Source organism: Pseudomonas sp. 1 R 17, from assembly GCF_900067035.1.
Lineage (GTDB): Bacteria > Pseudomonadota > Gammaproteobacteria > Pseudomonadales > Pseudomonadaceae > Aquipseudomonas > Aquipseudomonas marginalis.
In genome coordinates, this window is record NZ_FKLB01000030.1 from 1 (window position 1) to 114713 (window position 114713).

101 protein-coding genes and 2 tRNA genes (1 of these 103 running past the window's edge) are annotated in these 114713 nt (G+C 61.9%); 49 read left to right on the forward strand and 54 right to left on the reverse strand.

What is annotated here, in order from left to right; all coding sequences use genetic code 11:
* The 10 genes from BFP99_RS09240 to BFP99_RS09285 form a co-directional block, all read left to right on the forward strand.
* The coding region (locus BFP99_RS09240; RefSeq protein ID WP_065947125.1) for an N-acetylmuramoyl-L-alanine amidase at positions 1-983 on the forward strand (983 nt) is incomplete at its 5' end.
* A complete protein-coding gene (gene mutL / locus BFP99_RS09245; RefSeq protein WP_065925627.1) occupies positions 983-2896 on the forward strand; it encodes a DNA mismatch repair endonuclease MutL in 1914 nt (637 codons plus the stop codon). The genes BFP99_RS09240 and mutL, both read left to right, overlap by 1 nt.
* On the forward strand, positions 2896-3867 hold the full coding sequence (miaA, locus tag BFP99_RS09250; protein ID WP_065925626.1) for a tRNA (adenosine(37)-N6)-dimethylallyltransferase MiaA: 972 nt from the start codon (positions 2896-2898) through the stop codon (positions 3865-3867). The genes mutL and miaA overlap by 1 nt, the downstream gene beginning before the upstream one ends.
* A 94-nt stretch (positions 3868-3961) precedes the next feature.
* Complete coding sequence (gene hfq / locus BFP99_RS09255) at positions 3962-4222, forward strand: RNA chaperone Hfq (protein WP_003171355.1); 261 nt, start codon at positions 3962-3964, stop codon at positions 4220-4222.
* A gap of 12 nt (positions 4223-4234) precedes the next feature.
* Complete coding sequence (gene hflX, locus BFP99_RS09260) at positions 4235-5536, forward strand: ribosome rescue GTPase HflX (protein WP_027604899.1); 1302 nt, start codon at positions 4235-4237, stop codon at positions 5534-5536.
* A gap of 96 nt (positions 5537-5632) precedes the next feature.
* Positions 5633-6808: an FtsH protease activity modulator HflK gene (gene hflK, locus BFP99_RS09265; protein ID WP_065925625.1), complete on the forward strand. Its 1176-nt coding sequence runs from the start codon at positions 5633-5635 to the stop codon at positions 6806-6808.
* Entirely contained in the window at positions 6808-7674 is an 867-nt protein-coding gene (hflC, locus tag BFP99_RS09270; protein ID WP_010213607.1) for a protease modulator HflC, read from the forward strand. Before hflK ends, hflC begins: the two co-directional genes overlap by 1 nt.
* A gap of 293 nt (positions 7675-7967) precedes the next feature.
* Entirely contained in the window at positions 7968-9155 is a 1188-nt protein-coding gene (locus BFP99_RS09275; RefSeq protein ID WP_065940876.1) for an ATP phosphoribosyltransferase regulatory subunit, read from the forward strand.
* Between the two features lie 54 nt (positions 9156-9209).
* A complete protein-coding gene (locus BFP99_RS09280; RefSeq protein WP_027604896.1) occupies positions 9210-10499 on the forward strand; it encodes an adenylosuccinate synthase in 1290 nt (429 codons plus the stop codon).
* 139 nt (positions 10500-10638) lie between these two features.
* Positions 10639-12573: a methyl-accepting chemotaxis protein gene (locus tag BFP99_RS09285; protein ID WP_065925623.1), complete on the forward strand. Its 1935-nt coding sequence runs from the start codon at positions 10639-10641 to the stop codon at positions 12571-12573.
* A 46-nt stretch (positions 12574-12619) separates the two neighbouring features.
* On the opposite strand, the gene BFP99_RS09290 is transcribed toward BFP99_RS09285, so the two are convergent.
* The 4 genes from BFP99_RS09290 to BFP99_RS09305 all read right to left on the reverse strand — a co-directional run bounded on the left by BFP99_RS09290 (position 12620) and on the right by BFP99_RS09305 (position 15684).
* A complete protein-coding gene (locus BFP99_RS09290) occupies positions 12620-14185 on the reverse strand; it encodes an ABC transporter permease (protein WP_065947126.1) in 1566 nt (521 codons plus the stop codon).
* Complete coding sequence (locus tag BFP99_RS09295; protein ID WP_065925621.1) at positions 14185-15210, reverse strand: iron ABC transporter substrate-binding protein; 1026 nt, start codon at positions 15208-15210, stop codon at positions 14185-14187. Before BFP99_RS09295 ends, BFP99_RS09290 begins: the two co-directional genes overlap by 1 nt.
* 146 nt (positions 15211-15356) lie before the next feature.
* Positions 15357-15443, reverse strand: a tRNA-Leu gene (locus BFP99_RS09300).
* Positions 15444-15597: 154 nt separating this feature from the next.
* Positions 15598-15684, reverse strand: a tRNA-Leu gene (locus BFP99_RS09305).
* Positions 15685-15908: 224 nt separating this feature from the next.
* Here BFP99_RS09305 and rnr point away from each other — a divergent pair.
* The 13 genes from rnr (at position 15909) to BFP99_RS09370 (ending at position 34125) form a co-directional block, all read left to right on the forward strand.
* Positions 15909-18542, forward strand: a complete 2634-nt coding sequence (gene rnr / locus BFP99_RS09310; protein WP_065947127.1) for a ribonuclease R — start codon at positions 15909-15911, stop codon at positions 18540-18542.
* Positions 18539-19303, forward strand: coding sequence for a 23S rRNA (guanosine(2251)-2'-O)-methyltransferase RlmB (gene rlmB, locus BFP99_RS09315; RefSeq protein WP_065947128.1), 765 nt, complete (start codon positions 18539-18541; stop codon positions 19301-19303). The genes rnr and rlmB overlap by 4 nt, the downstream gene beginning before the upstream one ends.
* A 200-nt stretch (positions 19304-19503) precedes the next feature.
* Positions 19504-19926 carry a 30S ribosomal protein S6 gene (gene rpsF, locus BFP99_RS09320; protein ID WP_003171371.1) on the forward strand — a complete coding sequence of 141 codons (423 nt, stop codon included), beginning with the start codon at positions 19504-19506 and terminating at the stop codon, positions 19924-19926.
* Between the two features lie 29 nt (positions 19927-19955).
* Positions 19956-20186: a 30S ribosomal protein S18 gene (rpsR, locus tag BFP99_RS09325; protein ID WP_003171373.1), complete on the forward strand. Its 231-nt coding sequence runs from the start codon at positions 19956-19958 to the stop codon at positions 20184-20186.
* 36 nt (positions 20187-20222) lie between these two features.
* Complete coding sequence (locus BFP99_RS09330; RefSeq protein ID WP_065925619.1) at positions 20223-21113, forward strand: hypothetical protein; 891 nt, start codon at positions 20223-20225, stop codon at positions 21111-21113.
* 18 nt (positions 21114-21131) lie between these two features.
* Complete coding sequence (gene rplI, locus BFP99_RS09335; RefSeq protein WP_003171376.1) at positions 21132-21578, forward strand: 50S ribosomal protein L9; 447 nt, start codon at positions 21132-21134, stop codon at positions 21576-21578.
* A gap of 110 nt (positions 21579-21688) precedes the next feature.
* On the forward strand, positions 21689-23086 hold the full coding sequence (dnaB, locus tag BFP99_RS09340) for a replicative DNA helicase (RefSeq protein ID WP_017526410.1): 1398 nt from the start codon (positions 21689-21691) through the stop codon (positions 23084-23086).
* 96 nt (positions 23087-23182) lie between these two features.
* Positions 23183-25486, forward strand: a complete 2304-nt coding sequence (locus BFP99_RS09345; RefSeq protein ID WP_027607690.1) for a YgiQ family radical SAM protein — start codon at positions 23183-23185, stop codon at positions 25484-25486.
* A 157-nt stretch (positions 25487-25643) separates the two neighbouring features.
* Positions 25644-26564: an NAD synthetase gene (locus tag BFP99_RS09350; protein ID WP_065947129.1), complete on the forward strand. Its 921-nt coding sequence runs from the start codon at positions 25644-25646 to the stop codon at positions 26562-26564.
* Positions 26561-27019 carry a hypothetical protein gene (locus BFP99_RS09355; protein ID WP_024073094.1) on the forward strand — a complete coding sequence of 153 codons (459 nt, stop codon included), beginning with the start codon at positions 26561-26563 and terminating at the stop codon, positions 27017-27019. Before BFP99_RS09350 ends, BFP99_RS09355 begins: the two co-directional genes overlap by 4 nt.
* A 342-nt stretch (positions 27020-27361) precedes the next feature.
* A complete protein-coding gene (locus BFP99_RS09360; RefSeq protein ID WP_065947130.1) occupies positions 27362-30652 on the forward strand; it encodes a transglutaminase family protein in 3291 nt (1096 codons plus the stop codon).
* A 96-nt stretch (positions 30653-30748) separates the two neighbouring features.
* Entirely contained in the window at positions 30749-33235 is a 2487-nt protein-coding gene (locus BFP99_RS09365; RefSeq protein ID WP_065925614.1) for a circularly permuted type 2 ATP-grasp protein, read from the forward strand.
* Complete coding sequence (locus BFP99_RS09370) at positions 33235-34125, forward strand: transglutaminase family protein (RefSeq protein ID WP_065925613.1); 891 nt, start codon at positions 33235-33237, stop codon at positions 34123-34125. Before BFP99_RS09365 ends, BFP99_RS09370 begins: the two co-directional genes overlap by 1 nt.
* A 103-nt stretch (positions 34126-34228) precedes the next feature.
* Here BFP99_RS09370 and BFP99_RS09375 read toward each other — a convergent pair whose 3' ends face one another.
* The gene (locus BFP99_RS09375; protein WP_032890516.1) at positions 34229-34411 is read right to left on the reverse strand and encodes a hypothetical protein; all 183 of its coding nucleotides are present in this window, start codon (positions 34409-34411) and stop codon (positions 34229-34231) included.
* Positions 34412-34743: 332 nt separating this feature from the next.
* Here BFP99_RS09375 and azu point away from each other — a divergent pair, with 332 nt between their 5' ends.
* Entirely contained in the window at positions 34744-35190 is a 447-nt protein-coding gene (azu, locus tag BFP99_RS09380) for an azurin (protein ID WP_027607696.1), read from the forward strand.
* A gap of 74 nt (positions 35191-35264) precedes the next feature.
* Here the strand turns inward: azu and nadE are convergent, their stop codons facing one another.
* The 3 genes from nadE to BFP99_RS09395 form a co-directional block, all read right to left on the reverse strand.
* Complete coding sequence (gene nadE, locus BFP99_RS09385) at positions 35265-36092, reverse strand: ammonia-dependent NAD(+) synthetase (protein ID WP_065947131.1); 828 nt, start codon at positions 36090-36092, stop codon at positions 35265-35267.
* A 3-nt stretch (positions 36093-36095) separates the two neighbouring features.
* Entirely contained in the window at positions 36096-37310 is a 1215-nt protein-coding gene (pncB, locus tag BFP99_RS09390) for a nicotinate phosphoribosyltransferase (protein ID WP_065947132.1), read from the reverse strand.
* Positions 37311-37456: 146 nt separating this feature from the next.
* The gene (locus tag BFP99_RS09395; protein ID WP_065925611.1) at positions 37457-38347 is read right to left on the reverse strand and encodes a LysR family transcriptional regulator; all 891 of its coding nucleotides are present in this window, start codon (positions 38345-38347) and stop codon (positions 37457-37459) included.
* Between the two features lie 153 nt (positions 38348-38500).
* On the opposite strand from BFP99_RS09395, the gene BFP99_RS09400 reads away from it, so the two are divergent.
* The 8 genes from BFP99_RS09400 (at position 38501) to BFP99_RS09435 (ending at position 48454) form a co-directional block, all read left to right on the forward strand.
* A complete protein-coding gene (locus BFP99_RS09400; protein WP_065947133.1) occupies positions 38501-39991 on the forward strand; it encodes an L-piperidine-6-carboxylate dehydrogenase in 1491 nt (496 codons plus the stop codon).
* A 155-nt stretch (positions 39992-40146) separates the two neighbouring features.
* Positions 40147-41430, forward strand: a complete 1284-nt coding sequence (locus tag BFP99_RS09405) for an L-pipecolate oxidase (protein ID WP_065947134.1) — start codon at positions 40147-40149, stop codon at positions 41428-41430.
* A 374-nt stretch (positions 41431-41804) separates the two neighbouring features.
* Positions 41805-42941 (forward strand): branched-chain amino acid ABC transporter substrate-binding protein, encoded by a 1137-nt coding sequence (locus BFP99_RS09410; protein WP_027607701.1) that lies wholly within the window; start codon positions 41805-41807, stop codon positions 42939-42941.
* 182 nt (positions 42942-43123) lie between these two features.
* Positions 43124-44038 carry an ABC transporter permease subunit gene (locus BFP99_RS09415; RefSeq protein ID WP_003236186.1) on the forward strand — a complete coding sequence of 305 codons (915 nt, stop codon included), beginning with the start codon at positions 43124-43126 and terminating at the stop codon, positions 44036-44038.
* A 2-nt stretch (positions 44039-44040) separates the two neighbouring features.
* On the forward strand, positions 44041-45318 hold the full coding sequence (gene livM / locus BFP99_RS09420; RefSeq protein ID WP_027607702.1) for a high-affinity branched-chain amino acid ABC transporter permease LivM: 1278 nt from the start codon (positions 44041-44043) through the stop codon (positions 45316-45318).
* Positions 45315-46190, forward strand: coding sequence for an ABC transporter ATP-binding protein (locus tag BFP99_RS09425; RefSeq protein ID WP_027607703.1), 876 nt, complete (start codon positions 45315-45317; stop codon positions 46188-46190). The genes livM and BFP99_RS09425 overlap by 4 nt, the downstream gene beginning before the upstream one ends.
* Positions 46187-46903, forward strand: a complete 717-nt coding sequence (locus BFP99_RS09430) for an ABC transporter ATP-binding protein (RefSeq protein ID WP_024073112.1) — start codon at positions 46187-46189, stop codon at positions 46901-46903. Before BFP99_RS09425 ends, BFP99_RS09430 begins: the two co-directional genes overlap by 4 nt.
* Before the next feature lie 786 nt (positions 46904-47689).
* A complete protein-coding gene (locus BFP99_RS09435) occupies positions 47690-48454 on the forward strand; it encodes an SDR family oxidoreductase (RefSeq protein WP_053134501.1) in 765 nt (254 codons plus the stop codon).
* Positions 48455-48492: 38 nt separating this feature from the next.
* On the opposite strand, the gene BFP99_RS09440 is transcribed toward BFP99_RS09435, so the two are convergent.
* The 5 genes from BFP99_RS09440 to ureE all read right to left on the reverse strand — a co-directional run bounded on the left by BFP99_RS09440 (position 48493) and on the right by ureE (position 52135).
* A complete protein-coding gene (locus BFP99_RS09440) occupies positions 48493-49614 on the reverse strand; it encodes an AGE family epimerase/isomerase (protein WP_065947135.1) in 1122 nt (373 codons plus the stop codon).
* A 118-nt stretch (positions 49615-49732) separates the two neighbouring features.
* Entirely contained in the window at positions 49733-50305 is a 573-nt protein-coding gene (locus BFP99_RS09445; RefSeq protein WP_065947136.1) for a HupE/UreJ family protein, read from the reverse strand.
* A 22-nt stretch (positions 50306-50327) separates the two neighbouring features.
* A complete protein-coding gene (ureG, locus tag BFP99_RS09450; protein ID WP_012721947.1) occupies positions 50328-50942 on the reverse strand; it encodes an urease accessory protein UreG in 615 nt (204 codons plus the stop codon).
* A 21-nt stretch (positions 50943-50963) separates the two neighbouring features.
* The gene (locus tag BFP99_RS09455; RefSeq protein WP_065947137.1) at positions 50964-51638 is read right to left on the reverse strand and encodes an urease accessory protein UreF; all 675 of its coding nucleotides are present in this window, start codon (positions 51636-51638) and stop codon (positions 50964-50966) included.
* Entirely contained in the window at positions 51635-52135 is a 501-nt protein-coding gene (ureE, locus tag BFP99_RS09460) for an urease accessory protein UreE (protein ID WP_065947138.1), read from the reverse strand. The genes BFP99_RS09455 and ureE overlap by 4 nt, the downstream gene beginning before the upstream one ends.
* Before the next feature lie 340 nt (positions 52136-52475).
* Here ureE and BFP99_RS09465 point away from each other — a divergent pair, with 340 nt between their 5' ends.
* The gene (locus BFP99_RS09465) at positions 52476-52997 is read left to right on the forward strand and encodes a C40 family peptidase (RefSeq protein ID WP_065925603.1); all 522 of its coding nucleotides are present in this window, start codon (positions 52476-52478) and stop codon (positions 52995-52997) included.
* A gap of 5 nt (positions 52998-53002) precedes the next feature.
* On the opposite strand, the gene BFP99_RS09470 is transcribed toward BFP99_RS09465, so the two are convergent.
* The gene (locus BFP99_RS09470) at positions 53003-53635 is read right to left on the reverse strand and encodes a TetR family transcriptional regulator (RefSeq protein WP_017526383.1); all 633 of its coding nucleotides are present in this window, start codon (positions 53633-53635) and stop codon (positions 53003-53005) included.
* A 163-nt stretch (positions 53636-53798) separates the two neighbouring features.
* Positions 53799-54170 carry a hypothetical protein gene (locus BFP99_RS09475; protein ID WP_065925601.1) on the reverse strand — a complete coding sequence of 124 codons (372 nt, stop codon included), beginning with the start codon at positions 54168-54170 and terminating at the stop codon, positions 53799-53801.
* 358 nt (positions 54171-54528) lie between these two features.
* Between BFP99_RS09475 and BFP99_RS09480 the strand changes: the two genes are divergently transcribed.
* The 4 genes from BFP99_RS09480 to BFP99_RS09490 all read left to right on the forward strand — a co-directional run bounded on the left by BFP99_RS09480 (position 54529) and on the right by BFP99_RS09490 (position 58277).
* A complete protein-coding gene (locus BFP99_RS09480) occupies positions 54529-56598 on the forward strand; it encodes an AsmA family protein (RefSeq protein ID WP_065947139.1) in 2070 nt (689 codons plus the stop codon).
* A 345-nt stretch (positions 56599-56943) separates the two neighbouring features.
* Complete coding sequence (locus BFP99_RS34045) at positions 56944-57282, forward strand: hypothetical protein (protein WP_370737652.1); 339 nt, start codon at positions 56944-56946, stop codon at positions 57280-57282.
* Between the two features lie 12 nt (positions 57283-57294).
* A complete protein-coding gene (locus BFP99_RS34050; RefSeq protein WP_370737653.1) occupies positions 57295-57924 on the forward strand; it encodes a hypothetical protein in 630 nt (209 codons plus the stop codon).
* On the forward strand, positions 57921-58277 hold the full coding sequence (locus BFP99_RS09490) for a hypothetical protein (protein ID WP_065947140.1): 357 nt from the start codon (positions 57921-57923) through the stop codon (positions 58275-58277). Before BFP99_RS34050 ends, BFP99_RS09490 begins: the two co-directional genes overlap by 4 nt.
* A 63-nt stretch (positions 58278-58340) precedes the next feature.
* On the opposite strand, the gene BFP99_RS09495 is transcribed toward BFP99_RS09490, so the two are convergent.
* Positions 58341-58871: a ferritin-like domain-containing protein gene (locus BFP99_RS09495; protein WP_065947141.1), complete on the reverse strand. Its 531-nt coding sequence runs from the start codon at positions 58869-58871 to the stop codon at positions 58341-58343.
* Between the two features lie 176 nt (positions 58872-59047).
* On the opposite strand from BFP99_RS09495, the gene BFP99_RS09500 reads away from it, so the two are divergent.
* The gene (locus BFP99_RS09500; protein WP_065947142.1) at positions 59048-59938 is read left to right on the forward strand and encodes an esterase/lipase family protein; all 891 of its coding nucleotides are present in this window, start codon (positions 59048-59050) and stop codon (positions 59936-59938) included.
* Here BFP99_RS09500 and BFP99_RS09505 read toward each other — a convergent pair.
* Positions 59935-60813 carry a DMT family transporter gene (locus tag BFP99_RS09505; protein WP_065947143.1) on the reverse strand — a complete coding sequence of 293 codons (879 nt, stop codon included), beginning with the start codon at positions 60811-60813 and terminating at the stop codon, positions 59935-59937. The genes BFP99_RS09500 and BFP99_RS09505 overlap by 4 nt on opposite strands.
* A gap of 97 nt (positions 60814-60910) precedes the next feature.
* On the opposite strand from BFP99_RS09505, the gene BFP99_RS09510 reads away from it, so the two are divergent.
* The 3 genes from BFP99_RS09510 to BFP99_RS09520 all read left to right on the forward strand — a co-directional run bounded on the left by BFP99_RS09510 (position 60911) and on the right by BFP99_RS09520 (position 63260).
* Entirely contained in the window at positions 60911-61699 is a 789-nt protein-coding gene (locus BFP99_RS09510) for an AraC family transcriptional regulator (protein ID WP_065925595.1), read from the forward strand.
* A gap of 71 nt (positions 61700-61770) precedes the next feature.
* Positions 61771-62070 carry a PsiF family protein gene (locus tag BFP99_RS09515; protein ID WP_024073127.1) on the forward strand — a complete coding sequence of 100 codons (300 nt, stop codon included), beginning with the start codon at positions 61771-61773 and terminating at the stop codon, positions 62068-62070.
* Positions 62071-62246: 176 nt separating this feature from the next.
* Positions 62247-63260: an AI-2E family transporter gene (locus BFP99_RS09520; RefSeq protein WP_065925593.1), complete on the forward strand. Its 1014-nt coding sequence runs from the start codon at positions 62247-62249 to the stop codon at positions 63258-63260.
* Between the two features lie 242 nt (positions 63261-63502).
* Here the strand turns inward: BFP99_RS09520 and BFP99_RS09525 are convergent, their stop codons facing one another.
* Positions 63503-64771: an Hsp70 family protein gene (locus BFP99_RS09525; RefSeq protein WP_065947144.1), complete on the reverse strand. Its 1269-nt coding sequence runs from the start codon at positions 64769-64771 to the stop codon at positions 63503-63505.
* 238 nt (positions 64772-65009) lie between these two features.
* Here BFP99_RS09525 and BFP99_RS09530 point away from each other — a divergent pair, with 238 nt between their 5' ends.
* Positions 65010-65948 carry a DnaJ C-terminal domain-containing protein gene (locus BFP99_RS09530; RefSeq protein ID WP_065925591.1) on the forward strand — a complete coding sequence of 313 codons (939 nt, stop codon included), beginning with the start codon at positions 65010-65012 and terminating at the stop codon, positions 65946-65948.
* A 46-nt stretch (positions 65949-65994) separates the two neighbouring features.
* On the opposite strand, the gene ureC is transcribed toward BFP99_RS09530, so the two are convergent.
* The 11 genes from ureC to urtA all read right to left on the reverse strand — a co-directional run bounded on the left by ureC (position 65995) and on the right by urtA (position 75960).
* A complete protein-coding gene (gene ureC / locus BFP99_RS09535; RefSeq protein ID WP_065947145.1) occupies positions 65995-67695 on the reverse strand; it encodes an urease subunit alpha in 1701 nt (566 codons plus the stop codon).
* A gap of 65 nt (positions 67696-67760) precedes the next feature.
* The gene (locus BFP99_RS09540) at positions 67761-68066 is read right to left on the reverse strand and encodes an urease subunit beta (protein ID WP_065947146.1); all 306 of its coding nucleotides are present in this window, start codon (positions 68064-68066) and stop codon (positions 67761-67763) included.
* A complete protein-coding gene (locus BFP99_RS09545; RefSeq protein WP_065947147.1) occupies positions 68063-68596 on the reverse strand; it encodes a GNAT family N-acetyltransferase in 534 nt (177 codons plus the stop codon). Before BFP99_RS09545 ends, BFP99_RS09540 begins: the two co-directional genes overlap by 4 nt.
* Before the next feature lie 5 nt (positions 68597-68601).
* On the reverse strand, positions 68602-69114 hold the full coding sequence (locus BFP99_RS09550; RefSeq protein WP_065925589.1) for a GNAT family N-acetyltransferase: 513 nt from the start codon (positions 69112-69114) through the stop codon (positions 68602-68604).
* Between the two features lie 9 nt (positions 69115-69123).
* Positions 69124-69426 (reverse strand): urease subunit gamma, encoded by a 303-nt coding sequence (gene ureA, locus BFP99_RS09555; RefSeq protein WP_003171437.1) that lies wholly within the window; start codon positions 69424-69426, stop codon positions 69124-69126.
* A gap of 147 nt (positions 69427-69573) precedes the next feature.
* Complete coding sequence (locus tag BFP99_RS09560; protein ID WP_027607727.1) at positions 69574-70413, reverse strand: urease accessory protein UreD; 840 nt, start codon at positions 70411-70413, stop codon at positions 69574-69576.
* Between the two features lie 33 nt (positions 70414-70446).
* Positions 70447-71145, reverse strand: a complete 699-nt coding sequence (urtE, locus tag BFP99_RS09565) for an urea ABC transporter ATP-binding subunit UrtE (protein ID WP_065947148.1) — start codon at positions 71143-71145, stop codon at positions 70447-70449.
* A gap of 12 nt (positions 71146-71157) precedes the next feature.
* Positions 71158-71991, reverse strand: coding sequence for an urea ABC transporter ATP-binding protein UrtD (gene urtD / locus BFP99_RS09570; protein WP_176719688.1), 834 nt, complete (start codon positions 71989-71991; stop codon positions 71158-71160).
* On the reverse strand, positions 71988-73055 hold the full coding sequence (gene urtC, locus BFP99_RS09575) for an urea ABC transporter permease subunit UrtC (RefSeq protein ID WP_065947150.1): 1068 nt from the start codon (positions 73053-73055) through the stop codon (positions 71988-71990). Before urtC ends, urtD begins: the two co-directional genes overlap by 4 nt.
* Positions 73055-74557 carry an urea ABC transporter permease subunit UrtB gene (gene urtB, locus BFP99_RS09580; RefSeq protein WP_065947151.1) on the reverse strand — a complete coding sequence of 501 codons (1503 nt, stop codon included), beginning with the start codon at positions 74555-74557 and terminating at the stop codon, positions 73055-73057. The genes urtC and urtB overlap by 1 nt, the downstream gene beginning before the upstream one ends.
* A 137-nt stretch (positions 74558-74694) precedes the next feature.
* The gene (urtA, locus tag BFP99_RS09585) at positions 74695-75960 is read right to left on the reverse strand and encodes an urea ABC transporter substrate-binding protein (RefSeq protein ID WP_027607732.1); all 1266 of its coding nucleotides are present in this window, start codon (positions 75958-75960) and stop codon (positions 74695-74697) included.
* A gap of 312 nt (positions 75961-76272) precedes the next feature.
* Between urtA and BFP99_RS09590 the strand changes: the two genes are divergently transcribed.
* Positions 76273-82833 carry a DUF4329 domain-containing protein gene (locus tag BFP99_RS09590; protein WP_176719689.1) on the forward strand — a complete coding sequence of 2187 codons (6561 nt, stop codon included), beginning with the start codon at positions 76273-76275 and terminating at the stop codon, positions 82831-82833.
* Positions 82834-82836: 3 nt separating this feature from the next.
* On the opposite strand, the gene BFP99_RS09595 is transcribed toward BFP99_RS09590, so the two are convergent.
* The 11 genes from BFP99_RS09595 to BFP99_RS09645 all read right to left on the reverse strand — a co-directional run bounded on the left by BFP99_RS09595 (position 82837) and on the right by BFP99_RS09645 (position 93529).
* Complete coding sequence (locus tag BFP99_RS09595; RefSeq protein WP_065947153.1) at positions 82837-83847, reverse strand: FecCD family ABC transporter permease; 1011 nt, start codon at positions 83845-83847, stop codon at positions 82837-82839.
* On the reverse strand, positions 83844-84791 hold the full coding sequence (locus BFP99_RS09600; protein WP_065947154.1) for an ABC transporter substrate-binding protein: 948 nt from the start codon (positions 84789-84791) through the stop codon (positions 83844-83846). Before BFP99_RS09600 ends, BFP99_RS09595 begins: the two co-directional genes overlap by 4 nt.
* Entirely contained in the window at positions 84788-85570 is a 783-nt protein-coding gene (locus BFP99_RS09605) for an ABC transporter ATP-binding protein (protein WP_065947155.1), read from the reverse strand. The genes BFP99_RS09600 and BFP99_RS09605 overlap by 4 nt, the downstream gene beginning before the upstream one ends.
* Before the next feature lie 44 nt (positions 85571-85614).
* Positions 85615-87723, reverse strand: coding sequence for a TonB-dependent receptor (locus BFP99_RS09610; RefSeq protein ID WP_065947156.1), 2109 nt, complete (start codon positions 87721-87723; stop codon positions 85615-85617).
* Between the two features lie 152 nt (positions 87724-87875).
* A complete protein-coding gene (locus BFP99_RS09615) occupies positions 87876-89258 on the reverse strand; it encodes a PepSY-associated TM helix domain-containing protein (RefSeq protein ID WP_065947157.1) in 1383 nt (460 codons plus the stop codon).
* 72 nt (positions 89259-89330) lie between these two features.
* On the reverse strand, positions 89331-91400 hold the full coding sequence (locus BFP99_RS09620; RefSeq protein WP_065947158.1) for a TonB-dependent copper receptor: 2070 nt from the start codon (positions 91398-91400) through the stop codon (positions 89331-89333).
* A 93-nt stretch (positions 91401-91493) separates the two neighbouring features.
* Positions 91494-91895: a DUF2946 domain-containing protein gene (locus BFP99_RS09625; protein WP_065947159.1), complete on the reverse strand. Its 402-nt coding sequence runs from the start codon at positions 91893-91895 to the stop codon at positions 91494-91496.
* Positions 91896-91906: 11 nt separating this feature from the next.
* A complete protein-coding gene (locus BFP99_RS09630; protein WP_065925577.1) occupies positions 91907-92389 on the reverse strand; it encodes a copper chaperone PCu(A)C in 483 nt (160 codons plus the stop codon).
* Between the two features lie 47 nt (positions 92390-92436).
* Positions 92437-92832 carry a DUF2946 domain-containing protein gene (locus BFP99_RS09635; RefSeq protein ID WP_065925576.1) on the reverse strand — a complete coding sequence of 132 codons (396 nt, stop codon included), beginning with the start codon at positions 92830-92832 and terminating at the stop codon, positions 92437-92439.
* 97 nt (positions 92833-92929) lie between these two features.
* The gene (locus tag BFP99_RS09640) at positions 92930-93217 is read right to left on the reverse strand and encodes an addiction module antidote protein (RefSeq protein ID WP_065925575.1); all 288 of its coding nucleotides are present in this window, start codon (positions 93215-93217) and stop codon (positions 92930-92932) included.
* Between the two features lie 3 nt (positions 93218-93220).
* Entirely contained in the window at positions 93221-93529 is a 309-nt protein-coding gene (locus BFP99_RS09645; protein WP_065925574.1) for a type II toxin-antitoxin system RelE/ParE family toxin, read from the reverse strand.
* Between the two features lie 518 nt (positions 93530-94047).
* Here BFP99_RS09645 and BFP99_RS09650 point away from each other — a divergent pair.
* Positions 94048-94299: a DUF6124 family protein gene (locus BFP99_RS09650; RefSeq protein ID WP_027607743.1), complete on the forward strand. Its 252-nt coding sequence runs from the start codon at positions 94048-94050 to the stop codon at positions 94297-94299.
* A gap of 58 nt (positions 94300-94357) precedes the next feature.
* On the opposite strand, the gene BFP99_RS09655 is transcribed toward BFP99_RS09650, so the two are convergent.
* The 4 genes from BFP99_RS09655 to BFP99_RS09670 form a co-directional block, all read right to left on the reverse strand.
* Positions 94358-94846, reverse strand: coding sequence for a PIN domain-containing protein (locus tag BFP99_RS09655; protein ID WP_027607744.1), 489 nt, complete (start codon positions 94844-94846; stop codon positions 94358-94360).
* Positions 94843-95121 (reverse strand): hypothetical protein, encoded by a 279-nt coding sequence (locus BFP99_RS09660; protein ID WP_065925573.1) that lies wholly within the window; start codon positions 95119-95121, stop codon positions 94843-94845. Before BFP99_RS09660 ends, BFP99_RS09655 begins: the two co-directional genes overlap by 4 nt.
* Before the next feature lie 128 nt (positions 95122-95249).
* Positions 95250-95975 (reverse strand): cobalt-precorrin-6A reductase, encoded by a 726-nt coding sequence (locus tag BFP99_RS09665; protein ID WP_065947160.1) that lies wholly within the window; start codon positions 95973-95975, stop codon positions 95250-95252.
* Positions 95972-97177: a bifunctional cobalt-precorrin-7 (C(5))-methyltransferase/cobalt-precorrin-6B (C(15))-methyltransferase gene (locus BFP99_RS09670; RefSeq protein ID WP_065947161.1), complete on the reverse strand. Its 1206-nt coding sequence runs from the start codon at positions 97175-97177 to the stop codon at positions 95972-95974. The genes BFP99_RS09665 and BFP99_RS09670 overlap by 4 nt, the downstream gene beginning before the upstream one ends.
* 38 nt (positions 97178-97215) lie before the next feature.
* Here BFP99_RS09670 and cobG point away from each other — a divergent pair, with 38 nt between their 5' ends.
* The 5 genes from cobG to BFP99_RS09695 all read left to right on the forward strand — a co-directional run bounded on the left by cobG (position 97216) and on the right by BFP99_RS09695 (position 102566).
* Positions 97216-98562, forward strand: a complete 1347-nt coding sequence (cobG, locus tag BFP99_RS09675; RefSeq protein ID WP_065947162.1) for a precorrin-3B synthase — start codon at positions 97216-97218, stop codon at positions 98560-98562.
* Entirely contained in the window at positions 98555-99181 is a 627-nt protein-coding gene (locus tag BFP99_RS09680; protein WP_065925569.1) for a precorrin-8X methylmutase, read from the forward strand. Before cobG ends, BFP99_RS09680 begins: the two co-directional genes overlap by 8 nt.
* The gene (locus BFP99_RS09685) at positions 99181-99912 is read left to right on the forward strand and encodes a precorrin-2 C(20)-methyltransferase (protein WP_065925568.1); all 732 of its coding nucleotides are present in this window, start codon (positions 99181-99183) and stop codon (positions 99910-99912) included. Before BFP99_RS09680 ends, BFP99_RS09685 begins: the two co-directional genes overlap by 1 nt.
* Positions 99912-101549 (forward strand): precorrin-3B C(17)-methyltransferase, encoded by a 1638-nt coding sequence (gene cobJ, locus BFP99_RS09690; RefSeq protein ID WP_065925567.1) that lies wholly within the window; start codon positions 99912-99914, stop codon positions 101547-101549. The genes BFP99_RS09685 and cobJ overlap by 1 nt, the downstream gene beginning before the upstream one ends.
* Before the next feature lie 237 nt (positions 101550-101786).
* A complete protein-coding gene (locus BFP99_RS09695; protein WP_065925566.1) occupies positions 101787-102566 on the forward strand; it encodes a hypothetical protein in 780 nt (259 codons plus the stop codon).
* Here BFP99_RS09695 and BFP99_RS09700 read toward each other — a convergent pair.
* The 10 genes from BFP99_RS09700 to accB form a co-directional block, all read right to left on the reverse strand.
* Complete coding sequence (locus tag BFP99_RS09700; protein ID WP_003217330.1) at positions 102563-103159, reverse strand: MarC family protein; 597 nt, start codon at positions 103157-103159, stop codon at positions 102563-102565. The two genes, BFP99_RS09695 and BFP99_RS09700, sit on opposite strands and share 4 nt — an antisense overlap.
* 147 nt (positions 103160-103306) lie before the next feature.
* A complete protein-coding gene (locus BFP99_RS09705) occupies positions 103307-106078 on the reverse strand; it encodes a hybrid sensor histidine kinase/response regulator (protein WP_027607753.1) in 2772 nt (923 codons plus the stop codon).
* Positions 106079-106180: 102 nt separating this feature from the next.
* Positions 106181-107473, reverse strand: coding sequence for a phosphoribosylamine--glycine ligase (purD, locus tag BFP99_RS09710; protein WP_065925564.1), 1293 nt, complete (start codon positions 107471-107473; stop codon positions 106181-106183).
* 173 nt (positions 107474-107646) lie between these two features.
* Positions 107647-109254 (reverse strand): bifunctional phosphoribosylaminoimidazolecarboxamide formyltransferase/IMP cyclohydrolase, encoded by a 1608-nt coding sequence (gene purH / locus BFP99_RS09715; protein WP_065947163.1) that lies wholly within the window; start codon positions 109252-109254, stop codon positions 107647-107649.
* Between the two features lie 81 nt (positions 109255-109335).
* Entirely contained in the window at positions 109336-109656 is a 321-nt protein-coding gene (gene fis / locus BFP99_RS09720; protein WP_002555375.1) for a DNA-binding transcriptional regulator Fis, read from the reverse strand.
* Positions 109653-110666 (reverse strand): tRNA dihydrouridine synthase DusB, encoded by a 1014-nt coding sequence (dusB, locus tag BFP99_RS09725; protein ID WP_065925562.1) that lies wholly within the window; start codon positions 110664-110666, stop codon positions 109653-109655. The genes fis and dusB overlap by 4 nt, the downstream gene beginning before the upstream one ends.
* Before the next feature lie 185 nt (positions 110667-110851).
* Positions 110852-112090, reverse strand: coding sequence for a DUF3426 domain-containing protein (locus tag BFP99_RS09730; protein WP_065947164.1), 1239 nt, complete (start codon positions 112088-112090; stop codon positions 110852-110854).
* Between the two features lie 30 nt (positions 112091-112120).
* The gene (prmA, locus tag BFP99_RS09735; RefSeq protein ID WP_027607758.1) at positions 112121-112999 is read right to left on the reverse strand and encodes a 50S ribosomal protein L11 methyltransferase; all 879 of its coding nucleotides are present in this window, start codon (positions 112997-112999) and stop codon (positions 112121-112123) included.
* A gap of 175 nt (positions 113000-113174) precedes the next feature.
* The gene (gene accC / locus BFP99_RS09740; protein ID WP_027607998.1) at positions 113175-114536 is read right to left on the reverse strand and encodes an acetyl-CoA carboxylase biotin carboxylase subunit; all 1362 of its coding nucleotides are present in this window, start codon (positions 114534-114536) and stop codon (positions 113175-113177) included.
* Positions 114537-114553: 17 nt separating this feature from the next.
* Positions 114554-114713, reverse strand: the 3' end of a protein-coding gene (accB, locus tag BFP99_RS09745) for an acetyl-CoA carboxylase biotin carboxyl carrier protein (protein WP_027607997.1). It continues 302 nt past the right edge of the window; only the last 160 of its 462 coding nucleotides appear in the window; the start codon falls outside the window, past its right edge; its stop codon occupies positions 114554-114556.

Below are 114713 nucleotides of genomic sequence, written 5' to 3' on the forward strand. Positions count from 1 at the left end.
CAGTGCCGGCCGTACCGGTCAACCCGTCCCAGCCCCAGGTCAAGCTGCCACCGCCGCCGCCAGCGCCGGCCGGCAAGCGCGACATTATCGTGGTGATCGATGCCGGCCACGGCGGTGAAGACCCGGGCGCCTCCGGTTCGCGCGGCCAGCATGAGAAAGACGTGGTGCTGGCCATCGCCCGTGAGCTGCAGCGCCAGGTCAACGGCATGAAAGGCTACCGCGCCGAACTGACCCGTACCGGCGACTACTTCATTCCGTTGCGCGGCCGTACCGAAATCGCCCGTAAGAAGGGCGCCGACCTGTTCGTCTCGATCCATGCGGACGCCGCGCCTTCGACGGCGGCCTTCGGTGCTTCGGTGTTTGCCCTGTCGGATCGCGGCGCCACGTCCGAGACCGCGCGCTGGCTGGCCGACAGTGAAAACCGTTCCGACTTGATCGGCGGGGCCGGCAACGTGTCCCTCGATGACAAGGACAAGATGCTCGCCGGGGTACTGCTTGATCTGTCGATGACGGCCTCGCTGACCTCCAGCTTGAACGTCGGCCAGAAGGTGTTGAGCAACATCGGCCGGGTGACCTCGTTGCATAAGCAGCGCGTGGAACAGGCCGGGTTCATGGTGTTGAAGTCGCCGGACATCCCATCGATCCTGGTGGAAACCGGGTTTATCTCCAATGCCAACGAAGCCTCGAAGCTGGCCAGTGCCAGCCACCAGCAGGCCTTGGCGCGCTCCATCAGTGCTGGCGTGCGCCAGTTCTTCCAGCAGAACCCGCCGCCAGGCACCTACATTGCCTGGCTGCGCGACTCCGGCAAAATCGCCCAGGGCCCGCGCGACCATCGCGTGCAGCCCGGCGACACCGTGGCCATGCTGGCCGTGCGTTTCCAGGTCTCGGCCGCGTCCCTGCGCAGCGCCAACAACCTGAAGAGCGATGAGTTGAAAATCGGCCAGGTATTGACCATCCCCGGCACTGAATTGGCGGCACAGTAATGAGCGAATCAGTCTTGAACAGCGGGTCGCGCATTGAATTGCTCAGCCCGCGCCTCGCCAACCAGATTGCGGCGGGCGAGGTCGTTGAGCGGCCGGCATCGGTGATCAAGGAATTGCTGGAGAACAGCATCGACTCCGGCGCCCGACGCATCGATGTCGATGTGGAGCAGGGCGGCGTCAAGCTGCTGCGTGTCCGCGACGATGGCAGCGGGATCTCCTCCGATGACCTGCCGCTGGCCCTGGCCCGTCACGCCACCAGCAAGATCCGCGACCTGGAAGACCTGGAGCGGGTGATGAGCCTGGGCTTTCGCGGTGAGGCATTGGCTTCCATCAGTTCCGTGGCCCGTCTGACCCTGACGTCGCGCACCCGTGATGCCGAGCAAGCCTGGCAGGTGGAGACCGAAGGCCGCGACATGGCGCCTCGGGTCCAGCCGGCTGCCCACCCGGTGGGCACCTCTGTGGAAGTGCGCGACTTGTTCTTCAACACCCCGGCGCGGCGCAAATTCCTCAAGGCCGAAAAAACCGAATTCGATCACCTGCAAGAAGTCATCAAGCGCCTGGCCCTGGCGCGTTTCGATGTGGCGTTTCACCTGCGCCACAACGGCAAGACCATCCTCAGCCTGCACGAAGCCAACGACGACGCCGCGCGTGCTCGCCGTGTCGCGGCAGTGTGCGGTGCGGGGTTCCTGGAGCAGGCGCTGCCGATTGAAGTCGAACGCAATGGCCTGCGGCTGTGGGGTTGGGTCGGTTTGCCGACGTTTTCCCGTAGCCAGGCGGACTTGCAGTATTTCTTTGTGAATGGCCGGGCGGTACGCGACAAACTGGTGGCCCACGCGGTGCGCCAGGCTTATCGCGATGTGTTGTTCAACGGCCGGCATCCGACCTTTGTGCTGTTTTTCGAGGTCGACCCTTCGGTGGTCGACGTCAATGTGCACCCGACCAAGCACGAAGTGCGCTTCCGTGACGGGCGCATGGTGCATGACTTCCTCTATGGCACCTTGCACCGTGCCCTGGGCGATGTGCGCCCGGATGACCAGTTGTCTGCGCCCATCGTGACGGCGGTGGTGCGGCCGAGCGGCCCCGAAGCGGGCGAGTTTGGCCCTCAGGGCGAAATGAGCCTGGCGGCAAACCTGCTGCAATCGCCGCAACCCCAGCCGAGCTATACGGCGCCGGGCTCTGGCTCGGGAGCGGGTTATCAGTACCAATACACACCGCGTCCGCAATCGGCCGTGCCGGTCGCCGAAGCGCAGGCTGCCTATCGTGAGTTCTTTGCGCCGCTGCCAGGTGCCGAGCCGGGCGCCGTGGCCTTGCCGGAAGGTGGCGGTGATATCCCACCCCTGGGCTACGCGTTGGCGCAGCTCAAGGGCATCTACATCCTCGCGGAAAATGCCCATGGCCTGGTGCTGGTGGACATGCATGCCGCTCACGAGCGGATCATGTACGAGCGCCTGAAGATCGCCATGGCCAGCGAAGGCCTGAGTGGCCAGCCGTTGCTGGTGCCGGAATCCCTGGCCGTCAGCCAGCGTGAGGCCGATTGCGCTGAAGAACATCATGGTGTGTTCCAGAAACTGGGCTTCGAGTTGCAGCGCCTGGGCCCTGAGACCCTGGCGATTCGCCAGATTCCCGCGCTGCTCAAGCAGGCCGAAGCCAACCGGCTGGTGGCCGATGTATTGGCTGACCTGATGGAGTACGGCACCAGTGACCGTATCCAGGCACACATCAACGAACTGCTCGGCACCATGGCCTGCCACGGCGCCATCCGCGCCAATCGCCGCCTGGCCTTGCCGGAAATGAACGGCCTGCTGCGCGACATGGAAAACACCGAACGCAGCGGCCAGTGCAACCATGGCCGTCCGACCTGGACCCAGATGGGCCTGGACGATCTGGACAAACTGTTCTTGCGCGGCCGTTGATGAGTGCCTTGCCCCCCGCAATCTTCCTGATGGGCCCCACGGCCGCCGGCAAGACCGACCTGGCCATCGAGCTCACCAAGGTGCTGCCGTGCGAGCTCATCAGTGTCGACTCAGCCCTGGTTTACCGGGACATGGACATCGGCACCGCCAAGCCTTCCAAAGCGCTGCTGGCGCAGCATCCGCACCGGTTGATCGACATCATCGACCCGGCCGAGAGCTATTCCGCAGCGGATTTCCGCACTGACGCCCTGGCCGCCATGGCGGAAATCACCGCGCGGGGCAACATCCCCTTGCTGGTGGGCGGCACGATGCTCTACTACAAGGCTTTGCAGGAAGGGCTGGCCGACATGCCGCCCGCCGATGCCCAGGTGCGCGCTGAACTCGAAGAAGAGGCTGCACGCCTTGGCTGGCAAGCCCTGCACGACCAGTTGGCAGTGGTTGATCCGGTATCTGCCGCGCGTATTCACCCCAATGATCCCCAGCGCCTCAGCCGCGCTCTGGAAGTCTGGCGGGTCAGCGGGCAGACCATGACTGAACTGCGGCTGAAACAAACTGCGCAAAGTGCTGATGCAGGCGCATCTGGACAGTCACAATTGCCCTATACTGTGGCGAATCTGGCCATCGCTCCGGCAAATCGCCAGGTGCTGCATGAACGAATTGCACAAAGATTCACAATTATGTTGGAACAGGGGTTTGTGGACGAGGTCGTAGCACTGCGGTCAAGAGGTGACCTGCATCCAGGGTTACCTTCGATACGTGCTGTAGGCTACCGCCAAGTCTGGGATCATCTGGACGGCAAGCTGACGTCAGCCGAAATGCAGGAGCGCGGCATCATTGCCACGCGCCAATTAGCGAAGCGCCAGTTCACCTGGCTGCGCAGCTGGAGCGATTTGCACTGGTTGGACAGCCTGGACAGCGACAATCTGTCACGCGCCTTGAAATACTTGGGAACGGTCTCCATATTGAGCTGAGTCCTTGCAATTGCCGTCTATCCTTGGGGGTGTGACGGCCATAAGCTATCTATTTTCCGATTTTTTATTATTGATCCTTAAAGGAGTGCGGCACATGTCAAAAGGGCATTCGCTACAAGACCCTTACTTGAATACTTTACGTAAAGAGAAAGTGGGGGTTTCCATCTATCTGGTCAACGGTATCAAGCTGCAAGGCACGATCGAGTCGTTCGACCAGTTCGTGATCCTGCTGAAAAACACCGTCAGCCAGATGGTCTACAAGCACGCTATCTCGACAGTGGTTCCAGTTCGTCCAATCCGTCTGCCTAGCGCCGCCGGTGATGATGCAGCTGACGCTGAGCCAGGTAACGCCTGATAGGAGTCTCCTTTGTTCTTTGAGCGCCACGGTGGTGGTGAGCGAGTCATCCTCGTTCACTTGGATGGACAGGACCCTGAGGCGCGCGAAGATCCGCAGGAGTTTCAGGAGTTGGCAAATTCGGCCGGCGCCGAGACCGTTGCGTTTTTTAACGTGCCGCGTCATCGGCCAACCGCCAAATTCCTGATTGGCAGCGGCAAGGTCGAGGAATTGCGCGACCTGGTCCATGCCGAAGAAGCCGATCTGGTGATCTTCAATCACACCCTCACGCCCAGTCAGGAACGTAACCTCGAACGTGTATTCGAGTGTCGCGTGATCGACCGCACCGGCCTGATTCTCGATATTTTCGCCCAGCGCGCCCGTACCCATGAGGGCAAGCTCCAGGTAGAACTGGCCCAGCTTGACCACATGAGCACCCGGCTGGTTCGCGGTTGGACTCACCTTGAGCGTCAGGGTGGCGGTATCGGCATGCGGGGCCCGGGTGAAACCCAGCTGGAAACCGACCGACGCCTGCTGCGGGTTCGCCTGCGTCAGATCAAGGGCCGACTGGAGAAGGTGCGCAGCCAGCGCGAGCAATCGCGACGTGGCCGTTCGCGTGCCGATATTCCTACCGTATCGCTGGTGGGCTACACCAACGCCGGCAAGTCCACGCTGTTCAACAACGTGACCAAATCGGACGTGTACGCGGCTGACCAACTGTTCGCTACCCTCGACCCGACCTTGCGCCGTCTGGATATTGACGACCTGGGGCCGATTGTCCTGGCCGACACCGTGGGTTTCATTCGGCACCTGCCCCACAAGCTGGTCGAGGCATTTCGGTCTACGCTCGAAGAGTCGAGCAATTCCGACCTGTTGTTGCACGTGATCGATGCGGCCGAACCGGATCGCATGTTGCAGATTGAACAGGTGATGGTCGTGCTGGGTGAGATTGGTGCCCAGGACTTGCCGATCCTCGAGGTCTATAACAAACTCGATTTGCTTGAAGGCGTTGAGCCACAAATCCAGCGCGACGAGAACGGCAAGCCCCAGCGGGTCTGGCTGTCGGCGCGCGATGGCAGTGGTTTGGAGCTGCTTGAACAAGCCATTGCCGAATTGCTCGGCAGCGATTTGTTCGTCGGCACCTTGCGCTTGCCTCAGCGTTTTGCTCGACTGCGTGCACAGTTTTTCGAGCTGGGCGCGGTACAGAAAGAAGAACACGACGAAGAAGGTGTCAGCTTGCTGGCCGTTCGATTGCCGCGCTCGGAGCTCAATCGGCTGGTCAGCCGTGAAGGCGTAGTACCGACAGAGTTCATCGAACAACACACTTTGCAATAAAAGCCTCAGAAAGCGGTTGTGCCGCAGTAGCAGGCATTCTGTAGCATTGGTCGGCGCGCCGTGGGTGCGTCTTTGCTTTATCAGATGGAGAGCGCTATGGCTTGGAATGAGCCGGGTGGCAACTCGAATAATCAGGATCCTTGGGGTGGTAAGCGCCGCAATAATGGCGACCGCAAGGGGCCACCAGATCTCGACGAGGCCTTCCGAAAGCTGCAGGAAAGCCTGAATGGGTTGTTCGGTGGTGGAAAAAAACGGGGTGGTGATGAAGGTGGTCGCACCAGCAAGGGCGGCGGCTACGGCCTGCTGGGCCTGGGTCTTGTCGTGCTGGCGGCCGTATGGCTGTACAGCGCCGTATACGTCGTGGACGAGCAGGAGCAAGCCGTGGTGCTGCGCTTCGGCAAGTACTACGAGACTGTCGGTCCTGGCCTGAATATCTATTTCCCGCCGATCGACAAGAAGTACATGGAGAACGTCACGCGTGAGCGTGCCTACACCAAGCAGGGCCAGATGCTGACCGAAGACGAGAATATCGTCGAAGTGCCGCTGACCGTGCAGTACAAGATCAGCAACCTGCAGGACTTCGTGCTGAATGTCGATCAGCCGGAAATCAGCCTGCAACACGCAACCGAAAGCGCCCTGCGCCACGTGGTGGGTTCCACCGCCATGGACCAGGTGCTGACCGAAGGCCGTGAACTGATGGCCAGCGAAATCAAGGAGCGCCTGCAACGGTTCCTCGATACCTATCGCACCGGTATCACCGTCACCCAGGTGAACGTACAGAGCGCAGCGGCACCGCGTGAAGTGCAGGAAGCGTTCGACGACGTGATCCGCGCCCGTGAAGACGAACAGCGTTCGCGCAACCAGGCTGAAACCTACGCCAACGGCGTCGTGCCGGAAGCCCGTGGCCAGGCCCAGCGTATCCTTGAGGATGCCAATGGTTACCGTGACGAAGTGGTCTCCCGTGCCAAGGGTGAAGCGGATCGCTTTACCAAGCTGGTCGCCGAGTACCGCAAGGCGCCTGAAGTGACGCGTGAGCGTCTGTACCTGGACACCATGCAGGAAGTCTTCAGCAATACCAGCAAGGTCCTCGTGACCGGCAGCAAGGGTGGGCAGAACAACCTGCTGTACCTGCCGCTGGACAAGATGATCGAAGGTGGTCGCAGCAGCTCCAGTGCACCGTCCACCGGTTCCAATGCCGCTGCCAATGAAGCGAGCGCCCGTGCGGCCGCTGACTTGCTGCAACAGCAAACACGTACCAGGGAGAGTCGTTGATGAGCAATAAATCGCTGACCGCCCTGATTGTGGGCGTCGTCGTGGTCATCGCTGCCTGGAACTGCTTCTACATCGTGGCTCAGACCGAGCGAGCGGTGCTGCTGCAATTCGGTCGCGTGGTCCAGGCGGATGTCCAGCCGGGCCTGCATGTGAAAGTCCCTTACGTCAACCAGGTGCGCAAGTTCGACGCCCGCCTGATGACCCTGGATGCACCGACACAGCGCTTCCTGACCCTGGAAAAGAAAGCCGTGATGGTTGACGCCTACGCCAAGTGGCGCGTCAAGGATGCCGAGCGCTTCTACACTGCGACCTCCGGCCTCAAGCAGATTGCCGACGAGCGTTTGTCGCGCCGTCTGGAGTCGGGCCTGCGTGACCAGTTTGGTAAGCGCACCCTGCACGAGGTGGTGTCCGGTGAACGTGATGCGCTGATGGCGGATATCACCCGTTCGTTGAATACGATGGCGGAAAAAGAACTGGGCATCGAAGTTGTCGATGTTCGGGTCAAGGCCATCGATTTGCCGAAGGAAGTGAACCGCAGCGTGTTCGAGCGCATGAGCACCGAGCGTGAGCGTGAGGCTCGTGAGCACCGTGCCAAGGGTAACGAGCTGGCTGAAGGTATCCGTGCGGATGCCGACCGTCAGCGCCGTGTACTGCTGGCAGAAGCCTATCGCGAGTCTGAAGAGGCCCGTGGTGATGGTGATGCTCAAGCCGCGGCGATCTACGCCAAGGCTTACGGCCAGGACCAGGAGTTCTACGCGTTCTACCGTAGCCTGCGTGCCTACCGTGAAAGCTTCGCGAACAAAACCGACGTCATGGTGCTGGACCCAAGCAGCGACTTCTTCCGCTACCTGGAAAAGTCCAAGTAACCAGCCCGTGATTTTGTAGGGCGCACTCCGTCGGGCGGCTAAAACGCCTGGCGGGGTGATCCTTTCAGAAAACGGGTGTATGATGCGGCAGCCGGGAAATTCCCGGCTTTTTTGCGTCTGCATGTTTGATTCGGCAGGCGTGACAGGTTTTTCGAGGAAAGTGCCCGACGAGGCCGTTAACAGGTCGTTCGTCACGTCGCTCTTGCGCGTGGTTTATGCAGGGGGCGGGTATTTTCTGCTTCACTCAAGGCTCGGCCGAGGGCTGGCCGCCCGGATCATAGGGGAATGGCGTAATGGCAACGGTAGACCGCTGGCTGCTGCCAGATGGCATCGAAGAAGTACTGCCACCAGAGGCTGCGCGCATTGAAGTAGCGCGTCGCCAGGTGTTGGATCTGTTCCAGAGCTGGGGTTACGAGTTTGTCGTGACCCCCCATATCGAGTACCTGGAATCCCTGCTGACCGGCGCGGGCCAGGACCTGGATCTGCGCACCTTCAAGGTCATCGACCCGCAATCGGGCCGGCAAATGGGGTTCCGTGCCGACATCACGCCGCAAGTGGCGCGCATCGATGCGCACACCCTGCGCCGCGAAGGCCCGAGCCGCCTGTGCTACGCCGGCAGCGTGCTGCATGCTCAACCGCGTGCCTTGTCGTCTTCCCGCAGCCCGATCCAGTTGGGCGCGGAGTTGTACGGTGATGCCAGCCCGAGCAGCGACGTTGAAGTGATCAGCCTGATGCTGGCCATGCTGCAACTGGCTGATGTACCAGATGTCCACATGGACCTCGGTCACGTGGGTATCTACCGTGGCCTGGCCCGTGCGGCCGGTTTGTCCGGTGAGGCCGAGCAACAGCTGTTCGATGCCCTGCAGCGCAAGGCGATCGATGAAGTCATCGCCTTGACCGCTGGCGTGCCTGCGGATCTGGCCGAGATGCTGCGTGCACTGGTCAACCTGTGTGGTGGCCGTGAAGTGCTGGTGGCTGCACGTGAACGCCTGGCCAAGGCGCCGGCGCCGGTATTGGCTGCACTGGATGACGTGCTGGCGATTGCTGAGCGGTTGTCGGCGCGGTTCCCGCAGTTGCCGCTGTATTTTGATCTGGGCGAGTTGCGCGGTTACCACTACCACACCGGTGTGGTGTTCGCGGTGTTTGTACCGGGCGTTGGCCAGGCCATCGCCCAAGGTGGACGTTACGACGACATCGGCGCCGACTTCGGTCGTGCGCGTCCGGCCACCGGCTTTTCCACCGATTTGAAAACCCTGGTGACCCTGGGGCGTGCTGAGGTCGAGCTGCCGTCTGGTGGCATCTGGATGCCCGACAGTACGGACGCAGCACTCTGGCAGCAGGTTTGCCAGTTGCGCAGTGAGGGTCAGCGTGTTGTCCAGGCATTGCCTGGGCAGCCATTGGCCGCCGCCCGTGAAGCGGACTGCGACCGGCAATTGATTCTGCAGAACGGGCTTTGGCAAGTATCGCCACTGGCTTCTTGAGTTTTCCTGCCGGCCATCGCCGGCACCAAGTTTGCGCGAATGAGGACAAGTGTTATGGGTAAGAATGTCGTAGTCCTGGGCACCCAATGGGGTGATGAGGGCAAAGGCAAGATCGTTGATCTGCTGACCGAACATGCTGCCGCCGTAGTGCGCTACCAAGGCGGTCACAACGCTGGCCACACCCTGGTCATCGACGGCGAAAAAACCGTCTTGCACCTGATCCCGTCGGGCGTCCTGCGCGAAGGCGTGCAGTGCCTGATCGGTAACGGCGTCGTGGTTGCACCGGATGCCCTGCTGCGCGAGATCACCAAGCTGGAAGAGAAAGGTGTACCGGTGCGCGAGCGCCTGCGTATCAGCCCGTCCTGCCCGCTGATCCTGTCCTTCCACGTTGCGCTGGACCAGGCCCGTGAAAAGGCCCGTGGCGAGCTGAAGATCGGCACCACCGGTCGCGGCATCGGCCCGGCCTACGAAGACAAGGTCGCGCGTCGTGGCCTGCGTGTGGGCGACCTGCTCAACATGCCGCGCTTTGAAGACAAGCTGCGTGAACTGGTGGATTACCACAACTTCATGCTGGTGGGTTACTACAAAGAGCCAGCCATCGAATTCGACAAGACCCTGGCCGAGTGCAAGGAATACGCTGAGCTGCTCAAGCCGCTGATGCTGGATGTGACCGCCGAGCTGCACGACCTGCGTCGCGCCGGCAAGGACATCATGTTCGAAGGCGCCCAGGGTTCGTTGCTGGACATCGACCACGGTACCTACCCGTACGTGACCAGCTCCAACACCACTGCTGGCGGCGTCGCTACCGGTTCGGGCGTTGGTCCTATGTTCCTGGACTACATCCTCGGCATCACCAAGGCCTACACCACCCGTGTAGGTTCGGGCCCGTTCCCGACTGAACTGTTCGACGAAGTCGGTGCGCACCTGGCCAAGCAAGGTCACGAATTCGGCGCGACCACCGGCCGTGCTCGTCGCTGTGGCTGGTTCGACGCCGTTATCCTGCGTCGCGCGATCGATGTGAACAGCATCTCGGGCATCTGCTTCACCAAGCTGGATGTACTCGACGGTCTGGAAACCATCAACATCTGCGTCGGCTACAAAGATGCCGAAGGCAAGGACGTTGCCCCGGTTGACGCCGACAGCTACGTGGGCCTGCAGCCTGTGTACGAAGAAGTGCCGGGCTGGAGCGAATCGACCGTGGGTGCCAAGACCCTGGAAGAGTTGCCAGCCAATGCCCGTGCCTACATCAAGCGCGTTGAAGAGCTGATCGGTGCGCCGATTGACATTATTTCGACGGGCCCGGATCGCAACGAGACCATCGTTCTGCGTCACCCGTTCGCTTAATAAGCTATTGATGTAAAAAGCAAAGGGCTCCTTCGGGAGCCCTTTGTCGTATCTGCATGCCAAGCGGCACGACCCTTGCTGTGTTTCTCTCTTTCGCGGTGCTATCAAATTAGTGGCACCCGTGGTGGAGGGATTCCCGATGTCTGCCGTTCTCTCATTGTTACAAAGCCGTCTGTTGCGGCCGGTGTTCGTTACCCTAGGTATCGCTCTTTTGGTGCAAGTGCTGGTGGCGGTCGCTCTCACCCGGAGCACGGTCACGGCGCTGGAGGCCGATTTGGGCAGTCGCCTGGGCGTCGACAGCCAGAAGCTGTCCGGTGAACTGGCCCAGGCCGGCAAGGAAGTCACGTCGAGCCTGGACAGCTTGTCCACCAGTACCCGTCAGCGCCTGACCGCCGGGCTTTCCGAGCGCCTGCAGGCAGAGCAGAAACAGTTGCGTGCGACCCTGGAAAAAGACCTGCAAGACTCCGCCAACGATATGGCGCAACTGCTGGCCTCGGTGGCGCCCCGCGCCATGTGGGACAGCGATGTGCCAACGCTGTCCGAGTTTGCCCGACGCGCCCAGCGCAATCCCAACGTGCTGTTCGTGGTTTATGACGACGCGGCGGGTGAGCACCTGACTCGTTATCTGAATCGCGAAAATCCGATCAACAAAGCGTTGCTGGAAAAAGGCCAGGGCGATCGCGCCCTGGACAAAGTCCTGAACGCCGCGAAGAACGATCCTTCGGTGTTCTACGTCGAGGCGTCCATCAGCCCTAACGGCGTGGAGATTGGCAAGGTGCTCATGGGGGTGTCGACCGCGTCGGTCGAGGCCGATCTGCAAGCGCTGGACAAGCGTTTTGCCGCACTGATAGCCAGCGGTGATCAGTTGGTCGGCGACAGCCTCAAAGGTGCCGCGGCGGATAGCGCGGCGGCCATGGGCGCTCGCCTGCAGTCGGCACAAGCCACTGCGACCCAGATGACCGTCAACACCACCGACGCCGTGCAGGAGGCTGCCGGCACCTTGCGTTGGCGCATCGGCATGGGGCTGGCGGTGGTCGGTTTCGGCGTATTGCTGCTGATCGCCGTGGTTCTCGGCCGCCGTGTGGTCAATCGCCTGAAACTGCTTATCGCGGCCATGGATGACCTGGCAGCAGGCGAGGGCGACCTCACCAAGCGCGTGCAGATCAACAGCAAGGACGAAATCGGCGACATGGCCTCGGCGGTCAATCGCTTTGTGGATAAGTTGCAACCCATCGTGCGCGAGGCGGGCGATGTGGCCCAGCGTACCGGCGTGGAAATCGGCGCCATGACCTTGCGCAATGCCGGCGCCGATGCGGCCGCTGGCTTGCAGCGTGATGAGGTGGCGGAGAGTTTGCGCGCACTGTCGCAAATGGCCGACGAGGCCCAGGCCGAAAGCCACGCCATGCAGGCGGCGTTGCAGCAGGTGGTGGATATTCGTCAGGCGACGGACGAGAACTCGCGCACGTCGGCCGAAGTTGGCAGTTTGATCGAGGCGTTGGCGGGGCAGGTCCAGGCCGGGTCCCAGGTTATCGAGCGCCTGGCCCAGCAAAGCGAGCAGATCGAAGTGGTGCTGACGGTCATCCATGGTATCGCCGAGCAGACCAACCTGTTGGCGCTCAACGCGGCCATTGAAGCCGCGCGTGCGGGCGAGACCGGGCGGGGCTTTGCGGTGGTGGCGGACGAAGTGCGTGCGTTGGCCAGCAAGACCCAAAGCTCTACCGGCGATATCCAGGCCCATATCGTCGCGTTGCAGCAGGGCGCGCGGGAGGCGGTGGAAACCATCGGCAAGGCCGGGCGCCAGGCCAACGAAGGTTTGCTGGTGCTGCGCGACAGCGTGCGCTTGCAGCAGACGGTGCAGGCCTCGGTGGAGCAGGTGCATGCAGCGATTGGCCTGGCTACCCGCGCCGCCGAGCACCAGGCCCAGGGCGCCCATGCGGTACGAGGCCGTGTCGAGGTGATCCATGCCCAGGCCGAGCGTGCGGCGCAGGCGGTGGTGGAGACTACCGCCAGTGGCAAGGTGCTGGATGGGTTGGCGGCGCAGTTGAAGGCGAGTCTGGGGCAGTTCCGGGCTTAGCGTCGTCCGTTCTGGCCTCATCGGGGGCTTGCCCCCGATAGCGATCTCAGCGGCTCAAGTACATCCGAGTTGTCAGCAGATAGACCGGCAACCCCGACACCACTATCAACAACGCTGCATAAGGCGCCGCCGCCGCAAACTCCACATTCGAGGTGTGCGCCCACACGGCAGTCGCCAAGGTATTCAGCCCGGTGGGGCTGAGCAGCAGCGTCGCCGTCAATTCCTTCATGGCGTCCAGGAACACCAGCGCAAATGCCGCACCCAATGCCGGAAAAATAATCGGCAGCGTCACTCGGCAAAACGCACTGAACGACGATGCCCCCAGCGTGCGCGCAGCCTCTTCCAGCTGCGGCGCCGCCTTGTTCAAGGCCGTACGGATCGGCGCCTGGGCCAATGGAAGAAACAACAACCCATAGGCGATCAGCAGCAACGCCGACGTCTGGTACAGCGCCGGCACGTAATGCAGGGCGAAATACACCAGTGTCAACGCAATCACCAGGCCGGGCAGGGCGTGCAGCAGGTACGGCAGGCGCTCGGCCCAGATTGCCAGTCGGCCCTTGTAGCGCACCACCAGCAGCCCCAGCGGTACCGCCAGCGCCAGGCACAGCGCCGCGCCACCCAGCGACAGCATCAGGGAGGACAGCAATGCCTCACCAATCTCGGCCATTGGAAATGCCGCCGATGAACCTACCGCCAGCCAATAGCCGAGCATGCCCAAGGGGATGCCGCTGCCGATGATCGCCAGCGTAAGGCAATACACCTGGCCCAGTGGCGCCCACTTGCCCAGTCGCACCTGCTCCCCATGCCGCGCCGCGCCCTGGCCGATGCGCACGTGCCGGCCCTTGCCGCGCACGCGCAGTTCCAGCCACAGCAGGGTCAGGCACATCACCAGCAATACCGCCGAAAGCATCGCGGCATTGGCATTGCTGAACTCCAGTTCGAATTGCTGGTAGATCGCGGTGGTGAAGGTTTGCAGGCCGATGATCGACAGCGCGCCGAACTCGACCAGCATATGCAGGGCAATCAGCAGTGCCCCAGCCAGCAGCGACGGCCACAGCAAGGGCAGGGTGATGCGCAGGAATACGCCCCAGCGATTCTGCCCCAGGGTGCGGGCCGATTCTTCAAGGGAAGGGTCCAGGTTGCGCAAGGTTGCGGCCACTGGCAAAAACACCAGCGGGTATTTGGACAGGGTCATCACCAGAATCGCGCCGCCGAGCCCTTCGAAGTGGGCGCTCAGGGATACCCAGGTGAAGCTGCTGACAAACGCCGGCACCGCGAACGGCAGGCACAGGACTACGCCCCAGAGGCGGCGTCCCGGCAGATTGCTGCGTTCCAGCAGCCAGGCCAGGGACAGGCCGATCACGCCGCACGCCAGCGTCACGCCGACCATCAGCGCCAGGGTGTTGCGCAGCAGCCCGAACACATAGGGCCGCCAGAGCAGATGTACCGCCTGCGCCCAGCCCGCCTGCCAGGCCTTTAGCCCGACGTACACCAGTGGCAGCAGGCTCAGGCCAACCAGTAGCAGGACGGGGAGCAGTAGCCAGATCGAAGGGCGCTTGCGGCGTGGGCTGAACCCCCCGCGCAGGGCGGGGGTGGGTAGCGATGGGTTCATCAGTTCAAGCCAACCTCACGTTCCAGGTCCAGGGCTTCTTCTGCGTTGCCGAGGTCGGCAGGCGTGACTTTCGGCGGCTGCAGTTCGCTGAAAGGCTTGAGGCCGCGGTTGGATTCCATGCCTTTGCGCAGCGGGTACTCGGCCGAGGTAGTGGTAATCACGCGCTGGCCTTCTTCGCTGGCCATGAACGCCAGCAGTTGCTGGGCTTCTTTGGGATGCTTGCTGGACTTCAGCGCGGCCGCCGAAGACACGGTGATCAGGCCGCCGGCATCACCATCGGTGAAGTAGTGCAGTTGGGAGTCGAGGTTGGTTTTTTCTTTCTTCAGGGCAAACCAGTAGTAGTTGTTCACCAGAACGGTGGCTACTTCGCCGTTTTCCACGGCCTTCAAGGCGACCATGTTGTTGCTGTACACCTTGCCGAAGGCACGCAGGCCGGTCAGCCATTCTTCGGCGGCTTCACGGCCGTGCAGCTTGATGATCGCCACGGCCTGTTCCTGGAAGGCGCCGCTGGTAGGTACGAAACCGACCTTGCCTTGCCACTCGGGGCCGGCGAAATCCAATACCGACTTGGGCAGGTCTTTCTCGGCAATCAGTTTGGGGTTGAAGGCTACGACGCGGGTGCGTGCGGTCACGCCCATCCAGTCGCCGTTACGGCCCACGTAATCCTTGGGCAGGACGTCGAGCGTGCCTGCATCGATCTTGGCCAGCAGGCCTTGCTCGCCAAGTTTGTTCAGTGGCGGCGATTCCTCGGTGTAGATCACGTCGGCAGGGGAGCGGTCGCCTTCCTCCACGACTTGGCTGGCCAGTTGGTTGCTGCTGCCCTTGCGTACGTTGACGTGAATACCGGTCCTGGCTTCGAAGGCCTTGGCGAGTTCATCGCCGACTTCTTTGTGTTGGCCGTTGTACAGGGTCAGGGAGACCTTGTCGGCGGAATAGGCGGCGGGGGAGAGTAGGGTCAGGCCGAGCAGAGTGATGGTCAGGCCACGCAGAAGGGATGTCTTGAGACGGGTATCGCGGATCATCATCCGGGGTTTTCCTCACTTGAGTGCAACAAATCATTGCAAGGATAAACGATAAAACTTCTCAAGTGCGCCGAAGGGGGGAAATTGCTGGTGGAGGTTTTCAAACCCCGGAAACGAAAAAACCCGCTTTCGCGGGTTTGATCTGAATTTGGTGCCCAGGAGAAGACTCGAACTTCCACGACCTTGCGATCACCAGCACCTGAAGCTGGCGTGTCTACCAATTTCACCACCTGGGCATTATCAAGCAACGTTGCCGCTGTTGATGGGGCGAACTATACGGCGGGCTTTTTAATCTGTAAACCCCTGATTCGAAAAATATAAATCGATTTTCTCGTTAAAAATCAGAAGCCTGAAACGAAAAAACCCGCTTTCGCGGGTTTGATCTGAATTTGGTGCCCAGGAGAAGACTCGAACTTCCACGACCTTGCGATCACCAGCACCTGAAGCTGGCGTGTCTACCAATTTCACCACCTGGGCAACATCAACAACGTTGCCGTCGTCGATGGCGCGCACTATACGGAGCGGTTTTTTAGCTGTAAACCCCTGCTATGAAAAAAACCTGGAAAATTTCGCCAATGGTCGTGCAAGGTGCGCGGCGAGGGCTGTAAAAGGCTTTTAAACGCTTGTTGATGCCTGAAATTTCCCGTTTCAATACGCGTATGCCAAACTAACCCGCATATAGACAAGGTGAAAAATCTCTAATGGCCGATTGGCAGTCCCTCGATCCCGAGGCCGCTCGTGAAGCGGAAAAATATGAAAACCCTATTCCTAGCCGCGAACTGATCCTGGCGCACCTCGCCGATCGGGGTTCGCCTGCTAGCCGTGAGCAGTTGGTCGAAGAGTTCGGTCTGACCACCGAAGACCAGCTCGAAGCCCTGCGCCGCCGCCTGCGTGCCATGGAGCGCGATGCTCAACTGATCTACACCCGCCGTGGCACCTATGCACCCGTGGATAAGCTCGACCTGATCCTCGGCCGCATTGCCGGCCACCGTGACGGTTTCGGCTTCCTGATCCCGGATGACGGCAGTGATGACCTGTTCATGAGCCCGGCGCAAATGCGCCTGGTGTTCGATGGCGACCGTGCCCTGGCGCGGGTTTCCGGACTGGACCGTCGTGGTCGCCGTGAAGGCGTGATCGTCGAAGTGGTGTCCCGTGCCCACGAGTCCATCGTCGGCCGCTACTTCGAAGAAGGCGGTATCGGCTTTGTTGTGCCGGATAACCCGAAGGTCCAGCAGGAAGTGCTGATCACCCCGGGCCGCAATGGCGCTGCCAAGGTCGGCCAGTTCGTCGAGGTGAAAATCACCCACTGGCCGACTGCGCGCTTCCAGCCCCAGGGCGATATTGTAGAAGTGGTCGGCAACTACATGGCGCCGGGCATGGAAATCGACGTGGCGCTGCGTACCTACGATATTCCTCACGTCTGGCCTGAGGCTGTGCTCAAGGAAGCCGCCAAGCTCAAGCCGGAAGTCGAAGAAAAGGACAAGGAAAAACGCATCGACCTGCGCCATCTGCCGTTCGTCACCATTGACGGTGAAGATGCCCGCGACTTCGACGATGCGGTCTACTGCGAAGCCAAGCCCGGCAAGCTGCGCCTGTTCTCCGGCGGCTGGAAGTTGTTCGTCGCGATTGCCGACGTTTCCAGCTATGTGAAGATCGGTTCGGCCCTGGATAACGAGGCCCAGGTACGCGGCAACTCCGTGTATTTCCCTGAGCGCGTGATCCCGATGCTGCCTGAGCAGCTGTCCAACGGCCTGTGCTCCCTGAACCCGAAAGTCGACCGTTTGGCCATGGTTTGCGAGATGACTATCTCGAAAACCGGCGAAATGACCGATTACCAGTTCTATGAAGCGGTGATCCACTCCCAGGCGCGCCTGACCTACAACAAGGTCAGCACCATCCTGGAACAGCCGAAAACCAGCGAAGCCAAGGCGTTGCGTGGTGAGTACGGGCATGTGGTGCCGCACCTCAAGCAGCTGTACGCGTTGTACAAAGTGTTGCTGGGTGCCCGTCATGTGCGTGGCGCGATCGATTTTGAAACCCAGGAAACCCGGATTGTCTTCGGTTCCGAGCGCAAGATCGCCGCGATCACCCCGACCACCCGTAACGATGCGCACAAGCTGATCGAGGAATGCATGCTGGCGGCCAACGTGGCCACCGCTGAATTCCTGAAAAAGCACGAAATCCCTGCGCTCTACCGTGTGCACGATGGCCCGCCACCGGAGCGCCTGGAAAAACTGCGCGCGTTCCTCGGCGAGCTGGGCCTGTCCCTGCACAAAGGCAAGGACGGCCCGACGCCGAAGGACTACCAGGCACTGCTGGCCAGCATCAAGGACCGTCCGGATTACCACGTGATCCAGACCGTGATGCTGCGCTCCCTGAGCCAGGCGGTGTACAGCGCCGATAACCAGGGCCACTTCGGCCTGAATTACGAGGCGTATACCCACTTCACCTCGCCGATTCGCCGTTATCCGGACTTGCTCACGCACCGCGCAATCCGCAGCGTGATCCATTCCAAGCAGAACACCCCGCACGTCAAGCGCGCCGGTGCCATGACCATTCCGAAGGCGCGGATCTATCCGTACGACGAAGCGGCCCTGGAACAGTTGGGCGAGCAGTGCTCCATGAGCGAGCGCCGCGCCGACGAAGCCACCCGCGATGTGGTGAACTGGCTCAAGTGTGAGTTCATGAAGGACCGCGTGGGCGAGTCGTTCCCAGGTGTGATCACCGCCGTGACCGGCTTTGGCCTGTTCGTCGAGCTGACCGACATCTACGTCGAAGGCCTGGTGCACGTCACCGCCTTGCCGGGTGACTACTACCACTTCGACCCTGTGCACCACCGTCTGGCGGGTGAGCGTACCGGTCGCAGTTTCCGTTTGGGCGATACCGTGGAAGTGCAGGTCATGCGCGTCGATCTCGACGAGCGCAAGATCGACTTTGGCATGCCTGACAAGCCCGCCGAAGCGCCGGGCCGTAAAAAGCGTGGCAGCGAGACGACCGCGCCTGCAAGCAAAGGCAAAGGCGCTCCCGCCAAAGCGGCAGTTGCAGAGCCTGCTCCGGCCAAGGCCGGGCGCCGTCCAGCAGCCAAGGACAAAGCACCCGAGGCCTACCGCCCAAGCGACGCGGCGGCGAAAAACGCCGAACTGCGCAAGAGCCGTGAGTTGAAGCAGCAGTTGCTCAACGAAGCCAAAAGCGGTGGTAAAGCGGCGTCTGGGGGAAAGTCCCAGGGGGCGGAAAAGCCGTCGAGCAAGCCAAGTAAACACCGTAAAGGCCCGCCAAAAGCGGGTTCGGCCCCCGCGAAAAGCGGCGGGTCGCGCAAACCTAAGGCCAAGTCATGAGTCTGGAAAAAATCTACGGCGTCCACGCCGTAGAAGCACTGCTGCGTCACCACCCTAAGCGCGTCAAGCAAGTCTGGCTGGCCGAAGGTCGCAGCGAGCCGCGCGTACAGGCGTTGGTCGAGTTGGCCACCCAAAACAAAGTCGCCATAGGCCAGGCCGAACGGCGTGAAATGGACGTGTGGGTCGAAGGCGTCCACCAGGGTGTGGTGGCGGACGTCAGTCCGAGCCAGGTCTGGGGCGAAGCGATGCTCGATGAGCTGCTCGACCGTACCGAAGGTGCACCGCTGCTGCTGGTGCTGGACGGCGTGACCGACCCGCACAACCTCGGCGCGTGCCTGCGCTCGGCCGATGCTGCGGGTGCGCTGGCGGTGATTGTGCCTAAGGACAAGTCGGCTACCTTGACGCCGGTTGTGCGTAAAGTCGCCTGTGGCGCGGCGGAAGTGATTCCGCTGGTGGCCGTGACCAACCTGGCGCGCACCCTGGAGAAACTCCAGCAGCGCGGCCTGTGGGTCGTGGGCACGGCGGGAGAGGCCGAGGTCAGCATTTATGACCAGGACCTCACCGGCCCGACCATCCTGATCATGGGGGCCGAAGGCAAGGGCATGCGTCGCCTGACCCGTGAACATTGCGATTACCTGGTGCACCTGCCGATGGCCGGTAGTGTCAGCAGCCTGAACGTGTCGGTTGCGACCGGCGTGTGCCTGTTTGAGGCCCAGCGTCAGCGTGGGGCTAAAAAGGCAGTCGCTTCGCGCAAGTCGTAAGCTTCAAGCTGCAAGTTAAAAGCACGGTGGTTGACCACTTGTAGCTTGTAGCTTGCAGCTTCCCCCCTGCTCCTCTACTATTGCGCCCCTTGCCTTCCTGGCAGGCACCGATGTGCCTCCCTGCGGCAAGATCCATAAGTGTCATTCACTCCTTGTCTGACCGTTTTTGAGCGGCAGGCTACAACCCGTAAGGAGCATTCATGCGTCATTACGAAATCATCTTTTTGGTCCACCCGGATCAAAGCGAGCAAGTCGGCGGCATGGTTGAGCGTTACACCAAGCTGATCGAAGAAGACGGCGGCAAAATCCACCGTCTGGAAGATTGGGGTCGTCGTCAACTGGCCTACGCAATCAACAATGTTCACAAGGCTCACTACGTGATGCTGAACGTTGAGTGCACCGGCAAGGCCCTGGCCGAGCTGGAAGACAACTTCCGCTACAACGATGCAGTGATCCGTAACCTGGTCATCCGTCGCGAAGAAGCCGTTACCGGCCAATCCGAGATGCTCAAGGCTGAAGAAAACCGCAGTGAGCGCCGTGAGCGTCGCGACCGTCCTGAGCACGAAGGCGCTGATAGCGCTGATAGTGATGACAGCGACAGCAGCGATAACGCTGACGAGTAATCCACGGACCTTATTAAGGAGCCTATCAAATGGCACGTTTCTTCCGTCGTCGTAAGTTTTGCCGCTTCACCGCTGAAGAAGTGAAGGAGATCGACTACAAAGATCTCAACACTCTGAAAGCCTACGTATCCGAGACCGGCAAAATCGTTCCAAGCCGTATCACCGGTACCAAAGCACGTTATCAGCGTCAGCTGGCTACCGCTATCAAGCGCGCCCGCTTCCTGGCCCTGCTGGCCTACACCGACAGCCACGGCCGCTGAGACCGGGCAGTCGACAAGTAGTAAGGGATTGAATGCATGCGCGCCTTAGCTGAGTTCATCATGCGCGGTCGTGTGCAGGCCACTCTGGTAGTGGCTGGATGTGCAGTGTTGCCGTTGTTGTTCTGGTTGGGTGCCGCCGCGGGTTGCCTTGTGCTCCTGCGGCGCGGTTCGGACGCCTTGAGCGTCCTGGGTCTGGGGTTGTTGTCAGTGTTGGTGAGCTGGCATTTCCTGCAAGACCCGACAGCGCTTCTGGTGCTGTTGGGGAGTTGCAGCCTGGCGTTGGTTTTGCGCGCCGGGCATTCCTGGAATCGCGTGCTGCTGGTCAGCACGGCCGTGGGGTTGTTGTGTGCGGTGAGCCTGGGGACCGTCTTCGGTTCCTTCATCGAGTCGTTGGCGCAGACGTTTCAACACGTCTTGCCGCTGGTGATGGGTGAGTCTTACGAGAAGTTCTCGGCAGACCAGAAAGCAGCACTCGCTTCACTGGCAGTTCCGATGTTGATCATTTCGACAGCGGTTTCGGTGCAGGTCTTTAGTGTGTTGTGCCTGATTCTTGGGCGCTATTGGCAGGCGTTGTTGTATAACCCCGGCGGTTTCGGAAGCGAGTTTCGCGCAATCCGGATCCCCAAGCGCGTTGCGCTGTCACTGCTGGCCGTCATGTGCGTTGCCCCGTTTATCGGGTGGCACACCTTGATCCTGTTGCCGTTGTGCGGTGTGCCGCTGTTCTTCGCTGGCTTGTCCCTGATTCACGGGCTTGTCGCGCAGAAAAGACTGGCCAGTTTCTGGCTGGTGGGGATCTACGTCACCGTCCTGCCGCTCATGCACTTGATCGGTCCGTTACTCGTGGTCTTGGCCATTGTCGACAGCCTGATTGATTTTCGCGGACGTTCTGCGCCGAAAGACGCCGATAACGCGAACGGTGAAGGTTAAAAGTTAGAGGATTTTCACATGCAACTGATCCTTCTGGAAAAAGTCGCCAACCTGGGCAACCTGGGCGACAAAGTGAACGTTAAGGCCGGCTACGGTCGTAACTACCTGCTGCCATACGGCAAAGCCACCGCTGCAACCGCTGCCAACCTGGCTGCGTTTGAAGAGCGTCGCGCTGAGCTGGAAAAAGCAGCGGCAGACAAGAAAGCTTCGGCTGAAACTCGCGCTGCCCAACTGGCTGAGCTGGAAGTGACTATCACTGCCACCGCCGGTGACGAAGGCAAGCTGTTCGGTTCGATCGGCACCCACGACATCGCTGATGCACTGACCGCCTCCGGCGTTGAAGTGCAGAAGAGCGAAGTTCGTCTGCCGAACGGCACCATCCGCAACGTAGGCGAATTCGACGTAGCCGTGCACCTGCACGCCGAAGTTGAAGCCACCGTACGCGTTGTCGTGGTAGCAGCTTAAGTCGCACCTAACTGACTGGCACCTCGTGTGTCGGGCAGTTAACATCGGGCACGATCCTGTTTACAGGTCGTGCCTTTTGTTTTTCTACAATCCCCTAATTCCAAGTGGCCATGAACGATATTTCAGCTCCTGAGCAATACGATCTGCAAACCGCTGCCCTGAAGGTGCCGCCGCATTCCATCGAGGCCGAACAGGCCGTGCTCGGTGGCCTGATGCTGGACAACAACGCCTGGGAACGCGTGCTGGATCAAGTCTCGGACGGTGATTTCTATCGTCATGACCACCGCCTGATCTTCCGTGCCATCGCCAAGCTGGCCGACCAGAACTCCCCAATCGACGTGGTGACCCTGGCCGAGCAGTTGGACAAGGAAGGCCAGACCTCCCAGGTCGGTGGCCTGGGCTACCTGGGTGAACTGGCAAAAAACACGCCGTCCGTCGCCAACATCAAGGCCTATGCCCAGATCGTTCGCGAGCGCGCCACCCTGCGCCAGTTGATCGGCATCAGCACCGAAATCGCCGACAGCGCCTTCAACCCCGAAGGTCGCACCGCCGCCGAAATCCTTGACGAAGCCGAGCGCCAGATCTTCCAGATCGCCGAAGCGCGCCCGAAAACCGGCGGCCCGGTCAGCGTCAATGACCTGTTGACCAAGGCCATCGACCGCATCGACACCTTGTTCAACACCGACAACGCCATCACCGGTATTTCCACCGGCTACACCGACCTCGACGAGAAGACCAGCGGCCTGCAGCCGTCCGACCTGATCATCGTCGCCGGTCGTCCATCCATGGGTAAGACCACCTTTGCGATGAACCTGGTGGAAAACGCCGTGTTGCGCAGCGACAAGACCGTACTGGTGTACTCTCTCGAGATGCCAGGCGAATCGCTGATCATGCGTATGCTGTCGTCCCTCGGCCGTATCGACCAGACCAAGGTGCGTGCCGGTCGCCTGGAAGACGACGACTGGCCGCGCCTGACCTCGGCGGTCAACCTGCTCAACGACCGCAAGCTGTTTATCGATGACACCGCCGGTATCAGCCCGTCCGAGATGCGTGCACGTACCCGCCGCCTGGTGCGTGAGCACGGCGACATCGCCCTGATCATGATCGACTACCTGCAGTTGATGCAGATCCCGGGTTCCAGCGGCGATAACCGGACCAACGAAATTTCCGAAATCTCCCGGTCACTCAAGGCCCTGGCCAAGGAATTCAACTGCCCGGTGGTGGCACTGTCCCAGCTCAACCGTTCCCTGGAACAACGCCCCAACAAGCGCCCGGTGAACTCCGACTTGCGGGAATCCGGAGCGATCGAGCAGGATGCCGACGTGATCATGTTCGTGTACCGCGACGAGGTGTATCACCCCGAGACCGAGCACAAAGGCATTGCCGAGATCATTATCGGCAAGCAGCGTAACGGCCCGATCGGCTTTATCCGCCTGGCGTTCATCGGTAAATACACGCGCTTCGAGAACCTGGCGCCGGGCAGCTACAACTTCGACGACGACGAATAACCCGTCTGCTCAATTCCGACCATTACCGTCGGAATTGGTCAAAATTTGTGCTATATTCCGCGCCCGCGATTTTTCATCTCAACACCGGTCACCGTCATGCAAACAGCCAAGCCGTTATTTGACTATCCCAAGTACTGGGCCGAATGTTTCGGCCCTGCGCCATTCCTGCCGATGAGCAGGGAGGAGATGGATCAGCTTGGCTGGGATTCGTGCGACATCATCATCGTCACCGGTGATGCCTACGTGGACCACCCGTCATTCGGCATGGCCATCATCGGCCGGCTGCTGGAGTCCCAGGGCTTCCGCGTCGGGATCATTGCGCAGCCGAACTGGCAGTCCAAAGACGACTTCATGAAACTGGGCGAGCCGAACCTGTTCTTCGGCGTCGCGGCCGGCAACATGGACTCGATGATCAACCGCTACACCGCCGATAAGAAAATCCGTTCCGACGACGCCTACACCCCAGGCGGCATGGCCGGCAAACGCCCGGACCGCGCCAGCCTGGTGTACAGCCAGCGTTGCAAGGAAGCCTACAAGAACGTGCCGATCGTACTCGGCGGCATCGAAGCATCCCTGCGCCGCATCGCCCACTACGACTACTGGCAGGACCGCGTGCGCAACTCGATCCTGATCGACGCCACCGCCGATATCCTGCTGTACGGCAACGCCGAGCGGGCCATCGTCGAAGTCGCCCAGCGCCTGTCGTGGGGCCACAAGATCGAAGACATTACCGATGTGCGCGGCACCGCGTTCATCCGTCGCGATACCCCAGCCGGCTGGTACGAAGTGGATTCCACGCGTATCGATCGCCCGGGCAAGGTCGACAAGATCATCAACCCGTACGTCAACACCCAGGACACCCAGGCCTGCGCCATCGAGCAGGAAAAGGGGCCGGTCGATGATCCGGAAGAAGCCAAGGTCGTGCAGATCCTGGCCAGCCCGCGCATGACCCGCGACAAGACCGTGATCCGCCTGCCCTCGGTGGAAAAAGTCCGTGGCGACGCCGTGCTCTATGCCCACGCCAACCGCGTGCTGCACCTGGAAACCAACCCAGGCAACGCCCGCGCCCTGGTGCAGAAGCACGGCGAAGTGGACGTGTGGTTCAACCCGCCGCCCATTCCGATGACCACCGAAGAAATGGACTACGTGTTCGGCATGCCTTACGCCCGTGTTCCGCACCCGGCGTACGGCAAGGAGAAGATCCCGGCCTACGACATGATCCGTTTCTCGGTGAACATCATGCGTGGCTGCTTCGGCGGCTGCACCTTCTGCTCGATCACCGAGCACGAAGGGCGGATCATCCAGAACCGTTCCGAAGAGTCGATCATTCGCGAAATCGAAGAGATCCGCGACAAGGTGCCGGGCTTCACCGGTGTGATCTCCGACCTCGGCGGCCCGACTGCGAACATGTACCGCATTGCCTGCAAGAGCCCGGAAATCGAATCCGCGTGCCGCAAGCCGTCGTGCGTGTTCCCCGGTATCTGCCCGAACCTGAACACCGACCACTCGTCGTTGATCCAGCTGTATCGAAGCGCCCGTGCATTGCCGGGTGTGAAGAAGATCCTGATCGCTTCCGGCCTGCGCTACGACCTCGCGGTCGAGTCGCCGGAATACGTCAAGGAGCTGGTCACCCACCACGTCGGTGGCTACCTCAAGATCGCCCCGGAACACACCGAGGAAGGTCCGCTCAACCAGATGATGAAGCCGGGCATTGGCAGCTATGACAAGTTCAAGCGCATGTTCGAGAAGTACACCAAGGAAGCGGGCAAGGAGCAGTACCTGATCCCTTACTTCATCGCGGCTCACCCGGGCACCACCGATGAAGACATGATGAACCTGGCCCTGTGGCTCAAGGGCAACGGCTTCCGCGCCGACCAGGTGCAGGCGTTCTACCCGTCGCCGATGGCCACCGCCACCGCGATGTACCACTCGGGCAAGAACCCGCTGCGCAAGGTCACCTACAAGAGCGACGCGGTGACCATCGTCAAGAGCGAGGAGCAGCGCCGCCTGCACAAGGCGTTCCTGCGCTATCACGACCCGAAGGGCTGGCCGATGCTGCGTGAAGCGTTGACCCGCATGGGCCGTGCCGACCTGATCGGGCCGGGCAAGGACCAACTGATCCCGCTGCACCAGCCGAGCACCGACAGCTACCAGAGCGCCCGTCGCAAGAACTCGACGCCGGCCGGTAGCCACAAGGTCGCCAAGGAAACTACCACCAGGATCCTTACCCAGCACACCGGCCTGCCGCCCCGTGGCAGCGACGGCAGCAACCCGTGGGACAAGCGTGAGCAAGCCAAGGCGGCGGCCCAGGCGCGTAACAAGCAGGCGGCCAAGGAACGCAGCGATGCGGCCAAGGGCAAGGGCGGCAAGCCGGCCCGCAAGCCGGTCGTGCCGCGTTGATCGTCGCTTGAAAATGCAAACGCCAGCCTTGTGCTGGCGTTTTGCTTTCTAGGCGGTGGGGAGTCTGTTTGTTAAGGTGGCGCCCATTAAATTGCCATCGGGGGCTTGCCCCCGATAGCGTCAGTCCAGTCTCCACCCCTTCAAGGAAGAACACCCCATGGGCAACCCCCTGGCCGGCATCGGCATGGACTCCAACCGCTCCCAGTTCATGGCGCGCCAGCGCATCGAAAGCCTGATCAACCTGCCACGGCTGTTCGCGGCCATCGACGCCGACCCCAGCATCGTCGGCGCGGGGGTGGTGTATATCGACGCTGACTTCAATGTCATTACCCTGCGCGAATTCAAGCCCATCTGCAGCATCAAGCCCAAGCGCATCATTTTGCGTGAAGCGCAGAAGTACATTGCGCCAACACAGTTTGCTCAACATGTCGTGAGCAATCCTCGAGAATCGCGACTGATTGGCGAAGCCGTGAATACCGGAATCTCCTGCTTGGGGGCGGTCATCAGTTGGGCTGCGATCGCCAGTGGAACAATTCTGGTGCCTTTCAGCGCTGGCGCCAGTTCCGTCATCGTTGTAGTGGGGTATGCGGCTGCCGGCGCAAGTACGCTTCAGTGTTTCAACGGCATTGCCCGAACAGCGCTGGAAGTCGCCAAACCTGAGGTCAAGGATTCGCTCGACAGTGAAGGCTGGTACCAGAATGCGTCCATCGTGCTGGACGCTGTATCACTGGCAGGCGTGGGCGCTTCGGCCCTGACGACGGTCAAGCTGGTCAGGGCCGCCAAAGCATCGACGGGCAAGAGCCTGCGTGATGTGCTTCGCGGTTTGAATCGCCAGGAAAGAGCCAAGCTGACGAAAGAGCTGCTGAGCATCAACCATCCCAGCTTGACCGCGAAGATGATCAAATTGAGGCAGGCGTCGGGCGAACTCACCAAGCGTTTCACCCCTACGCAGCTCAAGCACAGCACCACTACCCAGATCAAAGACGTCCTGGGCGCAAGCGTTGGGTTTGGCGGGAGTGCCTACTCCGGAAACGTCAACACCATCGCGATTGGACTGTACGAGGAGGTAAGCGAATGAGCGAATTGATGACGCTACGCGACTTTTTCAGACAATACTTTCTGACGTTTATGGGCGGCGTATTTGCTGCGTGTTTTTCTTTGGCGTTGGCTGTGGCGCTGGCGTTCATCACCTATTTTCGTGATGCGCCGATGGCTCAAGTGGGGCTCAAGATCATGTCTGCCGGGGCGCTGCTCATTCTGTTGACGGTCCATAGCAACTTTATGATTTTGCGGGGCCGACCCTCCTGGGTGTGGGTAATGGTCGGTATCTATGTCGCCTGTCTACTGTTTGTAGTTCCGATGGTTCAATTCCAGCCCCACAAAGTCCTTTATGGGTTGGCGCTGTTATTCCCATTGCTCGGATTATTGACACTTAACAGTAAGGTTCAACGAGAGATGCGCACGAAACTCGTGGGAATCCGTCGTATTCGGCAGGCGGTCAAATCAACCGTCAGATCGAGTAGTCGCATGTGAAGGAGCCGCCTTCGATAAACGGTTTTCTCGCGCGCTATTTCCCGCTGTTGGGTTTACTGCTGCTAAATAGCAAACGCCACCGCGAAATGCGCAAAAAACTGTCCGAGATACGCCACCTGCGCCAAGCCGTAATCGCAAAGCGCAAAACCCGTTGATTGGGTAGATTCGCCACCCATCCTCACATTAACGCCACAAATATGTGCGGCGCCTGCACCACGACACCACCGTCGGCGCCGTTTTGGTGCTGTACTGCACCGGGTCTTACGATAAAGCGCAATGACCGCCGCTCTGGCATAAGTCTTGCGCGCTTTGTGTCCATGCCCTGGCTCGCAGGAGGCCGCCGTGTCGATTCATGTCGCGTTGCACCATGTTACGCATTACCGCTACGACCGCGCGGTCGAACTTGGCCCACAGATCGTGCGTCTGCGCCCGGCGGCCCATAGCCGTACGCGGATTTTGTCCTATGCACTCAAAGTGCTGCCCGAGCAGCACTTCATCAATTGGCAGCAGGACCCCCAGGGCAATTACCTGGCGCGTCTGGTGTTCCCGGAAAAGACCGATGAACTGCGCATCGAGGTTGACCTGGTCGCCGAGATGGCGGTGTTCAACCCGTTCGATTTTTTCCTTGAGCCCTACGCCGAAAAAATCCCCTTCAGCTACGCCGCCGATGAACAGCGCGAGCTGGCGCCGTACTTGGAAACCCTGCCGCTGACGCCGAGGTTTGCCGCCTACCTGGCGGGTATCGACCGCACGCCGTTGCCGGCCGTGGACTTCCTGGTGGGCCTCAACCAGCGCCTGGCCGCCGACATCGGCTACCTGATCCGCATGGAACCGGGGGTGCAAACCCCGGAATTCACCCTGGAAAACGCTTCCGGCTCCTGCCGTGATTCGGCCTGGCTGCTGGTGCAATTGCTGCGCAACCTCGGGTTGGCGGCGCGGTTTGTGTCCGGTTATCTGATCCAGCTGACCGCCGACGTCAAAGCCCTCGACGGCCCCTCCGGCACCGAAGTCGACTTCACCGACCTGCACGCCTGGTGCGAAGTGTATTTGCCCGGTGCCGGCTGGATCGGCCTGGATGCCACCTCCGGGTTGTTCGCCGGTGAAGGGCATATCCCGTTGGCCTGTAGTCCCGATCCATCGTCCGCCGCGCCGATCAGTGGGCTGGTGGAACCCTGCGAGTGCGAATTTACCCACGAGATGTCGGTGGAGCGCATCTGGGAAGCGCCACGGGTCACCAAGCCCTACACCGAAGAGCAATGGCTGGCGATCCAGGCCCTGGGCCGGCAGATCGATGGCGACCTGCTCAAGGATGATGTACGCCTGACCATGGGCGGCGAGCCGACCTTCGTCTCCATCGACGACCCCGACGGCGCCGAGTGGAACACCGCAGCCCTCGGGCCGGATAAGCGGCGCTTGTCCGCCGAACTGTTCCAGCGCATGCGCAAGCATTACGCGCCCAAGGGCCTGGTGCACTTCGGCCAGGGCAAGTGGTACCCCGGCGAGCAATTGCCGCGCTGGTCGCTTAACTGCTACTGGCGCCGTGACGGCGTGCCCATCTGGCACAACAGCGCGCTGATCGCCGATGAACAACAGGACTACGGCGCCGATGGCGTAATGGCCGGGCGCTTCCTGGCCAGCGTCGCCGAGCGCCTGAAGTTGCCGGCGCGCTTTGTATTCCCGGCCTTCGAAGACAACTTCTACTACCTGTGGCGTGAAGGTGCGTTGCCGCAAAACGTCACGGCCCAGGACCCGCGCTTGAGCGACGAACTGGAGCGCGAACGCTTGCGCAAGGTGTTCAGCCAGGGCCTGGATAAAGTCATCGGTCAGGTACTGCCGCTGGCTCGTACGGCGGCCAATGACCGCTGGCAGAGCGGGCGCTGGTACCTGCGCGATAACCATTGCCGTCTGGTGCCGGGGGATTCGCCGCTGGGCTATCGCCTGCCGTTGGCCTCGCAGCCGTGGGTGACGGCGGCGGAGTATCCGTTCGTGCACCCCACCGACCCTAACCAGGATCAGCCGGAACTGCCGACCAGCACGCAACTGCAAAGCCATGGCGCCCCCGCGCCGAGCGACGAGCGAGTGCCCGAGGTCGACGAGTCCGCCGACTGGCTGACCCGCACCGCCCTGTGTGCCGAAGCGCGGGAAGGGCGCCTTTACCTGTTTATGCCGCCCCTGGAACGCGTCGAGGATTACCTGGAACTGGTGGCCGCCATCGAAGCCACCGCCGAGGAATTGCATTGCCCGGTGCTGCTGGAAGGCTACGAACCACCGTTCGATATGCGCCTGAGCAACTTCCGCGTCACGCCGGATCCGGGTGTGATCGAGGTCAACGTGCAGCCGTCCGCGACCTGGGACGAGTTGGTGGAACGCACCGAATTCCTCTACGAGGAGGCGCGGCAGACCCGGCTGACCACCGAGAAGTTCATGATCGACGGCCGCCATACCGGCACCGGCGGCGGTAACCACTTTGTGCTGGGGGGCGCGACGCCCAAGGATTCGCCGTTCCTGCGCCGGCCCGATCTGCTGCGCAGCCTGATCAGCTATTGGCATAACCACCCCTCGCTGTCGTACCTGTTTTCCGGCCTGTTTATCGGCCCGACCTCCCAGGCACCGCGGGTCGACGAAGCCCGCAACGACGCGCTGTATGAGCTGGAAATCGCCTTTGCGCAAATGCCGCAGCCGGGTGAAGAATGCCCGCCCTGGTTGGTGGATCGCCTGCTGCGCAACCTGTTGATCGACGTAACGGGCAATACCCACCGCGCCGAATTCTGTATCGACAAACTCTACTCGCCCGACGGTGCCACGGGCCGCCTGGGCCTTCTCGAGTTGCGGGCCTTTGAAATGCCGCCCCACGCACGCATGAGCCTGACCCAGCAATTGCTGCTGCGGGCCTTGGTGGCGCGCTTCTGGCGTGAACCCTATGCGCCGCCGAAACTGGCGCGCTGGGGCACCGAATTGCATGACCGCTTCCTGTTGCCGCACTTTATCGAGCAGGATTTTGCCGACGTGATCGTCGAGTTGAACGCCGCCGGTTACCCGTTACGCGCCGAATGGTTCGCCGCGCACCTGGAGTTCCGCTTCCCCAAGGTGGGCGATTACGCCGTCAGCGGGATCGAACTGGAACTGCGCCAGGCCCTGGAGCCTTGGCATGTACTGGGCGAAGAGGGCGCGGTGGGCGGCACGGTGCGCTATGTGGATTCGTCCCTGGAGCGCTTGCAGGTGAAGGTGAGTGGGCTGCCGCCGCAACGCTACCTGCTGACCTGCAATGGCATCCCGGTGCCGCTGCAACCGACCGGGCGCATTGGCGAGTTCGTCGCCGGCGTGCGTTACCGCGCCTGGCAACCGGCCAATTGCCTGCAACCGACCATCCCGGTGCACGCGCCGCTGGTGTTCGACCTGCTGGACACCTGGATGCAGCGCTCCCTGGGCGGCTGCCAGTACCATGTTGCGCATCCGGGCGGGCGTAACTACGACAGCCTGCCGGTAAACGCCAATGAGGCGGAGAGCCGGCGCATGGCGCGGTTTTTCCGTCTCGGCCATACACCAGGAAAGCTCACCGTGCCGAGTGTTGTGATCAATGACGAATTGCCGATGACCCTGGATCTGCGGCGTCACCCCAATAAAAATGACTAAAAGCGATCACAATGTGGGAGGGAGCAAGCGCCCTCCCACATTAGATTGCAGTGAATTTGAATTAAACTGAGCCCCTTTGCCTCTGCCGAGCGTTCCATGCCCGACTTGCTCGACCAATACCCGCTGACCGCGGGTACTTATCACGAACTGCTGGACGACAGTGGCGCAGTACGCGCCCATTGGCAGCGCTTGCTCGATCACCTGCAACGCAGCACACCCGCGCAACTGGCCCAGCGCCAGGCGCTGCTGACAAGGCAGATCCAGGAAAACGGCGTCACCTATAACGTCTACGCCGACCCCAAGGGCGCCGATCGCCCTTGGGAACTGGACCTGCTGCCCCATGTGCTGGCGGCCGATGAATGGCAGCAGCTGTCAGCCGGTATCGCCCAGCGTGCGCGCCTGCTCAACGCCGTACTGGCGGACCTCTACGGGCCGCAACGCTTGATCAAGGAAGGCCTGCTGCCGGCCGAACTGGTGTTCGGGCATAACAATTTCCTCTGGCCGTGCCAGGGCATCCAACCGCCTGACGGTGCGTTTCTGCACCTGTATGCCGTGGACCTGGCGCGTACCCCGGATGGCCGCTGGTGGGTCACCGCCGACCGTACGCAAGCGCCTTCGGGCGCCGGTTATGCGTTGGAAAACCGCACCATCGTGTCCCGCGCCTTTCCGGACCTGTACCGTGATCTGCAGGTGCAGCACCTCACCGGTTTCTTCCGCACGCTCCAGGAAACCCTGGCCCGCCAGGCGCCGAGCGATGACCAGCCACCGCTGATCGTGTTGCTCACCCCTGGGCGTTTCAACGAAAGCTATTTTGAACACCTGTACCTCGCGCGTCAGCTCGGCTACCCGCTGGTGGAAGGCGGCGACCTCACGGTGCGCGACAGCACGGTGTTCCTGAAAACCCTCAGTGGCCTGCGCCGGGTGCACGCGATCATGCGTCGCCTCGACGATGACTTCTGCGACCCGCTGGAGCTGCGTACCGACTCCGCCCTCGGCGTACCCGGCCTGCTCGACGCCGCGCGCCAGGGCAATGTACTGGTGGCCAATGCCCTGGGCAGCGGCGTGCTGGAGTCCCCCGGTTTGCTCGGCTTTCTGCCCAGGATCAACCAGTTCCTGTTCGGCGAAGAATTGCTCTTGCCCTCCATCGCCACCTGGTGGTGCGGTGAGGCGCCGGTGCTCGCCGAGGCCTTGGAGAAACTGCCGGAACTGCTGATCAAACCGGCGTTTCCGTCGCAAAGTTTTGCCCCGGTATTCGGTCGCGACTTGAATGACGAGCAACGCCAGGCCTTGGCCGAACGCATGCGCGCGCGGCCTTACGCCTACGTCGCCCAGGAGCTGGCACAACTGTCCCAGGCACCGGTGTGGCACACCGTGGAGGATCACCTGCAACACCGCGCCATCGGCATGCGCGTGTATGCCGTGGCCAGCGCGGAGGGCTACCGCGTACTGCCCGGCGGCCTGACCCGTGTGGCGGCGGACGCCGATGCCGAAGTGGTGTCGATGCAACGCGGCGGCGCCAGCAAGGACACCTGGGTGCTGGGCGAACGCGCCAGCAGTGGCGAGCATTGGCGCGCCCAGCGCGCGATTGGTGCACACGACCTGGTGCGCCGCGACCCTTATCTGCCGTCCCGCGTGGTGGAAAACCTGTTCTGGTTCGGCCGTTACTGCGAGCGCTGCGACGACAGCGCACGCTGGCTGCGCATCGTGCTGGCGCGCTATGTCGACGGCGACGACCCCTTGGCCTTGCAGGCGGCGGTCGAGTTGGGTGAAAACCTGCGCCTGCTGCCGGAGGAGGGCGAGCTGCCCGAGCGTTTGCAGGCGGCCTTGCTCGGCGATGATTGGCCGTCGAGCCTGCGCGCCAACCTGCAACGCTTGCAGTGGGCGGCGTCCCAGGTGCGCGGCAAGTTGTCCCGTGAGAACTGGCAGGCCCTGGTGGAGTTGCAGCGCGAAGCCCTGGAGCTGGAGAGCGAAAGCCCGGATTTTGGTGAGTTGCTGGACTTTCTCAACCGCCTGGTAATGTCCCTGGCGGCGCTGTCCGGGTTTGCCCTCGACGACATGACCCGCGACGAAGGCTGGCGCTTCCTGATGATGGGCCGGCGCATCGAGCGCCTGCAATTTCTCAGCAGCAGCCTGGCGGCATTCCTGCGCGGCGTGGCGGTGTTCGATCAAGCGGGCCTGGAGTGGTTGCTGGAGCTCGGCAACAGCAGCATCACCTACCGCTCGCGCTACCTGGCGGTGCCGCAGCTGATTCCGGTCCTGGATTTGTTGTTGCTGGATGAACAGAACCCCCACGCGGTGCTGTTCCAGCTGAAACTGGTGAGCCGTACCCTGCGCCGTCTTAATGATGATTTCGGTGTGCCACGGGAGACCGGGTTGGCGCCGTTGGTGGAGCGCCTGGCGCGTTTCGACCTGGCGTGCCTGGAGAACCCGTTGTTTGGCGAATCCAGCGTGCGTGCCGCACTGGAAGGCCTGGCCGACCTGCTGCAGGCGGTCGCCGATGAGAGTGGGCAAGTGTCGGATCGTCTGGCTTTGCGCCACTTTGCCCATGTGGATGATGTCAGTCAGCAAACGGTGTCGGTGTGATGAGTGCGCGCTACCAGATTTTCCACGATACCCATTACCACTACGACAGCCCGGTGTCCCTGGCCCAGCAGCTCGCGCATTTATGGCCGAGGCCGTGCGCCTGGCAGCGTTGCAGCGACCAGCAACTGGATATCAGCCCGCAGCCGTCGTCACGCCGGGATGAGCTGGACGTGTTCGGCAACCCGATCACCCGCCTGGCTTTCGAGCGGCCCCATGATGAATTACTGGTGAACGCTGGGCTGACTGTGGAAGTGCTGGCGCGGCCGGTGCTGGATTTCCAGCACTCGCCCGCCTGGGACCAGACCCGCGACAGCCTGACCTACAGCAGCCAGCCACTGTCGCCCGAGTTGATCGAAGCCTGTCGTTATCGCTTCGAATCGCCCTACGTACACCTGAAGAAGACCTTCGTCGAGTTCTCCGAGAGCTGCTTCCCTCCTGGTGCGCCCTTGCTATTGGGGGTGCAGGCCTTGATGGAAAAGATCTTCAGCGAATTCACCTTCGATGCCGAAGCTACCCAGGTCGCCACGCCGCTGGTGGAGGTGCTGGAGCGCCGACGCGGCGTGTGCCAGGACTTCGCCCACCTGATGCTCGCCTGCCTGCGCTCGCGCGGCCTGGCGGCGCGTTATATCAGCGGCTACCTGCTCACCCAGCCACCGCCCGGCCAGCCACGGCTGATCGGCGCCGATGCCTCCCACGCGTGGGTCTCGGTGTATTGCCCGGTATCGGGCTGGGTGGATTTCGATCCGACGAACAATGTGCAGCCGGCGCTGGAGCACATCACCCTGGCCTGGGGCCGGGATTTCTCCGATGTGTCGCCGTTGCGTGGGGTGATTCTGGGGGGAGGGACCCATGACCCGGAGGTGCGGGTGACGGTGATGCCGCTGATGTAGGAGCGAGCTTGCTCGCGAAGAACCTGAGGGCGCCGCGTTGATCTTGGCTTCCCGCGTTATCGTTGACGTTCTTCGCGAGCAAGCTCGCTCCTACAGTAAATAATTATTCAGCCGGGTCTTTCGGGGTTTCAGTCTCGTCTGCTGCCACTTCACCTTCGGCATCCGGGTTCAGTGCGCCCGCTTCTTCATCGACAGCGGCTTTCTTGCGTTGCAGTTTTTCCTCTTTCTTCTGTTCCTTGGCCAAGTCTCTCTGACGTTTGGCGAAGGAGTAATTAGGTTTGGCCATGGGCGATCCTCTAGGGTCGAAGGTGAGGGTGGCGGCGCGCAGCTGCCTTGGGACGACATGGTAGCAGCTTCAAGGGGCGCTTGGCCTTCACTTACCGCAGGCGTACGCGGCCAGGAGGCCATTGAACAGTTGGTTGAGGTGCATGGCTCGGGCTCCAGTGGGTGATGGGCCGATCATAGACAGCCTGCGGCACTTTGGCTGGTTGATTGTGTCGATAAGTCTGATAGCCTAAAGTTGTATACAATCTGTTGATTCAGGTCATAAGAATTTTTGCCTGCCTCAGGCACCCTTGTCGCATTACGCGTTGTTTAAACCCTGCCTTGGAGATTCACATGTTTGCCAAACTCGTTGCTGTTTCCCTGCTGACTCTGGCCAGCGGCCAGTTGCTTGCTGCAGAGTGCAAGGTCACCGTCGACTCCACTGACCAGATGTCCTTCAACACCAAGGAAATCACGATCGACAAGAGCTGCAAGACGTTCACTGTCGAGCTGACTCACTCCGGCAGCCTGCCGAAAAACGTCATGGGTCATAACTGGGTGCTGACCAGCGCCGCCAACATGCAGCCGGTTGCCACTGATGGCATGGCTGCTGGCATCGACAAGAACTACCTGAAAGAGGGTGACGATCGCATCATCGCCCACACCAAGATCATTGGTGCCGGCGAGAAGGATTCGGTGACCTTCGATGTCTCGAAACTGGCGGCCGGTACGGATTACGCGTTCTTCTGCTCGTTCCCGGGCCACATCTCGATGATGAAAGGCACTGTGGTCCTGAAGTAAGACCGCGTTATCGTTCATCGGGGGCTTGCCCCCGATGACTGCCTGCCAATCAACACACCACTATCTGGCTCACCTCAAGGCGCAAACGGCATCACCCGCTTGTGCTCGGTCTTGCGGTACGTCTCGCAAATAATCCGGAACGCTTCCTCACGCACCGGCTCACCGTGCAGGAACGCATCGATCTCGGCATAGGTCACGCCATGTGACGCTTCATCCGGCTTACCTGGCGACAGGTCTTCAAGGTCGGCCGTCGGCACCTTCTCCACCAACGACTCCGGCGCACCAAAGAACCGTGCAATCGCGCGTACCTGGTTTTTCACCAGGCCGCTCAACGGCGCCAGGTCGCAGGCGCCATCGCCGAACTTGGTGAAAAAGCCCATCACCGCTTCCGCCGCATGATCGGTACCGATCACCAGGCCGCTGGCCGCGCCGGCGATGGTGTACTGCGCCACCATGCGCATGCGCGCCTTGGTGTTGCCGAGCACGAAGTCGCGGGACACCGCCGCCTTGCCTTCAAACGCCGCCACTTCATTGGCCAGGGCTTTCACCGCCGGGCCGATGTTCACGGTGTGGCGCTCGTCCGGGTCGATAAAGTCCACCGAGGCCTGGGCATCGATTTCATCGAACTGGGTTTCGTAGGGCAGGCGCACGGCGATAAAGCGGTAGGCCTCGTCACCGGTGCGGGAGCGCAGTTCCTGCATCGCGCGTTGGGCCAAGAGGCCGGCAGTCAGGGAGTCGACGCCGCCGCTGATGCCCAGCACCAGTGTCTTGAGCCCGGAATTGCGCAGGCAGTCCTGGATAAACGCTACGCGCCGGGCAACTTCGGCCTCGAGGGCGGTCTGGTCCTTGAACGGCGCTTGGACCTTGAGCTGTTCAGCAATCTCACGCTGTACGGCTTGCATGATTCACTCCTTGCTAGAGATGGCAGGTACTTTGAAAACATGACGCAAATAGGCGACAAAATTCGGGTCGGTGCAGTGGGTCTTGCCCGCTTCATCGGAGATCTTCGCGACGGGCTGGCCATTGCAGGCGGTCATTTTAAGCACGATGCTCATCGGTTCCACCCCTGGAATATCGCAGGTCAGGTTGGTGCCGATGCCGAAGCTCACATTAATGCGACCACGCAACGCGCGGAATATCTCCAGGGCCTTGGGCAACGACAGGCTGTCGGAGAACACCAGGGTCTTGCTCATCGGCTCGATGCCCAGCTTGTGGTAGTGGGCAATGGCTTTTTCGGCCCACTGCACCGGGTCGCCGGAGTCATGGCGCAGGCCATCGAACAGCTTGGCGAAGTACAAGTCGAAGTCGCCAAGGAAGGCGTCGGTGGTGATGCAATCGGTCAGGGCGATACCCAGCAGGCCCCGGTATTCGCGGACCCAACAGTCGAGGGCGGCGATCTGGCTGTCGATCAGGCGCGGGCCGAGTTGCTGGTGGGCCATGATCCATTCATGGGCCATGGTGCCCAACGGCTTCATATCGAACTCGCGGGCCAGGTGTACGTTGCTGGTGCCGACAAAACGCCCGGGGAAGTCATGCTTGAGCACGCTGACCACCTCTTCCTGCACGCGGTATGAGAAGCGTCGGCGCGTGCCGAAGTCGGCCACTTGCAACTCGGCCAGCTCGTCGCTGCTGGCGTTGGCCGTCAGCCAGTCGAACTTGCGGTACAGCTGCTCGCGGGCCTGTTCGAGGATCACCGTCTGGTAGCGGTAGCGGTTACGCACTTCGCTGACGATCGCCAGCATCGGCACTTCAAACAGAATCACATGCAGCCACGGCCCGCGCAGGCGGATAAACAACTCGCCGTTCTCGATGCCGGTCTGCACATAGCGCAGGTTGAAGCGAAACAGCCCGAGAAAACGCAAAAAATCCGGCTTCATAAAGCTGATGCGTTCCAGGAACCCCAATTGGTCGGGGCTCAAGCTCAGCTCGGCGAGGCGCTCGATCTGGTAGCGGATCTCCGCCAGGTACGGGCGCAGGTCTTCGCTGTTGCGGCAACGAAACTCCCATTCAACTTCCACGTTGGGGTAGTTGTGCAGCACCGCCTGCATCATGGTCAGCTTGTAGAAGTCGGTGTCGAGCAAGTTCTGCACGATGCGATCGGCAAACACACTCTCGCTCATAACGGGAATCTCCAGACAGGTCGGGCGATGGGCGCCGACCTTTACGCACAATTAAGGAAGGGGGCTAGTGGCGCATAGACGCGGGTAGGTTTGCCAGTGATTTTTTTTGCCAAGGCCACTTGCCGCCGATGGCGATATTCCAGGCATTAAACAACCTGCTCCATCATCCACTTCACAAACTCCCGCACCTTGGGCACCTCCGCCGCGTGTTCCGGGAAGGCCAGGTAATAAGCGTCCTGGCTGGGCATTGCATGCTGCCAGGGGATCACCAGCTTGCCGTCGGCCAGTTCTTCTTCCACCAGAAAGCGCGGCAACAACGCCACGCCGCAACCGACCTGCGCCGCACGAATGCACATATAAAAGGTGTCGAAACGCGGCCCGTGGTAGCTGTGCTCGGTGTGATACCCCTGATCGGCAAACCAGTCATGCCAGCCCTGGGGGCGCGAGGCGTTTTGCAGCAGCACCAGGTCGCTCAGTTGCGTGGGGTCGGTGAAGGGCTGCGCCGGCAGGCTTTCCGGGGCGCACACCGGTACCAGCTCTTCGCTGAACAGTTTCAGGCTCTCGGTGCCGGGGCGCGAGCCCTGGCCGAAGTAGAAGGCCATGTCGGCCTTGCCTTGCAGCAGTTCGTCCGGCTCCTGTTCGTTGCACAGATCCAGGTGGATCTGCGGGTGGCGCAGGCGCCAGCCCTTGAGGCGCGGCACCAGCCAGCGCGCGCCAAAGGTGTAGGGGGTGGACACGCGCAACACTTCGGTCTCGCCGCCATAGGAGCGCAGGTAGTGGGTGGACATCTCCACCTGCGTGAGGATCTTGCGCACTTCCACCAGGTACAGGTCGCCTGCCGGAGTCATCTGCAAGCGGCGACGCACGCGGCGAAACAGCAGGTGCTGGAGCAATTCTTCCAACTGCGCGACCTGTTTGCTCACTGCGCTTTGCGTGAGGTTCAGCTCCTCGGCGGCGCGGGTGAAGCTCAGGTGGCGGGTGGCGGCCTCGAAACACTGCAGGGCGGTGATCGAGGGCAAATGTCTTTTGTTCAGCACGGCATACCTCTTTTTATTCTTTGCATGAATAAACGGAATGATATCTCGCCTAATCGTCGTTTGTTGGCAAGTCTTGGGCCAGCTACAAATAAGGCCTGGATCGCCGTGCGTGCCGCGGTGCGATTTTTTGTTCGAAGATTAAAGGAGTGACCCATGGTTGCCGCATTGCTTGATCGTCTCGGGGTAAACCCGGCGCTGTACCAGGCGGGTAAACAACCCGTGCATTCGCCCATTGATGGCAGCCGTATCGGCAGTGTGCACTGGGAAGGTGCCGCCGAGGTGGAGCAACAGGTCAGTCGCGCCGAGCATGCATTCGAGGCCTGGCGCAACGTCCCGGCCCCCCGTCGCGGCGAGTTGGTGCGCCAGTTCGGCGATGTACTGCGCGAATACAAGGCCGATCTGGGCGAGCTGGTGTCCTGGGAAGCCGGCAAGATCACCCAGGAAGGCCTGGGTGAAGTGCAGGAAATGATCGACATCTGCGACTTCGCCGTGGGCCTGTCCCGCCAGTTGTACGGCTTGACCATCGCCTCCGAGCGCCCAGGCCACCATATGCGTGAAACCTGGCACCCGCTGGGCGTGGTCGGGGTGATCAGCGCCTTCAACTTCCCGGTAGCCGTGTGGGCGTGGAACACCACACTGGCGCTGGTGTGCGGTAACGCAGTGATCTGGAAACCGTCGGAAAAGACCCCGCTCACCGCCCTGGCGTGCCAGGCGCTGTTCGAGCGTGTGCTGAAGAATTTCAAGGACGCGCCGCAATACCTGAGTCAGATCATCATCGGCGGCCGCGATGCCGGCGCTGCACTGGTGGATGACCCACGCGTGGCCCTGATCAGCGCCACCGGCAGCACCCGCATGGGCCGCGAAGTGGCGCCGAAAGTTGCCGCGCGGTTTGCCCGCAGCATCCTCGAACTGGGCGGCAACAACGCCATGATCCTCGGCCCGAGCGCCGACCTGGACATGGCCGTGCGCGCCATCCTGTTCAGCGCCGTCGGCACCGCCGGCCAGCGCTGCACCACCCTGCGCCGCCTGATCACCCACGAGTCGGTCAAGGAAGAAATCGTCACCCGCCTCAAGGCCGCCTATTCCAAAGTGCGCATCGGCCACCCGCTGGAGGGCAACCTGATTGGCCCGCTGATCGACAAGCATGGCTTCGACGCTATGCAGGACGCCCTGGAGCAGGCCTTGAGTGAAGGCGGCAAGGTGTTCGGCGGCAAGCGCCAGTTGGAAGACAAGTTCCCCAACGCCTACTACGTGTCGCCGGCCATTGTCGAAATGCCTGAGCAGAGCGATGTGGTGTGCACCGAAACCTTCGCGCCGATTTTGTATGTCGTCGGCTACAAGGACTTCGCCGAAGCCCTGCGCCTCAACAACGCCGTGCCCCAAGGCCTGTCGTCGTGCATCTTCACCACTGACGTGCGCGAGGCCGAGCAATTCATGTCGGCAGTGGGCAGCGACTGCGGGATCGCCAACGTCAACATCGGCCCGAGCGGCGCGGAGATTGGCGGCGCGTTTGGCGGTGAGAAAGAGACCGGTGGCGGTCGCGAGTCAGGTTCGGATGCATGGCGCGGGTACATGCGCCGCCAGACCAACACCGTGAACTATTCGCTGGAGTTGCCGCTGGCCCAGGGCATCACCTTCGACTGATTCTGTAGGAGCGAGCTTGCTCGCGAAGATCGTCAACGATCACGCGGGCATCCTGAATGCCCGCGCCGCTCTCGCGTTTTTCGCGAGCAAGCTCGCTCCTACAGTGATGGTGCTGAACAAGAAAAACGCTTGTTGGGTCTCACCGGAGTCTGGCAATGGCACTACGCGAAGCATGTTTGTGGGAACACCTCACCCCTGGCCGGCCGGATCGTGCCGCGCTCAAGGGCGAGGTCAAGGTGGATGTGTGCGTGATCGGCGCCGGCATCACCGGTTTGTCGGCCGCCATTCACTTGCTGGAGCAGGGTAAAAGCGTCGCCGTGCTGGAGGCTCATCGCACCGGCCACGGTGGTTCGGGGCGCAACGTCGGGTTGGTGAATGCCGGCCTGTGGATCCCTCCGGACGAGATCGAAGCCGGTTTCGGCGAAGCGGTGGGCAGCCAGCTCAACCGCATGCTCGGCGCGGCACCGTCGCTGGTGTTCAGCCTGATCGACAAATACAACATCGATTGCCAATTGCGCCGCGAGGGCACCTTGCACATGGCGCATAACGCCCGTGGCGAGGCGGATTTGCGCAGTCGTGAGGAGCAATGGAAGCGCCGTGGCGCGCCGGTGGAATTGCTCACCGGCCAGGCCTGCGAGCACGCCACCGGCACGAAAAAAATCGCCGCCGCCTTGCTGGATCGGCGTGCTGGCACCTTGAACCCGATGGCCTACACCAGTGGCCTGGCGAATGCCGCCGTGGGGCTTGGCGGGCAGTTGTTCGACCATTCTCCGGTCGCCCGGTTGGAGCGCCAAGGTGCGAGTTGGTCCGTTCAGACCGCCAGCGGTTCGGTGCAGGCTGCACAAGTGGTCATCGCCTCCAACGCCTACACCGAAGGTGAGTGGACCGAGCTGCGACGCAATTTTTTCCCCGGCTACTACTACCAGGTCGCCTCCGCGCCGCTGACCGACGCCGCCGCCGAGCAGATTCTGCCCGGCGGCCAAGGCTCATGGGACACGCGCCAGGTACTGAGCAGCATCCGCCGCGATGCCGATGGCCGCCTGTTGCTCGGCAGCCTGGGCAACGGTAACCAGAAACCGGCCTGGTTCCTCAAGGCGTGGGCTGATCGGGTGCAGCAACATTACTTCCCGTACCTCAAATCGGTGCATTGGGAATTCACCTGGACCGGCTGCATCGCCTTCACCCCCGATCACCTGATGCGCCTGTTCGAGCCAGCTCCCGGCCTGGTGGCGGTAACCGGCTATAACGGGCGCGGCGTGACCACCGGCAGCGTGGTCGGCAAGGCGTTCGCCGACTATCTATGTCACCAGAATCCCCAAGCCTTGCCGATTCCGTTTGCACCCATGCAACCGCTGGCCGGGGTTGGGCTGCGCAGTTGCCTGTATGAAGCCGGATTCTCGCTGTATCACGCCGGGCAATGCCTGAGGATCGTGATCTGATCAGCGAAATACCGCTCAGAAGCCTGCATTTTCTTAGCCGGCTACTAATCTGTATTGGTGCAGGTCGTAGCAGTTGCGCACTGTAAATGTGCAGTTCCGTTACGCAGGCTGTTACAGCTGTAGGAACTGTCGTTTATTGCTTTGGTTGCAGGTGCGACCCGTCAGGGTTGTACTTTTTCGGCCCATGGGTTGCACCTATCGATGCTAGAGGGTTGCACGTCCTGGCGAGCGGAGCCGAAACGCCTGCAATAACAATGACACCGTGTCTTTTTGAAGAATAAAAACGTAATGGCACGAGGCTTGCTCTGGGCTTTCAGTGAAAAGTTTGAACGCAAGTTGTCGTGCCAAAAATCAAAAATATCGGAGCACCACTCATGTCCCAGACGTTTTACAAGAAAGGTTTTCTGGCCCTCGCCGTTGCAGCGGCGCTGGGTGTTTCTACGTTTGTTCAAGCTGATGTGAAGATTGGCGTTGCGGGGCCGATGACCGGCGCCAACGCCTCGTTCGGTGAGCAGTACATGAAGGGTGCCCAGGCGGCAGCCGAGGTGATCAACAAGGCCGGTGGCATCAATGGCGAGAAAGTCGTGCTGGTGGCAGGCGACGATGCCTGTGAGCCGAAACAGGCCGTTGCCGTGGCCAACCGCCTGGCTGACCAGGACAAAGTGATTGGCGTAGTCGGGCACTTCTGCTCGTCGAACACCATTCCGGCCTCCGAGGTCTACGACGAAGCGGGCATCATCGCGATCACCCCAGGCTCTACCAACCCACAAGTGACCGAGCGCGGCCTGGGCGCCATGTTCCGTATGTGCGGGCGTGACGACCAGCAAGGCATCGTCGCCGGCGACTACATCGTCGACGTGCTCAAGGGCAAGAAAGTCGCCGTCATCAACGACAAGGACACCTACGGCAAAGGCCTGGCCGACGCCACCGCTGCCCAGTTGACCAAGCGCGGCGTCAAGCCGGTGCTGGAAGAAGGCCTGACCCGTGGCGAGAAGGACTTCAGTGCGCTGGTCACCAAAATCCGCTCCCTGGGCGCCGACGTCGTGTACTTCGGTGGCCTGCACCCGGAAGCCGGTCCATTGGTTCGCCAGATTCGTGAAGCGGGCCTGAAGGACGTCAAGTTCATGTCCGATGACGGCGTAGTGACCGATGAACTGGTGGCCACCGCTGGCGGCGCGCAATACGTCGATGGCGTGTACATGACCTTTGGCGCCGACCCGCGCCTGCTGCCGGACAGCAAGGCCGTGGTGGAAGAGTTCCGCAAGGCCGGCTACGAGCCTGAGGGCTACACCCTGTACGCCTACGCCTCGCTGCAGGCCCTGGCCGCCGGCTTCAACGGCGCCAAGTCCAACAAGGGCGAAGACGCGGCCAAATGGCTGAAAGCGCACCCGGTCAAAACCGTGATGGGCGAGAAGACCTGGGACGCGAAGGGCGACCTGAAAGTCTCCGACTACGTGGTTTACCAGTGGGATAAAGACGGCAAATACCACCAGCTGGAAAAGCAGAAGTAATCCATGTGGGAGGGGGCTTGTCCCCGAAGCGGTGGGTCAGTCAACAGTTGTTCAGCTGACCCACCGCATCGGGGGCAAGCCCCCTCCCACATTGGGACAGCGTTGTTATTGAGATCTGTCTTTTCCTCCAGAAGCGCCGCACACCGACTGGTGTGCAGGTGCTCACCGCGTGAGATTGCGTTATGGATGGTATTTTCCTGCAGCAACTGGTCAACGGCCTGACCCTCGGGTCGGTCTATGGCCTGATCGCCATCGGCTACACAATGGTCTATGGCATCATTGGCATGATCAACTTCGCCCACGGCGAGGTTTATATGATTTCCGCTTACCTCGCGGCGATCAGTCTGGCACTGCTGGCTTACTTCGGCATCGAATCCTTCCCGCTGCTCATTCTCGGCACCCTGATCTTCACCGTGGTCGTCACCGGCGTGTACGGTTGGGTCATCGAACGGGTCGCCTACAAACCGCTGCGCAACTCCACCCGCCTGGCTCCGCTGATCAGCGCCATCGGCATCTCCCTGATCCTGCAGAACTACGCGCAGATCGCCCAGGGCGCGAAACAACAAGGCATTCCAACCCTGCTGGCCGGCGCCTGGCGCGTCGACATCGGCAGTGGGTTCGTCCAACTCACGTACACCAAGGTCTTCATCCTCGTGGCGGCGTTTGCCGGCATGGCGTTGCTCACCTACATCATCAAGTACACCAAGCTCGGCCGCATGTGCCGCGCCACCCAGCAAGACCGCAAGATGGCCTCGATCCTGGGGATCAACACCGACCGCGTGATCTCCTACGTGTTTGTCATCGGTGCCGCCATGGCGGCCCTGGCCGGCGTGCTGATCACCCTCAACTACGGCACGTTCGACTTCTACGCCGGCTTCATCATCGGCATCAAGGCGTTTACCGCAGCGGTACTCGGCGGCATCGGTTCCCTGCCTGGGGCGATGCTGGGCGGGATCATCCTGGGTATTTCCGAGTCGTTGTTCTCGGGGTTGATCAACTCCGACTACAAAGACGTGTTCAGTTTCTCCCTGCTGGTGGTGATTCTGATTTTCCGTCCCCAGGGCCTGCTTGGTCGCCCACTCGTGGCTAAGGTGTAAACATGTCTGCTGCCAAACCCATCGATATCAAGAAAAGTGTGGTCGATACGGTCCTTGCCGGGCTGATTTCGTTGATCGTGTTCGGTCCGATCGTCGGCGTGGTCCTCGACGGCTACAGCTTCAACCTGGAACCGGCCCGTGTGGCTACCCTGGTCGCCATCGTGATGGCCGGGCGCTTTGCCCTCAGCCTGTTCCTGCAAACCCCCAAGGGCCTGAAGATTCTGCAGGGCTTCGAAAGCAGCGGCTCCGGCGTACATGTACTGCCACCGGACTACAAGTCGCGGCTGCGCTGGATCATCCCGGCGCTGATCGTGATCGCCATCGTGTTCCCGATCTTCGCCAACAAGTACCTGCTGACCGTGGTGATCCTCGGGCTGATCTACGTGTTGCTGGGCCTGGGCCTGAACATCGTGGTCGGCCTGGCCGGGCTGCTCGACCTGGGTTACGTGGCGTTCTACGCCATCGGCGCCTACGGCCTGGCGCTGGGTTATCAATACCTCGGCCTGGGCTTCTGGAGCGTGTTGCCGCTGGCAGCCATCGCAGCGGCTTTAGCGGGGTGCATACTCGGCTTTCCGGTGCTGCGAATGCACGGTGACTACCTGGCCATCGTGACCCTGGGCTTCGGTGAAATCATTCGCCTGGTGCTCAACAACTGGCTCTCGTTCACCGGCGGCCCCAACGGTATGCCGGTGCCTTCGCCGACCTTCCTGGGCCTGGAGTTCGGGCGCAAGGCCAAGGAGGGCGGGGTTCCGTTCCACGAGTTCTTCGGCATCGACTACAACCCCAATATCAAGTTCATGTTCATCTACATCGTGCTGTTCCTGGTGGTGCTGGCCGTGCTGTACATCAAGCACCGCCTGACCCGCATGCCGGTCGGCCGCGCCTGGGAAGCCTTGCGCGAAGATGAGATCGCCTGCCGCTCCATGGGCCTGAACCACGTGCTGGTCAAGCTCTCGGCCTTCACCATTGGCGCGTCCACTGCCGGTTTGGCCGGGGTGTTCTTCGCCAGCTACCAAGGCTTCGTCAACCCGTCGTCGTTCACCTTCTTCGAGTCGGCGCTGATCCTGGCCATCGTGGTACTGGGCGGCATGGGCTCGACGGTCGGCGTGGTGATTGCCGCGTTCGTGTTGACGGTCGCGCCTGAACTGCTGCGCAGCTTCAGCGAATACCGCGTGCTGCTGTTTGGCGTGCTGATGGTGGTGATGATGATCTGGCGACCGCGCGGCCTGATCCGGATCAGCCGCACCGGTGTGACACCGCGCAAGGGGGTAGCGCCATGAGCAAGGAAGTCGTCCTCTCCGTGGAACACCTGATGATGCACTTCGGTGGCATCAAGGCCTTGAGCGATGTGAGCCTCAAGGTTGAACGCAACTCGATCTTCGCCCTGATCGGCCCCAACGGAGCCGGCAAGACCACCGTGTTCAACTGCCTCACCGGCTTCTACAAAGCCAGCGGCGGCAAGATCGAACTGAACATCCGCGGCAAGCAGACCAATGTGATCCAGCTGCTCGGCGAGCGCTTCAAGGCGGTCGACTTCGTATCGCCAAAAAGCTTCTTGAGCCGGGTGTACTACAAGATGTTCGGTGGCACCCACCTGGTCAACCGCGCCGGCCTGGCCCGGACCTTCCAGAACATTCGCCTGTTCAAGGAAATGTCGGTGCTGGAAAACCTGCTGGTGGCCCAGCACATGTGGGTCAACCGCAACATGCTGGCGGGCATCCTCAACACCAAGGGCTACCGCAAGGCCGAAAGCGATGCCCTCGACCATGCGTTCTACTGGCTCGAAGTGGTGGACCTGGTGGACTGCGCCAACCGCCTGGCCGGTGAGCTTTCCTACGGCCAGCAGCGCCGCCTGGAAATCGCCCGCGCCATGTGCACCCGGCCGCAGATCATCTGCCTGGACGAACCGGCAGCGGGCCTCAACCCCCAGGAAACCGAAGCCCTCAGCGCGATGATTCGCCTGTTGCGCGACGAACACGACCTGACGGTGGTGCTGATCGAACACGACATGGGCATGGTGATGAGTATTTCCGACCACATTGTGGTGCTGGACCACGGCAACGTGATTGCCGAAGGCGGGCCGGAAGCGATCCGCAACGACCCGAAAGTGATTGCCGCCTACCTGGGCGCCGACGAAGAGGAGCTGGTATGAGTGCACCTATCCTCGAAATGAAGGACCTGGACGTGTTCTACGGCCCGATCCAGGCCCTGAAAAAAGTCTCGCTGCACATCAACGAAGGCGAAACCGTCAGCTTGATCGGCTCCAACGGCGCGGGTAAATCCACGCTGCTGATGTCGATCTTCGGCCAGCCACGGGCCGAGTCGGGGCAGATCCTCTACAACGGCGTCGACATTACCCACAAGTCGTCCCACTACATTGCCTCCAACGGCATTGCACAGTCGCCGGAAGGGCGGCGGGTGTTCCCCGACATGACCGTCGAGGAAAACCTGCTGATGGGCACCATCCCCATTGGCGACAAGTTCGCCCAGGAAGATATGCAACGCATGTTCGAGCTGTTCCCACGGCTCAAGGAGCGACGTAACCAGCGCGCCATGACCATGTCCGGTGGCGAGCAGCAAATGCTCGCCATCGCCCGCGCGCTGATGAGCCGACCCAAGCTGTTGCTGCTGGACGAACCGAGCCTGGGCCTGGCGCCGATTGTGGTGAAGCAGATCTTTTCCACCCTGCGCGAGCTGGCCTCCACCGGGATGACCATCTTCCTGGTGGAGCAGAACGCCAACCATGCACTGCGTTTGTCGGATCGGGCGTACGTGATGGTCAACGGTGAGATTCGCCTCACAGGCACCGGCAAGGAGCTGCTGGTGAACGAGGAAGTGCGCAACGCTTACCTCGGTGGCCACTGATCTAAATAACGACGCAGTACCCCTGTGGGAGGGGGCTTGCCCCGATGGCGTTGTATCAGTCAGCACACCTGAAACTGACACACCGCCATCGGGGGCAAGCCCCCTCTCACATTTGTTTTGTGTCGCCTGCAAGACCGATCCCAAATTGTGGAAAACAAATCCAGCCCCCCTCCAAAGCGCGACATATAGCCGCCGCAAATCCCTGTTTTGTCACACTTTTGACTTGTCCCCATTCACTGTGGAACCGGCTGTGGGTAACGTGGGAGTAGCTGGCTGAACCCCTTTAAAACCGTGGCTTTCAGCTGTGTGGTTGTTTTTTGATCAGTGGCTTTTTCGCGGCCGATCGAGGGGTTTGTCAACCTGTTTAAAGACACAGGTATATGACTGAAATATGTCCCGCCCGCCTGTGGATAAGTCTGTGACTAAACTCTGGAAAGACGGCCGCAGAGGCCGGAATGACTGGCCTGGAGCCATCGCTCGATTTGTCCCGCTGCCCCTGGGCCTACATACGCCTTCGTCCAGGTCAAGCAAAAAACTTTCTAAAATCGCCTGGAAGCCTTGTACACAGCGGCCTGAAGCGTTTTGCACTTGCCCCCAGAGACTGTGGGCGCAGCTGTGGATAACCTGCGCGCATATGGCTGCAAGCCACGGTTCATAAGGCTTTGGTCTGAATGATTAAAAAATGACCAGTCGTGCATGAAGTTCTGTGCATGGCGGTTGCCGCAACTGCGGCGTAAGGGCATTCTGCTGGCTGATTTTTTTCCCGATGCCCGCAAGGAGAACACCATGTCCAACACGCTGTTTATTACTGGCGCCACCTCAGGTTTTGGCGAAGCCTGCGCCCGTCGGTTTGCCGAGGCCGGCTGGAAACTGGTGCTTACCGGTCGTCGTGCCGAGCGTTTGAATGCGCTGGTCGAGGAGCTTTCCAAGCAGACCGAAGTGCACGGCCTGGTGGTGGATGTACGGGATCGCAAAGGCATGGAAGACGCGATCGCCAACCTGCCGCCATCGTTCGCCACCCTGCGCGGGCTGATCAACAACGCCGGCCTGGCCGTGGGCACTGACCCGGCGCCCAAGTGCGACCTCGACGACTGGGAAACCATGGTCGATACCAACATCAAAGGCCTGCTGACCACCACCAGCCTGCTGCTGCCGCGCCTGATCGCCCATGGTCGTGGCGCCGGGATCATCAACCTGGGCTCCATCGCCGGCAGCTACCCGTACCCGGGCAGCCATGTGTATGGCGGTTCCAAGGCGTTCGTGAAGCAGTTCTCCTTGAACCTGCGCTGTGACCTGCAGGGCACCGGCGTGCGTGTGACCAACATCGAGCCGGGCCTGTGCGAAAGCGAGTTCTCCCTGGTGCGCTTCGGCGGTGACCAGGCGCGCTACGACGCCACCTACGCCGGTGCCGAGCCGATCCAGCCGCAGGACATTGCCGACACCATCTTCTGGGTGCTGAACACGCCGGCGCACGTCAACATCAACCGCCTGGAACTGATGCCGGTGAGCCAGACCTGGGCTGGGTTTGCGATTGAGCGGGGGGCCAAGTAAGGCTCTAGACCACGTTGCTCCCGATGAGGCCCAGCAGGTCACCCGAGATGCTGGATCAGCCCCTGGTAGCAGGTTGCCAAATGATACGGTGTGGTCGATGGCATATCCCGTCGGCTCACCGCGCCGTTGGCATCCAGGCATTCATGCCAGCCTTTCTCATGCAGGAAATGCTGTTGCAGCGCCAGCAGTTGGCGCTGCAGCACCGCCTCACTGCCAGGGCGCAAGGTCAGTGCCCGCAGGTACTCGGCCTGGGCCCAGATACGCTGGGTGCCGTCGCGCACGCTGCCGTCGAGCGCCAACATGCCGCTAACCGCTCCGGTCGCGCCGTCCACACCCTTGTGCTCAGCGTAGGCAAACGCCCGCGTCAGTGACGCATGCAGCGGGGTGCCGCGCAGCACGGGCGACGATTCGAGCAAAAAGAACCACTCGAACTGGTGCCCCGGCTCAAACCAGTTATCCACAGCGCCCAGCGGCTTTTCCATCATCACGCCGTGCCGGCGGTCGATGAAACGCTGCTGCATGGCCGTCGCCAAGGCCAGCAGGGCCGCTTGCACAGGGGCATCCTCGCGCACCGCAAGTGTGGCGAGGAAACCTTCGGCCAGGTGCATCAACGGGTTTTGCAGCGGGCCGGACTGGAGGGACGACCAGTTGCGTTCCAGCACCGCCTCGTACAGGCCGTCTTCGGTGGCGAAGCGCTGGGCCACGACTTCGAGGGCGGCGTTCAGCACCGATTCCACCAGCGCTTCACGCACCTTGGCCCAGTAATGGGCGCAGGCAAAGATGATGAAGGCGTGGGTGTAGAGGTCTTTTCGCTTGTCCAGCGGCTGGCCGGCGGGGTCGACGCTGTAGAACCAGCCGCCGTGTTCGGCATCGTGGAAATGCCGTTGCAGGGAGCGGAACAGCACCGCCGCGCGCTCTTCAGCGAAGGCCGCCCCTGGCTCGCCGATCAGGCTGGCGAACAGGTACAACTGCCGCGCGCAGGCCATGGCGCGGTAGCGTTGCGGGGGCAGTGGGCGGTGATCGGCGTCCAGCGCCTCATAGGGCAGCGCCAATTCGGCATTCCAGCCCGGGCCCTGCCAGAGCGGCACGATCAGGGTGTGGAAGTGCGTGAGCACGGCATTCAAAGAAGGCTGGGGGGCGGAGCTTGGAGCGATGGGCATCGGCTGGCGTCGTCACGGCAGGGGTGTAGGCGCGCATGGTAGCAGAGGGGCAGCTTTAAGTTGTGAGCTGCAAGCTGCAAGTAAGAGCGGTTCGGCTTTTACTTGCAGCTTGCGACGTTTAGCTGGCGAGCAGCCACACCCCAGTCGCCGCCGAAGCCGCTCCGGCAATCCGCACCAACGGTGCCGCTGCGGCCGGCAACCAGCGCACCAGCGCATACCCGGCCGCGTGCAGTGCAGCGGTCGCGCCGACAAAGCCGGCGGCATACGCCCAAGGGCTCGACATGTCCGGCAGCTCCAAGCCATGGGCCACACCATGGAACAACGCAAACAACGCCGTCGCACCCATGGCCATGAACAACGGCGGACGCACCGCCAGTGCCACCGCCAGGCCCAGGGCCAGCACCGAGGCGGCGATCCCGCTTTCCAGTGCGGGCAATTGCAGCCCTTCGAAACCCAGCACGCCGCCCATCAGCATGGTGCCGACAAAGGTGCACGGCAGGGCCCAGCGCGCGGCACCCTTTTGTTGCGCGGCCCACAGGCCGACCGCGACCATGGCCAGCAGGTGGTCGAGGCCGCCCAGCGGGTGGCTGATACCGGCCACCAGGCCGTTGTCGCCGTGGCCAGGGTGAGCGAAGGCCAGGGCGGGCGCGAGCAGCAGGGCGGCGGCTGCGAGGAATTTATTGAGGTTCATAAACAGGTTCCTTATGGGTTGATCAGGCGGCGGTCAGCAGGCCTTGGCGTTCGATGAAGGCGACGATTTCTTCCAGGCCTACCCCGGTTTTCTGGTTGCTGAACACAAAGGGTTTGCCGTTGCGCATGCGCTGGGTGTCGCTGTTCATCAGCTCCAGCGACGCGCCCACCAGCGGCGCCAGGTCGATTTTGTTGATCACCAGCAGGTCGGATTTGCAAATACCAGGCCCGCCCTTGCGCGGCAGCTTGTCGCCGGCGGACACATCGATCACATAGATGGTCAGGTCCGACAGCTCCGGGCTGAAGGTGGCCGACAGATTATCGCCGCCGGACTCCACCAGGATCAGGTCCAGGCCGGGAAAGCGGCGGTTGAGTTGGTCCACCGCTTCCAGATTGATCGAGGCGTCCTCGCGAATCGCCGTGTGCGGGCAGCCGCCGGTTTCCACGCCGATAATGCGCTCCGGCGCCAGGGCCTGGTTGCGCACCAGGAAGTCGGCGTCTTCGCGGGTGTAGATGTCGTTGGTGACCACCGCCAGGTTGTAGCGATCGCGCAGCGCGAGGCACAGGGCCAGGGTCAGGGCGGTCTTGCCGGAGCCGACCGGGCCACCGATACCGACACGCAGGGGTTGTGTGTTCATGTCTGATTCTCCAAAAAAACCTTAGGAACGGAACAGGCGGCTGTACTGGCGCTCGTGGGCCATGCTCGCCAGGGACAGGCCGAAGGCGGCGCTGCCGAAATGGTGGGGGTCGATGCGGACGGCGTCGTGCTGGGCCTGTTGCAGTAGGGGCAGCAGCTCGCTGGTCAGGCGCTGTGCGGCTTGCTGGCCCAGGGGCAGGGTTTTCATCAGCACGGCCAATTGGTTTTCCAGCCAGCTCCAGAGCCAGGCGGCGAGGGCGTCGTCGGCGCTGATCGCCCAGGCGCGCGCGGCCAGTGCCCAGCCCAGGGCCAAGTGCGGTTCGCGGCGTTGCTCCAGGAAGCTGCGGGCGTCGCTGTCCAGTTCCGGCAGGCCATTGAGCAACTGCTGCAGGGAATAACCCATCTGCCGACTTTCCTGATACAGCTCCCGGGTTTCGCGGCTGGCTTGATGCGCTTCGCACAGCTGCGCCAACGCTGGCCAGTCCTGCTCTGCGGCGGCGCGGCAATGGGCGAGCAACAGCGGGGCTTCGAAGCGCGCGAGGTTGAGCAGCAATTGGTCGCTGATCCAGCGCCGAGCGCTGGCGGCATCGTTGACGTGGCCGTTCTCCACGGCCATTTCCAGGCCTTGGGAATAGCTGTAGCCGCCAATCGGCAATTGCGGACTGGCCAGACGCAACAGCGCCCAGGCTGGGTTCATAGACGTACGCCGAACTGATGCAGCTTGGGCGGGTAGTTGAAATCTTCATCGCCATGCCGGGAGTGGTGGTGGCCGCCGCCATAGGCGCCGTGTTCCGGTTGGAACGGCGCCTCGATGGTTTCGGTGTGGGCGCCCAGTTGCTCAAGCATGGCCTTGAGCACGTAGTCGTCGAGCAGGCGCAACCAGCCATCCCCCACTTGCAAGGCCACATGGCGGTTGCCGAGGTGGTAGGCGGCGCGGGTCAGTTCAAAGGCGTTGCTGCAGGTGACGTGCAACAGGTGTTCAGGGCGGGCGCACACGCGTACGACACGTCCGTCTTCGGCTTGCAGGAATTCGCCATCGTGCAACGGCGGCTGGCCGCGCTCCAGAAACAGGCCGACGTCTTCACCGTCGGCACTGAAACAGCGCAGGCGGCTCTTGCTGCGTGCTTCGAAATTCAGCAGCAGCTCAGCGGCCCAGAGGGCTTGGGGGGCGATTCGGCGGTGGATCACCAGCATCAGGAAGCTTCCAGCTATGAGCGATGGAAGTGCTAGAGCAAGGGGCTTGCCAATCAGGTATTGATGTAGGAATTCTCTGTCGGTGCGCGAGGAGATGCCACTGAATAGGGCGGGGCTGAGTACTGCGAGTGCTTAATGTTGGTGCTCTGTCGGATATTGAGCACTTAAATGGGGCGTTTTTTGTTGGCGAGTGGTGTTTATCACATCAAGTTCCTTCCGTTTTTTTCGTATATGGAATTTTCGGATTTGTCCTACTGGATGTAAGGATTCGGCGTTCATCTGCTTACGCGCCAGACCGTTAGGATTTGCGCCGTGCTAAACATCCACGGCGAGTTCCAGTATGTTCAAATCAATTGTGTGTTTATTCATTTTCAGTCTTTACCTGGTCACTCCCTCGTCCTCGGCCAATATCAAGCCGCGCGGGGTAGCCCCTCTCGAGATCGCGACGCCCCTGCAGTCGCTGCAAAAACGCCCAGCCATCGACAATGTGATCGACCGCGCCCATCAATTGCTGGGTACCTCGTATAAATGGGGCGGGAACACCGTGGAGCAGGGCTTCGACTGCAGCAGCTTGCTGGTCTACCTGTTCAGGACCGAAGCCAATATCCGTATACCCCGCACCACGGCGGCGATGCACCGTTCAAACGCCATGACGATCAAGCGTAACGCGCTCAAACCTGGGGATGCGGTGTTCTTCAAAGGTAATGGGCGCAGTCAGGTCAGCCATGTCGGCCTTTATATAGGCGAGGGCAAATTCATTCATTCGCCGCGCGCCGGCAAGACGGTGCGAATCGACTCGCTGAACAATCGCTACTGGAACAAGAACTACAGTACCGCCAAGCGCTTTCACTCGGCGGGCTAGCCGGCTTACTCCGTACTGCCCAGGCCTTGCCAATGCTTGAGGCCGATAAAGATAAAGCGCAGTTGCTGGGTGATTTTCGCCTGGGGCGTGAGGTGGGCAGGCAAGGCCTGGGCCGGTGGGTCAATGATGTCGGGAAGGGTGGCGAACACGCTCTTGACGATCAGGTCGGCCATTACATGCAGGCCATCGGCGTCCAGGTGCTGCAACTTGGGCATCAGGGTCAGGTCGGCCGCCAGGTCGCGGGTGATGTCTTCACGCAGGGCACCGATGGCTTGGCGCACCGCCAGGCAACCGCCGTATTGCTCGCGGGCCAGGAACAGGAATTGCGAGCGGTTGGCCGAGACCACATCGAGAAAAATCCGCACTGAGGCATCGATAATGCCGCCCATCACGAATTCGTTGTGGCGCACCAGGCGAATGGTGGCGCGAAAGGTCTGGCCCACCTCACTCACCAATACAAGTCCAAGCTGGTCCATATCGGCAAAGTGGCGATAGAAGCCGGTGGGGACAATGCCTGCGGTCTTGGCCACTTCACGCAGGCTCAGGCTGCCAAACCCACGGCCACACTCCATCAGATGGCGGGCAGCGTCCATCAGGGCGAGGCGGGTCTGTTGCTTCTGTTCGGCACGGGGCAGCATGGGCGGGCGGGCTTTGTCGGCAAGTACAGCGACGCACTCTAGCAAAACAGCTTCATTGACGTCGAACTTGGCGGGGAATAGGTGGGGAGTGTTGCGTGACAGGCGCTACAAAAAGTCAAAAGCCCGGTCGGCAGATCGGGCTTTTTTCTGGGCCACCACAGGGTCAGCTCTGAGCTTGATGCAGTTCTTGCAGGCGATCAGCACCACCTTCGGCAACACCTTCGGTGTAGGCACGTTCGTTGGCTTGTTCCGCACCACCTTCAACCAGGCCTTTCTGTTCCAGGCGATCACGGCCACCTTCGGCAACACCTTCAGTGTACGCACGCTTGTTGGCGTGTTCCGAACCGTTTTCAGCGACAGCACCTTTGGCGTAGTCACGGTTCTCGTCTTCTTGCGAACCGCTGCGGGCCAGGGTCTGGTTGAAGTGAACGGCGTCAGCCTTGGCTTGTGGGGTAACCTGTTCGGCGGCTGGCAGGGCAAAGGCGCTGGAAGCCAGGATGGATAACAGGACGGTAGCGAGTACTTGGCGTTTCATGATGGGTTGCTCCTTGGGAGGGCGATAAAGTGGGTACAGGGCTAATGCTACTCTCGATAAGTCGATATAAAAGTTCATAAACACAATGGTAATAATCAACAGAATTGATTGTTCGTCAGGGAGGCTCTAGATCGGGCCTCTCAAGCACGCGGTTTTGCACCGAGGTGGGTATTTTCGACACGAACCCGGGTAACAATGGTGCGCCGTAGATGATCGAATCTGTCGAAACGGTCAGGAAAGCAGGTTTTCAAGGGTAAATCGGAGATTGGGTTAAACCCACGAGCGGTTTGCCAGTCGTAGTTTTATAAGCTGTCCTACAGGTGTTGGTTCAGCCGGTCGTATTCAGGAGTCCTGTGCAATGACGCGCACTCGTAAAATCGTCATGTGGAGCTGCGCCAGCTTCGTTGTGTTAATCGCTGTGGTGGTACTGGTCCTGGTGTTCTTTGACTGGAACCGCATCAAACCGCCCCTCAATGCCAAAGTCTCCGAAGAACTGCATCGCCCGTTTGCCATCAACGGCAACCTGGCGGTGGTGTGGGCACGTGAGCCGGACGAAGGCGGCTGGCGCGCCTGGGTGCCGTGGCCCCATGTGATTGCCGAGGACCTGACCCTGGGCAATCCCGACTGGTCAAAAAAACCGCAGATGGTCACGCTGAAAAAGGTCGAGCTGCGTATTTCGCCGCTGGCGTTGCTGGTGCAGCGCGTGGTGATCCCCCGTATCGACCTCACCGAACCGAGTGCCGAGTTGCAGCGCCTGGCCGATGGCCGCGCCAACTGGACGTTCACGTTCGACCCCAAGGACCCCGACGCCGAACCTTCCAACTGGGTGGTGGACATCGGCGCCATTGGGTTCGACAAGGGCCACGTGACCCTCGACGACCAGACCCTCAAGACTCAGTTGGACGTGATCATCGACCCCCTGGGCAAGCCGATCCCGTTCGGCGAAATCGTCGGCGACGCCGATGCCAGGAAGGCCCTGGAAAAAGGCTCCGCGCCCCAGGACTATGCGTTCGCCCTCAAGGTCAAGGGCCAGTATCACGGCCAGAAACTCGACGGCAGCGGCAAGATCGGCGGCCTGCTGGCCTTGCAGGACGCGGCCAAGCCGTTTCCGATGCAAGCCCAGGTCAAGATTGCCGATACCAGCATCGCATTGGCGGGCACCTTGACCGACCCGTTGAACCTCGGCGCCCTGGACCTTCGCCTGAAACTGTCCGGCAGCAGCCTGGGTAACCTCTACCCGCTGACCGGCGTCACCTTGCCGGATTCGCCGGCCTACTCCACTGACGGCCACTTGATCGCCAAGTTGCACGATGCCAGCGGCGCGTCATTCAGCTACGAAAACTTCAACGGCAAGATCGGCAACAGCGATATTCACGGCAACCTCGCCTATGTCGCCAGCCAGCCACGTCCCAAGCTCAGCGGTGCGTTGGTGTCCAACCAATTGCTGATGAGCGACCTCGCCCCCCTGATCGGTGCCGACTCCAACGCCAAGCAAAAAGCGCGTGGCGGTGAGAGCAAACAGCCGGCGACCAAAGTGCTGCCGGTGGAAGAGTTCCGCACCGAGCGCTGGCGCGACATGGATGCCGATGTGGAATTCACCGGCAAACGCATCGTGCACAGTGCCGAATTGCCCTTCAACGACCTGTACACCCACCTGGTGCTCAACGACGGCGAACTGAGCCTGGAACCGCTGCGATTCGGCGTCGCCGGCGGCAAGCTGGATGCGCAGATCCGCTTGAATGGCCGCACCACACCGATGGAAGGCCGCGCCAAACTGACTGCACGCAACTTCAAGCTCAAGCAGTTGTTCCCCACCTTCGAACCGATGAAAACCAGCTTCGGTGAACTCAACGGCGATGCCGATCTTTCCGGGCGCGGTAACTCCGTTGCGGCGCTGCTGGGCAGCTCCAACGGTGACCTGAAGATGCTGATCAACGACGGCGCCATCAGCCGTGGCCTGATGGAAATTGCCGGGCTCAACGTCGGCAACTATGTGGTGGGGCGCCTGTTCGGCGACAAGGAAGTGAAGATCAACTGCGCGGCGGCGGATTTCGGGATCAAGACCGGTCTGGCAACCACGCGCTTGTTTGTGTTCGATACCGAGAACGCGATCATCTATATCGATGGCACCGCCAACATGGCCACCGAGCAGTTGGACTTGACCGTCACACCGGAATCGAAGGGCTTCCGCCTGTTTTCCCTGCGTTCGCCGTTGTACGTCAATGGCCCGTTCATCAAGCCCAATGCGGGTGTAAAAGCCATTCCCCTGGCCCTGCGGGGCGCGGGCATGGTGGCACTGGGTGTGATCGCCGGCCCGGCAGCGGGTCTGTTGGCGCTGGTGGCACCGAGCGCCGATGCGCCGAACCAGTGTGCGCCGTTGTTGCAGCAGATGAAGGAAGGAAAGGCGCCGAAGACGGTTAAAGGCTGATCGTCGAAATTGTCAGAAAGGGCGACCCTTTGGTTAATGCCAGTCAGTTAAGCGTACATCGCCTCCTGTAGGAGCGAGCTTGCTCGCGAAAAACGTCAACGATAACGCGCGCTTCCTGAATGAACGCGGCGCCTGTGAGTTTTTCGCGAGCAAGCTCGCTCCTACAAAAAGCCTTAACTGACTGGCATTAGACCCTTTGGTCGCCTTTTTTATCGGGGCGCCGTAAGTATGATCCTTGTCTTGTGTAGCTCATTTCTGAAGCGTTAAAACCGCCCCTGTTTCCCCTTACACCTCCTGGGTTGCCTTCCTATAGTCGACCGCCACAGTCACTTGGAGGTGTAATCCATGCAGGGAGCCTACGCATTTATCAATGAGCGACCACAGCCGTATCCACTGCTCAAGCTCAGTCTTTCTCTTAGCCCTTATACGCAAACAAAGTTCGACATCGTCAACCAACACATCCGCAATGTGGTGGTCTTGCCGGGGCAGTTGGTGATCATTCCTGATGCGCGTACGGCGTCTTGCACCGCTGAAGAAGCGCAACTGATGCGCGCTGCGCAGAACATAAAACATGCGTTGCTGGCGCATTCCGCAGTCGATCATTTTTTGATCAAAAACTACGATCTACTCCAGCTCATCATGACCAACGCTTCGATCGGTGTCGGGAGTGCCAGCAGTGCCTAGAGTAAGCATCTTGTGGCTATCGAGAGGACACTTCAAGAAATCGACGTTTTACATAAGCAGTACTTGAGCAAGGGCACAACGGCCGCGAGGGATGAGTTTCTGGCTAAACGCAGGATGTTGTTTGCAAAGCTGGAGGAGCAGCTCTCGGGTATGGCTCGTTTTGGTACGGGCCTGAAAAATGAAGGGTCGATAAAAAAGATGTTGGGTATTTCTACTAAAAGCTATTGGCATCACGGTGAAATTCGCGAGTACGAACAGACAGTCAAACGCATCGCCAAGGCTTCGCAGATATTGAAGAAGGGCACCTATATCGGTATAGCACTGGATGTTGGAGTGACTGCGTTGGAAATAACGGAGGCGTGTTCAGCCGGACGTGAGGATGAATGTAATCGGGCTAAGTTTGTGGAGGGAGGGAAGCTGGTGTTAGGAGTCGGTGGCGCCGCTTACGGGGGATACGCAGGCTTGGGGGTTGGGGTCGCCGTATGTGCCGCTGTCTTTGCTATACCTACCGCCGGAGCGAGTGCGCTGGGCTGTGCCATTGTGGGGGCGGCCATTGGGAGCGTCGCCGTGGGTAGTTTGGGAAGCCACGCTGGTGAGCAAATAGGAACCCGCCTTTATGAAATTTCAGGAGTTGGAAAATGATGTCGGAGTCCATCGGCATATGGTCGGGTGTGTTGATGCTGCTGAGTTTTCCATTAAATTTTTATGTTATCTATACAAAGCTTGAAGAGGCCGAAGACTATCTAAAATTCAGCTCATTCATTGTGACGTTCAAATACAGGTTCGGCGTCGGCCCGTTTGGTGGCAAGTTGAAACGTTTCTTCGTGATCGCCCTTGTCATCCTAATTCCGATTTTTTTTCAATGGCGGCACCTTGTACTCGTTGAGGATGTGAAGCGTATCCCAAGACGTCTCAAACTTTGGATAGTAGTTCCCTACCTGCTCACTATGTCTTCCTTCGTCGGAATGGCGTTATCGTGGCTTCTGATTGGATGACGGTCAGGCAAAAAAAATGGGGGGAGCCGGTTAACCGGCTCCCCCCTCTTTTTGCGCCGCTATTTACAGACTTTCGAGGATGTCGGCCATATCGTCCGCATGCTCTTCTTCCTGAGCCAGGATCTCTTCAAACAGACGGCGCGTGGTTGGATCCTTATCACCGATGTACTGGATGATTTCGCGGTAGCTGTCCACCGCGATCCGCTCGGCCACCAGGTCTTCGTAGACCATTTCCTTCAAGCTGTTACCGGCCACGTATTGGGCATGGGAGTTCTTCGACAGCAGGTCCGGGTTGAACTCCGGCGCGCCGCCCAGTTGCACGATGCGTTCGGCGAGTTTGTCGGCGTGCTCGGCTTCCTGGGTGGCGTGTTCGAGGAATTCCTGCGCTGCGACGGCAGCTTTGACGCCGCTGGCCATGAAGTAGTGGCGCTTGTAGCGCAGCACACACACCAGTTCAGTGGCCAGGGAGCCGTTGAGCAGGCGGATGATCTCTTCGCGGTCGGCGTCATAGCCCTCGGTCACGGCACCGTTTTCGACGTTCTGGCGGGCGCGGCTGCGCAGGGTCGCAACGTCAGTCAAGTTTGCTTCAGTCATCTCAATCTCCTGGGGCTAATCCGGTTTTACGCCACGCTCTGTCGGCGTGATCGCTCCCAGTTGTGAGTCACGGGCGCGGCAAAAAGTTTTATTGGATTTGCCAGGCGTGTCATCAGCGCGTCGCCGGAATTGGGCTAGCCTGCCATCATCCTTTCTTGATCAAGGACGTTCGGTTCATGTCGCAGTCGTTAGCCACGCGTTATCCCTTGGTGCTGGTGCCCGGCATGCTCGGGTTCGTGCGCCTGGGGTTTTTCCCTTACTGGTACGGCATTGTCCCGGCATTGCGGGCGGGTGGGGCGCAGGTGTTTCCCATCCAGGTGGCGCCGCTGGACTCCAGCGAGGTGCGTGGCGAGCAGCTGCTGGCGCAGATCGAGCGGATTCGCCTTGAGACCGGCGTCGACAAGGTCAACCTGATCGGCCATAGCCAGGGCGCGCTGACCGCCCGTTATGCGGCGGCCACGCGCCCGGAGTGGGTGGCGTCGGTGACGTCGGTGGCCGGGCCCAACCACGGTTCGGAACTGGCGGACCATATCCACGCCCATTATCCGGCCGACAGCGTGAAGGGGCGGCTGATGAGCGCACTGTTTCATCTGGTTGCAACGCTGATGAGCCTGCTGGAAACCGGTTATCGCGGCCCGCGCTTCAAGGCGGACTTGCAGGCGTCCCACCATTCCCTGACCAGCGCAGGTGTGGCGCTGTTCAACCGCAAGTATCCCCAAGGGTTGCCGCACACCTGGGGCGGGCACGGGGCGGAGGTGGTCAATGGCGTGCGCTACTACTCATGGTCCGGCACCTTGCAACCGGGCAAGACCGATCGCGGACGCAACCTGCTGGACGGGACGAATCGCAGTTGCCGATTGTTTGCCCGCAGCTTCGTGCGCGAGAAGGGCCAGTGCGACGGTATGGTCGGGCGCTGCAGCTCGCACCTGGGGCGGGTGATCGGCGATGACTACGCCCTGGACCACTTCGATATCGTCAACCAATCCATGGGCCTGGTCGGCAAGGGCGCCGAGCCTATCCGCCTGTTCGTCGAGCATGCCCAGCGCCTGAAGGCGGCCGGGGTTTAAGCCTGGCGGCGGACCGGTGTGGTCCAGCGCTCCGACAAAATCACCCCGCCCAACGTCAGCAAACCGCCCACCAGGTGATACAACGCCAATTCTTCCCTGAGCACCACGGCCGCAATCAATGCGGTAATCAACGGCAGCAGGTTGAAAAACAACGTGGTGCGGCTGGGTCCCAGGGTCTTCACCGAATGCATCCACGCCAGTGGCGCGAGCATCGAAGCCAGCAAGCACGCATAGAGCACCAGCGGAATATTCGTCCAGCCCAGGCCGGCTTTTGCCGAGAACAGAAACAGCGGAAACAGCACCACCACCGCCACCAGCACCTGCAAATACAGGAGCACCAGCGGCGGCAGGCGCAGTTGCCATTTTTTCAACAGGGTGCTGTAGACCGCGTACGCCAGGGTCGCGACCAGCATCATCGCATCGCCCAGGTTCACGCCGTGCTGCAGCAGCGCGCCGAGGCTGCCGGCCGACACCACCACCACTACCCCTGCGAATGACAGCACCGCACCCGTCAGTGCGCCAAAGGTCAGGCGCTGGCCCAGGCTGATGATGGCCGCCGTCAAGGCCATCAACGGCATCAACGACAGGATGATGCCCATATTGGTGGCGCTGGTCAGCGAGGCGGCGTAGTACGCCAGGCTCTGATACACCGCCATGCCCAGCACGCCGAGGATGCCGATCTTGCCCAGGTTCGGGCGAATCAGCGGCCAGTGGGTGATGACCGGCTTGAGCATGAACGGTGTAAACAGCAATGCAGCCAGTAACCAGCGGTAAAAGCCGATTTCAGCGGGGAAGATCGAACCCACGGCCAGTTTGTTGACCACGGTATTGCCGGCCCAGATAAAAATGGCCAGCAGGGGATACGCGTATTGCATCGAAAGAAACCAGATGTGTTGATGAGCCAGGATTATCCCTTGTCTGGATCGAAGCCTATACTGCGATCCAGACAAACGACCTCTGTATCCAGACAATATGGCCCGACACACCGTACGCCTTGCGGATTTTGGCAGCCTGCCAAGCCCCGTGTACTTCCGTTACTCCGACTTTGCCCCCGACACTGAGTGCACCCCGCACCAGCATGTCTGGGGTTCGCTGGACTACTCCGCCAGTGGCGTAATGCGCATGGAAGTGGCCGGCAACCGCTTTATGTCGCCACCGCAATACGCGGTGTGGATCCCACCCAATACCGAACACAGTTCCTACAACGCCGAGGCGATTGTCTACCGTTCGGTGGGCCTTTCGCCGCCGCTCTGCGAGCAATTGCCCCAGCAGCCCTGCACCCTGGCGATCAGCGACATCCTCAAGGCCATCCTCAGCGACTTCGCCCAGCGTGACGTCAACATCCCGCACTCCGACGCCGATATTCGCCTGGCCCAGGTGCTGGTCGATCAGCTCAGGCAGGCGCCGATCCACGAGGGTTTTTTGCCCTACGCCCGCCACCCCGGGCTGCTCGGCGTGTTGGAAGGCATGCAGGCCGACCCCGCTGACAACCGCCCCCTGGCGCACTGGGCCGAGCAGGTGCATGTCAGCGAGCGCACCCTGGCGCGACAATTTGTGCGCGAGCTGGGCATGAGCTTCGGCGAATGGCGCCAACGCTTGCGCTACCTTGCCGCCATCGAAGCCCTCGACAGCGAGCGCAGTGTGCAAAATGTGGCGTTTGACCTCGGCTACAGCAGCGCCTCGGCGTTTATCGCGATGTTCCAGCGCCAGGCCGGCTGCACCCCGGAGCAGTACCGGCGGACGAATATTCGCAGCCGATGAAGATGTAACAAGGTTTGGCTACACTGCTGGGTAGGCCGTGCCTCCCGGCACGGTAACAGGGAGAAAACTCCATGAAGATGCTGCGTATTCCGTTGTTGATGATGGGCCTGCTGCTGTGTTCCCAGGGCTTTGCCGCCACCGCCCAGCAAAACAAGATGACCACCTGCAATGCCGAAGCCACCACCAAGACGCTCAAAGGCGACGAGCGCAAGGCTTTCATGAAAACCTGCCTGTCGGCCCCGGCGGCCAATGATGCGAAGACGCTCACCCCGCAACAGCAGAAGATGAAGGATTGCAATGCCGACGCCAAAACCAAGGCGCTGACCGGCGATGCGCGCAAGACCTTTATGAGCACTTGTCTGAAGAAATAATAGCCCCGGGCCATAGAAGGCTGCGACACTCGTACACAGCCCCCCTGTAGGAGCGAGCTTGCTCGCGAAGAACGCAATTACCCCGCGTTTATTCAGAATAAACGCGTTATCGTTGGCGACCTTCGCGAGCAAGCTCGCTCCTACACATCCTTTAACGCCGTTCGTTTTGAGGCTGTATGCCAACGTTTTCTCAGCGTCACGTGTTATTGCTGGCCAGCTACATCATCATTTTCGGCGGGTTGCTGCTGGTATTGCCGCTGAAGTTGCTGCCCAGCCTGCTGGCCGGCCTGTTGGTCTATGAACTGGTCAACATGCTCACCCCCCAACTGCAACGGTTGATCGAAGGGCGCCGCGCGCGCTGGTTGGCGGTGGCCTTGCTCGGCACCCTGATCGTCAGCGTGCTCGCCCTGATCTTCGCCGGCGCCATCAGTTTCCTGCTTCACGAAGCGGAAAACCCCGGCGCCTCCCTGGATAAATTCATGGGCGTGGTCGACCGCGCGCGTGGTCAACTGCCGCCGTTCCTTGATGCCTACCTGCCCGCCAGCGCGGCCGAGTTTCGCGTGGCTATCGGCGACTGGCTGAGCAAGCACCTGAGCGAACTGCAACTGGTCGGCAAAGACGCCGCCCACATGTTCGTCACCCTGCTGATCGGCATGGTGCTCGGCGCGATCATCGCCCTGCAGCGGGTGCCTGACCTGACCAAACGCAAGCCCCTGGCCGCCGCACTGTTCGACCGCCTGCACCTGCTGGTCCAAGCTTTTCGCAACATCGTCTTCGCGCAAATCAAGATCGCCGCGCTCAACACCGTCTTTACCGCAATCTTCCTGGCTGTGGTGCTGCCGTTGTGCGGCATTCACCTGCCGCTGACCAAGACCCTGATCGTGCTGACCTTCCTGCTCGGCCTGTTGCCGGTGATCGGCAACCTGATGTCCAACACCCTGATCACCATCGTCGCGCTGTCGCTGTCGATCTGGGTGGCGGTGGCGGCGCTGGGGTATCTGATCGTGATCCACAAGGTCGAGTACTTCCTCAACGCGCGCATCGTCGGCGGGCAGATCAGTGCAAAATCGTGGGAATTGCTCCTGGCGATGCTGGTGTTTGAAGCGGCGTTTGGTTTGCCGGGGGTGGTGGCGGGGCCGATTTACTATGCGTATCTGAAGAGTGAGCTGAAGCTCGGCGGGATGGTTTAAGGCGTGTTTTGCCTGGGCGGGCCCTATCGGGGCATAAGTATCTACACAACTTCAGCAGGATAACGCGTAGCAGCTGTCGAGCCTAGGCGAGGCTGCGTTTGCGGCGCGTCTGACACACCGCCGACGCAGCCTCGCCTAGGCTCGACAGCTGCTACGCAGGGGGCTCGGCTCAAGATGTGTAGATACTTATGCCTATCGGGGGCTTGCCCCCGATGAAGTCACCACGGTATTTCAGGTGAAACTCAGCAGCCGTAGCGCTTACTCGCCTCAATTGCCAAACCACTGCCGATACTGCCGAAGATATTCCCCTCCACATGCCGCGCATTCGGCAGCATGGCCGAGATGCTGTGGCGCAGCGCCGGGATGCCGCTGGAACCGCCGGTAAAGAACACCGTGTCCACCTGGGCCACCGCCACCGAAGCATCGGTGAGCAACTGCGTCACGCTGTTGCGCACGCGCTCCAGCAAGCCATCGATGGCCGACTCGAACAGTGCGCGGCTCAGGTCCACGCTCAACCCCGGCTCAACGCGGTCCAGCAGCACGTGGCGGTTGTCTTCGTGGGTGAGCTGGATCTTGGTCTCTTCCACTTCCATGGCCAGCCAGTGCCCGGCGCGCTGTTCGATCAGCTTGAACAGGCGGTCGATGCCGCCGGTGTCTTCGATGTCATAGCGCATGCTGCCCAGGGCCAGCTGGGATTTCTGCGAGTACACCGAGTTGATGGTGTGCCAGGTCGCCAGGTTCATGTGGTGGCTGGTGGGCATGTAGGCGCCGCTTTTCATGCGGCTGCCGTAGCCGAACAGCGGCATGATGCCGGCCAGGGACAGTTGCTTGTCGAAGTCGGTCCCGCCGATGTGCACGCCGCCGGTGGCGAGGATGTCGTCCTGGCGGTTGTCGTTGTGGCGGCGCTCCGGGGAGAGGCGCACCAGCGAAAAGTCTGACGTACCACCGCCGATGTCGACGATCAGTACCAGCTCTTCCTTCTCGATGGTGGATTCGTAGTCGAACGCGGCGGCAATCGGTTCGTACTGGAACGAGATGTCCTTGAAACCGATCTTGCGCGCCACGTCGACCAGGGTGTTTTCGGCCTCCTGGTCGGCCATCGGGTCGTCATCGACGAAAAACACCGGGCGGCCCAGCACCACTTCTTCGAACTCGCGGCCGGCGGTGGCTTCGGCGCGGCTCTTGAGTTGGCCGATAAACAGCGCCAGCAGGTCGGTGAACGGCATCGCCGTGCCCAAGACGCTGGTGTCGTGCTTGATCAACTTGGAACCCAGCAGGCTCTTGAGCGAGCGCATCAGCCGGCCTTCGTAGTTCTCCAGGTATTCGTGCAGGGCCAGGCGACCGTAGACCGGGCGGCGCTCCTCGAAGTTGAAGAACACCACCGACGGCAGGGTGATCTTGTCGTCCTCCAGCGCGATAAGCGTTTCCATGCCGGGGCGGATCCAGCCGACGGTGGAGTTGGACGTGCCGAAGTCGATACCGCAGGCACGGGCTGGGGATGGGTTTTTCATGTCTATCGGGTTCCGGTTGAAAAACGGCCGCGCAGTGTATGCCAGTCGAGGGCGGATGCGTAGGCCGACCATCCGTTAAATCGTGCTTGAAAGTTCGGCATTCGCCCCCACATCTGGTGCATACGGCAAGCGCCGATAACACTTTGACGCACCCCCAGGCCACAAGACTCAACAGGTGCAAACCAGCGCACGTTGTGCCCCGGGCTGTGCGATCTCGATTAAGGATGGTGAACCGCCGATGGATTTCAAAGACTACTACAAGATTCTGGGTGTCGAGCCGAGCGCCGATGACAAGGAAATCAAGGCTGCCTATCGCAAGCTCGCGCGCAAATACCACCCGGACGTGAGCAAGGAAAAAGACGCCGAAGCCAAATTCAAGGACGCGTCTGAAGCCTATGAAGCGCTTAAAAGCGCCGACAAGCGCGCCGAATACGACGAACTGCGCAAATACGGCCAGCACGGCCAGCCGTTCCAGGGCCCGCCAGGCTGGCAGAGCCGTGGCGGGTTTGGCGGTGGCCAGGGCACCGAGGACTTTTCCGACTTCTTCAGCTCGATCTTTGGCGGGCGTGGCGACGCGTTCGGTGGCGGCCAGCGTCGTCCAACCGGGCGTAAAGGCCAGGACGTGGAGATGCAGCTGTCGGTGTTCCTCGAAGAGACACTGTCCACCGAGTCCAAGCAGATCAGCTTCCAGGTGCCGCAATACGACGCCTCGGGCCGGCATGTCAGCAACACCACCAAGAGCCTGAACGTGAAGATCCCCGCCGGTGTCGCCGACGGTGAGCGTATTCGCCTCAAAGGCCAGGGCGCACCGGGTGTTGGCGGCGGGGCCAACGGCGATCTGTACCTGATCGTCAAGTTTGCGCCGCACCCCAAGTTCGAAGTGGATGGCGAAAACCTGATCATCAACCTGCCGCTGGCGCCGTGGGAGTTGGCGTTGGGCGCGGAAGTGGCCGTGCCGACCCTGACCGGCAAGATCAACCTCAAGGTGCCGGCCGGCAGCCAGAACGGCCAGCGCATGCGCGCCAAGGGCCATGGCTTGCTGAACAAGGCCGGGCAGCGCGGCTTCCTGTACGTGCAGCTCAAGGCGGTGATGCCACCGGCAGGCGATGACGGCGTGAAAGCGTTGTGGCAGGAGCTGGCCAAAAAAGCCGCGTTCAATCCGCGCGAGCAGTTCTAAGGGGGTTTGTGGTGAGGGCACAAGCTCCCTCACCACAGGTTTCAAGTCAGAACAGGAAATACCGCTGCGCCATCGGCAACACATCCGCCGGTTCACACCACAGCAGCACCCCGTCGGCCTTGACCTGATAGGTCTGTGGGTCCACCTCGATGTCCGGCAGGTAATCGTTGTGGATCAGGTCGGTTTTCTGCACATCGCGACAGCCCTTCACCACCCCAATCTGCTTCTTCAAACCCAGGGCTTGCGGCAAGCCTGCGTCCAGCGCCGCCTGGCTGATAAACGTCAGGCTGGTGGCATGCAATGAGCTGCCGAAACTGGCGAACATCGGGCGGTAGTGCACCGGCTGCGGGGTGGGGATCGACGCATTGGCATCGCCCATCAGGCTGGACGCAATCGCACCGCCCTTGAGGATCAGGGTCGGCTTGATGCCGAAGAACGCCGGGCGCCACAGCACCAGGTCAGCCCACTTGCCCACTTCGATGGAACCGACGATATGGCTGATGCCATGGGTAATCGCCGGGTTGATGGTGTACTTGGCGATGTAGCGCTTGGCGCGGAAGTTGTCGTTGCCCGGGCCGTCACCGGGCAGGGCGCCGCGCTGTTTCTTCATCTTGTCGGCGGTCTGCCAGGTGCGCGTGATCACTTCACCGACGCGGCCCATGGCCTGGCTGTCGGAGCTGATCATCGAGAACGCGCCGAGGTCGTGCAGGATGTCTTCGGCGGCGATGGTCTCGCGGCGGATGCGGCTTTCGGCGAAGGCCACGTCTTCGGCAATACTCGGGTCCAGGTGATGGCAGACCATCAACATGTCCAGGTGCTCGTCGATGGTGTTGCGCGTGAACGGCCTTGTCGGGTTGGTGGAGCTGGGCAGCACGTTGGGAAAGCCGCAGGCCTTGATGATGTCCGGCGCGTGGCCGCCGCCGGCACCTTCGGTGTGGTAGGTGTGGATGGTGCGGCCCTTGAGCGCGGCCAGGGTGGTTTCGACAAAGCCGGATTCGTTGAGGGTGTCGCTGTGGATCGCCACCTGTACGTCGTACTGGTCGGAGACGCTCAGGCAGTTGTCGATGCTGGCGGGCGTGGTGCCCCAGTCTTCGTGCAGCTTCAAGCCGATGGCGCCGGCCTTGACCTGTTCGATCAACGGCTCGGGCAAGCTGGCGTTGCCCTTGCCGGTAAACCCGATGTTCATCGGGAACGAGTCGCTGGCCTGCAGCATGCGCGCCAGGTGCCAGGGCCCGGAGGTGCAGGTGGTGGCGTTGGTGCCGGTGGCCGGCCCGGTACCGCCGCCGATCATGGTGGTGACACCGCTGGTCAGCGCCTCTTCGATCTGCTGCGGACAGATGAAATGCACGTGGGAGTCGATGCCGCCGGCGGTGAGGATCATGCCTTCGCCGGCGATCACTTCGGTGCTGGCGCCGATGGCCATGGTCACGCCGGGCTGGATATCCGGGTTACCGGCCTTGCCGATCGCGTGGATGCGGCCGTTCTTCAAGCCGACGTCGGCCTTGACGATGCCCCAGTGGTCGATGATCAGCGCGTTGGTGATCAGGGTGTCGACGACTTCATGGGCGAGCAATTGGCTCTGGCCCTGGCCGTCGCGGATCACTTTGCCGCCGCCGAATTTCACTTCTTCGCCGTAGACGGTGAAGTCCTGCTCGACTTCGACGAACAGCTCGGTGTCGGCCAGGCGGACCTTGTCACCGACGGTGGGGCCGTACATGTCGGCGTAGGCTTGGCGGCTGATTTTCATGTGTGTGCCCTGAAATATTTGTGTTGAATGTGAAATCGCTATCGGGGGCTTACCCCGATGAGGCCCTAAAGGTCGCCCATGATCCGCCCGGCAAACCCGAACACCCGCCGCCCGCCGCTCAAATCCACCAGCTCGACCTCACGGCTCTGCCCCGGCTCGAACCGCACCGCCGTGCCCGCCGGAATATTCAGGCGCATGCCACGGCTCAAGGCACGGTCAAATGTCAGCGCATCATTGGTCTCGAAAAAATGGTAGTGCGAACCCACCTGGATCGGCCGGTCGCCGCTGTTGGCCACACTGAGGGTGACGGTGCGTCGGCCGACGTTGAGTTCGATCTCGCCAGGCTGGATCTGATATTCGCCAGGAATCATGCAGGTTGCCCCAGGGTCTTGAAGTAGATGGCGGTCGGGCTATGGCGCCCGTCCGGGCTTTGGCAGTAGTCGGGCAGTTCACCGATCTTGGTGTAGCGCAGCGACTGGTAGAAGGCTTCGGCAGGCGAGCCGGCTTCGGTGTCCAGGTACAGCAGGCCGCGCTTGTGCTGGCGCGCGGCGAGTTCCAGGGTGTTCATCAATTGTTGGCCCAGGCCGTGGCGCCGCGCGTTGCTGTGCACCAGCAGCTTTTGCACTTCGGCGCGGTTCAGGCCGTTGGCTTTCTGGCACAGCGCCAACTGCACGCTGGCGATCACCTGCTCATCGCGCACCACCACCCACAGCAACAGGCTGGCGTCTTCAATGCTCGCCTGTACCCCGTCCAGATAGGCACGGGCCTGGGCTTCATCGAAGTCGGCCATGAAACCCACCGACGCACCGTGCTTGACCGCATCCAGCAACAGCTCGATCAGGCCCCGACGGTAGTGGGCAAAACTTTCAGCATTGACTCGACGCAGTTGCGCGGCGTTCATCGAACTCACTCCTTGGGCGGTTGCGCGCCCGGATTCAATGTCAGTTGCATAAAGGTCAGGTCCAGCCAGCGGCCGAACTTGATGCCCACCTGAGGCATTTGCCCGGTGGTGACGAAACCCAGGCGCTCATGCAGGCGGATCGAGGCCAGGTTGCCGCTTTCGATGGCCGCCACCATCACGTGTTTGCCACAGGTTCTGGCGCGTTCGATCAGAGCCTGCATCAGCCGTGGGCCAAGGCCCTTGCCGCGCTGGTCGTTGCGTACATACACCGAGTGTTCGACGCTGTAGCGGTAGCCTTCGAACGCGCGCCAATCGCCGAACGAGGCATAGCCGATCACTTGCTCATTTTCGGTCGCCACCAGAATCGGATAGCCCTGGGCCTGGCGTGCACTGAGCCAGGCCTGGCGGTTGCCGAGATCCACCAGTTGTTCGTTCCAGATCGCCGTGGTGTTGAGTACCGCGTCGTTGTAGATGTCACGGATCGCCGGCAGGTCTTGCTCGGTTGCATCACGAATCATGGCCGTGCCTCACGCGATGGGTTGGTGGACGGTCACCAGCTTGGTGCCATCGGGGAAGGTGGCTTCCACCTGGATATCCGGGATCATTTCCGGGATGCCTTCCATCACCTGTTCACGGCTGAGCAGGGTGGTGCCGTAGTGCATCAGGTCGGCCACGGTGCGGCCATCGCGGGCGCCTTCCATCAAGGCGGCGGAGATATAGGCGATGGTTTCCGGGTAGTTGAGCTTCACACCGCGCGCCAGGCGCCGTTCGGCCACTAGGCCTGCGGTGAAGATCAGCAGTTTGTCTTTTTCCCGTGGGGTCAGGTCCATGGTTCAAGGTCCTTCAAAGAATGCATTCTTAAATACAACAGAGATCAAGTGTGGGAGGGGGGCTTGCCCCCGATGGGGGGTGTCAGGCAATACATCTTTCACTGACCCACCGCCATCGGGAGCAAGCCCCCTCCCACATTTTGATCTTCATGTGCTCCATATTCGTGGTGAGACTGCTTCCCGTCCTAGCACCGCCGGGCGTAACAGTTTCCATAAATCAATCAACCATCCCCGCGCCAGCAGCGCTTCGCTGGCCAGGCAGCGGGCGACCAGCAAGCCGGGCAGTTGGGTCAGGTCGCCGCGCACGGCATGGGGCAGGGCGCGGCAGTGTTCGAGTAATTCGGGCTCGATATCGCCGGTCACCAGCAGGGTGGCGAACACCGGTTGGCCGTCCAGGCCGATGGGCGAGTCGAGCAGGCCATCGGCGCCCACAATGCGCTGGCGCTCGTGCCAGAGCAACTGGCCGTCGCGGCGGATATCCAGGTGCGATTGAAAGTGGCCCAGGTCGAAGCGCTCGCCACTGGCCGGACGCCCCAGGGCGATCACGTCCCAGTAGAACAGCCGGGCATCGCCGTGCAGGTCGATGCGGGTGCTGAGTTCGGCCTGGGCGGCGCTGAACACAATGGTTTCCTGGGGCAGCCATTCCAGGGTCGCGCCGGCCTCCACGGTGAGATCAAGTTGCTGATACGCCGGGCCGCTGGCGCGATACCACTTCGCCGCGCCGGGGCTGGTCAATTGCGCCCACGCACCCTCGGCGACATGGGCGCGGATGTCCAGGCGGTCACCGCCGGCAATCCCGCCAGGCGGGTGCACGATGATGTGCTGGCACACCTCGGGGCCTTCGGCATACAGGTGCTTTTGCACCCGCAGCGGGCCAAGGTGACGGCGCATCACCGGGCGCGTGGTGTCGCCGAAACGCGCGTAGCCGAGGTCCAGCTCGGCGTGCCAGCTGGGGGTGAACAGGGCAGGGGAAACGGGCAGGTTCATGGTTTCTTGTGCTTATCGTCAGGACGCTACAGGTTAGATGGTAACCAAACCGCGCACACCCTCACTCTCCATATTTTCACCACGGCCCTGCTGCACGATTTCACCGCGCGACATCACCAGGTACTGGTCGGCCAGCTCGGCGGCAAAGTCGTAGAACTGCTCCACCAACAGGATTGCCATATCGCCGCGCGCCGCGAGCTTCTTGATCACGGCGCCGATCTCCTTGATCACCGAAGGCTGGATGCCTTCGGTGGGCTCATCGAGGATCAACAGGCGCGGGCGGCTGGCCAGGGCGCGGCCGATGGCCAACTGTTGCTGCTGGCCGCCGGACAAATCGCCGCCGCGCCGGTGCTTCATTTGCAGCAAAACCGGGAACAGTTCATAGATAAACGCCGGCACTTCCTTGGCTTCGGAACCGGGAAAACGCGACAGGCCCATCAGCAGGTTTTCTTCCACCGTCAGCCGCCCGAAAATCTCCCGGCCCTGGGGCACATAGGCGATGCCGGCGTGCACCCGCTGGTGCGGCTTGAAGCCGGTGATGGCCTTGCCCTCCCAGCTCACCGCGCCTTCCTTGGCCGGCAGCAAACCCATCAGGCATTTGAGCAGGGTGGTCTTGCCCACGCCGTTACGGCCGAGCAGGCAGGTGACTTCGCCGATCTTCACGTCAAAGGACAGCCCGCGCAGGATGTGGCTACCGCCGTAGTACTGGTGCAGCTTGTCGACTTGCAGCATGTTCAGTTCTCCTTAGCGACCGAGGTACACCTCGATCACCCGCTCATTTTCCTGCACCTGTTCCAGCGACCCTTCGGCCAGCACGCTGCCTTGATGCAACACGGTCACGTGGTCGGCAATCGAGCCGACAAAGCCCATGTCGTGTTCCACCACCATCAACGAATGCTTGCCCGCCAGGCGCTTGAACAGTTCGGCGGTGAATTCGGTTTCGGCGTCGGTCATGCCCGCCACCGGTTCGTCCAGCAGCAACAGTTGCGGGGCTTGCATCAGCAGCATGCCGATTTCCAGGAACTGCTTCTGGCCGTGGGAGAGCAAGCCGGCGGGCCGATGCACGGAGGCGGTGAGGCGGATGGTGTCGAGCACTTCGTCGATTCCATCCTTTTGCTCGCCGCTCAGGCGCGCACGCAGGCTGGCCCACACCGACTTGTCGGTCTTCTGCGCCAGCTCCAGGTTTTCGAACACGCTCAGGGCTTCGAACACCGTGGGTTTCTGGAACTTGCGGCCGATGCCGGCCTGGGCGATCTGCACTTCGCTCATGCTGGTCAAGTCGAGGGTTTCGCCAAACCAGGCCTTGCCGTGGCTGGGCCGGGTCTTGCCGGTGATCACGTCCATCAGGGTGGTCTTGCCCGCGCCGTTGGGGCCGATGATGCAGCGCAATTCACCGACGCCGATGTACAGGTTCAAGTCGTTGAGCGCCTTGAACCCATCGAAGCTGACGCTGATATCTTCCAGGGTCAGGATGGTGCCGTGGCGGGTGTTCAGGCCGGTGCCTGCGGCCTGGCCGATGCCGATGGCATCGCGGCCGCTGCCCGCATCGAAAATAGGTTCGAGCATGACGTTCCTCATTTCTTCAACAGCCCGATAACGCCCTTGGGCAGGTACAGGGTGACGATGATGAACAGCGCCCCGAGGAAGAACAGCCAGTACTCCGGGAAGGCCACGGTGAACCAGCTCTTCATGCCGTTGACCACGCCGGCGCCAAGCAACGGCCCGATCAGCGTGCCACGCCCGCCCAGGGCCACCCACACGGCGGCTTCGATGGAGTTGGTCGGCGACATTTCACTCGGGTTGATGATGCCCACCTGCGGCACGTACAAGGCGCCTGCCAGGCCGCACAGCACCGCGCTCAGCACCCACACGAACAGCTTGAAGCCGCGCGGGTCGTAGCCGCAGAACATCAGGCGGTTCTCGGCATCGCGCAGGGCGGTCAGCACCCGGCCGAACTTGCTCCGGGCCAGGCGCCAGCCGATGTACAGACTCGCCACCAGCAGCACCACCGTGGCCACGAACAGCACCGCCCGCGTGCCCGGTTCGGTGATGCCGAAACCGAGGATGCTGCGGAAGTTGGTGAAGCCGTTATTGCCGCCGAACCCGGTCTCGTTGCGAAAGAACAACAGCATCCCGGCAAAGGTCAGCGCCTGGGTCATGATCGAGAAATACACGCCCTTGATCCGCGAGCGGAAGGCGAAAAAACCGAACACCAGCGCCAGCACGCCCGGCGCCAACACCACCAGGCACAGGGCCCAGAGGAAGTGCTCGGTGCCGACCCAATACCAGGGCAATTCGGTCCACGACAAAAACGTCATGAACGCCGGCAGCTCATCGCCGGAAGCCTGGCGCATCAGGTACATGCCCATGGCATAGCCGCCGAGGGCAAAGAACAGGCCGTGACCCAGGGACAACATCCCCGCGTAGCCCCACACCAGGTCCAGGGCCAGGGCGACAATGGCGTAGCAGAGGATCTTGCCCACCAGTGTCAGGGTGTAGGCCGATACATGCAGCGGGTTTTCCGGCGACAGCAGCGAACACAACGGCAGGGCCAGCAGCAGCAACAGCACCACCGCGCCGACTGCAATCGTCACCTGGGTGCCGGCCTTTTGCGTGGCCGTAAGCATCAATGGCTGGTTCATCAGTCGATCACCCGTCCTTTCAGTGCGAAGAGTCCCTGCGGGCGTTTCTGGATAAACAGAATGATCAGCGCGAGGATCAGGATCTTGCCGAGCACGGCACCGATCTGTGGTTCCAGGATCTTGTTGGCGATACCCAAGCCAAACGCCGCCATGACGCTACCGGCCAACTGGCCGACACCGCCGAGCACCACCACCAGGAACGAGTCGATGATATAGCTCTGGCCCAGGTCCGGACCGACGTTGCCGATCTGGCTCAGCGCCACCCCGCCAAGCCCGGCGATGCCGGAGCCCAGGCCAAAGGCGAGCATGTCCACACGCCCGGTGGGCACGCCGCAGCAGGCGGCCATGTTGCGGTTCTGGGTGACGGCGCGCACGTTGAGGCCCAGGCGGGTCTTGTTCAGCAGCAGCCACGTCAGCACCACCACAAACAGTGCGAAGGCGATGATCACGATGCGGTTGTACGGCAGCACCAGGTTGGGCAGCACTTGAATGCCACCCGACAGCCACTGCGGGTTGGCCACCTCGACGTTCTGCGCACCAAACACCAGGCGCACCAGTTGGATCAGCATCAGGCTGATGCCCCAGGTGGCGAGCAGGGTTTCCAGCGGGCGCCCGTACAGGTGACGAATCACCGTACGTTCCAGGGCCATGCCGATGGCGGCGGTGACGAAGAACGCCACCGGCAGCGCGATCAGCGGGTAGAACTCGATGGCCGCCGGCACGTAGCGCTGCATCAGCAGCTGCACCACATAGGTGGAGTAGGCGCCGAGCATCAGCATCTCGCCGTGGGCCATGTTGATCACACCGAGCAGGCCGAAGGTGATCGCCAGGCCCAGGGCCGCCAGCAGCAGGATCGAGCCCAGGGACATGCCGCTGAAGGCCTGGCCGAGGATCTCACCCATCATCAGTTTTCGTTTGACCTGTGCCAGGCTGGTCTCGGCGGCGGTGTGCACGGCGGCGTCGGTTTCCACCCCGGGCGCCAGCAGCGCTTCGAGGCGCGTGCGGGCCAGCGGGTCGCCGGTACTGCCGAGCAAACGCACGGCGGCGAGGCGCACGGCCGGGTCGGTGTCGACCAGTTGCAGGTTGGCCAGGGCCAGGCTGAGGGCGGTGTGCACGTCCTCATTGGTCTCGGCGGCGACCTGCTGGTCAAGAAACTTGAGTTGCGCAGGTTGCGCGCTTTTTTGCAGGGTGCGTGCCGCGGCCAGGCGCACCTTGGGGTCGGCGGCGAGCAGTTGCTGGCTGGCCTGCACGTTGTCGATCAAGCCGCGCAGGCGGTTGTTCAGGCGCACGGTCTTGGTCTCGCCGTTGAGCGTGAGCTGACCTTGTTGCAGGGCGTCCACCAACTCGATGCGCGCCGGGTCGGGCTGGGCGGCCCAGTCCTGGAGGAGCTTGGCTTGTTGCGTCGGGTTGGCGGCCAGGAAGTCTTCGGCGTCGCCGGCATGTACCGCCAAAGGCAGTAACAGCAGCCATGCCAGGAAATAGCGATTGAGGGCAGCGGGCATAAACAAATGTCCTAGTCATGCGCGGACAGTGTGGGAGGGGGCTTGCCCCCGATAGCAGTGGGTCAGTGACAAGTGCATTGCCTGACACGCCGCTATCGGGGGCAAGCCCCCTCCCACAGTTGACCTGTGGTCGGGCTTTAGTTGCTCTTCACCGCGTAGTCCGGCTTTTTGTCATTGCCAGGAATGTACGGGCTCCACGGCTGCGCCCGGATCGGCTCCTGGGTCTGCCATACCACCGAGAACTGCCCGTCAGACTGGATCTCGCCGATCATCACCGGCTTGTGCAAGTGGTGGTTGGTCTTGTCCATGGTCAGGGTAAAGCCCGACGGCGCGGCGAAGGTCTGGCCAGCCAGGGCTTCGCGCACTTTGTCGACGTCGGTGGACTTGGCTTTCTCGGCTGCCTGCGCCCACATGTGGATGCCCACGTAGGTGGCTTCCATCGGGTCGTTGGTCACCGCTTTGTCCGCGCCCGGCAGGTTGTGTTTCTTCGCGTAGGCTTTCCAGTCGGCGACAAACTTCTTGTTCACCGGGTTCTCCACTGACTGGAAGTAGTTCCAGGCCGCGAGGTTGCCCACCAGCGGCTTGGTGTCGATGCCGCGCAGTTCTTCTTCACCCACGGAGAAGGCCACCACCGGTACGTCGGTCGCCTTCAAACCCTGGTTGGCCAGCTCCTTGTAGAACGGCACGTTGGAGTCGCCGTTCACGGTGGAAATCACCGCCGTCTTGCCACCGGCGGAGAACTTCTTGATGTTGGCGACGATGGTCTGGTAATCGGCATGGCCGAACGGGGTGTAGACCTCTTCGATGTCCTTGTCCGCCACGCCTTTGGAATGCAGGAACGAACGCAGGATCTTGTTGGTGGTGCGCGGGTACACATAGTCGGTGCCGAGCAGGAAGAAACGCTTGGCGCTGCCGCCTTCTTCGCTCATCAGGTATTCCACCGCCGGGATCGCCTGCTGGTTCGGCGCCGCACCGGTGTAGAACACGTTCGGCGACATCTCTTCACCCTCGTATTGCACCGGGTAGAACAGCAGGCCGTTGAGCTCTTCGAACACCGGCAATACCGACTTGCGCGACACCGAGGTCCAGCAGCCAAACACCACGGCGACCTTGTCCTGGGTCAGCAGCTGCCGGCCCTTTTCCGCGAACAACGGCCAGTTCGACGCCGGGTCCACCACCACCGGCTCAAGCATCTTGCCGTTCACCCCGCCCTTGGCGTTGATCTCGTCGATGGTCATCAGCGCCATGTCTTTGAGGGACGTTTCGGAGATGGCCATGGTCCCGGAGAGCGAGTGCAGGATGCCGACCTTGATGGTCTCGGCGGCCTGCACGGTCCAGGTCAGGCCCATGGCGACAATGGAGGCGGACAGGGTGAAAGCCTTGATCAAGCTGCGACGCTTCATGGTGCGGTCTCCGTAAACGTTTAGTTTTTTTTGATAGGCCGATGTGAACGCTGTAGGGGTACTAGCAAGGGCTGTGCCCGATGGCCAAACACCCGGTTTTGCGGGGGCTGGAGCCCGGTGCCTGGCGTTGGCGCACCAATGCGGAGCGTGCAGGCGTTGGCGGTGCAGGGGATGCGCCTAAAGAGTGCCTGGGGGCCTCGATAACTATGCAGCGCCCTGCTGGCGGTTCAAGCGAGGACGCTTCTGCATGGCAAGCGTTGTGCGAGCCCGGTGCCCATGGGCACCGACGACGAACATGATCAAGGGAGTGTCATGCAAGAGCATTTATCCAGAGAGGAGCGCGCGGCAGCGAGGGGCCTTCGATACACCCTCAGCCCTGGGTTTATCAGTGCCGACGATGCTGCACGCTATGTGCACGAGCGCATTGGCGACAAGCGCGATCGCGAGTACGGCAGTGTCATTCTCCAGCGCCTGGCCGATAGCAAAGTGTTTGCCACCGAGCCGATTCCCGGCAAGGCGGCGACGTTCGACTTTTCTCTGTTGCTGGAGCGCGGGGCGCAGAACGAGTTCCTCGATCCTGCGGGCTACAAACTGGTGGGCGGGGTGCATTCTCACCCTGACCAGTTTGCCCAGCTCAAGGCCCTCAATCCCGGTTATCGGGATCGCCAGGTGCGTATCTTCAACAGCTTTTTTTCCACCCGCGATGTGGTCTTCAACCACTACGAAGGGCGTGCGTTCGGCACCGCCTACTTGTCGGGCCCCCAGGGTGTATTGCTCAAGTACCAGCCGGGTTTTTCCGAGGCCGAACGCAAGTTTGTCGACTGGATCGACGACGTCAGCACGGCCGTGCCCGCCGATGGTCACGATGGCACGCTCGAAGGCTTTATCAAGAAAGTGGCGTCGGTAGGCCGCTTGTCGTTGCTGGTCGCCAGCGATGACTGGGGCGGGGTGCCCGGTGTCATCGATCAGCGCTGGCGGCCCTATCTGCCACTGAACAGCGGCCAGCCCACCATCGCCTGTGGGGCGGTGTATCCCGAGGCCACCCAGGCGCTCAACGCCGTGCAGGCGCGCATGCGGCGCATGCCGAATGTCAGCCAGATGGCCCTGCTGCTCAAGCATGAGCTGCGCGATGAATTCGCCGCCACCCAGCCCTTCGTACTCAGCAGTGCCGAGCAGTTGCCCACCGACAACCACCTGCCTTTGCTGGCGGGCGGGCCACCCTTGCCGGAGGGCTTTCACCTGCAGGGCTTCTTCTATCTGTCGCGGCCGGTACCGGCGCAGTTTCCGACGGTGGAACCGTGGCTGTACCAGCAGTTCTTCAGCCCTCGGGAGCTGGCGGCCTACATCGCCACGGCCCGCCGCTACATGCATACGGCGCCCTCCGTGCTGGGCATCTCGCTGTACCTGCGCACCAAGGACAATGCCTTGCTGCGCTACCGGTTCAGCGGCTCACCGGCGGAAACGCGATTGTTCACCACCGATGAGCCCGGCCTTCACCTGGCCCTCGCGGCGGGAACCCTGACCCCGCGCCAGTTTGTGAAGCAGGTGGCCGAAGCCGGTGAGTTGAGCGTCGAACAGACCAGCCCGCTGTGGGACGTGGAAGGCGTGGTCGAGAACAACTGGACGCCCTATGCACGCTTCCCGTTCAAGCAGGCCACCCTCGGCCAGGCGTTTTCGTCGGCCGACAAGGCCGCACAGTTTGCCCATGCGCAGGTGGGCGAGCGCCGTGACCGCGCCTATGTGGCGCTGATTCTGAAGCACCCCGACCAGCACTTTGTACTGACGCAATTGCTGCAGGCGGGCACCAACCCTTATGGGTTCCAGGGGTTCTATCCGTGGGACGCTTACAGCAAACAGTTGGCGTTGCCCGGTGGTTATCAACTGCACGCCTGGTTCGGCTCGCACATGGCGTTGTCATGGGGGAACCTCGATGCCGACTTCAAGACGAAGTGGACCCGTGACGATGCCAGTGTCTACTTCCAGGGCTTTACTGATGTCGAGGCCCACAGGATTCATCAACTGCGCGTGCCGGGCTACCTCTCTGGCGCGGCAGACTGCCTGCTTGTGCTGGAGCCGGAAGGGGCGGACCAGGCCGCATTCACGCGATTGTTCGCGCCGGCGCCGGGCGGCAGCCTGATTGCCAGAGACCTGGCGGACGGTACCTATACGCCTGCCGAAGGCGTGCGCAAGTTGGCTGGGGTCAGTCGCCTGCGGGTGGTCCTGGGCAATGCGCTATGGGGGTCGCCTGGCGTGATTGACCGGCACTGGCGAGCGTTTGCCGCTGAGCCGTCCCTGCCGAGCGGCGCGACCGCCGTGGCCACTCTGCCGGCCTTGAGCCCGGCGTTTGTGTCCGCGGATGACGCGGCGCTCTGGGCTCACCGGCGTATCGGGACGCGACGCGAGCGTGAGTTCGGTGGGGTCATCCTGAAAAAGCCTGGCGGGCACTTCTTTGCCACCGAGCCGCAAGTCAGCACCGGCGCGCGGTTCGACTTCCTCACCCTCCTGGCCACGGATGATCGCGCCCAGTTCATTGCTCCGCCCTCTTATGAATGCCAGGGCTTCTACCGTTCCTACCCGGCCGAGCCTGGCGAGGTGGAGCGCTACAACCCGGGCTTCAACCCGGACCAGGTCGCGCTGACCGGCAGCTTCTTTTCGAATGCCGATCAGGTGTTTGCCCTGTCCCACCGTGATTTCACCCCGGTGCATTATCTGTCCGGTCCTGACGGCACATTGCTCAAGTACACGAGCAGCGGTTCCCAGGCCGAACAATCCCTGTTGCGGCAGTTGACGGGGATCGAGCCGGCGCAGCCTCTCACCGGGTTCGAGGGGGCGGTGTGGAACCTGGCGCAGGCCGGGGACTTGCGGGTCGTGGTGGGCAGCAAGGTCTGGGGTGGGGTGCGGGGGCGTGTGCTGCACGGCTGGACCCTGGGCAGCCCTGTTACCTCGGTGCAGGACCTGCCGTTTTTTACCCCGCTGCTGTCGATGGGGCACAGTGCGGTGCTGGTCGCCCTGAGCAGCGTCGACTTGCTGGGGCAGGCGGCGGTGGGCGTGGTGCTGAAACACCGTACCACCTCGAATTACATCGCTACGCTGCCGGCGCCGTTGGGGACGACCCTGGACAGTCTGTTTCCCGTGGGGGACCGCGGTGAGCCAAGGCTGGTGCCGAATTATCGCCTGGTGGGTCTCTATCACGCCCAATCAGCACAGGCGCCGCAGAGGCTGCCACCCATGGACGCATGGCTCTATAAGCGTTTCGCTACGCCGGCGGTGCTGGTGGATGCCATGAGACAGTCGATCGCCAGCGCCGGTATGCAGATCGCCGCGCTCGGTCTCAAGCTGTATCTGCGCACCGCTGATAACGCTTTGCTGCACTGGCAGGTGCCGAGTGCCTCGTCTGCCAACGAGCTGTTTGTCGTCGACGGACAAACCGTGACCGACAACGGCAATGAAGCGGCCTTGCTCGACGGCACATTGTCGCCGCGGGATTTCGTGCGCCGCGTGATGCGCGCGGGGGAGTTGTCGGTGGTCCAGCAAGGTGGCCTGTGGAACACCCTCGGGCCGTTGTATGACAGCGAGCACTTGCCGCTTGGCTCCGGCGAGCGGCCCTTGAGCGGGATGTTCCTGACCGCGGACGACGCTGCGCGGCATGCCCATGAACGCATCGGCGTTCGCCGCAGCAATGCCTATGCCGGGTATGTCCTCAAGCGGGACGATGGGCGATTTGTGTTCACTGAGCCGGTGGCCATTTCCGGCGACGGCTTTGCCTCCGACCTGCTGCGCCCTGCCAACGGCAGCGCTTATCTGGTGCCGCCTGCGGACCATCAGCTCTATGCGCGCTACAGTTCGCATACCGCGTTATCCGTGGCTGACCTGGAACGCCAACGGCGTCTTGGCTGGACGCTGGCCGACCTGGAAGTCAACGCCACGCTGTTCTCCGATGTGGAGATCCGTTCGGTGATCGAATCGCGGCTGCCGGCCTATCTGAGCGGTTCGCCGAATAACCTGATCAGCTATCGCCCCAGTGGTTCTGCCAATGAGCTGCTGGTACTGAGCAATACCCAGCGCGAGCCCGGCCAGCATGGCTATTTCGAACGGCTGGAGAGCGGCCAGCTCAAACCGGTGGACATCGTCGCCCGGCTGGCCGATGCCGGCACCCTGAGCGTGCTGGTGCGCAGCGCGTTGTGGGGGCCGCGTGGCAGGGTCTACAGCGACTGGACGCCCAACTTCGACTACGCCGAAGTCGATCTGCAGGCACCGGCGTTCGGCGCGATCTTCGACAGTCTCGATGCCGCGGCACTCAATGCCCATGTGCGCTGGTACGGCAGGAACCTGGATGCACAACGCTGTACGGCGTACATCCTCAAGCATCCGCAGCGCGATGAGTTTGTGGTCAGTGAACTGCTGGCGATCACCTCCGGCGGGCGTTGGTTGAGTGACTCCTCCAGGGGCGTCGGTTATCTGGCCGGTGGCGAATTCGCCAAGGGGTTCGAGCTGGCCGGCCTGCTGTTTTCGCAGCAATGGGTGCCGGCGGGATTGCCCACCCCCGAGGCCTGGCTGGCGCGGTTCTTCATCACCCCCGAGGTGCTGCTGCGCGCCGAACAGGATGCCCGGCATCTGCCGCGTCCGGCAGCCACTGCGATACTGCCGGTGTATGTGTCGACACACGATGGCGCCTTGTTGCGCTACCAACCTCCGGCATCCTCCCTGCTCAAGGAGGCCACCGACGGCACGGGCGTGATCATCGCCGGGATGAACCTGCACAACGGGACGCTGGACGTCCAGCGCTATGTGTCACAGGTCGCCCGGCCTGCGGACCTGCGGGTGCTCTACACCAGCCAGTGCTGGGACCGCCGGGGAGCGGTGGGCCAGGGTGGCGTGGCCTGGCGACCCTACGCCAACTTCATCCGCCGTCGCCTGGGCCCGGCCTTTCATTCCCAGGACGATGCGGCCCGGCACGCCCGTTCGCTGCTGCAGGGCAATGGTCTGCTGGGCGGGTTGATTCTGCAGCGTCCCGATGGCCTGTTTGTCGCCACCGAACCGCTCAAGGTGCCCCAGGAAGACTTCGACCCCAAGTGGATTTTCCCGGATGAGGTGGTCAGTACCGGTGGCTTCCCGGCGGCCCATACGGTGGTTGCACGTTACCGTTCCAGCCCGGCGCGGGAGTTGCCCTTCGTACTTGAACTGGCGCAGGCCGGCCTCTATCGCAACATGCTGTCCACCCGCGTGATTTCATCGGCCCTCGCAGGCCAGGACGCCCGCCTGAACCGCGAGTACCTGCTGGGTTCCGATGGCTGTGTGGTGAGCTACACACGCAGCCACTCCGCGCTGGAAGAAGCGCTGAGAAAACAGCTTTTGCCCCTCGACGAGACACGACTCGATCGCCTGGAAAACCTGCTCGAGCGTCAGATTCGCAATGCCGTGCTGGCGCCTGGCGAATTTGTCACGCGCCTGGCCAATGCGGGTATCTTGCGAGTGGTAGAGGGCAGCCCGACGTGGGGCGCGCCACGCCGGATCACTGGCGCCTTCATCGTCAATAGCGACCGTCCCGCGCCATTGGCGATCCGGAACGCACTGGCAGACCCGGCGTTCAGTCCGCTGTTCACCCAGGAGCAGGACGCGGTGCGGTATGCCCATCAGCATCGTCGGCATGGCGAACACCTGCAGTTCGGCTACGTGTTCAAATCGCAGAAAAACGGGCACTACATGGTCAGCATGCCGCTGGTGCGCCAGAGCTATCGTGACTTTGCGCAAGTCTTTCCCGACGGTCTTTTCCCCCAGGGTTATGGGCTGGAAGGCTTCTACCTGTGTGCCAGCAGCGACAGCGTCACGCCGGCCACGGATCCGTTGCACCAGGCATTTTTTTCGCCCACGGACATGGACATCGGCATCCGCTTCTCGATTCACGGCATCAGGGGCAAGCAACTCACGTTTTACCTGTCATGCGCGGACGGTGCCCTGCTCAGGTATCAATACCTGGGCACGGATGCGCAGCTGGATTCGTGGGGCTCGCTGCTTGAAACACGGCAGCAGTTGCGCGCGGGCCGGATGACCCTGCTCAGTTACGTCCATCGCCTGCTCGACAAAGGGGTCCTGGATACGCTGGTCCGAGGCGAGGTCTGGACCACGCGCAATCGTGTCGATACGTTCTGGCAGCCCGGTGTCGATGAGGTGTTTGTGCCGCCTTGGCGTGCGGCCTGCGGTCCGGTTTTTTCCGCTGGGGATGATGCCGCGCGCTATCTCCGGCGCCAGCTTTCGCCATATCGGGGCAAACAGTATCTTTCGGCGATACTCGCCAACGCAGCGGGCACGTCGTTCCTGGCTACCTTGCCGGTAGCGGCCGGGGCCGACCAATCGCTGATTCTGCGCCTGTTCTACAGCGGGCCGCTGGGCCCTGTACAACCGGTGGTGCCGCCAGCGCCCCTGCCGGACTTTCCGCAGCCATATGCGGTTGCGGGTGTCCATCTGCTCTACAACAGCATGCCGGCCACCGACAGCCGGGCGCCGAAGGATATCGCCCTGACGCGTCATTTCGTGGCGCCGACCTTCCTGAGTTATTTCATCAGGGTGTTGCGCGGGCTGTCGCGGCCGTCGCCGGGTCTTTATCTGTCGAGCCAGGCCGGTGCGCTGTTGAAGTACCTGCCCAGTTATTCGGCGCAGGAAAGCCTGGTCCTGGTGGGCGGCTCCGACGTGTATCCCACCGTGTTCCTGAAGGGCGTGGCCAGGACCGGGAAGCTGTTTGTGCTGGACAAGGACGGCTTCTGGATGAACGAGGGGCTACTGTCCGAACAGCAAGTGGAGCGCTCCAATGGCCTGGAAATCGCCGTGCCCGAGGTCGACGAACCGCTGAGCCTGCGCGACCGCGACGAGCTGTAAGCGTCAGCGCTTGCGCATCAGGCCGATGAAGAACAGGCCGCCGATCGCCGCCGTGGCCACGCCGATCGGCAGGTCTTCGGGGGCGATCAAGGTGCGCGCCGCCACATCGACCCAGACCAGGAACAGGCTGCCCAGCAATGCACACACTGGCAGCAACCGACGATGCTCGGCGCCCACCAGGCGCCGGGCGATGTGCGGCACCATCAGCCCGACAAAGCCGATGGAGCCGCTGATGGACACCAGCACGCCGGTCATCAACGAGGCGACCAGGAACACCTTCAGCCGTACATTGCGGGCGTTCAGGCCAAGGGTCACGGCGGTCTGTTCGCCGGCCATCAGCGCGTTCAACGGGCGGGCCATGCCCACCAGCACCAGCAGCCCGAGCACTACGCTGGCGCCCGGAATCGCCAGCAGTCCCCAGCGTGCCAGGCCGAGGCCGCCGAGCATCCAGAACATCACCGCCGAGGCGGCGCGATGGTCGCCCATGAACAGCAGCAGATTGGCCGCCGCCATCATCACGAACGACACTGCCACGCCGCACAGCAACAGGCGATCACTCTCCAGCCGGCCATTGCGACTGGCTACCGCGAGCACCACGATCATGCTCGACAGGGCGCCGATAAAGGCGGCGATGGGCAAGGTCAGCAAGCCGATGATTTCACCTACATGCAGCACCACGATCACCGCGCCCAGGGTCGCGCCGGAAGTGACACCCAGCAGGTGCGGATCGGCCAGCGGATTACGCGTGACCGCCTGCAACACCGCACCGATCAACGCCAGCCCGGCCCCCACCAACGCCCCCAGCAGCATGCGCGGCACGCGGATCAGCCAGACGATAGGTACCTGCCCGGCCGACCAACTCACTTCGCCGATGCCGAAGACCTTGTACAGCAGGATGCGCCACACCACGTCCGCTGGTACCCGCGCCGGGCCGAAGCCCAGGGATATCACGCAGGACACCAGCAGCAATGCGCCCAGGGCGGCAAGCAGCAGGGGGTAACGACGGGTGATCATTCGCCGTGGAGCCCCTTGGCCAGGGTTTCCACCGCCAGCACGTTATCGATGCCCGGCGTGGCTTGTACATACGGGATCACGATAAAGCGCTGGTTCCTGATCGCGTCCACCCCTTGCAGCGCCGGGTTGTTGAGCAGGAACTGCTGTTTTTGATCGGCGGTGACTTCGCTGTAGTCGACGATCACGATCACCTGTGGATTGCGCTCGACCACGGTCTCCCAGTTGACGCGGGTCCAACTGGCGTCGACGTCATCGAGGATGTTGCGCCCGCCGGCTGCGTCGATCAGCGCCTGGGGCATACCGAGGCGGCCGGAGGTCATGGCGCGGTCTTCACCGCTGTCGTAGAGGAACACGCGCGGCTTGTCGGCGGGCAGGTCTGTCTGCACCTCGGCGACCTGTGCCTGCATCTGTGCGATCAAGGCATTGGCGCGGTCCTGCACGTCGAAGATCCTGCCCAGGTTGCGCAGGTCGTTATAGGTGTCGTCCAGGGTCGCGGCCGGGCGCTTCATCACGAAGGCGCACGACTCGGTCAGCTCGTAGACGTTGATCCCCAGCGGCTGCAGGGTGTTCGGCGTCAGGTCGCCGCCCACGCGCATGCCGTAGTCCCAGCCGGCAAAGAAGAAATCCACATTGGCATTGAGCAGGGTTTCCACCGACGGGTACTTGCTCGCCAGCTCCGGCAGGCCATCGAGGGTCCGGGCCATGTCCGGGGTGACCGACTTCCAGCCGGTGATGCCGCTATAGCCGGCCATCCGCGGTTTGAGGCCCAGGGCGAGCATCATCTGGGTCATATTGATGTCATGGCTCACCGCATGCTTCGGCGCCTCCTGGAAGGTCACGTCGCGGTTGCAGCTTTTGACGGTGACCGGGTAATGGGTGGCTTCAGCGAAGGCTGGTGAAGCACCGAACAGCAGGGCCACAAGGGCGAAGGCGCGCAGGATCATGGTTGGGTTATCCAGGTGATGCGGGGATAGTCGGCCAGGGGATGAGTGTCGATCAGCGCCTCGACGCCGAACACATCGCGCAGCAGTTCAGTGGTCAGCACCTGGTGAGGCGTGCCGCTGGCGACGATGCGCCCGTGGTCGATCACGTAGAGCCGATCACAAAAAGCGGCGGCCAGGTTGAGGTCGTGGATGCTGGCCAGGGTGCCGATACCCAGGCGCTTGACCAGCCTCAACAGCTCAAGCTGGTAGCGTGGATCGAGGTGGTTGGTCGGCTCGTCGAGGATCAGCAATTGCGGTTGCTGGGCCAGGGCGCGGGCGAGGATGACGCGCTGTTTTTCACCGCCCGAGAGGGTGGCGAAGGCATGCGCTTTAAAGCCCTGCATGCCCACCGATACCAGCGCCTGTTGCACCAGCTGCCGATCCTCCAGGGTGTCGCTGTCGAACAGGCCCTTGTGGGGCGTGCGGCCCATGGCGACCACTTCATCGACTCGCAGGCCAAAGGCATCCGGGAACTCCTGCAACACCACGGCGATACGTTGCGCACACCACTTGGCGCCTTGCTTCCACAGGTTCCGATGGGCGAGCAATACGTCGCCGCGTTCCGGCTGGGTGAACCGATAGGCGCAGCGCAACAGGCTGGTCTTGCCGCTGCCGTTGGGGCCGATCAGCCCGACGAACTCCCCCGCAGCGACGTGAAGGCCGGCGTCACGCAGTTGGAACGGGTGTTGGCTGTGGTTCGCCGGGGCCCAGTTGATGCGGGTGAGGGTGAGTGAAGTCATCAAGTCTCTCAAGGCCTGCAGGGTTCTAACGGTGTTTTGGTCAGTTAGAAGGTGTAGTCCGCCGTGACGAAGAACGAGCGCGGTTCACCGAGGATCCATTGCTGGCCGTCGTTGTACTGGCTGACCGCGTAGGTGCGGTCGAACAGGTTGTTCAGTTGCAGGCCCAGGGTGGTGTTGCGCATCGCCTTCCACGACAGCGTGGCATCGACCACGGTGTAGCTCGGCAGCTCGTTCTGGTTGGCCATGTCGGCATACCGTGCATCGACATAGCGCACTCCGGCACCGGCGCGGATGTCGTCGCTCAGGGCCTTGCTCAGCCACAGGTTGGCGGTGCGGCGTGGCACGTCCACCGGGCGGTTGCCGTCGCGGGACACTTGTACGCCGTCGACAGCCTGTTTGAAGTCGTCGTACTGCGCCCGCACGATGGCTGCGTTGGCTTGCAGCGCCCAGGCGTGCGGCAGTTGCAGGTCGAGGCTGGCTTCCAGGCCGCTGGAGGATTGCTGGCCGACTTGCTGCTTGAGGTCCGGGTTGCCAGGGACGTCGGTGAGCAGTTTCTTCTTGACGATATGGTAGGCCGCCACTGTCCATTCGCCGCGTTGATCCCAGAAGGCCTGCTTGAGGCCGATCTCGGTTTGCCTGGCGGTGGAGAGGTCGAACTGCTGCTGGCCAGGGCTCAGGGAAATCAGGCCGCCGACCCCGTCGGTGCTGGTGGCGTACTGGCTGTAGACCGAGGTGTCGGGGGTGATTGCGTAGACCAGGCCAGCCTTCCAGTTATTGCCGGTGAGGGTCTTGTCGCTTTGGCTGGCGTCACGTAAATCATCGCGCTCGACGTGGGCGTAGTCGCGGCGGATGCCGGTGACCAGCGCCAGTTGGTCGGTGAGTTGCAGGCGGTTTTCGGCGAAACCGGCAACGGTTTTGGTGGTGGTGGCGAACAGCGGTTTGAACGGGTTCTGGCTGTCGAACCGAGCGGGCGCCGGATCGTTGATATCCACCGGCTGGCCGCCGGGCAGCACGTCGTTGAACGGTGAGTTGCTGGCCAGGCGGAAACGGATGCGGTTGTATTCCACGCCCGTCACGGTCTGGCTGTCGAGGCCGAACAGGCTGTGCTTGAGGGTGAAGGTCTGGCGATCGCCGACCTGTTCCTGGTTGTGCTTGATGCCGAAGTTGCCGCTGCGGGTCAGTTGCCCGTTGGTGACGTTGTAGTTCTCGGCGTTCTGCCAGCGGCGCTGGTTCTTCAGGTAGAACAGTTCATTGGTGGCACTGACGTTGTCATTGATCTGCCACTCGCTGGTCAGGCGCGTCCACTGGTCGTTGTAGTGCTGGGTGTCGTTGCTGACGTTGTAGTTCTTGTGGCGCAGGCCCTTGTGCAACTGGCCATTGATCAGCGGCGTGCCGAAGTAGTTCTGCGGGCGCTGGTCGCCATAGTCGCTGGCCAGGGTGAAGCTCAGGTTGTCCGCCGCCTGCCAGCGCAGGGCGCCGCTGACGAAGTCGCTGCTGGAGTCGCCATGGTCGATAAAGCCGTGGCTGCGCAGGCGGTTGAGGTTCAGGCGATAGCTCAGGGTGTCGGTCAGCGAGCCGCCGCTGTCCAGAGCTTGTTGCTGGCGATCGTAGGCGCCGTAGCCGAGGCGGAGGTGGTTTTCGATCTCGCCTTCGAAGGGTTTTTTCGGCACGGTATTGATCACCGCACCGGTGGCGCCTTCGCCGTACAGCACCGAGGCCGGGCCGCGCAAAACGTCTACGCGTTCCACCGCCCAGGTGTCCACCGGGAAGGTCGAGGTGCCCATGCCCATGTACATGCGGGTGCCGTCGTACAGTTGCATCACCGAGCCCTGGCCGGTAAAACCACGGGCCGACAGCGAGGTGCCGCCATCGCCCGGTGTGCCGGTGCGGCTGATGCCGGTGGCACGGGAAATGGCGTCCTGCACGCTGGCGTCGCCACGCTCGCGGATCTGCGTACCGGTCTGGCTTTCGACACTGCCCGGGGTTTGCAGCGCGCTGAGATTCAGGCGCGAGCCTGCGGTGGTCGGCGTGTTCAGGTCGACGTGTTGGTCATCCACGGCCGCTGCGGTCACCGGGCTGGCGGGCAGGGTCAGGGCCTGGGCGCTGTCATGCAGGGCGAGCAGGCACAGGCCGGACACTAGGTACTTGTTCATTGGGCGGAAAATCGCTTCTTCGAGGCGGTGCTCGCCGCTGGGCGCGGCGAGCTGAGGTATGCAGCAAGTGTTATAAGTTAACACTTCCTGCGTCTTTGGCGAAAGCCCGCGTAAGACTACCTAACGCCTCTATGTAGGGCATCTCGCCTACTTCATAGCGAACCTGAGGTGGATTCACGTTGGCTGAACAACCGTGACAACACCAGGCGATCCAGCGCCCAGACCGCGATCAATGAGGCGCCCACCAGCGGGAACAGGAGCGCCAGCGCGAGCATGATCACCATCGCGGTTTTCCACTTCGGCAGGTCATGACGCAACGGCGGAACACCCAGGCCGCCCTGGGGCCGACGCTTCCACCAGATCACCACGCCACTCACCGCGCTGAGCAGGATCATCAGGCAGATCAGCAGCACGATCAGCTGGTTCACCCAGCCGAACATCTTGCCTTCGTGCAGCATCACGCCGGTCTCGGTGGCCCGTGCCACGGTGTTGTAGTGCGCCCAGCGCACATCGGCAAGGACCTTTCCGGTGTATTGGTCCACGTGCAGGGTGGCGTCGTTGCGCGGGTCGTCGGCGAACACCGCGACGGTGAACACGCCTTCGGCGGTGGTGGGGAAAGTGATGCTGTAGCCGGGCTCGACCTTGCGTGCCGTGGCCAGGTCCACCACCTGTTGCAGGCGCACCGTGGGCGCGGCGGGAGCAGCGTGCATGGCGCCGTGGTTCATGTGTTCGGCATGGTCGCCGGACATCGGCATCGGCGTGTTTTCCATGGCCCAGGGCACGGTCTGTTGCGTTGCGGTATTGAGCACCCGCGCCTGCTGATCGGACTGCGGCACGTTGTTCCACATCGCCGCCGGGAAAGTGTTCCAGAGGTCGGCGTATTGCTTGCCCCAGAAGCCGGTCCAGGTCATGCCGCTGAGCAGCATCACCAGCAGAAACGCCGCGCCCCAGAAGCCGGCGACGGCATGCAGGTCACGCCAGAACACGCGGCCACGGGTTGTGAAGCGCGGCCACAACACGCCGGCCGACGTTTTGCCGCGCGGCCACCACAGGTACAGGCCGGACACCACCAGCATCACGCCCCAACCGGCGGCGAGCTCTACCAGGCGGTCGCCGACGGTGCCGATCATCAGCTCGCCGTGCAGGGCGCGGGCGATGGCTTGCAGGTTGTTTTTCGCATCCTGCTCACCGAGTACGGTGCCGCGATAGGGGTCGACGAACACCGTCACTTCGCGCCCGCCGTCGTGCATCACGAACTGCGCGCTGCTGGTGGCGTCGGCGGGTGGCAGGTATTTGCTGATCTTGCCCTGGGGAAAGGCCGCCTGGGCGCGTTGCAATTGCTCGTCGGCGCTCAAGGCGTGCTCGGCGCTTTGCACCTTGAGCAGGTCGCCGTACATCAGCGGATCGAGCTGGGGTTTGAACAGGTAGATGATGCCGGTCAGGGCCAGCAGCACCATGAAGGGGGCGACGAAGAGGCCGGCGTAGAAGTGCCAGCGCCAGGCCAGGTTGTAGAAGGAAACTTTTTGAGTGGTCATCGGGGATGCTCCGCAAAGCTTGAATTTTTTGTCGTTGATCAGGCCGCTATCGGGGGCAAGCCCCCGATGCGTTTAGAAGCTCATGTCGACCTTGGTCCAAAGGGTCCGCCCCGGCTCCTTGATGGCCTGCGGATCGTTGGCCGGGTAGCCGAATCCGGCGTTGCCGGCCAGGTTCAGGTGTTCGGCGTAGGCCTTGCCGAACAGGTTGTCGACGCCGGTGCTGACCTTGAAATTCTTGTTGATGCGATACGCGCCATTGACCGAGAACACGCCAAAGCCGCCGCTCTTGTCGTAGTCCTTGCCGACCACATTGCCCTTGTTCTGGTCGATGCGGTTCTGCGCCGCCACTACCCGCCACAACGCGCCGGCACTCCAGTCGTCTTCGCTGTAGGTCAGGCCGAAGCGTGCGTCCAACGGCGGCATTTGCGGCAGGGCCTTGCCGTCGCTGCTGTTCTTGCCCCAGGCGTAGGCGAGGGTGGCGTCGGCTTTCCAATTGGGGGTTAGCTTGTAGGCCGCGCCCACTTCACCGCCCATGATGCGTGCGTCCACATTGCGCGCCTGGGAGGTGGTGCCCATCATCCCCGCCCGGTAATCGAACAGGATGAAATCACGCACCTGGCCGACGTAGCCCGACGCCCAGGCTTCCAGGTCGTCGGCTTTGTATTGCGCGCCGAAGTCGAGTTGGGTGGTTTTCTCCGGTTTCACGCCATCGAAGGCGTTGACCGAACCAACCGCGCCGGTGTTGGGCGAGAACAGCTCCCAGTAATCCGGGAAGCGTTCCGAGTGGCCCAGGCCGGCATAGAGCGTGGTCGGGCTGTCGGCCAGGTCGTGCTCGTAGCGCATAAAGCCCGAGGGCAGGGTGTCGGCGCGGGTGTCGTCGGCGGTCGGGTTGGCGCGTGCACTCATCCCGGAGCCGGTGGTTTGCCGGAAGTCCTTGGCCGAGGCGCGGTCCAGGCGCGCACCGGTGATCAGGCGGTCATGGTCGGCGGCGTACCAGGTCAGCTCGCCGAATACGCCGTAGTTGTGGAAGTTGGCGTCCTTGACCTTGGGCAAATCCTTGTAGGTGTCGATGCCCATGCTGCTGCGTTGGCGGTGTTCGTTGGTCTGCGCATCCAGGCCGCTGATCAGTTGCACATCGGCCCAGCGCCAGGTGGCCTTGATGCGCGCGCCGAGGGTGCGGCGGTCGACGTTGGAGGCCATGGGCCCGGCCATCATCCCGGTGCCCGAGGGCGTGCGCAGGCTGTAGTTGTCCATCACGTGGTCGGCATAGTTGTAGTAGACCTGGGCTTCGACCTTATCCAGCACTTCGCCGATATTCGATTTCTCGAAGCGCAGGCCCAGGCTTTCGCGCAGGAACTGCGAACCGTCCATGCCGCGCCCGGCGTAACGCGCTTCGCCGTCGCCACGGCCGGCGGTGAGCTCCAGCAGGGTGTCGGCATCCGGGGTGAAGCCGACGGCGACATCGCCATTCCATTTGTCGTAGCGCGAGGCGACGGTGTCGTTGTTGCCGTCCTTGTAGTCATCGGCATGGGCCTGGTTGCCGATCACCCGCACATAGCCCAGCGGCCCACCGGCGGCGGCATCGATGACCTTGTCGAAGCGCCCGTTGGAGCCTGCCAGCACACTCGCGTTGAGCCGCGTGCCGAGTTCACCGAAGTGTTCCGGTTCGCGCTCGAACAGGATGGTGCCGGCTGAAGCACCGGGGCCCCAGAGTACGGTTTGCGGGCCCTTGATCACGGTGAGCTTGTCGTAGGTTTCCGGCGAAATGTACGAGGTCGGCGCATCCATCCTGCCGGGGCAGGCGCCGAGCATCATGCTGCCGTTGGTGAGGATGTTCAGGCGCGAACCGAACATGCCGCGCAGTACCGGGTCGCCATTGGTGCCGCCGTTGCGTACCAGGGCGAAGCCGGGGATGGTCTTGAGGTAGTCGCCGCCGTCGCTGGCGGGCAGCGGTTGGCGAGGGTCTTTGGGGTTGGTGACCACGGTCAGCGGCGAGCTGGGCGCAATGGCGGTGATCACGGTGGGCGTCAGCTCATGCTCGGCGTGTTCATCGGCCTGGGCGTGGGGAACGAGCAGGGCGCCGCATAGGGCAGCGAGCACAGAGGTGCTTCCCAAACGGGAGTCAGCAGTAAACCTGGACATGACAAATTCCATCAATCAATCGTAAACAACACGGCCAGCAGCCTGCGGCTGTCTGTCTAAAGTCGGCCGGGGTGAAGTAACGGTGGCAGGGGCTTACGCGGCGATGGGCGGGGCGCGGCTGCGGGCGCCGGGGAAGATGCTCTGCCGGGCATGGCCCAGGCGTGGTGCGGGGGTAAGGGCATTGGTCGGCGGCGGGCTGCCGATGGCCACGAATGACACGCTGCCGGGCAGGGCCGGGCAACTGTAGAGCAAGTCGCAATAGCCGCACTTGGACCAGAGCGCGTGGTGTTCGTCAGGGGCTTTCTTGTGATGGGCGTCGCCGTGGTCGCCGGGCATGTCCATGGACATGTTCATCGACATACCGGCGTGATGATCCATCGGCATCGCTTGGGAAATCAGCGGACCGATAAAGATCATCAGCATGGCGAACAGGCTGATCCAACTGCCGCGCTTCACGCGGCGGTGTGGGGATAGCCTGGCGCGAGGGGCGCCCATCTGGAGTCAGTCTATTGAGGGTGCTTGTGCTCGTGGCCGACCATCGGCGGTACTTTCTGTACCGAGACTTCCACCTCGACCTTGCCGGCTTTTTCAAAGGTCAGGGTCAGCGGGAATTGCTTGCCATCGGCCAGCAGGCTGCGGTCCTTGAGGCCCAGCAACATGACGTGATACGCCATGGGCGCGAAGGTCAAGTCACCCTTGGCCGGTACGGCAACGCTGGGGACTTGCTGCATCTTCATCAAGTCGCCCTGCATCACATGCTCATGCAGCTCGGCCTTATCGGCCACTGGCGTGTCGACACTGAGCAGGCGATCCGGTGTCGTACCGGTGTTATGAATCACGAAATACGCGGCGACGGTGGGCGCGTTGGGCGGCAATTCCTGGGACCAGGGATCGCTGACCAGCAGGTCGCCGGCCTTGTAGTCTTCGGCATTGGCAGCACTGAACACCGGCAGCAGCAACGCAGCCAGAAGCAGGGAAGATTTAAGCATGGCAGTTCTCCAGAACGGTTCTAAACGCAGTTCACTTGCGAAGAAGATCAGGCCGTCGGAGAGGCGCGGGGGTTAAGGCTCGGCCATTGCTGGCGCGGGGTTGGGGTTTGCAATGGTGTGTGTGGTTGACGCTGTACCGTCTCGAATCGCGTGAGATACAACTGCGGCACATGCCCCGGCAACGCCACCAACGGCGCCGAGCCCGAGCAACACCAGCAATGCTGCATGGTGGAATGATCGTCCGGCTGCGGCGCCGGAATCTCCAGCTTGCCCAGGGCAATGGTCTTCAGGCTGGCGCCAGTGGACGAACAGAAACTGCCCCACAGCAATTGCTGCACGGGGTCCTTGGACTGCTGCATCGCGCTGGCCATTGGCATGGCAAAGGCGTTGAACAGCACTGCAAGGCAGGCGATCCAGGCAATTGCAACGCGTTGACGGGCCATGGCGGACAATCCGTAGGGTTAAACGATCAGGCGGGTATTTAGCCTGATCGGGGGGGATAAGTAAAAAGTGGTGGTGTGGTTTGGTGTCGCAGTGCTATCAGATCGCTGTAGCGTGAAGCTTGAGGCCCAAAGCCTTCATGACTTTCATGATAGTCGCGAACTCGGGATTGCCATTGCTGGAGAGGGCTTTGTATAGACTTTCTCTTCCGAGGCCGGCGTCGCGAGCAATTTGGGTCATGCCTTGGGCGCGGGCGATGTTGTTGAGCGCTGAACGAATCAGCAGGCCGTCACCAGAATCCTCTTCGAAAGAAGCTTCGAGATACTCCGCCATGTCCTCAGGAGTCGTCAGATGCTCGGCTATGTCGAAATCTTTAAATTGAGTCATGGGTCACTCCTTTTTCTCAAATTCTTCGGCAATTTCTTTAGCTCGCTCGATGTCGCGTTTTTGCGTTGATTTATCGCCACCTATCAACAGTAGATAAACCACCTCACCTATACGCTTGAAGTACACCCGGTATCGGTATCCAGGACCATAGTGGATGCGCATTTCGGATACGCCATTTCCGACGTTTTCGCAGTCTCCAAAATTGCCCATTCTTGCGTTGTCCAATCTTGTAAGCACACGTCCATGGACGGGTTTACTGCGTAGCGAATAAAGCCATTCCTGAAACTCATCAGATCTCTTGAAGTGAATCATCTCGGATCGTATTCCTTGGGATACATGTTGGCAAGTTTCGACGCGCTGCAAAAAGCAGGCGTCCCCCTCGCGGATGGCTGACGCGAAACCGCGAGGGGGGAGGTTAGGGCGGGGGCTTTTGGCTGAGCCAGCCAGCTGGTTCGGAAGTGTTTGTAGGGGGAATCGACTTTTTGGAGGGAGGCCAAATCGCTAGTCGTTTGGCTGGTTATTCGTACAAGCAGAAATTTCCGACAGGGATTTGAGGTTGTCCCTAGGACACTCGGTCTCTAGTCTCCGTACACCGCTGTAAACGCAGCGGACGGGCGTCGCGGCCCGACTTCCTAAGAGCAAAAGCGCTATCGTCTGCTTTCAGTTGATGCTTTTTTATCGTCTACTGTGCGGCGCTATGGCGGCTGTGCGCGGGATACCTTTGGGTATGCCGGGTTGCCTCGGGACCGGTCCGCGAACCTGCGTACAGCTGCCACCCTATCGCGTCGCGGCGAATCAGTGGCAGCTCCACATTCCTGAGGAGCTTCACAATGATCAAACCCACCCCCAATCCCCCCGTCCGGCTGTTCACCGTGGCCGATGGCATCAGCACCGAAGACCTGTTGGTCAACCTCAGTGAAACACTTGCTTCGGCCAACGCGCTGAGTTGCGACCTTGCCTTTAACCTGGAAGGCGCACCACGCGAGGAATTACTGGGCGTTGCGCAGTTGATCGAGCTGGCACAATTGCTCGCTGACAGGGTGCACGAAGGCGCAGGGCAGGCAACCGCCGCGAGTAGTTAACAAGTTCGATGAGCGATCGTTCCTGCGCATATGTGTGGGAATGATCGTGTGGCAGGTCTTAGACCTCCCAGCTGGCTTCCCGTATATGATTGAAGTTGACGACATCTACGCAGTGCTGATGAGCAAACCCAGCGACTCTGAGATCGTCAGTCAAAACCAGATAGTTATCTTTTGCTGCGGCAACAATGCCAACGTCGGTAAGGCCGTAGGGTGACAGCTCATAATCGCGACTTATATCCAAGGCTGGATGATGGACTTCGATTATTGTTGATAGTGAGTTTTTTAACGTTGCATAAAAATCGCGCAGCTTGTTTCCATGAAGTCCATTTGTCAGGTTGCTGACTTCAGCGAGAATGTGAGGGGTTGAAACAAGTTTTTCGAACTGGTCAATCACTTTGAGCAAAAGTTGATAGTCTGCATCGCTGTAGCCGCGTGTTCTCTTGAACTCCACGATGCTGGACGTTCCTCCTATCAGTGCCAGAAGCAGCAAGTTAGTATCAACGATGATTCCTTTTCTTCGGTATTGCTTGATGTAGGCTTCGATCATACTTCGCGGATCTTCATGGAGCGGAACTCGCCAGTCTCCGAGTCGATGATGAATGTTTTGTATTTTCTTGCATGCATTTGTCCGGCTAAAGATGCGCCTAGCCTTTCATAGTTATTAGGGTTGGGGACATTGAAGCCCAGTGTTATTGCCCAGGTTTTATTGTCTGGGTCTAACTCTACTTCCTCAAGCATCAGGTCTTGTAGTGCTGTTTCTTGCCCGAGAAAGTCGTTTGCGACCGCCTTGGCGACTTGTACGGCTTCTTTAACTTCTATCATGTCAGCTCCTGAATACCGTTGGGCCTGGCTTGAACTGTTCCTGGAGTTTAGCACTTCGTGTTGTGGGTTCATCGCCGTCCCTTGAGGTAACAAAATAGATTGGATAGAGGGTGGCGGATGATCCTGATCTATCGAATGAAATCTGCCAACGAATCGATTGTTTCTGCGGGCGACAAAAGCTCCCGATCCACCGCCGCCAACACCGGCCGCTTCAACACCAACACCGGCACCCCCCGTTCCCGCGCCACTTCCAGCTTCGGCTCGGTGGCGGTGCTGCCACTGTTCTTGCTGATCAGCACATCGATCCCCCGCCGTTCAAACAGCGCACGTTCTTCTTCGATCAGAAACGGACCGCGTGCGCCAATCACTTCACAGCGATCATTGCCCGGATACACATCCAGCGCGCGCAACGTCCAGAACTGCTCGGGCGGGATTTCATCAAGGTGCTGCAACGGCTCGCGACCCAAGGTGAACAGCGGACGCTTGAAGGGTTTCAAGGCGTCGATCAACTCAGCCCAGTCACTGACCTCCCGCCAGTCATCGCCGGCCTGCGGCTGCCACGCCGGGCGACGCAATGCCCAACACGGCACACCGCCCAACCGTGCAGCCTCGGCGGCATTGCGGCTGATCTGCGCCGCATACGGATGGGTCGCATCGAGGATCAGGCTGATCTGTTCGTCGCGAACAAACTGCGCCAACCCTTCGGCGCCGCCATAACCGCCGACACGCACTTGGCAGGTGAGATCGGTAGGCACACGCCCCACACCCGCCAGGCTGTAGATATGCTCCGGCCCCAAGGTGCGCGCGATAGCCAGCGCTTCGGTCACACCGCCCAGCAGCAGGATGCGTTTCATCGCGGCTTGACCACTTCCAGCAGGGTGATTGGAAGCGCCTGCCGCCACGTATCGAATTCACCCAGCGGCTGGGCCTGAGCGACGTGGATGCGCGTCAGTTCGCCGCCATGCTCCGCGCGCCAGTTCATCAAGGTCATTTCACTTTGCAGGGTGACGGCATTGGCCACCAACCGACCGCCGGGGCGCAGGTGTTGCCAACAGGTGTCGAGCACACCGTCGCGGGTGACGCCGCCGCCGATGAAGATGGCGTCGGGAGTTGTAAGGCCGTGCAACGCTTCCGGGGCTTTGCCACGAATCAACTGCAAACCGGGCACGCCGAGGGCGTCGCGATTGTGTTCAATAAGGCTCTGGCGGCCTTCGTCTGCTTCAATCGCCAATGCGCGGCAGCTCGGATGGGCGCGCATCCATTCGATACCGATGGAGCCGCTGCCCGCACCCACGTCCCACAGCAGTTCGCCGGGCATCGGGGCGAGGCGGGCGAGGGTCATGGCGCGCACATCGCGTTTGGTCAGTTGGCCGTCGTGCTGGAAGGCGGAATCGGGCAAGCCTGCGAGGCGCGACAGACGTGGTGTGTCGCTGGAGGCCACGCAGTCGATGGCGACCAGGTTCAAATCGGCGACACAGGCGTGCTGCCAATCCTCAGCCAAACCGTCGATGCGCCGCTCATTCGCGCTGCCCAGGTGTTCAAATACTGTCAATCGGCTGGGCCCGAACCCGGATTCAGCCAACAACGAAGCAATCAACGCGGGACTGCCGCCGTCATTACTCAGTACCAATAAACGCACACCTGTGGCCAGATGCGCATTGATCGCCGCCACTGGCCGTGCCACTACGGACAGCGTCACCACCTCCTGCAACGGCCAGCCCAGCCGCGCCGCCGCCAACGACACCGACGACGGCGCCGGTAAAACCAGCAGTTCTTCAGCCGCCACCTGTCGCGCCAGGCTGGCCCCCACGCCATAAAACATCGGGTCACCACTGGCCAGCACGCACACAGGCTCGTCACGCCGCGCCAGTACCGGTTCCAGGGAGAACGGGCTCGGCCACACCTGGCGCTCACCGCGAATACACACCGGCAACAGGTCCAACTGGCGCTGGCCACCTATAATCCGCGAAGCGCGCAACAGGGCATGCCGGGCATTCCTGCCCAGCCCCTTGAAGCCGTCTTCACCGATGCCTACAACCGTCAGCCAGGGCGACATATCAATTCCTTGAGCGACATCCGACGGGCAGGCTTTTCATGCCGCCGGACAAAGCAGGCATAATACCGCGCCTTTACCCGTCAACCGGTAGCCCCGTGAACCCAACGCCCGCTGTGAATACCTTGCGCCCCTCGGCTTGTCCGGGGTTGCTGCGTATCGTCCAGGCGTTGGATGGCGGCATCTGCCGGATCAAACTGGCCGGTGGCTCGATCAGCGCCGCCCAGGCCCGTGCCGTGGCGGACGCGGCCCAGGCCTATGCGGGCGGGGTGATCGAGGCGACCAACCGCGCCAACCTGCAGATACGTGGGATCGGTGCCGAGCAAGACGCCTTGATCGCCATGCTGCTGGCCGCCGATCTGGGCCCGAGTAACGCCGCTGGCGATGACGTGCGCAACCTGATGCTCAGCCCCAGCGCCGGTATCGACCCGCAGATGCTGTTCGACACCCGGCCGCTGGCCGAGCAGATCCTCGCCACCCTGCAAAACCGTCCGCGTTTCCATGAGCTGTCGGCCAAGTTCGCCGTGCAACTGGATGGCGGTGAGGCCCTGGCGATGCTCGAGCATCATCATGATCTGTGGCTGTCGGCGTTCGTACGCAATGGCGAGACACTCCTCGCGTTCGGCCTGGCAGGTTGTCCAGGATTGGATGCACCGTTGGCCGCCGTGCCGTTGGAACAGGGTCATGGGTTGGTGGTGGCAGTGCTGGAGGCGTTTCTTGACCTCGCCACCCCCGAGCAAACCCGCATGCGCCACCTGGCTGTGGATAAGTTGTTGAGCCGCCTCAGCCTGCCGCTGCTGCCGGCCGATGGCTTCAAACGCCCGCCCAGCGGCGCTTTGCTGCACCTCGGGAGTTATCCACAGGCTCAAAGCAATCAATTCTACGTCGCGGCCATCGCACCCTTGGGGCGCCTGGATTCGACGATGCTCACAGGCGTGGCGCAGCTCGCCAGCGAATATGGCGACGGCACCTTGCGCTTCACCCCCTGGCAAGGTGTGTTACTGCCCAACGTCGAAAAACCTCACGCCGTGACCCAACGCCTGGCGCAACTGGGCTTCCTCTGCACCGTCGACCAACCCTTGGCCCGCGTGATCGCCTGCACCGGTTCCAGCGGCTGCGCCAAAGCCCTCGCCGCCACCAAGGCCGACGCCGTGCACTTGGCCGCGCTGCATCCCGGCCATGACGTGCACCTGTCCGGCTGCCCACGTTCCTGCGCCGCCGCACATATCGCGCCGGTCACCTTGCTGGCGGTGAGCCCCGGCCACTACGACCTGTATTTTCGCGATGCAGCCCACCCCGGTTTCGGCCGGCTGCGCGCACGCACCCTTTCCATTGAAGCGGCGGGCGCCTTGCTGCGCGCTCACCCACGGAGCAACACCGATGATTGATTACATCCGCGACGGTCAGGAGATCTATCGCAACTCCTTCGCCATTATTCGCGCGGAAGCCAAGTTGGAGCGTATCCCGGCCGACCTGGAGAAACTCGCGGTGCGGGTGATCCATGCCTGCGGCATGGTCGAGGCCATCGACGGCCTGCAGTTCTCCGAAGGTGCGGGTAAGGCCGGGCGCGATGCGCTGGCCGCTGGCGCGCCGATTCTGTGTGATGCGCGGATGGTCTCCGAAGGCGTGACCCGTGCGCGCCTGCCCGCCAACAACCCGGTGATCTGCACCCTGCGCGACGACAGCGTGCCGGAGTTGGCGCGGGAGCTGGGCAATACCCGCTCCGCTGCGGCCCTGGAGCTGTGGCGTCCGCACCTGGAAGGTAGCGTGGTGGTAATCGGCAACGCGCCGACCGCGTTGTTCTACCTGCTGGAAATGCTTGACGCGGGGGCACCGAAACCGGCGTTGATCCTCGGCTTCCCGGTCGGCTTTGTCGGCGCTGCCGAATCCAAGGCGATGCTGGCGGCGGACAGCCGTGGCGTACCGTTCGTGATCATGCAGGGCCGCCTGGGCGGCAGTGCCATGGCCGCGGCGGCGGTGAATGCGCTCGCCACGGAGGTCGAATAATGCCGGCACGCGGACGTTTGATCGGCCTGGGCGTCGGCCCCGGCGACCCGGAACTGATTACCCTCAAGGCCCTGCGCCTGCTGCGCGAATCGCCGGTGGTGGCCTATTTCGTGGCCAAGGGCAAGAAGGGTAACGCCTTCGGCATCATCGAAGACCACCTGGTGCCGCAACAAACCCTGATGCCGCTGGTGTACCCGGTAACCACCGAAGCGCTGCCGGCGCCGTTGTCCTATGAACAAGTGATCAGCGACTTCTACGACACCGCCAGTGTCGAGGTGGCCGTGCACCTGGACGCCGGTCGCGACGTGGCGGTGATCTGTGAAGGCGATCCGTTCTTCTACGGCTCCTATATGTATTTGCATGACCGCTTGGCCGAGCGCTACGAAGCCCAGGTTATCCCCGGTGTGTGCTCGATGCTTGGCGGCGCCTCGGTGCTGGGCGCGCCGTTGGTGTATCGCAACCAGAGCCTGTCGGTGCTGTCGGGCGTATTGCCCCACGAAGACCTCAAGCGCCGCCTGGCGGATGCCGACGCGGCGGTGATCATGAAGCTGGGGCGCAACTTCCCCAAGGTGCGCCAGGTACTCGAAGAGCTTGGCCTGGCCGAGCGCGCGCTGTATGTGGAGCGCGCGACCATGGCCAACCAGAAAATCGTGGCGCTGGACCAGGTGGAGCCGATGTCTTCGCCGTACTTCTCGCTGATCATCGTGCCGGGTGAAAGGTGGCAAGGTTGATGAACCCGGCGATTGTCATTCTGGGCCAGGGCAGCCTGGCCACCGCGCGCAGGATCCAGCAGGTTTACCCTGGGGCACTGATCCACGGCCTGGCCGGGCGGGTTGAGGGGGCGGACCAGCCTTACGGCGAATTCGGCGCGACCCTGCGTCAGCTCTACCAGCAGGGCACGCCGCTGATCGCCCTGTGTGCCGCCGGCATCGTGATCCGCACCCTGGCGCCGCTGCTGCTGGAGAAAGGCGAAGAACCCGCCGTGCTGGCCGTGGCGGAAGATGGCAGCGCCGTGGTGCCGTTGCTCGGTGGTCTTGGCGGGGTGAACGTCATGGCACGGGACATCGCGGCGGCGCTGGGTGTCACTGCGGCGATCACCACCAGTGGCGAGTTGCGTTTCGGCACCTGCCTGCTCAACCCGCCTGCGGGTTATGAGCTGGCGGACCTGGAGCTGGGCAAGCGCTTCGTGTCCGACCTGCTGGCCGGCGAAAGCGTGCGCATCGAAGGCGCGGCGCCGTGGTTGGACCAGGCGAATTTGCCCCAGGACCAGCAAGCGCATCTAGCCATTCGCGTGGGCAGTGCCGAGCGTGTGCCTTCCGCCAACGAGTTGCTGATCTATCCAAAGACGGTGTGCGTGACCTGCAAGCCGGGTACGCAGTTGGCCGAGCGTGTGCGCGCGGCCTTGCACGAGGCGGGCATTGCCGTGCAATCCCTGGCGTGCCTGTTGGCCAGCGATACGCAGATGGCTGACCCGTCGTTGCACGAAGCCGCGTCGGCGTTGGGCGTGCCGCTGCGCTTTGGCGGCGTTACCCAGGCTGCCGATATTGTCATCGAGGTGGCTGATCAACCGCTGGACCTGGCCCAGGTCGGCCGCCGCCGTGGCCGCCTTGCCGTGATTGGCCTGGGCCCTGGCGCCGCCGAGCTGATGGTGCCGGCGGTCAAGGCCGAACTGGCGCGCTGCACCGATGTGCTGGGCTATGAAACCTATGTGCGCATGGCCGGGCCGTTCCGTGACGATCAGGTACAGCATTGCACCGATAACCGCGAAGAGATGCAGCGCGCCCGCCACGCCTTCGAGCTGGCCGCCCAGGGGCGTTCGGTGGTGGTGGTGTCGTCCGGCGACCCGGGCGTCTTCGCCATGGCGGCGGCGGTGATCGAGGCGTTGCACGAGTCCGGCGATCCGGCGTGGCATCAGGTCGACCTGGAAATCCTGCCGGGGGTTTCGGCCTCCCTGGCCACCGCGGCCCAGGCCGGCGCGCCGTTGGGCCACGACTTTTGCGTGATGTCGCTGTCGGACAACCTCAAGCCCTGGTCGATCATCGAAAAGCGCCTGGACCTCGCGTCCCAGGCCGACCTGGCCCTGGCGTTCTACAACCCGATTTCGCGTTCGCGGCCTTGGCAGCTGGGGCGCGCCCTGGAAATAGTCGCGCAACACCGCACGCCTGAGACCCCGGTAGTGCTGGGTCGCGATATCGGTCGCCCCGGCCAGACCCTGCGCGTCACCACCCTCGGGCAACTCACGCCAGACCAGGTGGACATGCGCACCATGGTGCTGGTCGGCTCATCCACTACCTGCACATTCCCTCGCGCCGATGGCGGTGAATGGGTGTACACGCCGCGCTGGTACGGTGCAAAGCCTGCCTCCTGAAAACGCTTGGGTGGCTGCACGAAAGCTCCGAATGACAATGGGTGATCACCTGCTGTTGCTCGGGGCTTTTTCTTTTTTGAGTGACGAAAGCCGGAAGGCCCCGAGGGGCGCCCTGTCATTGCTGGGCAGCGTTTTTTGCCGCGTGCCGGCAAGCGATGTTTGTGGCATGGAAGAGCCGCCGCTGACTGGACTAGTGTGGACACAAGCCCCGAGCCGGGGTGTTTGTGGAGAACTGAAATGGAGCGACATCACAGAAGGATCAACAACACAAAACGGCGCAAGTTGATTGCGCGCTACACATTGCCGAGGGCGCGAGGTGCGCAGCCCTCATTGCCGCTCGACACGGAGGACGACTGCAACGCGGCGGTAGTCAACAACAGCGTGATTTCGTTTGCCGAGGGGCTGTCCGGGTTGAACCGGGAATACATCCGCAAAAGCTATCTGCTGGCCAGCGGCTACGTCAGCGATGTATTGAAAATCCAGCGAGGTACCGAGGCCTGGTACGACGAATTTATCAAGGTGATGATCAGCCTGGGCTGGCTACCGGTGCGCAGCAGTTTCGAGCGGGTCTCACAGTCGGGCAAGGGCCTGACCGTGCAACTGGCGGCGTTGAATATCATCACCGCGATACTGGCGGGGGTGTCGGTTTCGGGACCGCTGGTTACGGCGCTGCCGAAACTGGCGGCCGATGCGCTGGAGGCACTGAAGCAGCAACCGAGTTCTTTCGAACTGTTCAAGCGCAACAGTACGGTGCACCAGGGCGGTGATTTCGGCCTGGCATCCTGCGCCGAAACCGACGGCGAATTGATGATGGTGCTGGTGACGTACAGTACCCAAGGCGTGAACAAACAGGTTGGGCTGCCGTTTCTGGAGTGGGACAGTTCCTCGTTCGAGGCCTTCAGCGGGCAGACCTGCCTGGTGCTGAATACCTCGATGGTCAACGAAAAAACCCTCCAACTGATGCGCGAGAGCGCGGGCGACAAGGTGCAGTCGGCGATTGCCAAATACCGGATCTAAGGCACCAGGTAGCCGCGCACCCCGGTAAAGATGATTTGCGCGGCGAGGGCACACACGAACAATCCCATCAACCGACTGACAATCTGCAGGCCCTGGTCACCGAGAATCCGTTCGATACGGTTGGACAGGTACAGCACCACACCGACCGTGAGGCTGGCCAGGGCGATGCTGAGGATGGCCGTGATCTTGTCATCCCAGTGCGGTTGGCTGACGCCCATGACCAACAGCGCACCGATGGTGCCGGGGCCGACCGTGAGGGGAATGGTCAGCGGCACGATGGTCACGTCCTGCTGCACATTGTCGGTCTGCACGGCCGACTTGCCCTGGGCCATGCCCAGGGCGGAGATAAACAGCACACTGCCGGCGCCGATGCGAAAGGCATCCACGGTGATGCCGAACACGCTGAAGATCACCCGGCCGAACAGGTAGAGCAACACGCTCGACACCAGGGTCGCCAGCGCTACTTTCCAGGCCAGGCGCCGCCGCTCTTTGCTCGAATAACCACGGGTCAGGCTGATAAAGCAGGACAGCACGAAGAACGGGCTGTAGAGCACCAGCATCTTCAGGTAAACGCTGAATAACACGTGGAGCATGGGGGGGCTCGCAGGCGGGGAAAGTGTGGAGAGTCTATCAGGCGCCAGAGATCAAATGTGGGAGGGGGCTCGCCCTAATGCCAGTCAGTTACAGTGTTCGCTCTTGACTGAAGCAAGCCCCCACCCACATTGGAATTGCATTTAAAGTCAGGACGGGGCGTGTTCAGGCCGTTGTTGACGCTGCGCCACCCAGAACTCCACCAGCTCACGCAATTGTGATAACTCCACCGGCTTGGCCATGTGCCCGTCCATCCCCGCCTGGCGTGCGCGTTCTTTGTGCTCCGAGAGGATATGCGCCGTGAGCGCTACCACGGGTGTGCGAATGCGCTGGTGGCTGACTTCCCACGCCCGCAGTTGCTGGGTAGCCGAGAAACCATCGAGAACCGGCATCTCACAGTCCATCAACACCAGGTCATAACGCTGGGCCTTCATCGCCTCGAGGGCTTCCTCACCGTTGCTGGCGGTATCCGGGTCGAGGTTGAGCTTGCCGAGCATGCCGCGAATCACTTTGGTGGAGATGCTGTTGTCTTCGGCCACCAGGATCCTGAAGTCGCTGGGCACGGTCACCGCCGCCGGGACGCTGAGGGGCGGACGGGGCTGCACGCCACCTTTGCTGCGTTGGGTCAACTCGTCGGCCAGGGTGGTCTTGAGGGTGTAACCGGCAACCGGCTTGGCGAGGATGCGCTTGATCCCGCAGTTACGCGCGATGATCTTGCTCGGCGCATTGCTGATGCCGGTGAGCATGATCAGCAGGATGTCGTGATTCAGGCTCGGGTCTTCCTTGATCTTCGCCGCCAGTTGCATGCCGGTCATGCCGGGCATGTTCTGGTCCAGCAGCACCACATCGAAGTAATCGCGCAGGTGCGCCTTGGTGCGCAGCAAGGCCAAGGCCTCTTTACCCGACGGCACGGCGCTGACATTCAGGCCCCAGGCCGAGCATTGCTGCACCAACACTTTGCGGCACGTATCGTTGTCGTCCACCACCAGCACGCGCGCGCCTTTGAGCGGGCCGTCGAGGTCGGAGGTGGGGTGTTCCAGGCGTTCCGGGTCCAGCGGCAGGGTCAGCCATAACGTGCTGCCCTGATGGCTGCCGCTCTTGATGCCGAACTCACCGTTCATCAACAGGATCAGCTGGCGCGCGATCACCAGGCCCAGGTGGCCGCTCAAGCGGGTGGCCGAGAGGAAGTTCTTGCTGTGCAGTTCGCTGTGCAGCAGGGCCTCGCGTTCAGCGGCTTCCATTGGCAGGCCGCTGTCCTGCACGGCAATGCGCAGGCGCGGCTTGGTGCTGCGGTCATCCAGGGCGACGACGATCAGCACTTCGCCTTCGTCGGTTTTGTGCAGGGCGTTTTCCAGCAGGCTCAACAGCGCCTGGCGCAGGCGGGTCGGATCGCCGCTGATGACGCGGGGCACCTGTGGCTGGATGAAGCTGATCAACTCGACGTTCTGCTGCTCGGCCTTGGCGCGGAAGATGCTCAGGCAGTCTTCGATCAGCGCATTGAGGTCGAATTGCACGTCATCCAGCTCGATCTGCCCGGATTCGAGCTTGGAGATGTCGAGGATCTCGTTGATCAATGTCAGCAGCTCGTTACCGGCGCTGTGGATGGTTTGCACGTAGTCACGCTGTTTCACCGACAGTGGCGTGCCCAGCAGCAGTTCGGTCATGCCCAGCACGCCGTTCATGGGGGTGCGGATTTCGTGGCTGATCTTGGCCAGGAATTCGGCCTTGGCGGCGATCTCGGCATTGCTGGCGGCCAGGTCGCGGCTGAGGCTGAAGCGGGCCTCGACAATCGCGCGCTGGCGCTCGCCCAGGGCCAGGCTCATCAACAGGCCGCTCAGGCAGATGAAGGCCAGCAATGTGACGATCAACCCCTGGGGCGACACCATCGTCAGCCCCAGCAACGCCGGGAGAATGATCAGCGTGCCGATGTTGAACACCACCATGCCCGCCACGAACAAGCGCGCCGGGCGATAGCCTTTCTGCCAGTGATACGCCGAGACAAACAGCATGCTCAGGCCCGCCAGGGCCACCAGCGCGTAGGTGATGATGTTCAGCGGCAGGGTACTGACGAACAACAGTAGCAGGCCGCACAGCACGATAAACAGGATGTCGGCCATCAACAGCTTGTTCAGCGGGTGCGGACCCAGGGGCATGAAGAAGCGATAGGCAAACATCAGCCCGCAGGGCGCTGTCAGCAGCAGGGCCAGGTAGGCGCCCGGGGTCTGGACCGCGTGCCAGTTCGGCAGCCATGGGCCTACCAGGTTGAGCAGCAGCGCCAGGCTGAGCATCAGCAGCAGTTCGCAGGCCGCCAGCCACAGGCTGCTGCGCGAGCGGTGGTAAGCGAAGCGCGTGAGGTTGTGCAGGATCAGCATCAGCAGGCAGCCGAACAGCAGGCCGTAGATCAATGTCTGGGTCTGGTCGGCGGCGGCCAGCACGGCCGGTTCCAGGGTGATATAGGGGCGCAGTTCGTGCTCGGAAACCAGGCGCAGGTAGACGTCGAGGGTCTGTTGGCTCTGGGGCATCGGCAGCATGAAGTCGTTGCTGGGCAGCGGGCGTTCCGCCTGGGGCTGGCGGTTACCGCTGCTTTGTTGCTCGATCAGGGTGTCGCCGTCCAGCACATAGAGGCTCAGGTGCGCCAGGTCCGGGGCGAATACCCGCAGCACCTGCTCGTGCTTGCCGGGTTGCAGCTTGAAACGTACCCACAACGCACCGTCCGGTTCCGCGGCGGTAATGCGGTCCAGTTCGATGGGGCTGAATTGATTGGTGTAGCGCGAGGAACGGATGTCGCTCAGCTGCAGGTCGGCCTGTTCATCAAGCAATACTGCCCAGCCACTGCCTTGCGCGGCGGCCTGGGCCGGGAACAGGCAGAGCAGCGTCAGCAGACTGACAGTAAAACCTATGGCGATCCTGAGCCAGCGCACGGCGAAATCCCTTCGTAGGTTGATGCACGGTTAACTATGCGCGGGGAGGCCTGTATACGGCAAGGGCCAGAAGCCCTTGCCTAACCGAACGGATAGCTAGCGTTACTGGCTTTCGCCACGTTCACGGGCAATGGCGCGGTAGCCGATGTCCGTGCGGTAGAAGCAGCCTTGCCAGTCGATTTTTGCGGCCAGCTTGTACGCCTGTTGCTGTGCGGCGTCGACGCTGGCACCCATGGCGGTGGCGCACAGCACACGGCCTCCGGCGGTCACGACCTTGCCGTCCTTGAGCGCGGTGCCCGCATGGAACACCTTGCCTTCCAAGGTGGCCGCCGCGTCCAGGCCTTCAATCACATCGCCCTTGGCGTAGTCGGCCGGGTAGCCACCGGCGGCCAGCACAATGCCGACGCTCGGACGTGGATCCCACTGCGCTTCAACCTTGTCCAGGGCCTGGGCCAGCGCGGCTTCCACCAGCAGCACCAGGCTCGATTGCAGGCGCAGCATCACCGGCTGGGTTTCCGGGTCGCCGAAGCGGCAGTTGAACTCGATGACTTTCGGGTTACCGGCTTTGTCGATCATCAGTCCGGCGTAGAGGAAGCCGGTGTACACATTGCCTTCATCGGCCATGCCGCGCACGGTCGGCCAGATCACCAGGTCCATCACGCGCTGGTGCACGTCGGCGGTCACCACCGGGGCAGGGGAGTAGGCACCCATGCCGCCCGTGTTCGGGCCAGTGTCGGCGTCGCCGACGCGTTTGTGGTCCTGGCTGGTGGCCATCGGCAGCACGTTCTTGCCGTCGACCATCACGATAAAGCTGGCTTCTTCGCCGTCGAGGAATTCCTCGATGACGACGCGCGAACCCGCGTCACCAAAGGCGTTACCGGCGAGCATGTCACGCACGGCGTCTTCGGCTTCCTGCAGGGTCATGGCGACGATCACGCCTTTACCGGCGGCCAGGCCGTCGGCCTTGATCACGATCGGCGCACCTTTTTCACGCAGGTAGGCCAGGGCGGGCTCGATCTCGGTGAAGTTCTGGTAGTCGGCCGTCGGGATCTTGTGGCGCGCCAGGAAATCCTTGGTGAAGGCTTTCGAGCCTTCCAGCTGGGCGGCGCCGGCGGTTGGGCCGAAGCAATCCAGGCCGCGGCTGCGGAACAGGTCTACGACACCGGCAACCAATGGCACTTCCGGACCGACGATGGTCAGGGAGACGTTTTTCTCGGCGAAGTCGGCCAGTTGCTCAAGGGCCAGTACGTCGATGGCGACGTTTTCGCACTTGGCTTCGATGGCGGTACCGGCATTGCCGGGGGCGACGAAGACTTTCTGGACCCGTGGGTCCTGGGCAACTTTCCAGGCCAGGGCGTGTTCACGGCCACCGCTGCCAATGATCAAAACATTCATTTCAAAAACCTCAAATTCTGTAGGCGCCGCTGGAGCGCTTTTAAATGTGGGAGGGGCTTTTTGTGGTGAGGGGGCTTGCCCCCCGCTGTGTTCACTGGAGATCCAGTGGGGCTGCTGCGCAGCTCAGCGCGGGGCAAGCCCGCTCACCACAAAAAGCCCCTCCCACATTTGGATCAGTGACGGAAGTGGCGCATGCCGGTGAAGACCATGGCAATGCCGGCTTCATCAGCAGCGGCGATCACCTCGGCATCACGCATCGAGCCACCCGGTTGGATCACGGCAGTCACGCCGGCTTTCGCGGCGTTGTCCAGGCCATCACGGAACGGGAAGAATGCATCCGACGCCATCACCGAGCCGGCCACCTGCAAACCGGCATGCTCGGCCTTGATCGCGGCGATACGCGCCGAATTCACGCGGCTCATCTGGCCAGCGCCGACACCGATGGTCTGGCGGTTCTTGGCGTAGACGATGGCGTTGGATTTAACGTACTTGGCCACTTTCCAGGCGAAGATCAGGTCGTTGATCTCTTGCTCGGTCGGGGCGCGCTTGGTCACTACCTTGAGGTCTGCGCTGCCGATCATGCCGATGTCGCGGCTCTGTACCAGCAGGCCGCCGTTGACGCGCTTGTAGTCCCAGGCAGCGGCACGTTCAGCCGACCACTCGCCGCAGGCCAGCAGGCGCACATTGGCTTTGGCGGCCACGATGGCGCGGGCTTCTTCGCTCACGGAAGGGGCGATGATCACTTCGACGAATTGACGCTCGACGATGGCCTTGGCCGTCTCTGCATCCAGTTCACGGTTGAAGGCGATGATGCCGCCGAAGGCCGATTCGGTGTCGGTGGCGTAGGCCAGTTCGTACGCCTGGCGGATGCCGCCCTCAGCGTCCGGGCTCACGGCCACGCCGCACGGGTTGGCGTGCTTGACGATCACGCAGGCCGGCTTGACGAAGCTCTTCACGCATTCCAGCGCGGCGTCGGTGTCGGCCACGTTGTTGTAGGACAGTTCTTTGCCTTGCAGTTGGGTCGCAGTGGCGATGCCCACTTCGGCAGGCTTGGCTTCCACGTAGAACGCCGCGCTCTGGTGCGGGTTCTCGCCGTAGCGCATTTCCTGGGCCTTGATGAACTGGCTGTTGAAGGTGCGCGGGAACTGGCTGCGGCCTTCTGTGCTCAGGGTTTCGGCGGCCTGGTTCACGGTGCCCATGTAGTTGGCGATCATGCCGTCATAGGCGGCGGTGTGTTCGAACGCCTTGAGCATCAGGTCGAAACGCTGGGCGTAGCTCAGGCCGCCGGCTTTCAGGCTTTCCAGCACGTGGGCGTAGTCGCCGGCGTTGACCACGATGGCCACGTCTTTATGGTTCTTGGCCGCCGAGCGAACCATGGTCGGGCCGCCGATATCGATGTTTTCGATGGCGGTCGGCAGGTCGCAGCCTGGCTTGTTGATGGTGGCTTCGAACGGGTAGAGGTTGACGGCCACCAGGTCGATCGGCTTGATGCCGTGCTCGGCCATGATGGCGTCGTCGATGCCGCGACGGCCGAGGATGCCGCCGTGGATTTTCGGGTGCAGGGTCTTGACGCGACCGTCCATCATTTCTGCGAAGCCGGTGTAGTCCGCCACTTCCACTGCGGCCACGCCGTTGTCCTGCAGCAGCTTGAAGGTCCCGCCCGTGGAGAGGATTTCCACGCCCAGGGCTTCCAGCTCCCGGGCAAATTCGAGGATCCCGGTCTTGTCGGAGACACTGATCAAGGCGCGGCGGATCGGCAGGCGGGTAGTCTGGTCGGTCATTTCAATTTCCATCAAAAGCAAAGGAGTCAGCAAAAAAGGCGACCGGTTTTACGCGGGCGCCTTTCTGGTTTGATTGAATGCTTACAGCAAATCGTATTGCTTGAGCTTTTTGCGCAAGGTGCCACGGTTGAGGCCCAGCAGCTCACTGGCTTTGGTCTGGTTGCCCTTGACGTAGTTCATCACGCTTTCGAGCAGGGGCGCCTCGACTTCGGAGAGCACCAGGTTGTACACGTCCGTGACGGAAGCGCCCTCAAGGTGGGCGAAATAATTATGCAGCGCCTTCTCGACACTCCCGCGAAGGGTCTGGCCTTCTTCGCTCGGCGTGTTGAGGTGCTGTTTCAAATTGACGTTGTCGCTCACGGGTGTTGTTCCACTCACTAAAGTCTCGGTCATCATCGTCATGCGGCCACCCATTCTCCGTCCCCTGCTCTCAGGCTCTTGTCTCGTTCGGCAAAAAACTCACGAACGGCGGTGACCTGTGCTTGCGTTTCATCCAAACGATTGAAGCCGGCGCGAAACTCCCTGGCGCCCGGCAGGGTTGCGAGATACCAACCCACATGCTTGCGAGCAATACGCACGCCCATCACCTCTCCATAGAAGGTGTGAAGTGCAGCCAGATGCTCTAGCAGAATACGTTCCACCTCGACCAGTTCCGGCGCCGGCAGGACTTCACCCGTACGCAGGAAATGCTCGACCTCACGAAAAATCCACGGCCGCCCCTGGGCGGCCCGGCCAATCAACACACCATCGGCACCGGTGGCGTGCAGCACGCGCCGGGCTTTTTCGGCCGAGTCGATGTCGCCATTGGCAAATACCGGCATCGACACCGCCTGCTTGATCGCGGCGATGGTGTCGTACTCGGCTTCACCGGTGTAAAGGTCGGCGCGGGTGCGACCATGCACCGCCAGCGCTGTAATGCCTGCCTGTTCGGCGATCTTCGCCACCGTCAGGCCGTTCTTGTTGTCCCGGTCCCAACCGGTACGAATCTTCAGGGTCACCGGCACATCCACTGCGGCAACAACGGCCTGCAGGATCTCGGCAACCAACTGCTCATCTTTCAACAGCGCGGAACCGGCGGCCTTGTTGCAGACCTTCTTGGCCGGGCAGCCCATGTTGATATCGATGATCTGTGCGCCCAACGCCACGTTGGCCCGGGCCGCATCCGCCAGCATCTGCGCATCACCCCCGGCGATCTGGACCGAGCGGGGCTCGGGATCACCTTCGTGGATCATGCGCATCCGCGATTTGCGGGTGTTCCACAAGCTCATGTCGCTGGTGACCATTTCCGAGACTACTAGACCCGCGCCCAAACGCTTGCACAGCTGACGAAAGGGCTGGTCGGTGACGCCCGCCATCGGGGCGAGAATCAAGCCATTCTGCAATGTATATGGGCCGATGCGTACCGCCGACATAGGACTTCCCTGTTGTGGGGCCGGATCATTAGAGTTCGAAAAAGGGTTGGCATGATACCCGCTCTCGATGACTGGATAAAGGCTGAATTGGATAAAATCTGAACAGTTATTTCTTTATCGCCGCCGGTTTGGATGGGCGGGGCCCAGTCAATACTCCACCGTCAAGCGACGGTGCGTAGGCCGATTCACTCGGGCGAGTGGAAGCTCAGGCTGTAATTCACGGCTTTATTGCCCGGATCGAGGATATCCAGGGAGATATGGATCGGGGTTTGTGATGGCATTTCGCTCACCCCGGCCAACTCGCCGCTCAGGTATTCGGCGGGCTTGAAGCGACGACTGGCAATCAGGTTGCCGTTGAGGTCGGCGAAACGCAGTTCCAGCAGCGGAAAGGGCTGGGAGAACGTCGCGCGGTTATAGATGATCGCATCCACCACCAGCGCCCCGGCGAACTCCGGGTGGCTGCGTACCACCAGGTTACTGCTCTTGATATGGGCGATATCGACCCGCGACGGCACCGTGCAGCCCAGTGTGGGGCACAGTTGCTGGAACCACGGGCGGTAAGCGTCCTGGCGGGCCAGATCGTCGAACTGATAGGCAATGTACTGCGCAGCCAGGCCGGCGGCGGCGATCAGTACCAGCAGTATCCAGATCAGGCGACGGCCCAGGCCCTGCGGGCGTTTTTGCGCGTACAGGTGCAGAGGGTCGTCTTCCAGGTCCTGGAGCAGGTCGTCATGGACGCCGGCCTCGGGGCGTGGGCGCTTGCGATGGGATTGCACACGCTCTTCGGGCTCCGCTTCATCCGCTGCCGCTGTCAGGGGCGTGAACGGCGGGTCGGAGTGTTCATCTTCCGGGGTTGAGCGCAGCGCAGGCTCATCGTCGAGGTGCAACGACATGGAGGGCTCGGTGCGTTGCCTGGTCGCAGGGGCTTTGGCCGGTTCAGGTTCGTCTTCGGAAGCGTTGGCGCGTTCTCCAGGCGGTTCGCTGAACAGGCTGGCGGCCCATTTTTCTTCTTCGGCCTTGACGGTTTCGCGGCTGGCGCTGAGAGCGTCTTCTTTCTGCCGACGGTCGGCACCGGGCTGGCGGCGTTCCGCGCCCACGGGCAGCGTGTGCTGAATCTCGCGGCGTTCCAGCTTGGCCAGTTCCTTGTCCAGATCCAGGTTGTCCAGGTCCAGCTCTTCGGCGCTCCACTGCTTCTGGCTGATTGCCCGCTGCGGCTCAGGCGCGGCTTCGCGCGCGGGCTCGATCGTGGCCGGTTGCTCCGGCGCAGGCGCCTGGGCGCGCTGCTCCAGCAGCTGGCGGGCAGCGTTGAAGACTTGCAGGCACGAGCCGCAGCGAACCACGCCGCGAGCCACGCTCAATTGGGCGTGGTTGACGCGAAAGCGGGTTTGGCAATGCGGGCACTGGGTGACGAAACTGTCGGTCATGCGGCCATCCGATTCAGGCAAGCGCTCATTCTAGCGCCGACGCCCGCTGATGCGTACCCAGCCATCACGGTTAGCGATCGGATCCAGCTCGAAATCCTTGGCGTAGGCGGCGGCGACATCTTCGCCCTGCTCGGCGAGGATGCCCGACAGCGCCAGGCGCCCGCCCGGCTTGACCAGGCTCGACAGTTGTGGCGCCAGGGACACCAGCGGGCCGGCGAGGATATTGGCGACCAGCACGTCGGCCTGCACCTGGGGCAAATCCTGCGGCAGGTAGAGCGGGAATTTGCCTTCAGGAATGTTGTTGCGCCCGGCGTTATCGCGGGACGCTTCCAGGGCCTGCACGTCGATGTCGGTGCCCACGGCTTCCTTGGCGCCCAGCAACAGGGCGGCAATCGCCAGGATCCCCGAGCCGCAGCCGAAATCCAGCACGTGGCTGTCCGTCAGGTCCTGGCCGTCCAGCCACTCCAGGCACAGCGCGGTGGTGGGGTGGGTGCCAGTACCGAATGCGAGGCCCGGATCCAGCAGCAGGTTGACCGCGTTCGGCTCCGGGGCGGCATGCCAGCTCGGCACGATCCACAGGCGTTGGCCGAAGCGCATCGGCTGGAAGTTGTCCATCCAGCTGCGTTCCCAGTCCTGGTCTTCGATGATTTCGCTGTGATGCTCGGGCAACGGGCTGCCGGTGAGCAATTCCATATGGGCCAGTACGGCGGCGGCATCGGTGCCGTCTTCGAACAGGGCCAGCAGATGGGTGTGGGACCACAGCGGGGTGGTATTCAGCTCGGGTTCGAAGATCGGCTGGTCTTCGGCGTCCATGAAGGTGACCGAGACGGCGCCCACTTCGAGGAAAGCGTCTTCGTAGGTTTCGGCTTGTTCTGGGCTGATGGCGAGACGGACTTGCAGCCAAGGCATGGCGGGCACCTTTGAATAAAAATGAGTGTGCAGCGGGGTAGGCTGCGAAAGCGCGCAAGTTTACGCGAGCGAACAGCATAAGACGACATTACTGAGTGAATGCGGACCAAATGTGGGAGGGGCGGTGTGCAGAAACAACAAAGCCGCCCGAAGGCGGCTTTGTTGGGTGGAACACTTACTGGTTGGCCAGCTTGTGTTCCAGGTAGTGAATGTTCACACCACCTTCGCAGAAGCCTTCATCACGAACCAGGTCCCGGTGCAGCGGGATGTTGGTCTTGATGCCGTCGACCACGATTTCGTCCAGGGCATTGCGCATACGGGCCATGGCCTCGTCGCGGGTCGCGCCCCAGGTGATCAGCTTGCCGATCAGCGAGTCGTAGTTGGACGGAACCTTGTAGCCGCTGTACAGGTGCGAATCCACACGTACGCCGTTGCCGCCGGGCGCGTGGAAATGCTTGACCAGGCCAGGGCTTGGGATAAAGGTCTTCGGGTCTTCGGCGTTGATCCGGCACTCCAGGGAGTGACCGTGGATCTTCACGTCGTCCTGGGTGAAGGACAGCACGTTGCCGGCGGCGATGCTGAGCATCTCCTTGACGATGTCGATACCGGTGACCATCTCCGACACCGGATGCTCTACCTGCACGCGAGTGTTCATCTCGATGAAGTAGAAACGGCCGTTCTCGTAGAGGAACTCAAAGGTACCGGCGCCACGGTAGTTGATGTCGATGCACGCCTTGACGCAGCGAGCCAGGACTTCCTGACGCGCTTTTTCATCCAGGCCCGGTGCCGGGGCTTCTTCCAACACCTTCTGGTGACGACGTTGCAGCGAGCAATCGCGATCGCCCAGGTGGATGGCGTGGCCCTGGCCGTCGGACAGTACCTGCACTTCCACGTGACGTGGGTTGGTCAGGTACTTCTCCAGGTAGACCATCGGGTTGCCGAACCAGGCAGCCGCTTCGGAGCGAGTCTGCTTGGCCGCTTCGATCAGCTCTTCTTCCTTATGCACCACGCGCATGCCGCGACCACCACCGCCACCGGCGGCCTTGATGATCACCGGGTAGCCGACTTCGCGACCAATGCGCAGTGCGGTTTCCTCGTCTTCAGGCAGTGGGCCGTCGGAGCCAGGAACGGTTGGCACGCCGGCGGCGATCATGGCGTCCTTGGCCGAGACCTTGTCGCCCATCAGGCGAATGGTTTCGGCTTTCGGGCCGATGAAGGCAAACCCGGATTTTTCCACCTGTTCGGCGAAATCGGCGTTTTCCGCGAGGAAGCCGTAGCCCGGGTGGATGCCATCAGCGCCGGTCACTTCAGCGGCGGCGATGATGTTCGAGACTTTCAGGTACGAGTTCGTGGCCAGTGGCGGGCCGATGCAGATGCTCTCGTCCGCCAGTTTCACGTGCATCAATTCGGTATCGGCCGTCGAGTAAACAGCGACGGTCTTGATGCCCTCTTCCTTACAGGCGCGCAGGATACGCAGCGCGATCTCGCCGCGGTTGGCGATCAGGACTTTTTGCAGTTTCTTCGCAGGTTTCAACATCGAAGGCGCTCCGCGGTTCAAACGATGGTGAACAGCGGCTGGTCGTACTCAACCGGCTGACCGTTTTCTACCAGGATGGATTCGATGACGCCGGCTTTTTCGGCCGTGATGTGGTTCATCATCTTCATCGCTTCAACGATGCAGATGGTGTCGCCCACTTTCACGGTCTTGCCTACT

Coding starts and splice junctions, on each gene's coding strand:
- mutL (WP_065925627.1), top strand. CDS start 983: ATGAGCGAATCAGTCTTGAACAGCGGGTCGCGCATTGAATTGCTCAGC.
- miaA (WP_065925626.1), top strand. CDS start 2,896: ATGAGTGCCTTGCCCCCCGCAATCTTCCTGATGGGCCCCACGGCCGCC.
- hfq (WP_003171355.1), top strand. CDS start 3,962: ATGTCAAAAGGGCATTCGCTACAAGACCCTTACTTGAATACTTTACGT.
- hflK (WP_065925625.1), top strand. CDS start 5,633: ATGGCTTGGAATGAGCCGGGTGGCAACTCGAATAATCAGGATCCTTGG.
- hflC (WP_010213607.1), top strand. CDS start 6,808: ATGAGCAATAAATCGCTGACCGCCCTGATTGTGGGCGTCGTCGTGGTC.
- BFP99_RS09275 (WP_065940876.1), top strand. CDS start 7,968: ATGGCAACGGTAGACCGCTGGCTGCTGCCAGATGGCATCGAAGAAGTA.
- BFP99_RS09280 (WP_027604896.1), top strand. CDS start 9,210: ATGGGTAAGAATGTCGTAGTCCTGGGCACCCAATGGGGTGATGAGGGC.
- BFP99_RS09285 (WP_065925623.1), top strand. CDS start 10,639: ATGTCTGCCGTTCTCTCATTGTTACAAAGCCGTCTGTTGCGGCCGGTG.
- BFP99_RS09290 (WP_065947126.1), bottom strand. CDS start 14,185: ATGAACCCATCGCTACCCACCCCCGCCCTGCGCGGGGGGTTCAGCCCA.
- BFP99_RS09295 (WP_065925621.1), bottom strand. CDS start 15,210: ATGATGATCCGCGATACCCGTCTCAAGACATCCCTTCTGCGTGGCCTG.
- rnr (WP_065947127.1), top strand. CDS start 15,909: ATGGCCGATTGGCAGTCCCTCGATCCCGAGGCCGCTCGTGAAGCGGAA.
- rlmB (WP_065947128.1), top strand. CDS start 18,539: ATGAGTCTGGAAAAAATCTACGGCGTCCACGCCGTAGAAGCACTGCTG.
- rpsF (WP_003171371.1), top strand. CDS start 19,504: ATGCGTCATTACGAAATCATCTTTTTGGTCCACCCGGATCAAAGCGAG.
- rpsR (WP_003171373.1), top strand. CDS start 19,956: ATGGCACGTTTCTTCCGTCGTCGTAAGTTTTGCCGCTTCACCGCTGAA.
- BFP99_RS09330 (WP_065925619.1), top strand. CDS start 20,223: ATGCGCGCCTTAGCTGAGTTCATCATGCGCGGTCGTGTGCAGGCCACT.
- rplI (WP_003171376.1), top strand. CDS start 21,132: ATGCAACTGATCCTTCTGGAAAAAGTCGCCAACCTGGGCAACCTGGGC.
- dnaB (WP_017526410.1), top strand. CDS start 21,689: ATGAACGATATTTCAGCTCCTGAGCAATACGATCTGCAAACCGCTGCC.
- BFP99_RS09345 (WP_027607690.1), top strand. CDS start 23,183: ATGCAAACAGCCAAGCCGTTATTTGACTATCCCAAGTACTGGGCCGAA.
- BFP99_RS09350 (WP_065947129.1), top strand. CDS start 25,644: ATGGGCAACCCCCTGGCCGGCATCGGCATGGACTCCAACCGCTCCCAG.
- BFP99_RS09355 (WP_024073094.1), top strand. CDS start 26,561: ATGAGCGAATTGATGACGCTACGCGACTTTTTCAGACAATACTTTCTG.
- BFP99_RS09365 (WP_065925614.1), top strand. CDS start 30,749: ATGCCCGACTTGCTCGACCAATACCCGCTGACCGCGGGTACTTATCAC.
- BFP99_RS09370 (WP_065925613.1), top strand. CDS start 33,235: ATGAGTGCGCGCTACCAGATTTTCCACGATACCCATTACCACTACGAC.
- BFP99_RS09375 (WP_032890516.1), bottom strand. CDS start 34,411: ATGGCCAAACCTAATTACTCCTTCGCCAAACGTCAGAGAGACTTGGCC.
- azu (WP_027607696.1), top strand. CDS start 34,744: ATGTTTGCCAAACTCGTTGCTGTTTCCCTGCTGACTCTGGCCAGCGGC.
- nadE (WP_065947131.1), bottom strand. CDS start 36,092: ATGCAAGCCGTACAGCGTGAGATTGCTGAACAGCTCAAGGTCCAAGCG.
- pncB (WP_065947132.1), bottom strand. CDS start 37,310: ATGAGCGAGAGTGTGTTTGCCGATCGCATCGTGCAGAACTTGCTCGAC.
- BFP99_RS09400 (WP_065947133.1), top strand. CDS start 38,501: ATGGTTGCCGCATTGCTTGATCGTCTCGGGGTAAACCCGGCGCTGTAC.
- BFP99_RS09405 (WP_065947134.1), top strand. CDS start 40,147: ATGGCACTACGCGAAGCATGTTTGTGGGAACACCTCACCCCTGGCCGG.
- BFP99_RS09410 (WP_027607701.1), top strand. CDS start 41,805: ATGTCCCAGACGTTTTACAAGAAAGGTTTTCTGGCCCTCGCCGTTGCA.
- BFP99_RS09415 (WP_003236186.1), top strand. CDS start 43,124: ATGGATGGTATTTTCCTGCAGCAACTGGTCAACGGCCTGACCCTCGGG.
- livM (WP_027607702.1), top strand. CDS start 44,041: ATGTCTGCTGCCAAACCCATCGATATCAAGAAAAGTGTGGTCGATACG.
- BFP99_RS09425 (WP_027607703.1), top strand. CDS start 45,315: ATGAGCAAGGAAGTCGTCCTCTCCGTGGAACACCTGATGATGCACTTC.
- BFP99_RS09430 (WP_024073112.1), top strand. CDS start 46,187: ATGAGTGCACCTATCCTCGAAATGAAGGACCTGGACGTGTTCTACGGC.
- BFP99_RS09435 (WP_053134501.1), top strand. CDS start 47,690: ATGTCCAACACGCTGTTTATTACTGGCGCCACCTCAGGTTTTGGCGAA.
- BFP99_RS09440 (WP_065947135.1), bottom strand. CDS start 49,614: ATGCCCATCGCTCCAAGCTCCGCCCCCCAGCCTTCTTTGAATGCCGTG.
- BFP99_RS09445 (WP_065947136.1), bottom strand. CDS start 50,305: ATGAACCTCAATAAATTCCTCGCAGCCGCCGCCCTGCTGCTCGCGCCC.
- ureG (WP_012721947.1), bottom strand. CDS start 50,942: ATGAACACACAACCCCTGCGTGTCGGTATCGGTGGCCCGGTCGGCTCC.
- BFP99_RS09455 (WP_065947137.1), bottom strand. CDS start 51,638: ATGAACCCAGCCTGGGCGCTGTTGCGTCTGGCCAGTCCGCAATTGCCG.
- ureE (WP_065947138.1), bottom strand. CDS start 52,135: ATGCTGGTGATCCACCGCCGAATCGCCCCCCAAGCCCTCTGGGCCGCT.
- BFP99_RS09465 (WP_065925603.1), top strand. CDS start 52,476: ATGTTCAAATCAATTGTGTGTTTATTCATTTTCAGTCTTTACCTGGTC.
- BFP99_RS09470 (WP_017526383.1), bottom strand. CDS start 53,635: ATGCTGCCCCGTGCCGAACAGAAGCAACAGACCCGCCTCGCCCTGATG.
- BFP99_RS09475 (WP_065925601.1), bottom strand. CDS start 54,170: ATGAAACGCCAAGTACTCGCTACCGTCCTGTTATCCATCCTGGCTTCC.
- BFP99_RS09480 (WP_065947139.1), top strand. CDS start 54,529: ATGACGCGCACTCGTAAAATCGTCATGTGGAGCTGCGCCAGCTTCGTT.
- BFP99_RS34045 (WP_370737652.1), top strand. CDS start 56,944: ATGCAGGGAGCCTACGCATTTATCAATGAGCGACCACAGCCGTATCCA.
- BFP99_RS09490 (WP_065947140.1), top strand. CDS start 57,921: ATGATGTCGGAGTCCATCGGCATATGGTCGGGTGTGTTGATGCTGCTG.
- BFP99_RS09495 (WP_065947141.1), bottom strand. CDS start 58,871: ATGACTGAAGCAAACTTGACTGACGTTGCGACCCTGCGCAGCCGCGCC.
- BFP99_RS09500 (WP_065947142.1), top strand. CDS start 59,048: ATGTCGCAGTCGTTAGCCACGCGTTATCCCTTGGTGCTGGTGCCCGGC.
- BFP99_RS09505 (WP_065947143.1), bottom strand. CDS start 60,813: ATGCAATACGCGTATCCCCTGCTGGCCATTTTTATCTGGGCCGGCAAT.
- BFP99_RS09510 (WP_065925595.1), top strand. CDS start 60,911: ATGGCCCGACACACCGTACGCCTTGCGGATTTTGGCAGCCTGCCAAGC.
- BFP99_RS09515 (WP_024073127.1), top strand. CDS start 61,771: ATGAAGATGCTGCGTATTCCGTTGTTGATGATGGGCCTGCTGCTGTGT.
- BFP99_RS09520 (WP_065925593.1), top strand. CDS start 62,247: ATGCCAACGTTTTCTCAGCGTCACGTGTTATTGCTGGCCAGCTACATC.
- BFP99_RS09525 (WP_065947144.1), bottom strand. CDS start 64,771: ATGAAAAACCCATCCCCAGCCCGTGCCTGCGGTATCGACTTCGGCACG.
- BFP99_RS09530 (WP_065925591.1), top strand. CDS start 65,010: ATGGATTTCAAAGACTACTACAAGATTCTGGGTGTCGAGCCGAGCGCC.
- ureC (WP_065947145.1), bottom strand. CDS start 67,695: ATGAAAATCAGCCGCCAAGCCTACGCCGACATGTACGGCCCCACCGTC.
- BFP99_RS09540 (WP_065947146.1), bottom strand. CDS start 68,066: ATGATTCCTGGCGAATATCAGATCCAGCCTGGCGAGATCGAACTCAAC.
- BFP99_RS09545 (WP_065947147.1), bottom strand. CDS start 68,596: ATGAACGCCGCGCAACTGCGTCGAGTCAATGCTGAAAGTTTTGCCCAC.
- BFP99_RS09550 (WP_065925589.1), bottom strand. CDS start 69,114: ATGATTCGTGATGCAACCGAGCAAGACCTGCCGGCGATCCGTGACATC.
- ureA (WP_003171437.1), bottom strand. CDS start 69,426: ATGGACCTGACCCCACGGGAAAAAGACAAACTGCTGATCTTCACCGCA.
- BFP99_RS09560 (WP_027607727.1), bottom strand. CDS start 70,413: ATGAACCTGCCCGTTTCCCCTGCCCTGTTCACCCCCAGCTGGCACGCC.
- urtE (WP_065947148.1), bottom strand. CDS start 71,145: ATGCTGCAAGTCGACAAGCTGCACCAGTACTACGGCGGTAGCCACATC.
- urtD (WP_176719688.1), bottom strand. CDS start 71,991: ATGAGGAACGTCATGCTCGAACCTATTTTCGATGCGGGCAGCGGCCGC.
- urtC (WP_065947150.1), bottom strand. CDS start 73,055: ATGAACCAGCCATTGATGCTTACGGCCACGCAAAAGGCCGGCACCCAG.
- urtB (WP_065947151.1), bottom strand. CDS start 74,557: ATGCCCGCTGCCCTCAATCGCTATTTCCTGGCATGGCTGCTGTTACTG.
- urtA (WP_027607732.1), bottom strand. CDS start 75,960: ATGAAGCGTCGCAGCTTGATCAAGGCTTTCACCCTGTCCGCCTCCATT.
- BFP99_RS09590 (WP_176719689.1), top strand. CDS start 76,273: ATGCAAGAGCATTTATCCAGAGAGGAGCGCGCGGCAGCGAGGGGCCTT.
- BFP99_RS09595 (WP_065947153.1), bottom strand. CDS start 83,847: ATGATCACCCGTCGTTACCCCCTGCTGCTTGCCGCCCTGGGCGCATTG.
- BFP99_RS09600 (WP_065947154.1), bottom strand. CDS start 84,791: ATGATCCTGCGCGCCTTCGCCCTTGTGGCCCTGCTGTTCGGTGCTTCA.
- BFP99_RS09605 (WP_065947155.1), bottom strand. CDS start 85,570: ATGACTTCACTCACCCTCACCCGCATCAACTGGGCCCCGGCGAACCAC.
- BFP99_RS09610 (WP_065947156.1), bottom strand. CDS start 87,723: ATGAACAAGTACCTAGTGTCCGGCCTGTGCCTGCTCGCCCTGCATGAC.
- BFP99_RS09615 (WP_065947157.1), bottom strand. CDS start 89,258: ATGACCACTCAAAAAGTTTCCTTCTACAACCTGGCCTGGCGCTGGCAC.
- BFP99_RS09620 (WP_065947158.1), bottom strand. CDS start 91,400: ATGTCCAGGTTTACTGCTGACTCCCGTTTGGGAAGCACCTCTGTGCTC.
- BFP99_RS09625 (WP_065947159.1), bottom strand. CDS start 91,895: ATGGGCGCCCCTCGCGCCAGGCTATCCCCACACCGCCGCGTGAAGCGC.
- BFP99_RS09630 (WP_065925577.1), bottom strand. CDS start 92,389: ATGCTTAAATCTTCCCTGCTTCTGGCTGCGTTGCTGCTGCCGGTGTTC.
- BFP99_RS09635 (WP_065925576.1), bottom strand. CDS start 92,832: ATGGCCCGTCAACGCGTTGCAATTGCCTGGATCGCCTGCCTTGCAGTG.
- BFP99_RS09640 (WP_065925575.1), bottom strand. CDS start 93,217: ATGACTCAATTTAAAGATTTCGACATAGCCGAGCATCTGACGACTCCT.
- BFP99_RS09645 (WP_065925574.1), bottom strand. CDS start 93,529: ATGATTCACTTCAAGAGATCTGATGAGTTTCAGGAATGGCTTTATTCG.
- BFP99_RS09650 (WP_027607743.1), top strand. CDS start 94,048: ATGATCAAACCCACCCCCAATCCCCCCGTCCGGCTGTTCACCGTGGCC.
- BFP99_RS09655 (WP_027607744.1), bottom strand. CDS start 94,846: ATGATCGAAGCCTACATCAAGCAATACCGAAGAAAAGGAATCATCGTT.
- BFP99_RS09660 (WP_065925573.1), bottom strand. CDS start 95,121: ATGATAGAAGTTAAAGAAGCCGTACAAGTCGCCAAGGCGGTCGCAAAC.
- BFP99_RS09665 (WP_065947160.1), bottom strand. CDS start 95,975: ATGAAACGCATCCTGCTGCTGGGCGGTGTGACCGAAGCGCTGGCTATC.
- BFP99_RS09670 (WP_065947161.1), bottom strand. CDS start 97,177: ATGTCGCCCTGGCTGACGGTTGTAGGCATCGGTGAAGACGGCTTCAAG.
- cobG (WP_065947162.1), top strand. CDS start 97,216: ATGCCGCCGGACAAAGCAGGCATAATACCGCGCCTTTACCCGTCAACC.
- BFP99_RS09680 (WP_065925569.1), top strand. CDS start 98,555: ATGATTGATTACATCCGCGACGGTCAGGAGATCTATCGCAACTCCTTC.
- BFP99_RS09685 (WP_065925568.1), top strand. CDS start 99,181: ATGCCGGCACGCGGACGTTTGATCGGCCTGGGCGTCGGCCCCGGCGAC.
- cobJ (WP_065925567.1), top strand. CDS start 99,912: ATGAACCCGGCGATTGTCATTCTGGGCCAGGGCAGCCTGGCCACCGCG.
- BFP99_RS09695 (WP_065925566.1), top strand. CDS start 101,787: ATGGAGCGACATCACAGAAGGATCAACAACACAAAACGGCGCAAGTTG.
- BFP99_RS09700 (WP_003217330.1), bottom strand. CDS start 103,159: ATGCTCCACGTGTTATTCAGCGTTTACCTGAAGATGCTGGTGCTCTAC.
- purD (WP_065925564.1), bottom strand. CDS start 107,473: ATGAATGTTTTGATCATTGGCAGCGGTGGCCGTGAACACGCCCTGGCC.
- purH (WP_065947163.1), bottom strand. CDS start 109,254: ATGACCGACCAGACTACCCGCCTGCCGATCCGCCGCGCCTTGATCAGT.
- fis (WP_002555375.1), bottom strand. CDS start 109,656: ATGACGATGATGACCGAGACTTTAGTGAGTGGAACAACACCCGTGAGC.
- dusB (WP_065925562.1), bottom strand. CDS start 110,666: ATGTCGGCGGTACGCATCGGCCCATATACATTGCAGAATGGCTTGATT.
- BFP99_RS09730 (WP_065947164.1), bottom strand. CDS start 112,090: ATGACCGACAGTTTCGTCACCCAGTGCCCGCATTGCCAAACCCGCTTT.
- prmA (WP_027607758.1), bottom strand. CDS start 112,999: ATGCCTTGGCTGCAAGTCCGTCTCGCCATCAGCCCAGAACAAGCCGAA.
- accC (WP_027607998.1), bottom strand. CDS start 114,536: ATGTTGAAACCTGCGAAGAAACTGCAAAAAGTCCTGATCGCCAACCGC.